The organism is Nocardia sp. NPDC004068, from assembly GCF_042874315.1.
In the GTDB taxonomy this organism is placed as follows: Bacteria; Actinomycetota; Actinomycetes; order Mycobacteriales; family Mycobacteriaceae; genus Nocardia.
On sequence record NZ_JBIAMW010000002.1, the window covers coordinates 282061 to 393724 of the forward strand.

The 111664-nt window shown below is 69.1% G+C and carries 112 protein-coding genes, 2 tRNA genes and 3 pseudogenes (2 of these 117 running past the window's edge); 63 read left to right on the forward strand and 54 right to left on the reverse strand.

Going from position 1 to position 111664, the window contains the following annotated elements; translation table 11 throughout:
- Both ACFYTQ_RS05420 and ACFYTQ_RS05425 read right to left on the reverse strand, forming a co-directional pair.
- Positions 1-649 carry the 5' portion of an Acg family FMN-binding oxidoreductase gene (locus ACFYTQ_RS05420; protein ID WP_387357417.1) on the reverse strand. Its footprint begins 356 nt before the window's first position, so only the first 649 of its 1005 coding nucleotides appear in the window; the start codon lies at positions 647-649; the stop codon falls past the left edge of the window.
- A gap of 111 nt (positions 650-760) precedes the next feature.
- Positions 761-2494 (reverse strand): GAF domain-containing protein, encoded by a 1734-nt coding sequence (locus ACFYTQ_RS05425; protein WP_387357418.1) that lies wholly within the window; start codon positions 2492-2494, stop codon positions 761-763.
- Positions 2495-2692: 198 nt separating this feature from the next.
- Here ACFYTQ_RS05425 and ACFYTQ_RS05430 point away from each other — a divergent pair, with 198 nt between their 5' ends.
- A complete protein-coding gene (locus ACFYTQ_RS05430) occupies positions 2693-3583 on the forward strand; it encodes a universal stress protein (RefSeq protein ID WP_387357419.1) in 891 nt (296 codons plus the stop codon).
- A 236-nt stretch (positions 3584-3819) separates the two neighbouring features.
- Here ACFYTQ_RS05430 and ACFYTQ_RS05435 read toward each other — a convergent pair whose 3' ends face one another.
- The 6 genes from ACFYTQ_RS05435 to ACFYTQ_RS05460 all read right to left on the reverse strand — a co-directional run bounded on the left by ACFYTQ_RS05435 (position 3820) and on the right by ACFYTQ_RS05460 (position 7834).
- Positions 3820-4041: a ferredoxin gene (locus ACFYTQ_RS05435; protein WP_387357420.1), complete on the reverse strand. Its 222-nt coding sequence runs from the start codon at positions 4039-4041 to the stop codon at positions 3820-3822.
- The gene (locus ACFYTQ_RS05440) at positions 4038-5276 is read right to left on the reverse strand and encodes an NADH-ubiquinone oxidoreductase-F iron-sulfur binding region domain-containing protein (protein WP_387357421.1); all 1239 of its coding nucleotides are present in this window, start codon (positions 5274-5276) and stop codon (positions 4038-4040) included. Before ACFYTQ_RS05440 ends, ACFYTQ_RS05435 begins: the two co-directional genes overlap by 4 nt.
- A complete protein-coding gene (locus ACFYTQ_RS05445; protein ID WP_387357422.1) occupies positions 5273-5842 on the reverse strand; it encodes a ferric reductase-like transmembrane domain-containing protein in 570 nt (189 codons plus the stop codon). The genes ACFYTQ_RS05440 and ACFYTQ_RS05445 overlap by 4 nt, the downstream gene beginning before the upstream one ends.
- Complete coding sequence (locus tag ACFYTQ_RS05450; protein WP_387357423.1) at positions 5839-6762, reverse strand: FAD:protein FMN transferase; 924 nt, start codon at positions 6760-6762, stop codon at positions 5839-5841. The genes ACFYTQ_RS05445 and ACFYTQ_RS05450 overlap by 4 nt, the downstream gene beginning before the upstream one ends.
- Before the next feature lie 15 nt (positions 6763-6777).
- On the reverse strand, positions 6778-7017 hold the full coding sequence (locus tag ACFYTQ_RS05455; protein WP_387357424.1) for a hypothetical protein: 240 nt from the start codon (positions 7015-7017) through the stop codon (positions 6778-6780).
- A gap of 277 nt (positions 7018-7294) precedes the next feature.
- Positions 7295-7834 carry an AAA family ATPase gene (locus tag ACFYTQ_RS05460; RefSeq protein ID WP_387357425.1) on the reverse strand — a complete coding sequence of 180 codons (540 nt, stop codon included), beginning with the start codon at positions 7832-7834 and terminating at the stop codon, positions 7295-7297.
- Between the two features lie 214 nt (positions 7835-8048).
- Between ACFYTQ_RS05460 and ACFYTQ_RS05465 the strand changes: the two genes are divergently transcribed.
- Positions 8049-8621: a hypothetical protein gene (locus ACFYTQ_RS05465; protein WP_387357426.1), complete on the forward strand. Its 573-nt coding sequence runs from the start codon at positions 8049-8051 to the stop codon at positions 8619-8621.
- Here ACFYTQ_RS05465 and ACFYTQ_RS05470 read toward each other — a convergent pair.
- Positions 8590-11193 (reverse strand): LuxR C-terminal-related transcriptional regulator, encoded by a 2604-nt coding sequence (locus ACFYTQ_RS05470; protein WP_387357427.1) that lies wholly within the window; start codon positions 11191-11193, stop codon positions 8590-8592. The two genes, ACFYTQ_RS05465 and ACFYTQ_RS05470, sit on opposite strands and share 32 nt — an antisense overlap.
- Positions 11194-11505: 312 nt before the next feature.
- Here ACFYTQ_RS05470 and ACFYTQ_RS05475 point away from each other — a divergent pair, with 312 nt between their 5' ends.
- The gene (locus ACFYTQ_RS05475) at positions 11506-11931 is read left to right on the forward strand and encodes a hypothetical protein (RefSeq protein ID WP_387357428.1); all 426 of its coding nucleotides are present in this window, start codon (positions 11506-11508) and stop codon (positions 11929-11931) included.
- Positions 11932-11933: 2 nt separating this feature from the next.
- Here the strand turns inward: ACFYTQ_RS05475 and ACFYTQ_RS05480 are convergent, their stop codons facing one another.
- From ACFYTQ_RS05480 to ACFYTQ_RS05500, 5 genes are read right to left on the reverse strand one after another with little or no spacing between them, the layout of a single operon-like run.
- Positions 11934-12701, reverse strand: coding sequence for a DUF1707 domain-containing protein (locus ACFYTQ_RS05480; RefSeq protein ID WP_387357429.1), 768 nt, complete (start codon positions 12699-12701; stop codon positions 11934-11936).
- An 8-nt stretch (positions 12702-12709) separates the two neighbouring features.
- Positions 12710-13780, reverse strand: coding sequence for a DUF1707 domain-containing protein (locus tag ACFYTQ_RS05485; protein WP_387357430.1), 1071 nt, complete (start codon positions 13778-13780; stop codon positions 12710-12712).
- Between the two features lie 38 nt (positions 13781-13818).
- Positions 13819-14496, reverse strand: coding sequence for a vancomycin high temperature exclusion protein (locus tag ACFYTQ_RS05490; RefSeq protein ID WP_387357431.1), 678 nt, complete (start codon positions 14494-14496; stop codon positions 13819-13821).
- A gap of 44 nt (positions 14497-14540) precedes the next feature.
- Positions 14541-15854, reverse strand: a complete 1314-nt coding sequence (locus ACFYTQ_RS05495; protein ID WP_387357432.1) for an MFS transporter — start codon at positions 15852-15854, stop codon at positions 14541-14543.
- Positions 15851-17797: a heavy metal translocating P-type ATPase gene (locus ACFYTQ_RS05500; protein WP_387357433.1), complete on the reverse strand. Its 1947-nt coding sequence runs from the start codon at positions 17795-17797 to the stop codon at positions 15851-15853. The genes ACFYTQ_RS05495 and ACFYTQ_RS05500 overlap by 4 nt, the downstream gene beginning before the upstream one ends.
- Before the next feature lie 95 nt (positions 17798-17892).
- Here ACFYTQ_RS05500 and ACFYTQ_RS05505 point away from each other — a divergent pair, with 95 nt between their 5' ends.
- Positions 17893-18258 carry an ArsR/SmtB family transcription factor gene (locus tag ACFYTQ_RS05505; RefSeq protein WP_387357434.1) on the forward strand — a complete coding sequence of 122 codons (366 nt, stop codon included), beginning with the start codon at positions 17893-17895 and terminating at the stop codon, positions 18256-18258.
- Between the two features lie 3 nt (positions 18259-18261).
- On the opposite strand, the gene ACFYTQ_RS05510 is transcribed toward ACFYTQ_RS05505, so the two are convergent.
- Positions 18262-18420 (reverse strand): hypothetical protein, encoded by a 159-nt coding sequence (locus ACFYTQ_RS05510; RefSeq protein WP_387357435.1) that lies wholly within the window; start codon positions 18418-18420, stop codon positions 18262-18264.
- Positions 18417-19079, reverse strand: coding sequence for a class I SAM-dependent methyltransferase (locus tag ACFYTQ_RS05515; protein ID WP_387357436.1), 663 nt, complete (start codon positions 19077-19079; stop codon positions 18417-18419). The genes ACFYTQ_RS05510 and ACFYTQ_RS05515 overlap by 4 nt, the downstream gene beginning before the upstream one ends.
- 88 nt (positions 19080-19167) lie before the next feature.
- Between ACFYTQ_RS05515 and ACFYTQ_RS05520 the strand changes: the two genes are divergently transcribed.
- Both ACFYTQ_RS05520 and ACFYTQ_RS05525 read left to right on the forward strand, forming a co-directional pair.
- Positions 19168-19797: a TetR family transcriptional regulator gene (locus ACFYTQ_RS05520; RefSeq protein ID WP_387357437.1), complete on the forward strand. Its 630-nt coding sequence runs from the start codon at positions 19168-19170 to the stop codon at positions 19795-19797.
- 7 nt (positions 19798-19804) lie between these two features.
- Positions 19805-20071: a DUF664 domain-containing protein gene (locus tag ACFYTQ_RS05525; protein ID WP_387357946.1), complete on the forward strand. Its 267-nt coding sequence runs from the start codon at positions 19805-19807 to the stop codon at positions 20069-20071.
- Here the strand turns inward: ACFYTQ_RS05525 and ACFYTQ_RS05530 are convergent, their stop codons facing one another.
- Positions 20072-20839: a helix-turn-helix domain-containing protein gene (locus ACFYTQ_RS05530; RefSeq protein WP_387357438.1), complete on the reverse strand. Its 768-nt coding sequence runs from the start codon at positions 20837-20839 to the stop codon at positions 20072-20074.
- A gap of 55 nt (positions 20840-20894) precedes the next feature.
- On the opposite strand from ACFYTQ_RS05530, the gene ACFYTQ_RS05535 reads away from it, so the two are divergent.
- Positions 20895-21902, forward strand: a complete 1008-nt coding sequence (locus tag ACFYTQ_RS05535) for a zinc-binding dehydrogenase (RefSeq protein ID WP_387357439.1) — start codon at positions 20895-20897, stop codon at positions 21900-21902.
- Here ACFYTQ_RS05535 and ACFYTQ_RS05540 read toward each other — a convergent pair.
- Positions 21875-22816 carry a patatin family protein gene (locus ACFYTQ_RS05540; protein WP_387357440.1) on the reverse strand — a complete coding sequence of 314 codons (942 nt, stop codon included), beginning with the start codon at positions 22814-22816 and terminating at the stop codon, positions 21875-21877. The two genes, ACFYTQ_RS05535 and ACFYTQ_RS05540, sit on opposite strands and share 28 nt — an antisense overlap.
- A 44-nt stretch (positions 22817-22860) precedes the next feature.
- Here ACFYTQ_RS05540 and ACFYTQ_RS05545 point away from each other — a divergent pair, with 44 nt between their 5' ends.
- Complete coding sequence (locus tag ACFYTQ_RS05545; RefSeq protein WP_387357441.1) at positions 22861-23274, forward strand: NUDIX domain-containing protein; 414 nt, start codon at positions 22861-22863, stop codon at positions 23272-23274.
- On the opposite strand, the gene dinB is transcribed toward ACFYTQ_RS05545, so the two are convergent.
- Complete coding sequence (gene dinB, locus ACFYTQ_RS05550; protein ID WP_387357442.1) at positions 23275-24498, reverse strand: DNA polymerase IV; 1224 nt, start codon at positions 24496-24498, stop codon at positions 23275-23277. It abuts the gene before it with no gap.
- A 115-nt stretch (positions 24499-24613) separates the two neighbouring features.
- Between dinB and ACFYTQ_RS05555 the strand changes: the two genes are divergently transcribed.
- A complete protein-coding gene (locus ACFYTQ_RS05555) occupies positions 24614-25135 on the forward strand; it encodes a pyridoxamine 5'-phosphate oxidase family protein (protein WP_387357443.1) in 522 nt (173 codons plus the stop codon).
- Here the strand turns inward: ACFYTQ_RS05555 and ACFYTQ_RS05560 are convergent.
- Entirely contained in the window at positions 25114-25626 is a 513-nt protein-coding gene (locus ACFYTQ_RS05560) for a carboxymuconolactone decarboxylase family protein (protein ID WP_387357444.1), read from the reverse strand. The two genes, ACFYTQ_RS05555 and ACFYTQ_RS05560, sit on opposite strands and share 22 nt — an antisense overlap.
- Positions 25623-26702 carry a dihydrodipicolinate reductase gene (locus ACFYTQ_RS05565; protein ID WP_387357445.1) on the reverse strand — a complete coding sequence of 360 codons (1080 nt, stop codon included), beginning with the start codon at positions 26700-26702 and terminating at the stop codon, positions 25623-25625. The genes ACFYTQ_RS05560 and ACFYTQ_RS05565 overlap by 4 nt, the downstream gene beginning before the upstream one ends.
- Before the next feature lie 159 nt (positions 26703-26861).
- Between ACFYTQ_RS05565 and ACFYTQ_RS05570 the strand changes: the two genes are divergently transcribed.
- The 3 genes from ACFYTQ_RS05570 to ACFYTQ_RS05580 all read left to right on the forward strand — a co-directional run bounded on the left by ACFYTQ_RS05570 (position 26862) and on the right by ACFYTQ_RS05580 (position 29259).
- Complete coding sequence (locus tag ACFYTQ_RS05570) at positions 26862-27983, forward strand: NAD(P)H-dependent flavin oxidoreductase (protein WP_387357446.1); 1122 nt, start codon at positions 26862-26864, stop codon at positions 27981-27983.
- Between the two features lie 200 nt (positions 27984-28183).
- On the forward strand, positions 28184-28996 hold the full coding sequence (locus tag ACFYTQ_RS05575) for an HNH endonuclease family protein (protein WP_387357447.1): 813 nt from the start codon (positions 28184-28186) through the stop codon (positions 28994-28996).
- A gap of 35 nt (positions 28997-29031) precedes the next feature.
- A complete protein-coding gene (locus tag ACFYTQ_RS05580) occupies positions 29032-29259 on the forward strand; it encodes a hypothetical protein (RefSeq protein WP_387357448.1) in 228 nt (75 codons plus the stop codon).
- 1 nt (position 29260) lies between these two features.
- Here the strand turns inward: ACFYTQ_RS05580 and ACFYTQ_RS05585 are convergent, their stop codons facing one another.
- Together ACFYTQ_RS05585 and ACFYTQ_RS05590 are read right to left on the reverse strand one after the other, a co-directional pair.
- Complete coding sequence (locus ACFYTQ_RS05585; RefSeq protein ID WP_387357449.1) at positions 29261-29698, reverse strand: SRPBCC family protein; 438 nt, start codon at positions 29696-29698, stop codon at positions 29261-29263.
- A 25-nt stretch (positions 29699-29723) separates the two neighbouring features.
- Positions 29724-30293, reverse strand: a complete 570-nt coding sequence (locus ACFYTQ_RS05590) for a TetR/AcrR family transcriptional regulator (protein WP_387357450.1) — start codon at positions 30291-30293, stop codon at positions 29724-29726.
- A gap of 40 nt (positions 30294-30333) precedes the next feature.
- Between ACFYTQ_RS05590 and ACFYTQ_RS05595 the strand changes: the two genes are divergently transcribed.
- The 4 genes from ACFYTQ_RS05595 (at position 30334) to mtnC (ending at position 34869) form a co-directional block, all read left to right on the forward strand.
- Entirely contained in the window at positions 30334-31584 is a 1251-nt protein-coding gene (locus ACFYTQ_RS05595; protein WP_387357451.1) for a KasA/KasB family beta-ketoacyl-ACP synthase, read from the forward strand.
- A gap of 332 nt (positions 31585-31916) precedes the next feature.
- Positions 31917-33602, forward strand: a complete 1686-nt coding sequence (gene mtnA, locus ACFYTQ_RS05600) for an S-methyl-5-thioribose-1-phosphate isomerase (protein ID WP_387357452.1) — start codon at positions 31917-31919, stop codon at positions 33600-33602.
- Entirely contained in the window at positions 33599-34177 is a 579-nt protein-coding gene (locus ACFYTQ_RS05605; RefSeq protein ID WP_387357453.1) for an acireductone dioxygenase, read from the forward strand. The genes mtnA and ACFYTQ_RS05605 overlap by 4 nt, the downstream gene beginning before the upstream one ends.
- Entirely contained in the window at positions 34174-34869 is a 696-nt protein-coding gene (gene mtnC / locus ACFYTQ_RS05610) for an acireductone synthase (RefSeq protein ID WP_387357454.1), read from the forward strand. Before ACFYTQ_RS05605 ends, mtnC begins: the two co-directional genes overlap by 4 nt.
- Before the next feature lie 91 nt (positions 34870-34960).
- Here mtnC and ACFYTQ_RS05615 read toward each other — a convergent pair whose 3' ends face one another.
- From ACFYTQ_RS05615 to ACFYTQ_RS05630, 4 genes are read right to left on the reverse strand one after another with little or no spacing between them, the layout of a single operon-like run.
- Positions 34961-35542, reverse strand: coding sequence for an ATP/GTP-binding protein (locus tag ACFYTQ_RS05615; protein ID WP_387357455.1), 582 nt, complete (start codon positions 35540-35542; stop codon positions 34961-34963).
- A gap of 5 nt (positions 35543-35547) precedes the next feature.
- Positions 35548-35919, reverse strand: a complete 372-nt coding sequence (locus ACFYTQ_RS05620) for a DUF742 domain-containing protein (RefSeq protein ID WP_387357456.1) — start codon at positions 35917-35919, stop codon at positions 35548-35550.
- Positions 35916-36341, reverse strand: coding sequence for a roadblock/LC7 domain-containing protein (locus tag ACFYTQ_RS05625; RefSeq protein WP_387357457.1), 426 nt, complete (start codon positions 36339-36341; stop codon positions 35916-35918). The genes ACFYTQ_RS05620 and ACFYTQ_RS05625 overlap by 4 nt, the downstream gene beginning before the upstream one ends.
- Entirely contained in the window at positions 36319-39003 is a 2685-nt protein-coding gene (locus tag ACFYTQ_RS05630) for a nitrate- and nitrite sensing domain-containing protein (RefSeq protein ID WP_387357948.1), read from the reverse strand. The genes ACFYTQ_RS05625 and ACFYTQ_RS05630 overlap by 23 nt, the downstream gene beginning before the upstream one ends.
- A gap of 256 nt (positions 39004-39259) precedes the next feature.
- Here ACFYTQ_RS05630 and ACFYTQ_RS05635 point away from each other — a divergent pair, with 256 nt between their 5' ends.
- The gene (locus ACFYTQ_RS05635) at positions 39260-40813 is read left to right on the forward strand and encodes a succinic semialdehyde dehydrogenase (protein ID WP_387357458.1); all 1554 of its coding nucleotides are present in this window, start codon (positions 39260-39262) and stop codon (positions 40811-40813) included.
- Positions 40814-40819: 6 nt separating this feature from the next.
- On the opposite strand, the gene ACFYTQ_RS05640 is transcribed toward ACFYTQ_RS05635, so the two are convergent.
- The 4 genes from ACFYTQ_RS05640 to ACFYTQ_RS05655 all read right to left on the reverse strand — a co-directional run bounded on the left by ACFYTQ_RS05640 (position 40820) and on the right by ACFYTQ_RS05655 (position 44615).
- Positions 40820-41404, reverse strand: a complete 585-nt coding sequence (locus tag ACFYTQ_RS05640) for a YbhB/YbcL family Raf kinase inhibitor-like protein (protein WP_387357459.1) — start codon at positions 41402-41404, stop codon at positions 40820-40822.
- Positions 41401-41820 (reverse strand): DUF779 domain-containing protein, encoded by a 420-nt coding sequence (locus ACFYTQ_RS05645; protein ID WP_387357460.1) that lies wholly within the window; start codon positions 41818-41820, stop codon positions 41401-41403. The genes ACFYTQ_RS05640 and ACFYTQ_RS05645 overlap by 4 nt, the downstream gene beginning before the upstream one ends.
- Entirely contained in the window at positions 41820-43337 is a 1518-nt protein-coding gene (locus ACFYTQ_RS05650) for an aldehyde dehydrogenase family protein (RefSeq protein ID WP_387357461.1), read from the reverse strand. The genes ACFYTQ_RS05645 and ACFYTQ_RS05650 overlap by 1 nt, the downstream gene beginning before the upstream one ends.
- Before the next feature lie 72 nt (positions 43338-43409).
- Positions 43410-44615: a transcriptional regulator gene (locus tag ACFYTQ_RS05655; RefSeq protein ID WP_387357462.1), complete on the reverse strand. Its 1206-nt coding sequence runs from the start codon at positions 44613-44615 to the stop codon at positions 43410-43412.
- 256 nt (positions 44616-44871) lie between these two features.
- On the opposite strand from ACFYTQ_RS05655, the gene ACFYTQ_RS05660 reads away from it, so the two are divergent.
- Positions 44872-45750, forward strand: a complete 879-nt coding sequence (locus ACFYTQ_RS05660) for a TIGR03621 family F420-dependent LLM class oxidoreductase (RefSeq protein ID WP_387357463.1) — start codon at positions 44872-44874, stop codon at positions 45748-45750.
- Positions 45751-45765: 15 nt separating this feature from the next.
- Here the strand turns inward: ACFYTQ_RS05660 and ACFYTQ_RS05665 are convergent, their stop codons facing one another.
- Positions 45766-46086 carry a hypothetical protein gene (locus ACFYTQ_RS05665; RefSeq protein ID WP_387357464.1) on the reverse strand — a complete coding sequence of 107 codons (321 nt, stop codon included), beginning with the start codon at positions 46084-46086 and terminating at the stop codon, positions 45766-45768.
- Between the two features lie 243 nt (positions 46087-46329).
- Here ACFYTQ_RS05665 and ACFYTQ_RS05670 point away from each other — a divergent pair, with 243 nt between their 5' ends.
- Together ACFYTQ_RS05670 and ACFYTQ_RS05675 are read left to right on the forward strand one after the other, a co-directional pair.
- Positions 46330-47361 carry an aldo/keto reductase gene (locus ACFYTQ_RS05670; RefSeq protein ID WP_387357465.1) on the forward strand — a complete coding sequence of 344 codons (1032 nt, stop codon included), beginning with the start codon at positions 46330-46332 and terminating at the stop codon, positions 47359-47361.
- A 23-nt stretch (positions 47362-47384) separates the two neighbouring features.
- Positions 47385-48089 carry a M50 family metallopeptidase gene (locus ACFYTQ_RS05675; RefSeq protein WP_387357467.1) on the forward strand — a complete coding sequence of 235 codons (705 nt, stop codon included), beginning with the start codon at positions 47385-47387 and terminating at the stop codon, positions 48087-48089.
- A 209-nt stretch (positions 48090-48298) separates the two neighbouring features.
- Here the strand turns inward: ACFYTQ_RS05675 and ACFYTQ_RS05680 are convergent.
- Positions 48299-48931, reverse strand: a pseudogene (locus ACFYTQ_RS05680) (hypothetical protein); the annotation flags it as partial.
- A gap of 195 nt (positions 48932-49126) precedes the next feature.
- Between ACFYTQ_RS05680 and ACFYTQ_RS05685 the strand changes: the two are divergent.
- The 3 genes from ACFYTQ_RS05685 (at position 49127) to ACFYTQ_RS05695 (ending at position 51723) form a co-directional block, all read left to right on the forward strand.
- Positions 49127-50650 carry an FAD-dependent monooxygenase gene (locus tag ACFYTQ_RS05685; RefSeq protein WP_387357468.1) on the forward strand — a complete coding sequence of 508 codons (1524 nt, stop codon included), beginning with the start codon at positions 49127-49129 and terminating at the stop codon, positions 50648-50650.
- A 158-nt stretch (positions 50651-50808) separates the two neighbouring features.
- Entirely contained in the window at positions 50809-51165 is a 357-nt protein-coding gene (locus ACFYTQ_RS05690; protein ID WP_387357469.1) for a nuclear transport factor 2 family protein, read from the forward strand.
- A gap of 123 nt (positions 51166-51288) precedes the next feature.
- Positions 51289-51723: a DoxX family protein gene (locus ACFYTQ_RS05695; protein WP_387357470.1), complete on the forward strand. Its 435-nt coding sequence runs from the start codon at positions 51289-51291 to the stop codon at positions 51721-51723.
- A 308-nt stretch (positions 51724-52031) separates the two neighbouring features.
- On the opposite strand, the gene ACFYTQ_RS05700 is transcribed toward ACFYTQ_RS05695, so the two are convergent.
- The 5 genes from ACFYTQ_RS05700 to ACFYTQ_RS05720 all read right to left on the reverse strand — a co-directional run bounded on the left by ACFYTQ_RS05700 (position 52032) and on the right by ACFYTQ_RS05720 (position 54649).
- On the reverse strand, positions 52032-52478 hold the full coding sequence (locus tag ACFYTQ_RS05700; protein WP_387357471.1) for an NUDIX hydrolase: 447 nt from the start codon (positions 52476-52478) through the stop codon (positions 52032-52034).
- 2 nt (positions 52479-52480) lie between these two features.
- Complete coding sequence (locus ACFYTQ_RS05705) at positions 52481-52750, reverse strand: hypothetical protein (RefSeq protein WP_387357472.1); 270 nt, start codon at positions 52748-52750, stop codon at positions 52481-52483.
- A 214-nt stretch (positions 52751-52964) separates the two neighbouring features.
- Positions 52965-53855 carry a helix-turn-helix domain-containing protein gene (locus ACFYTQ_RS05710; RefSeq protein ID WP_387357473.1) on the reverse strand — a complete coding sequence of 297 codons (891 nt, stop codon included), beginning with the start codon at positions 53853-53855 and terminating at the stop codon, positions 52965-52967.
- Between the two features lie 34 nt (positions 53856-53889).
- The gene (locus tag ACFYTQ_RS05715; RefSeq protein ID WP_387357474.1) at positions 53890-54111 is read right to left on the reverse strand and encodes a hypothetical protein; all 222 of its coding nucleotides are present in this window, start codon (positions 54109-54111) and stop codon (positions 53890-53892) included.
- 271 nt (positions 54112-54382) lie between these two features.
- Complete coding sequence (locus tag ACFYTQ_RS05720; protein ID WP_387357475.1) at positions 54383-54649, reverse strand: hypothetical protein; 267 nt, start codon at positions 54647-54649, stop codon at positions 54383-54385.
- Positions 54650-54840: 191 nt separating this feature from the next.
- Here ACFYTQ_RS05720 and ACFYTQ_RS05725 point away from each other — a divergent pair, with 191 nt between their 5' ends.
- From ACFYTQ_RS05725 to ACFYTQ_RS05735, 3 genes are all read left to right on the forward strand, one after another.
- Positions 54841-55473 (forward strand): helix-turn-helix domain-containing protein, encoded by a 633-nt coding sequence (locus ACFYTQ_RS05725; RefSeq protein ID WP_387357476.1) that lies wholly within the window; start codon positions 54841-54843, stop codon positions 55471-55473.
- Positions 55452-55781 (forward strand): divalent-cation tolerance protein CutA, encoded by a 330-nt coding sequence (gene cutA / locus ACFYTQ_RS05730; protein WP_387357477.1) that lies wholly within the window; start codon positions 55452-55454, stop codon positions 55779-55781. Before ACFYTQ_RS05725 ends, cutA begins: the two co-directional genes overlap by 22 nt.
- Positions 55782-55984: 203 nt before the next feature.
- Positions 55985-56947, forward strand: coding sequence for a transcriptional regulator (locus ACFYTQ_RS05735; protein WP_387357478.1), 963 nt, complete (start codon positions 55985-55987; stop codon positions 56945-56947).
- 13 nt (positions 56948-56960) lie between these two features.
- Here ACFYTQ_RS05735 and ACFYTQ_RS05740 read toward each other — a convergent pair whose 3' ends face one another.
- On the reverse strand, positions 56961-57611 hold the full coding sequence (locus tag ACFYTQ_RS05740; protein ID WP_387357479.1) for an exonuclease domain-containing protein: 651 nt from the start codon (positions 57609-57611) through the stop codon (positions 56961-56963).
- A 140-nt stretch (positions 57612-57751) separates the two neighbouring features.
- On the opposite strand from ACFYTQ_RS05740, the gene ACFYTQ_RS05745 reads away from it, so the two are divergent.
- Positions 57752-58576, forward strand: a complete 825-nt coding sequence (locus ACFYTQ_RS05745) for a MarR family transcriptional regulator (RefSeq protein WP_387357480.1) — start codon at positions 57752-57754, stop codon at positions 58574-58576.
- A 36-nt stretch (positions 58577-58612) separates the two neighbouring features.
- On the opposite strand, the gene ACFYTQ_RS05750 is transcribed toward ACFYTQ_RS05745, so the two are convergent.
- Positions 58613-59137, reverse strand: a complete 525-nt coding sequence (locus tag ACFYTQ_RS05750) for a CGNR zinc finger domain-containing protein (protein WP_387357481.1) — start codon at positions 59135-59137, stop codon at positions 58613-58615.
- A gap of 25 nt (positions 59138-59162) precedes the next feature.
- On the opposite strand from ACFYTQ_RS05750, the gene ACFYTQ_RS05755 reads away from it, so the two are divergent.
- On the forward strand, positions 59163-60569 hold the full coding sequence (locus ACFYTQ_RS05755) for an MFS transporter (RefSeq protein ID WP_387357482.1): 1407 nt from the start codon (positions 59163-59165) through the stop codon (positions 60567-60569).
- Between the two features lie 181 nt (positions 60570-60750).
- Here ACFYTQ_RS05755 and ACFYTQ_RS05760 read toward each other — a convergent pair whose 3' ends face one another.
- Complete coding sequence (locus ACFYTQ_RS05760; RefSeq protein WP_387357483.1) at positions 60751-60954, reverse strand: hypothetical protein; 204 nt, start codon at positions 60952-60954, stop codon at positions 60751-60753.
- Positions 60955-61300: 346 nt separating this feature from the next.
- On the opposite strand from ACFYTQ_RS05760, the gene ACFYTQ_RS05765 reads away from it, so the two are divergent.
- From ACFYTQ_RS05765 to ACFYTQ_RS05795, 7 genes and pseudogenes are all read left to right on the forward strand, one after another.
- Complete coding sequence (locus ACFYTQ_RS05765) at positions 61301-62716, forward strand: condensation domain-containing protein (RefSeq protein ID WP_387357484.1); 1416 nt, start codon at positions 61301-61303, stop codon at positions 62714-62716.
- Positions 62716-64101, forward strand: a complete 1386-nt coding sequence (locus ACFYTQ_RS05770; protein WP_387357485.1) for a condensation domain-containing protein — start codon at positions 62716-62718, stop codon at positions 64099-64101. Before ACFYTQ_RS05765 ends, ACFYTQ_RS05770 begins: the two co-directional genes overlap by 1 nt.
- Positions 64098-64430, forward strand: a pseudogene (locus ACFYTQ_RS05775) (glycosyltransferase); the annotation flags it as partial. The gene ACFYTQ_RS05770 and the pseudogene ACFYTQ_RS05775, both read left to right, overlap by 4 nt.
- A 618-nt stretch (positions 64431-65048) precedes the next feature.
- On the forward strand, positions 65049-65843 hold the full coding sequence (locus ACFYTQ_RS05780; protein WP_387357950.1) for a glycosyltransferase: 795 nt from the start codon (positions 65049-65051) through the stop codon (positions 65841-65843).
- Between the two features lie 20 nt (positions 65844-65863).
- The gene (locus tag ACFYTQ_RS05785) at positions 65864-66787 is read left to right on the forward strand and encodes an ATP-binding cassette domain-containing protein (protein ID WP_387357952.1); all 924 of its coding nucleotides are present in this window, start codon (positions 65864-65866) and stop codon (positions 66785-66787) included.
- On the forward strand, positions 66787-67602 hold the full coding sequence (locus ACFYTQ_RS05790) for an ABC transporter permease (protein ID WP_387357486.1): 816 nt from the start codon (positions 66787-66789) through the stop codon (positions 67600-67602). The genes ACFYTQ_RS05785 and ACFYTQ_RS05790 overlap by 1 nt, the downstream gene beginning before the upstream one ends.
- A 25-nt stretch (positions 67603-67627) precedes the next feature.
- Positions 67628-68968, forward strand: a complete 1341-nt coding sequence (locus ACFYTQ_RS05795) for a hypothetical protein (RefSeq protein ID WP_387357487.1) — start codon at positions 67628-67630, stop codon at positions 68966-68968.
- Here ACFYTQ_RS05795 and ACFYTQ_RS05800 read toward each other — a convergent pair whose 3' ends face one another.
- Entirely contained in the window at positions 68969-69961 is a 993-nt protein-coding gene (locus ACFYTQ_RS05800) for an LLM class F420-dependent oxidoreductase (RefSeq protein WP_387357488.1), read from the reverse strand. It abuts the gene before it with no gap.
- A 259-nt stretch (positions 69962-70220) separates the two neighbouring features.
- Here ACFYTQ_RS05800 and mihF point away from each other — a divergent pair, with 259 nt between their 5' ends.
- Together mihF and ACFYTQ_RS05810 are read left to right on the forward strand one after the other, a co-directional pair.
- Entirely contained in the window at positions 70221-70535 is a 315-nt protein-coding gene (mihF, locus tag ACFYTQ_RS05805; protein ID WP_387357489.1) for an integration host factor, actinobacterial type, read from the forward strand.
- A 96-nt stretch (positions 70536-70631) separates the two neighbouring features.
- A tRNA-Leu gene (locus ACFYTQ_RS05810) sits at positions 70632-70719 on the forward strand.
- On the opposite strand, the gene ACFYTQ_RS05815 is transcribed toward ACFYTQ_RS05810, so the two are convergent.
- Entirely contained in the window at positions 70698-71447 is a 750-nt protein-coding gene (locus ACFYTQ_RS05815) for a hypothetical protein (protein ID WP_387357490.1), read from the reverse strand. The genes ACFYTQ_RS05810 and ACFYTQ_RS05815 overlap by 22 nt on opposite strands.
- Between ACFYTQ_RS05815 and ACFYTQ_RS05820 the strand changes: the two genes are divergently transcribed.
- Entirely contained in the window at positions 71434-71964 is a 531-nt protein-coding gene (locus ACFYTQ_RS05820) for a hypothetical protein (RefSeq protein WP_387357491.1), read from the forward strand. The genes ACFYTQ_RS05815 and ACFYTQ_RS05820 overlap by 14 nt on opposite strands.
- On the opposite strand, the gene ACFYTQ_RS05825 is transcribed toward ACFYTQ_RS05820, so the two are convergent.
- Positions 71911-73101 carry a PucR family transcriptional regulator gene (locus ACFYTQ_RS05825; RefSeq protein WP_387357492.1) on the reverse strand — a complete coding sequence of 397 codons (1191 nt, stop codon included), beginning with the start codon at positions 73099-73101 and terminating at the stop codon, positions 71911-71913. The two genes, ACFYTQ_RS05820 and ACFYTQ_RS05825, sit on opposite strands and share 54 nt — an antisense overlap.
- A 263-nt stretch (positions 73102-73364) precedes the next feature.
- Here ACFYTQ_RS05825 and ACFYTQ_RS05830 point away from each other — a divergent pair, with 263 nt between their 5' ends.
- Entirely contained in the window at positions 73365-74486 is a 1122-nt protein-coding gene (locus ACFYTQ_RS05830) for an alpha/beta hydrolase (RefSeq protein ID WP_387357493.1), read from the forward strand.
- A gap of 38 nt (positions 74487-74524) precedes the next feature.
- Here ACFYTQ_RS05830 and ACFYTQ_RS05835 read toward each other — a convergent pair whose 3' ends face one another.
- Complete coding sequence (locus ACFYTQ_RS05835) at positions 74525-75085, reverse strand: TetR/AcrR family transcriptional regulator (protein WP_387357494.1); 561 nt, start codon at positions 75083-75085, stop codon at positions 74525-74527.
- A 169-nt stretch (positions 75086-75254) separates the two neighbouring features.
- Positions 75255-76475: a cytochrome P450 gene (locus ACFYTQ_RS05840; RefSeq protein ID WP_387357495.1), complete on the reverse strand. Its 1221-nt coding sequence runs from the start codon at positions 76473-76475 to the stop codon at positions 75255-75257.
- Between the two features lie 189 nt (positions 76476-76664).
- Here ACFYTQ_RS05840 and ACFYTQ_RS05845 point away from each other — a divergent pair, with 189 nt between their 5' ends.
- Positions 76665-77288, forward strand: a complete 624-nt coding sequence (locus tag ACFYTQ_RS05845; RefSeq protein WP_387357496.1) for a TetR/AcrR family transcriptional regulator — start codon at positions 76665-76667, stop codon at positions 77286-77288.
- Positions 77289-77459: 171 nt separating this feature from the next.
- On the opposite strand, the gene ACFYTQ_RS05850 is transcribed toward ACFYTQ_RS05845, so the two are convergent.
- Positions 77460-78956, reverse strand: a complete 1497-nt coding sequence (locus ACFYTQ_RS05850; RefSeq protein ID WP_387357954.1) for an ISL3 family transposase — start codon at positions 78954-78956, stop codon at positions 77460-77462.
- Positions 78957-79852: 896 nt separating this feature from the next.
- Here ACFYTQ_RS05850 and ACFYTQ_RS05855 point away from each other — a divergent pair.
- A pseudogene (locus tag ACFYTQ_RS05855) lies at positions 79853-80062 on the forward strand (short-chain dehydrogenase); the annotation flags it as partial.
- Between the two features lie 292 nt (positions 80063-80354).
- Complete coding sequence (locus ACFYTQ_RS05860) at positions 80355-81278, forward strand: serine hydrolase (protein ID WP_387357497.1); 924 nt, start codon at positions 80355-80357, stop codon at positions 81276-81278.
- Positions 81279-81376: 98 nt separating this feature from the next.
- Here ACFYTQ_RS05860 and ACFYTQ_RS05865 read toward each other — a convergent pair whose 3' ends face one another.
- The gene (locus tag ACFYTQ_RS05865) at positions 81377-82429 is read right to left on the reverse strand and encodes an oxygenase MpaB family protein (RefSeq protein WP_387357498.1); all 1053 of its coding nucleotides are present in this window, start codon (positions 82427-82429) and stop codon (positions 81377-81379) included.
- Between the two features lie 136 nt (positions 82430-82565).
- On the opposite strand from ACFYTQ_RS05865, the gene ACFYTQ_RS05870 reads away from it, so the two are divergent.
- Positions 82566-83069: a helix-turn-helix transcriptional regulator gene (locus tag ACFYTQ_RS05870; RefSeq protein ID WP_387357499.1), complete on the forward strand. Its 504-nt coding sequence runs from the start codon at positions 82566-82568 to the stop codon at positions 83067-83069.
- A gap of 69 nt (positions 83070-83138) precedes the next feature.
- On the opposite strand, the gene ACFYTQ_RS05875 is transcribed toward ACFYTQ_RS05870, so the two are convergent.
- Both ACFYTQ_RS05875 and ACFYTQ_RS05880 read right to left on the reverse strand, forming a co-directional pair.
- Positions 83139-83864, reverse strand: a complete 726-nt coding sequence (locus ACFYTQ_RS05875; RefSeq protein ID WP_387357500.1) for a VOC family protein — start codon at positions 83862-83864, stop codon at positions 83139-83141.
- Between the two features lie 38 nt (positions 83865-83902).
- The gene (locus ACFYTQ_RS05880; protein WP_387357501.1) at positions 83903-84496 is read right to left on the reverse strand and encodes a PadR family transcriptional regulator; all 594 of its coding nucleotides are present in this window, start codon (positions 84494-84496) and stop codon (positions 83903-83905) included.
- A 759-nt stretch (positions 84497-85255) separates the two neighbouring features.
- On the opposite strand from ACFYTQ_RS05880, the gene ACFYTQ_RS05885 reads away from it, so the two are divergent.
- Both ACFYTQ_RS05885 and ACFYTQ_RS05890 read left to right on the forward strand, forming a co-directional pair.
- The gene (locus tag ACFYTQ_RS05885) at positions 85256-85552 is read left to right on the forward strand and encodes a tetratricopeptide repeat protein (protein WP_387357502.1); all 297 of its coding nucleotides are present in this window, start codon (positions 85256-85258) and stop codon (positions 85550-85552) included.
- 203 nt (positions 85553-85755) lie between these two features.
- Positions 85756-86988 carry an FAD-dependent oxidoreductase gene (locus tag ACFYTQ_RS05890; RefSeq protein WP_387357503.1) on the forward strand — a complete coding sequence of 411 codons (1233 nt, stop codon included), beginning with the start codon at positions 85756-85758 and terminating at the stop codon, positions 86986-86988.
- A gap of 138 nt (positions 86989-87126) precedes the next feature.
- Here the strand turns inward: ACFYTQ_RS05890 and ACFYTQ_RS05895 are convergent, their stop codons facing one another.
- Complete coding sequence (locus ACFYTQ_RS05895; RefSeq protein WP_387357504.1) at positions 87127-88098, reverse strand: isopenicillin N synthase family dioxygenase; 972 nt, start codon at positions 88096-88098, stop codon at positions 87127-87129.
- 12 nt (positions 88099-88110) lie between these two features.
- Complete coding sequence (locus ACFYTQ_RS05900; protein WP_387357505.1) at positions 88111-89538, reverse strand: purine-cytosine permease family protein; 1428 nt, start codon at positions 89536-89538, stop codon at positions 88111-88113.
- Between the two features lie 170 nt (positions 89539-89708).
- Here ACFYTQ_RS05900 and ACFYTQ_RS05905 point away from each other — a divergent pair, with 170 nt between their 5' ends.
- The 3 genes from ACFYTQ_RS05905 (at position 89709) to ACFYTQ_RS05915 (ending at position 91945) form a co-directional block, all read left to right on the forward strand.
- Positions 89709-90278, forward strand: a complete 570-nt coding sequence (locus ACFYTQ_RS05905) for a helix-turn-helix domain-containing protein (RefSeq protein ID WP_387357506.1) — start codon at positions 89709-89711, stop codon at positions 90276-90278.
- Between the two features lie 136 nt (positions 90279-90414).
- The gene (locus ACFYTQ_RS05910) at positions 90415-91455 is read left to right on the forward strand and encodes an isopenicillin N synthase family dioxygenase (protein WP_387357507.1); all 1041 of its coding nucleotides are present in this window, start codon (positions 90415-90417) and stop codon (positions 91453-91455) included.
- Positions 91456-91480: 25 nt separating this feature from the next.
- Entirely contained in the window at positions 91481-91945 is a 465-nt protein-coding gene (locus ACFYTQ_RS05915; RefSeq protein WP_387357508.1) for a VOC family protein, read from the forward strand.
- A gap of 32 nt (positions 91946-91977) precedes the next feature.
- Here ACFYTQ_RS05915 and ACFYTQ_RS05920 read toward each other — a convergent pair whose 3' ends face one another.
- A complete protein-coding gene (locus ACFYTQ_RS05920) occupies positions 91978-93549 on the reverse strand; it encodes a DHA2 family efflux MFS transporter permease subunit (RefSeq protein WP_387357509.1) in 1572 nt (523 codons plus the stop codon).
- Between the two features lie 80 nt (positions 93550-93629).
- Here ACFYTQ_RS05920 and ACFYTQ_RS05925 point away from each other — a divergent pair, with 80 nt between their 5' ends.
- Positions 93630-94268: a winged helix-turn-helix transcriptional regulator gene (locus ACFYTQ_RS05925; protein WP_387357510.1), complete on the forward strand. Its 639-nt coding sequence runs from the start codon at positions 93630-93632 to the stop codon at positions 94266-94268.
- A 61-nt stretch (positions 94269-94329) separates the two neighbouring features.
- On the opposite strand, the gene ACFYTQ_RS05930 is transcribed toward ACFYTQ_RS05925, so the two are convergent.
- Positions 94330-94776 carry a tautomerase family protein gene (locus ACFYTQ_RS05930; RefSeq protein WP_387357511.1) on the reverse strand — a complete coding sequence of 149 codons (447 nt, stop codon included), beginning with the start codon at positions 94774-94776 and terminating at the stop codon, positions 94330-94332.
- An 88-nt stretch (positions 94777-94864) separates the two neighbouring features.
- Between ACFYTQ_RS05930 and ACFYTQ_RS05935 the strand changes: the two genes are divergently transcribed.
- The 14 genes from ACFYTQ_RS05935 to ACFYTQ_RS06000 form a co-directional block, all read left to right on the forward strand.
- Positions 94865-95464 (forward strand): TetR/AcrR family transcriptional regulator, encoded by a 600-nt coding sequence (locus ACFYTQ_RS05935; protein ID WP_387357512.1) that lies wholly within the window; start codon positions 94865-94867, stop codon positions 95462-95464.
- Between the two features lie 633 nt (positions 95465-96097).
- Positions 96098-96970 carry a ParB N-terminal domain-containing protein gene (locus tag ACFYTQ_RS05940; RefSeq protein WP_387357956.1) on the forward strand — a complete coding sequence of 291 codons (873 nt, stop codon included), beginning with the start codon at positions 96098-96100 and terminating at the stop codon, positions 96968-96970.
- 92 nt (positions 96971-97062) lie between these two features.
- Positions 97063-97542 carry a hypothetical protein gene (locus ACFYTQ_RS05945; RefSeq protein WP_387357513.1) on the forward strand — a complete coding sequence of 160 codons (480 nt, stop codon included), beginning with the start codon at positions 97063-97065 and terminating at the stop codon, positions 97540-97542.
- Positions 97543-97561: 19 nt separating this feature from the next.
- Complete coding sequence (locus ACFYTQ_RS05950; protein WP_387357514.1) at positions 97562-98953, forward strand: cytochrome P450; 1392 nt, start codon at positions 97562-97564, stop codon at positions 98951-98953.
- A 22-nt stretch (positions 98954-98975) separates the two neighbouring features.
- Entirely contained in the window at positions 98976-100565 is a 1590-nt protein-coding gene (locus ACFYTQ_RS05955) for an aldehyde dehydrogenase family protein (RefSeq protein WP_387357515.1), read from the forward strand.
- A 63-nt stretch (positions 100566-100628) separates the two neighbouring features.
- Positions 100629-101756 carry an acyl-CoA dehydrogenase family protein gene (locus ACFYTQ_RS05960; RefSeq protein ID WP_387357516.1) on the forward strand — a complete coding sequence of 376 codons (1128 nt, stop codon included), beginning with the start codon at positions 100629-100631 and terminating at the stop codon, positions 101754-101756.
- Between the two features lie 11 nt (positions 101757-101767).
- Complete coding sequence (locus ACFYTQ_RS05965) at positions 101768-103078, forward strand: aspartate aminotransferase family protein (RefSeq protein WP_387357517.1); 1311 nt, start codon at positions 101768-101770, stop codon at positions 103076-103078.
- Between the two features lie 12 nt (positions 103079-103090).
- The gene (locus ACFYTQ_RS05970; protein ID WP_387357519.1) at positions 103091-103543 is read left to right on the forward strand and encodes an SRPBCC family protein; all 453 of its coding nucleotides are present in this window, start codon (positions 103091-103093) and stop codon (positions 103541-103543) included.
- A 68-nt stretch (positions 103544-103611) separates the two neighbouring features.
- On the forward strand, positions 103612-106461 hold the full coding sequence (locus ACFYTQ_RS05975) for a type I polyketide synthase (RefSeq protein ID WP_387357520.1): 2850 nt from the start codon (positions 103612-103614) through the stop codon (positions 106459-106461).
- Positions 106458-107453, forward strand: coding sequence for a bifunctional lysylphosphatidylglycerol flippase/synthetase MprF (locus tag ACFYTQ_RS05980; protein WP_387357521.1), 996 nt, complete (start codon positions 106458-106460; stop codon positions 107451-107453). Before ACFYTQ_RS05975 ends, ACFYTQ_RS05980 begins: the two co-directional genes overlap by 4 nt.
- A gap of 9 nt (positions 107454-107462) precedes the next feature.
- A tRNA-Arg gene (locus ACFYTQ_RS05985) sits at positions 107463-107547 on the forward strand.
- Between the two features lie 41 nt (positions 107548-107588).
- Positions 107589-108530: a diacylglycerol/lipid kinase family protein gene (locus ACFYTQ_RS05990; protein ID WP_387357522.1), complete on the forward strand. Its 942-nt coding sequence runs from the start codon at positions 107589-107591 to the stop codon at positions 108528-108530.
- Positions 108531-108533: 3 nt separating this feature from the next.
- Positions 108534-110045, forward strand: a complete 1512-nt coding sequence (locus ACFYTQ_RS05995) for a flavin-containing monooxygenase (RefSeq protein WP_387357523.1) — start codon at positions 108534-108536, stop codon at positions 110043-110045.
- Positions 110042-111664: the 5' end (the start) of an SDR family NAD(P)-dependent oxidoreductase gene (locus tag ACFYTQ_RS06000; RefSeq protein ID WP_387357524.1), read on the forward strand. The gene runs 11757 nt beyond the window's last position; 1623 of the gene's 13380 nt are visible here — the first part of the coding sequence; the start codon lies at positions 110042-110044; the stop codon falls past the right edge of the window. The genes ACFYTQ_RS05995 and ACFYTQ_RS06000 overlap by 4 nt, the downstream gene beginning before the upstream one ends.

Genomic DNA, 111664 nt, shown 5'->3' on the forward strand with positions numbered 1-111664 from the left:
GGCTCTGTTCGGCGTGGGAGACCAGCGCGTCGGTCGGGATGCCCTCGGGGGGCTCGGAATTGCCTGTCCACCACTGTAATTCGTGCTGGTACATCATGTCGTCGTGGCGGGCGGCGTCGGCGTGTTCGGAGACCGCCGCCAGCCGCGGCCGGGCGTCGTCGCCGAGGACGTCGAATTCGATGTCGTGCGGGTTCGCCAATCGCCGTAGCCCCGAGACGAATTCACCGCTCCAGCCGCGCGGCGCGAGCATCGGCAGGCGGTCGGTGCGGCGGCGTTCGATCGCCTCGGCGCGGGTGAGGACTCCGGGCGGGGGATCGGGCCAGGGCCGAAAGTCTATGACCGCCAAGTGATCCGGTTGCGCGGGATCGGGCAGCCGGACGGTGTCGGTGTGCCAGCCGCGCGCCGCGAACGCGGTCCGCGCGTGATGCAGCGCCGCGCCGCAGCTGATCGTGCGCTGACGGCCGTGCGGATCCGCGGCGGCCAGCACCCGATCCGGGTCGGAGTACAGGTGCAGCCGGGCACCGTCGAAGCGCCAGCGCCACGGTTGGGTGTTGTGCACGGAGGGGGCGCGGACGGCGAGTCGCATGACCGCCAGCAGGGTCCGATGGTCGGGGACGGCGGTGGTCGTGGGGGAGTCGCTCGTCGTCATGACCCGAGCATCCCGCCGGGCCCCGGGCAGGGCTATGGACTTCCGCCGTGTCGATGGGGGCCGTTGGTCCCTGTCGGATGGGGCCATCGGGACCATCGGGACCCACCGCCGTCACCGCAGGGGAACGGCCCAGTGCAAGCGGGTGCCGGGGCCGCGGGGGCCCGGGAGGGCGGCGGGCGAGACGGTGAATGTGCCCGCGCACTGTTCGGCGCGGCGGGCCATGTTGCGCATGCCGCTCGGGGTGATGTCGGCGGGGATGCCGCGGCCGTTGTCCTCCACCACGATGTCGAGGTCGTCGCCGACGGTGATCGTGACGACCAGCGTGTCGGCCCCGGAGTGCCGTGCGGCGTTGCTGACCGCCTCGCGCACGACGGCCTCGGCGTGATCGGCCAGTTCGTTGCCGAGCACCGACAGCGGGCCGGTGATGCGCAACGAGGCGTTCAGCGCGGTATCGGCGGTCTGCTGATGCACCGCGTCGTCGAGTCGCTGCCGCAGCCGGGTGACGTGGCGGTCGCCGCCGTGCAGGTCGAAGATGGAGGTGCGGATCTCCTGCACGACCTCCTGCAACTGGTCGACCGCGTTCGAAATGCGTTCGCGCACTTCGGGTTTGTGACTGCGCGGAATGGTGCCCTGCAACGACAGGCCGATCGCGAACAGCCGCTGGATGACGTGGTCGTGCAGATCGCGGGCGATGCGGTCGCGGTCGGTGAGCACCCCGAGTTCGCGCATCCGTTCCTGGGCCGAGGCCAGCTGGATGGCCAGGGCGGCCTGATTGGCGAATGCCGTTGTCAATTCCAGGGTTTCGTCGTCGTAGGGCGCGGCGTCGCGCGGCCGGGCCGTCACCAGCACGCCGACGGTGGCCTCACTGGTGTAGAGCGGCAGCAGCAGGACCGGTCCGCACTCGGGCAGTTCGGCCCCCAGCGCGGCGGCCTCGGGCGTGTCGACGCGCACCGTGGTGCGCTCGCGCAGGGCGGTGCCGACCCCGGTGTCGCGCATCGGCAGTTCGTGCCCGACCAGATCGGCGCCGGGCCCGTCCCACTGATCGACGCGCAGCGAGACGACCTCGTGCGCGGGCGTGTCGGGATCGTCGCAGACCGCGAGGAAGGCGTGCGACGAACCGCTGAAGCGGCGGGCGTAGTCGACCAGATGGGCGAGCACCCGATCGGAGTCCGCGCCCGCGAGGAATTCGGTGGTGATGTCGCGGGTGGCGGCGATCCACGCCTGCCGGGCGCGGGCCGACTCGTAGAGCCGGGCGTTGTCGATGGCGACCCCGGCCGCGGCCGCGAGGGCCTGCACGATCACCTCGTCGTCCTCGGTGAACAGCTGACCGTCGAATTTCTCGGTGAGGTACAGGTTTCCGTACACCTCGTCGCGGATCCGGATCGGCACGCCCAGAAAGCTGCGCATCGGCGGATGGTTCGGCGGAAAGCCGACCGAGGCCACATGATCGGCGATGTTGTCGAGCCGGATGGGCTTGGGCTCGTCGATGAGCACGCCGAGCACGCCGCGGCCCTGCGGCAGATCCCCGATCCGGGCGCGCAGGGCGTCGTCGATGCCCTCGTAGATGAACCGGGTCAGCTCGTGGCCGTGGCCGCGCACGCCCAGCGCGCCGTAGCGCGCGCCGACCAGGGTGATGGCGGTGTGCACGATCGTGCGCAGGGTGTCGTCGAGTTCGAGTCCGGCGGTGACGGTCAGCATCGCCTCGACCAGGCCGTCCATCCGGTCGCGGGCGTCCATGATCTGCTCGATCCGGTCGCGCACCTCCGCGAGCAGCTCCCGCAGCCGGAGCTGGGAGAGGGTGTCACGGACGGAGTAGGCGTCGGCGGGGTTGTTGCTGTCGGTCACGAGCGGCCTCCCCTGCGTCGGTTGGTGGCCCCGGACCGCGTCGCAAGGGTCCAAAGTCCTCACTTCACGACCAAGGTAATACCCTCCGCCACCGAATTCGGTGACCGAATTGAACGCATCGATCCCATATTCTCGGAATCGGCGGATCTCGAGCGGCACCACGGAAGACGATTCGGACGACTTCGCGGGAGGCGCGGCATGACCGACGACTATCTGGCCCGGCGGGCGGGGTTCCCGATCCTCGTGGCGGTCGACGGCTCCGAGATCGCGCTGCGCGCGGTCGTGTGGGCGGCGGTGGCGGCGGCGCTGCATCGCCGCGATCTGCACATCCTGACCTCCTACGGGGTCGCGCCCGGGGAAGGGTTGGATTCGGTGGTGGCGGCGAGCGAGCGCGACTGCTTGCGCGCCGACGGGGAACGGCTGCTGGCCGAGGCCGAGGCGGTGGCGCGAAACGCCGTGCCGCACAGCGAGATCGCGATCACCACCGAGCTGACCTTCGACCTCATCACCCCTACCCTCATCGATCGTTCGGGGCGGCAGCGCATGATCGTGGTCGGCAATCGGGGTCGCGGCGCGATCCGGCGCGCGGTCCTGGGTTCGGTGAGCACGGCCATCAGCCGCCACGCCCGGTGCCCCATCGCGGTCGTGCACGGGGATTCGGCGACCGGGCCCGAGTGGGCGCACAAGCCGGTCCTCGTGGGGGTCGACGGCACCGAGAACAGCGTGCCCGCCATCGAGGTCGCCTTCGACGAGGCGTCGCGCCGCAAGGTCGGCCTCATCGCCCTGCACACCTGGAGCGACACCAGCGGCTACGACCTGCCGGTCGCCGGATGGGAGGGCATCCGCGACACCGAGCACACCCTGTTGGCCGAAAGCCTCGCGGGCTGGCGCGAACGCTATCCGGACGTGCCCGTGGAACGCGTCGTGCGCTGCGACAGCCCGGCTCGCTCGCTGCTGGAGCGCTCGACCGCGGCGCAACTGGTGGTCGTCGGCAGTCGCGGGCGCGGCGGCTTCGCCGGAATGACCCTGGGTTCCACCAGCACCGCCCTGCTGCACCTGGCCGAATGCCCGGTGATTGTGGCGCGGTGAAGGTTTTTGGCTGAGCGCTGACGCATATTGGCGCGCTGAGGGTTTCGGCCGAGCGCCGGGTCATTCTGGCGCGCTGAGGTTTTGGCTGAGTGCCGGGTCATTCTGGCGCGCTGAGGGTTCGGCTGAGCGCCGGGACATTGTGGCGCGGTAGGGGTTCGGCCGAGCGTCCGGTCATCGTGGCGCGGTGAGGGTTTCGGGCCAGATGCCAGCCGAAGTCGCGAGCTGTCGGGCGGCCGTCAGGGCGTGGGTGGGTGCAGGGTGAGGGAGAGGCGTGGGCAGAGGGTGACGGCGTCGTGGGCGGCGGGGAGTTGGTCGGGGGTGAGGGCGGGGTCGGGGCGGTCGGCGGCTAGGGGGTAGCCCCATTCGTCGCGGGTGAGGGTGTGGGGGAGGAGTTCCGCGCAGAGGCCGCGGCCCTCGCAGCGGGTCCAGTCGATGTGCAGTCGCCAGGGGGTGGTCACGCGGTCGTCCGTTCGGTGTCGAAGGTGCTGTGGCACAGGCCCTTTCGGTGCAGGGTGACGTCGTCGGCGAAGGCCGTCAGTGCCGAGCGGACGAGTCGGGCGGTGCCGTCGGGGTGGTGGCAGGTGCCGCGGCCGTCGACGAGGCCGGTGAGGTATTCGATCTCACGGGGGTCGCCGGGCCCGCCGTGCGCGAGGTGGGTGAGGGCCCCGGCGATCGGGGGCAGGCCGTTGCGGCAGGGACCGCACTGTCCGGCGCTCTGCGCGGCGAGGTAGGCGGTGATATCGGCCGTCGCGCGCAGACCGCACTCGTCGCGGGTCAGGATCCGCAGGACGCCCGCGCCCGGATCGGCGCGCAGATCGCGAAGACCCGTGCGGGACAAGGGCGTCGCGCCGAGACGCGCGGCCGGAACCCAGCTACCGTGATAGCCGCCGACCAGGACCGCGCGCACCCGCGCGGGATCGGTGCGGCCGAGGCGCGTGATGATCTCGAGCAGGTTCGTCCCCCTCGGCACCTCGAACACGCCGCCCACCGGACTGCCGGACAGGGTGACGAGCATGGTGCCGGGCTCGTCGGGCGTGCCGACCGACCGGAACCAGTGCGGACCGAATCGGGCGATCAAGGCCAGGTGCGCAAGGGTTTCCACATTCTGCACGAGCGTGGGACGGCCGCGCGCTCCCCGCTCGGAGGTGCTGATCCGCTGATCGCGCGGCAGCGCCGCCCGTCCGGCGAGCCGGTTGACGACCGCGGTCTTCTCCCCGGCCAGGAAATGGTCCGGGGCCGCGGTGAGTTCGACGCGCGGGCCCAACCCGGCCGCGCCGCGCTCGGCGAGAGCGCGGCGCACCGGTTCGAGGACGGCGGGCGGGGCGTAGAGATGGCAGCGGTCCGCGCCGACGGCAGCGGCGGCCACCGCCAGCCCGTCGAGCACGAGATGCGGTGCGCGGGTGAGCAATACGGCGTCCTTGCGGCTGAGGGGCTCACCCTCCGCGCCGTTGCCGACCACGATCGGGGCCCGGCCCGTGGCGACGGCCGCGAGCTTGCGCGCCACCGGGAACCCGGCCCCGCCGCGTCCGGTGAGCCCGGCCGCGCCCACCACATCGATGAACTCCCGCCCCACCCGCGGCAATGGCCCATACACGGCGGAGTGCGTTGGCAGACCGGGCGTTTCGGCTCGAAGCAGACGGTGCGCGCCGGGCGGCGCGCCGACGCCGGGGAAGTGGCTCAGTTGAGCGGTCATCGCGGACTCCGTTCGCTCGTGCGCGGGAATTCGGTGAAATCCGTTGCCACCCGCCAGGCGACGGCGGCGGCTACGGTGAGCGCGCACGCGGCGGCCACGGCGAGCATCCAGACACGGGTGGCGTCGGTGCCGGAACCGAGCGCGTGCGCCAGCGCGATCGGCCACAGCGGATACGCCGCCCAGTGCACGACCCGGAAAGCCCTCGGCCCCAGCCTGTTCCGCAGCAGCGCCGACAGCACGACCGCCGCCGCGATATCGACCGCGACGGTCCCCAGGCCCACCCACAGCGGGCGGTAGGCGTTCGTGAACGGGATCACCACATCCACCAGCCGCAGCTGCGCCTCGGGATCGGCGAGCAGGCTCACGACGTGCACCGCGATCAGCGCGGTCGCGAAAAGCGCCGCGCCCCGGTGGAATTCGGCCAGTCCGGCACGCGGCAACACGACGGCCCGGCCCGACCGCGCGGCGATCCCGGCCGTCAGCGCCACGGTCAGCACGATCAGCGCCACGACGCCGCTGCCGCGCCCGAACGCCCACAGCGCCTGCTCCACGTCGGCGTGCGTCATGCGCGGCTCCCGTCGCCGTCGGCGGGCCAGCCGTTCACGGTGACCACGCGTCCCTCCCGATCCACCAGCCGCGCGGGCAGATTCGACCGCCGCAGCGCCGCCAGCGCCGAACGGCCGCGCACGATCGCGGCGGTGCTCTCCGCGTTGGCGGCCAGGCACGTGTCGGCCGCGACCGAGACCGTGCGCCAGGCCGGTTCGGCCGACGCCCCGGTGCGCGGGTCGACGATGTGGTGCAGCAGCCTGCCGCCGCGAAACCAGCGGCGCCGCAACGTACTCGACGTCGCCAGCGCCGCGCCCGCGGGCAGCCGGACCCGGCAGGGCGGTTCGGTGGGGGTGTCCTGGACCAGCACCTGCCAGTCGCCGTCGGGACCGGGGCCCGCGGTGGCGATATCGCCGCCGAGGCTCACCAGCGCGCCGCAGCCCAGTTCGTCGGCGATCATCCGGGCGCAGCGGTCGGCGGCGACGGCCTTGGCGGTCGCGCCGAGATCCAGGCGCACGCCCGGCGGTACGGTCACGGTGCGCCCGCGCAGGGCGATCCGGGTCCAGTCCACGCGCGGCACGAATGTCGTTGCGGTGCCGCCGGATTCGGCCGCGACGAGCGCGAAGTCGCGATCGTAGCCGAGTCCGGCCAGGGCCGCGCCGACCGTCGGGTCCACGTCGCCGCCGGTGTCGCGGGCCACCGTGAGCGCCGCGTCGAGATAGTCGGCGAGGACCGGGCCGATCGGTGTGGGCGCGCCCGCGCGGGGGACGAGCCGGGTGAGTTCGGAGTCGTCGCGGAAGCGGCTGCACGCGCGGTCGACCACGTCGAGGTAGTCGCCGATCCGGGTGCGGGCGGCGGGCAGCGCGGCGGGGTCGGTGACCACCAGGCGAGCCGTCGTGCCCCACACGGCCCATTCGGTGGCGGCGAATCCGGTTGTCATCACGTCCGGTTGTCATCACGAGCCGTTCGATCGCGCGTGCGCCGGGCCGGAACCCGTGCCGAGTTGCGGTGCGGTAGCGGAATCGCCGGTCGTGGTGTCGGGCGCGGTGGTCGTGGTCGCCGATCCGTTGTCGGCGCCGGTGTGGGTCTCGGCGTAGGCGAGCGCGGACACGCCCGCGGTGCCCGCGACTCCGGCGGCGATCAGCACGATCGTCGCGTTGCGCCCGACTCGGCGGGGCGAGGGTGAGGACGCCATCGCGGGCTCCTGTCGAGGGTGTCGAGGCGAGCCGCGAATCGGCGCGCCGGGAACACCCAGAATGGGTCGCGATGCTGGGAGGCCGCTGGGAGGAATGCCCTCGGATTGCTGCGAGACGCCTCACGCCTCGTCGAGGGTGGGGACAGCAGTTCGGTCAGCAGCAGCTGCGCCCGATCGCGGCGGCGGAACAGCGGTGCGGGTGTCGGGCGGGACGACCGCCCTCCTCGGCCCGGTCGTCGTCGTTGTCGTCCCCTGCCGGCCCCGCATCCTCCGCGCTTCACCTCAAGCGGAACGTACCCGAGCCGAGCAGCCCCCGCAGTTCGGCGGCCGTCGCCGCCGGATCGTCCCGGCCCGTGTCCACGACGTGCGGTTCGAGCTCGCCGAGACCGGTGAAGGCGGTGTACAGCCCGGTGATGGCCGCGACGTCGCGCAACTCCGCGCCCGCCCGCGTCCGGGCACGTTCCAACGTGATCTCCAACTCCGGACGAAGCACGATGTAGGACAACGGGATTCGGTCCCGGTCGGCGAGGCCGCGGAACGGCGGCAGGAACCACGGGCCGACGATGCCGTCGACCACCACGTCGTAGCCGCCGCGGGCGAAGGTGCCGACGGTCGCGACGATCGCGTCCACCACCACCTCGTTCTGTCGTTGCGCGGCGGGCAGATACGGCGGCACGAAGCCGGTCCGGATCGATCGGTAGAACTCGTCGGTCGTCAGATGCACGGTCGGCGCGTCCGCGTCGGTGGCGAGCAACCGCGCGACGGTCGTCTTCCCGGCCCCCGGCGGCCCGGTCAGGATGATCATTTCACCGGTCACGCGGTCGACGCTATTCCCTGGATCCCGCGAGGTGCAGTCTTGTCTTTTCCGGGGCCCTCAGCCGGGAGCGGCGGCCGGTATCCGGATGTTGAGATCATCCTTTTCGGGCGATGCCCGGGCGGGCGCGGTGGCGCAGACTCGGATCCGCGGGCGGTCAGTTGGCCCACGTTTCGAAATTCCGCCGAACGCCATGCCACGTTTCCCGGAGGTCGAGATGACTCTGACCTACCCGACCGACCACCTGCTCGCCGAGCCGCCCATCGGCGTTCCGTGTCGTCAGGTGCAACTGCTGGCCGCCGTCGAGGACCCCACCGGATGGCAGGCCCGGATCGACCGCTTGCTCGCTGCGGGGGACCGGCGCTGGCGTGGCCGCGGTGACTCCGAGACCCGGGAATTCCTGCGGCGATGGCGGCAGACCCCGCTCCCGCCCACCCCGTACGGACATCCGACGCTGCCCGGCGCGCTCGCCGCGGCGGCGGCCGGGCGGCGCGTTCCCGGGGCCGCCCTGACCGACTTCGCCACCGCTGTCATGCTGCTGTCGGGCTGTCCCACGGTCGGCACCGTATTCGACCCCGCGCCCGTGGCCAGTCCGCCGCGGGTGATCACCGTGACGCTGTTCGCCCTGCCCGGCGACGATCTCACCCTCGCCGAGGATCTGGCCGAGGTGACCATCACCGGCGCGGGCGTGGTGGCGTTCCGCTGCGAGACGACCGTGCTGCTGGCGGGTGAGCGGGCGGAGTTCGGTGAGCGGGTGATCAGATCGTCCCCAGACTGCGCGCCCGGCTGATGGCGTCGGCCCGCGTTCGCACACCCAGTTTGCGATAGATGCCGCGCAGGTGCGTCTTCACGGTGTTGATCGACACGCCCATGTCCGCGGCGATGCTGTGCGCGGTCATCCCGGAGGGCAGCTGTCGCAGCACCGCGACCTCGGCGGTCGTCAATTCCGTTGCCTGCGAATCGGTTTCGGCACGGCCGCGGCGGCGGATGGCGTCGACGAACTCGTCGAGATAACCGAACCGGCCCATGTACTGGTCCAGCAGCTCGATGATCCCGGGCACGTCGAGGAACGGGCGGATCAGCCGATCGGTGTAGGCGAGGGTGCACGCGCGCCGCAACGCGTCGTGCGCGGCGGCGGGACGGTCGAGCCGGGAACACGCCGCGGCGTAGAGCAGCCACGCCTGGATCGCCGACACCGGATGCAGCTGGTCGTCCCGCTCGAGCAGCGGCTCGACCAGTTCGGCGGTCGTGGCCGGACTGCGCTGGGCCTCGGCGAGCGCGGCCTCGGCGAGCACGGTCTCGGGGATGCGGCCCAGCACCGCGCGGGCCCGCCCGAGCAGCGGCTGCGCGGCGTCGTACCACCGCACCCGCAGCAGCACCCAGGTCACGTGGACCAGCAGCCCGGCCGTCGTCGCGGCGGGCGCGGCCTCGTCGAGCAGCCGCTGCATACCGTGCCGCAGGGCGTCCGCGACGGCGTGCCGGTCGGTCGCGGTGTCGAAGTCGAACAGCCGGGCCAGGACCTCGGCGTGCCAGCCGGGCGCGGGCGCGATCGAACCGTCGATGCGCTGGGTGCTCGGCACGGTCCCGACACTCGCACCGGGCCGCTCGCCCGCCCGCAGATACACCAGGAGCGCGATCATGATCCGGGCCTGACTGGGTGCGGTGGGGTCGTCGAGGGCGCGGCCGTCGGCGAAGGCGACGGCCTGCCGGGCCCGCTGATCCATCAGCGCCAGCGCGCCGCGCATCCCCGCCGCGGCCGCGAGCCGGGTCAGGGCCTGCATGGTGAGCCGATCGAGTCCGGCGCTCCGGGCCAGCGCGAGCGCGTGTCGCAATCCCGGTTCCGCGTCGCCGCGCGGGGAGGGCCGGTACAGCCGCGCGGTCGCGGTCTGCAAGGCGATGTAGCAGTCGATGTCCGCGTGCCCGGTCGCGGGCGGTGGTCCGGCGGGCGCGTCGACGGCGAGGCGGACCGCCAGATCGACGGCGAGCACCACCGCCTCGGCGAACGCGTGCACGAGATCCGTTGCTGCGACCCGGGATTCGGTGTCGCGACGGTCGCGCACGAGTTCGGCCAGCGCGGCGGCCGCGACCAGATCGGCGCGTTCGACCGCGTCGGCCGTGCGCAGCACCAGGACGAAGACGTCGTCGGCGAGCGGTCCCACGCGTTCGAGCCGCTCCCACAGCGCGGGACCGTCCCCCTCGAAGACCATGCGCGGCCCGCGCTCGCGCACGAACGCCGTCAGGGCCGGATGATCCGGTTCGGCGAGGACGTGATGCAACGCCTCGGGCAACATCCCCGCCTCGGCGAACCAGTGCGCGCAGTCGCGGTGCAGCGCGGCCGCGCGATCGGGAGCGGTGCGCGCGATCTCCGCGAGCAGATAGGCGCGCAACATCGGATGGCAGGTGTACCAGAGCTCGCCGCCGCGGGCCACCGCCTCGAGCGGAAAACTGTTGCGCAGCAACGTCTCCAGCGTCCCAGCGGCCGTCGGCCCGGCCAGTCGCTGGGCCAGCTCCACGGAGAACGCGCCGGGCACCGCGGTGCTGAGCAGGAAGTCGAGTTCGGCGGGCGCGAGCGCCGCCAGCAGTTCGCCGACCAGGAAGTCGGCGACCGCGTGCGGGCCGTGGGCGAGCGCGGTGATGGCGGTGGCGCGATCGCCGTCGTACGCGGCCAGATGCAGGGCCCCGATCCGGACCAGACCCGCCCAGCCGCGGGTGAGTTCGTGGAAGGCGGCCAGTTCGGCGTCGGTCAACCGGCAGTCGTGCTGGTCGAGCAGCGCCGCGGTGCGCTCGACGTCGAATTGCAGATGCTGCGGTTCGATGCGGGTGAGCCGGGCCGTCATCTGGAGCGCGTGCCAGCGCAGCGGCGGATCGAACCGGCCGATCACGACCGTGGTGAGCGTGGCCGGGGCGTGTTCGACGAAGTACTCGAGACCCGCCAGCGCGAGCGGATCGCTGAGCAGATGCGCGTCGTCGATCACGAGCACGGTCGGCGCGGCCGATTCCGACAGCGCGGCGCAGATGCGCGCGGCCTCCTCGACGGGCGTGTCGGGAACCGGTCCGGTGGGCGCGAGCGGCGCGAGGCGCAATGCCTCGGCCACCGCGGACCACAACCGGGCGTCGCCGATATCGGCGACACCGATCCAGCGCACCGCCGTCGAAGGTCGTTGCCGCCCAGCCCATTCCGCGACCAGCACGGTCTTTCCGCTGCCCGCGGGCGCGCGCACCAGCACGGTGTGACCGTTGCCCGCGCGCCCGGCGCGATCCAGCCGGAGCTGTGCGTCGGGCATTCGCAGCGGGGTGAACGTCAGGATCGGTGCCGCGTGCGCGGTCCGCGCGGGCGCGGTGAACAGTTCGGGTACGACCACAACGCCTCCGTGAGCTTCTCCGTTCGGTCGAGCCTCTGCCAAGCGCCTGATCTGTCTGATTCGGAACGTATACCAGTTGTTTGCCGATATCGAGTGAAACATTGGTCTTTTGACCGAATCGAGGCCGGGTCGAAAGGTGCCCGCAGCCTTGCGCACGGAGAAGTCCCGCGGCGGCGTCCGGCGTTCAGGAGCCGTAGGTGGTGACCTTCCACAGGTGTCCCGCTGTCGCCGTAGACGTCGGGGACGGTAACACTGGCCGTCGCCGACGCGAGAACACTTGTACCTACGCGGTCGAGCGAGAAGGAGAGGCCGATGATTCCCGTTTCCGGCGAGGGCCCGCACTCGTGGATCCGTCCCTACGGTCCGGCCGCGGTGGCGGAGTTGCGGACGTTCGCCGAGGTGGCCGGGTGGGATGTGCACATTCTCGACCCGGATCATCCCGACGGAACGTGCGCGGGGGCCAAGGTGATCGAGGACCACCACCAGCTCGTGGTCGACGCCATCCGCCGCGCGGTGCAACTGGGTCGGCCGGTCGATCGGCTCGAGCGCCCGGTGGTGTTGATCGTGGGCGCGCTGCCGCGCGGCGGGCAGACCGTGCATCAGCTGTCGGTGCTGGCCTGCCACGGGCCGGTCGTGGGGGTGCGGCTCGCGCTGGCGGATCATCTGGCCGCGCAGTTGCCGCGGGTGTTCGCCGACGGCGGGTACATCACGGGCCGGTTCGACCTGGCCGTGGCCTAGCGTCAGGACGGGTGGATCGCCAGCGGTTCGCCGGTGAGGCTGGCCTGGAGCCAGCCGTGGTCGTTCACGTAGATCCCGACCACCGGTTCCGGCGGCTGCCCGGAGGCGGAGCGCTCGATGCCGATGTGGGAAATCGAGGCGCCGGGACCGCGCAGGGTCTGCGGGGCGCCCGCGCAGATCCGGGCGAGGCGCGGCAGATCGATCGAGGCGAGATCCCACGCCTTGGCGTCCTTGGCGCGGGAGGTGTCGTCCCAAGTGCTGAAAGTGCCGTTGTAGCGCAGTCTTTCGGATCTCGTCGGATCACCCGGGCGAGGTCGCTCGATCATGGTGTAGCCCGGGTAGAAGGTGATCTCGTCGACCATCGTGTCGCCGAAGTGGTCGCGGTAGGCCGCCAGCACGGTGGCCATGCCGGAGGGGGAGGTCATATCGGGCACACTCGGTCCGGGACCGGCCTTTTCGGCGACGCAGCCGACGAGCCCACCGGCCAGCCCCGCCGCGACGACCAGTCCGAGCGCGACGGGCAGCCGCCGGGAGCGGCCGCGCCGGTCGGTGCGCACGACGGGCGCGTCGACCAGATTCGCCGGGATCTGGAGATCCCCGACCAGCGCGTCCAGATCGCCGAAGGTCTTGGCGCGCATGGCCTTCGCGGTGCGGTCGGCGTGTTCGTCCGCGGTGAGTTGACCGTCGTCGCGCGCGGCGTCGAGCAGCGCGCAGGCGTCGACCCGATCGGTGTCGCGCACCCGCAGGGTGCTGTGCCGGGAACCTGCCATGATCGGTCCTATCGTTTGAACGGCGACGTGCGCCGCACCACACCCGCGAAATCGGCCTCCAGGTAACCGCTTTCGTTGAACGTGTTGCTCGCGAAGATGCGGACGAGGGGTGTGCCGTTGTCCAGGTCGAACGTGAGGTGGCTGATCGTCCCGTCCGGTACCTGCAACGTCGCCGGGGCCTGGGTCAGCAGCCGCCCGATGGCCGCCGCGTCGAGGGGCGCGAGGTCGATGGTGGGGGTGTCGGGCTTGCGGGTGGTCGGGTTCCGATCCGCGGCGAAACCGCCGCGATAGGTATAGTTCACCGAGCGATTAGGTTGTCCCGCAAGGGCTTTGGTGAGCACAGCGTAATCCGGGAAGAGGGTCAGGGAATCGACCACCGTATCGCCGAACCGGGCGCGCAGGCTGTCGCGGAACACCGAGATCCCTTCCGGCGTCAGCAGATTCGGGGTGGGAACCACGAGCGGCTCGACTCGGCCGATATCGACGACGCGGATCGGCTCGCGCTCGGCGAGGCGCGCGCCGCCGAGTACACCCGCCACCCCCACGGCCACGACCGCGACCGTGAGCGCCGCCGTGTACCAGCGGCCGCGATTCGAGCGCGGCGGCCGCGGCTCGTCGGGCGCGTCCGCGGACCGTTGCAGATCGTCGGTCAATTCGGCGAGATCCCCGAGCGTCGTCGCCTCGTTCGCCAGGTCGACGAGGGTGCGATGGTCCTCGGCCGACAGCTGTCCGTCGCCGAGGGCGGCGTCGAGCAGCGCGCACGCCGCGGCCCGGTCCTCGGCGCGGGCGCGGGTGCGCGGCGGGTAGTGCCCGGCGCGCCGGGCGGTCGGGCGGCCCGGTGTCGGGGCGGGGTCGATGCCGCCGCTGGGCTGGAGATCCGCGATCAGAGCGTCGAGTTCGCCCAGCGTCGCGGCACTCGCCGCGCGGTCGGACCGCTCGTGGTATTCGTCGGAGCCGAGCTGGCCCTCGTCGAAGGCGGCGTCGAGCACGGTGCGCGCGTGTACCCGGTCGATGTCCCGGGCCCGCATCCGCCCGTCCCCGGTCGAGCGCCCCGGAGTTCCGGACGATGATGGAGCCACAACCAGCATGGTAGAGCGACGGCGACGTTCCCGCGCCGCTACCGCGCGGGCGCCTCCATCGCGTCGTGGACGCTGGTCTCCTGGTTGCCGAGGAAGGTCGGCTCGGGGTGGGTGACGATATCGAAGACGGCCTTGGTGGCGGCCAGCTGATCCCGCAGCCAGCACTTGATATAGGTGGCGTTGTGCGGTTGGCGGTCGGCCACGGCGGAGGTCTCGATCCCGGCGTCCCGGCACAGGGCGACCGTGCGGGGCAGGCTGAAGTCCTGGGTCACCACGACGGCCGACCGCACGCCGAAGATCCGACGGGCCCGCACGCACGATTCGTAGGTGCTGAAACCCGCGTAGTCCAGGGCGATCTTCGCCGCGGGCACGCCCTTGCTCACCAGGTACCGGCGCATAGCGCTCGGCTCGTCATAGGTCGACGTCCCGTTGTCCCCGCTCACCAGCAGCGCCTTCACCTTGCCCGCCGCCAACAGCTCCCGCCCGAGATCCAGCCGCGCCGCCAGATACGGCGACGGCTGCCCGTTCCCGTACACCTGCGCGCCCGGGATCAACGCGATCTCCGCCGCCGGGACATCATCGACTCGATACTCACCCCCGCGCGCGGCCACCCGGATCCACACGATCGACCCCACCACGACCACCGCGACCAGCAGCACGACGCAGCCCGCCAGCCGGATGATCGCGCGCCGACGAAACCACCGTCGAACCTCCATGTGTTCGACTGTAGCCCAACGAGATTGCGGGCGGCGTCGGTCGTTCAGGCCGGGAGCGCCCCGGGGCGGGGCCAGCGCCGGTGCTCGTCGTCGATGACGAAGGGATGGGCGTGCACGTAGCGGTGCGTGCCGCCGGGGGCGACGTGGACGTGGGTGAGGACCGCCGGATCGCGGCGAGGCCAGCAGCGCAGCGCGACGGCGCTGCCGAGCGCGGCCAGGGCTGACAGCACGATCCAGGTGCTCGCGAAACCCATTGTGGTGGTGAGCCATCCGGCGATCGGGTAGGTGACCAGCCAGCACAGATGGGACAGGGAGAACTGGGCGGCGAACAGCGTCGGCCGGTCGGTGGGGTGCGCGGAGCGACGGAGGATCCGGCCGGTCGGGGTGAGAACCATCCCGGTGCCGACGCCGATCAGCGCCCACACCGCCAGCGCCGCGGGCCAGCCGCCGTGGGTGACCGTCATGACCACGGCCGCGGCCGTGCCGAGCGTCGCGACGGCCGCGCCGAGCGTCATCACCGCGCGCTCACCCACCCGATCGAGCACTCGCGGCAGGGTCAGGGCCACGGCCATGGTGCCGAAACCGTTGGCGGCGAACAGGATCGCCACCGCCGACGAATCGCCGCCGAGCACGTCGCGCGCGTAGTTGACCGTATCCACCATCACCACCGCACCGGCGGCGGCGACGGCCAGATTCAGGCCCATCAGTCCGCGCAGCCGTGGGGTCGCCGCGAAGATCCGCAGCCCGGCCAGCGTTCGATCGCGCACGCCGGGTCGCGCGGCGCGGGCGGCGTCGGGGATGCGGGTGGTCACCACCAGCGCGGCCGAGGCCAGGAATCCGAGCGCGGTGCCGAGGAACAACCAGTGAAAGCCGATGAAGCTCAGCAACACCGCCGCCAGCAACGGACTGAGCAGCGTTTCCATGGTGGCCGCCATCTGCGCGGCCGACAGGCCGCGGGTGTAGTCGCGCTCGTCGGGCAGGATGTCGGGCAGCACGGCCTGGAACGTCGGGGTGAACGCCGCCGACGCCGATTGCAGCAGCACGATCAACACGTAGATCTGCCATACCTGATCCACCAGCGGCAACGTCAGCACGGTCGCCGCGCGGACCAGATCCAGCGCCACCAGCAGCGAGCGCCGCGGGAGTCGGACGGCGTACGCCGAGGCGAGCGGCGCGACGGTCACATAGGTGATCATCTTGAGCGTCAGCGCGGTGCCCAGCACCGCGCCCGCCGCGGGCCCGGCCAGCCGGTAGGCCAGCAGTCCGAGCGCGACGGTGGTCGCTCCGGTGCCCGCGAGGGCCGCCAGTTGCGCGGTGAACAGATGCCGGTAGTCCCGCCGGGCGAACAGCGATCTCACGACGACTCCGCCCAGGCGGCGCGGCGGAGCAGTCGTAAACCGTTGAGGCCCACGATGATCGTGGAGCCCTCGTGGCCGGCGACGCCGAGTGGTAGCGGCAGGGTGCCCACGAGGTCCCAGATCACGAGTGCGCCGATGAACGACGCGGCGACCACCAGATTCGCGATCACCGTGCGGCGCGCGCGGCGGGCGAGGGCGAGTACGGCCGGAACGGTGGTGAGGTCGTCGCGGACCACGACAGCGTCGGCGGTGCGCAGGGTCAGGTCGGAGCCCGCGCCGCCCAGGGCGATGCCGGTGTGGGCGGCGGCGAGGGCGGGGGCGTCGTTGACGCCGTCGCCGACGACCGCGACTCGTGTTCCGGCCGTGTGCCATTCGCGTACCGCGTGCACCTTGTCCTCGGGTAGCAGGCCGGCGCGGAATTCGGTGATGCCGACCTCGGCGGCGATCCGTTGGGCCGCGGTGTGATTGTCGCCGGTGAGCAGGGTCGGCGTGGGGCCGGTGACCCGCCGGGTGGCCGCGACGGCGCGAATCGCCTCCGGCCGCAGGCGATCCCGCACGGCCAGAGCGCCGATCGGGCGGTCGTCGCGGGTGACGACGACCGCGGTGTGGCCGAGCGCCTCCCAGCGTTCGACGACCGTGGCGATCTCGGCGCGGGCGGGCATCGAGGCGGGCGAGCCGACGGCGATGCGGTGGCCGTCGACCATCGCCGAGATTCCGCGTCCCGGCCGGGCGGTGAACTCCTCGGCGGGTGGCAGTGTGAGCCCTCCGGAGTGGGCGGCCCGCACGATCGCGGCGGCGAGGGGGTGTTCGCTCGCGTGTTCGGCGGCGGCGGTCACGCGCAGGAGTTCCGAGTCGTCGAAATCGCTGTCGGCGCAATGGGTTTCGACCAGTTCCGGGGTGCCGTGGGTCAGCGTGCCGGTCTTGTCGAACGCCACCCGGTCGACGGTGCCCAGCCGTTCCATCGCCACCGCGGATTTCACCAGCACCCCGTGCCGGCCGGCATTGGCGATCGCGGCCAGCAGCGGCGGCATGGTCGCCAGCACGATCGCGCACGGCGACGCGACGATCATGAACGTCATGGCCCGCAACAGCGCCCGTCGGACCGGATCGCCGAACAGCAACGGCACCACGAACACCGCGAGGGTGACCGCGACCATGCCGAGCGAGTACCGCTGCTCGACCCTCTCGATGAACAACTGCGTCGTCGCCTTGGTCCGCCCGGCCCGCTCGACCAGCGCCGCGATCCGCGCGACCACCGAGTCCCCGGCGTGGCGGTCCACCCGCAGTCGCAGGACGCCGGTGCCGTTGTGGGTGCCCGCGAACACCTCGTCGCCGACGGACTTGTCCACCGGGAGCGGCTCACCGGTGATCGTCGCCTGATCGACCTCGCCGCCGCCCCCGATCACCGTGGCGTCGGCCGGAATTCGCTCGCCGGGGCGCACGATCACGGTGTCGCCGACCGTCAGATCCGCCGCGCGCACCGGGTGCTCGCGGCCGTCGGCGTCGACGCGGGTGGCGGTCTCCGGGGCCAGGTCCATCAGCCCGCGCACCGAATCCTCGGTGCGCGCGGTGGCCAGCGCCTCCAGCGCGCCCGAGGTCGCGAAGATGACGATCAGCAGCGCGCCGTCGGTGATCTGCCCGATCGCCGCCGCCCCGAGCGCGGCCACCACCATCAGCAGATCCACATCGAGGGTCCGGTCCCGCAGCGCCCGCAGTCCCGCCAGCCCCGGCTCCCAGCCGCCCGCGGCGTAGCACGCCAGGTACAGCGCCCACGCCAGCGCCGGGGGAGCGTCGCTCAGCTGGGCCGCCAGGCCGAGCAGGAACAGCGCCAGAGCGGTTGCGGCCCAGCGTGTTTCGGGTAGGGCGAACAGCCGGGTGCGCCGGGTCGGCGGCGTGGGCGCGATCGGGGTCGAACGGGTCGTCGAGAGCGTCGGCGCGACCACGACATCACCTCCGAGGGGTAGCGGAACGAACGAACCGACCATATCAGAAGACATGAACACGTCTTCATGTATCATTCCGGGTAACATACCGCCGTATGGGACACGGAGTCGAGGGCCACAGCCGCCCGGTGGCGCGGCTCGACGCCGACGCCGCCACCCATGTCGCGACCACCCTCCAGGCCCTCGCCACCCCCAGCCGCCTGCTGATCCTCACCGAATTGCGCCACGGCCCCCTGCCCGTCACCGAACTGGCCGACGCGATCGGCATGGAACAGTCCGCGGTCTCCCACCAACTCCGCCTGCTCCGCAACCTCGGCCTGGTCGTCGGCACCCGCAGCGGCCGTTCGATCGTCTACAGCCTCTACGACAACCACGTCGCGCAACTGCTCGACGAGGCGATCTACCACATCGAGCACCTGCGGCTGGGCCTGTCGGAACGGCCCGCCGCCGACGCGGGGTAGTCCCTACGGTCGCCGGAAGCGACGCCGGGCCAGTACCACGCCGACGACGTGGACCGCGAGGGCGAGAGCCGCGGCGGCCAGGCCGATCCGGGAGCCGAGCCACAGGTGCGCGGTGAGGCCGCCGAGGAACAGCGCGATCACGCCCAGCCGGGTGATGGTCACGCGGGGGAACCCGGTTTGGTGGCGGACACGTAGTAGATCCACGGTCGCACGATGCCGTCGGTGATCCCGGTGAAGCCCGCGTCCGCGGCCAGCGGGGCGAGGGCGGCGATGGGGTTGTGCTCCATGGCGGGCCCGGTCAGCGCCCCGATCAGATGCCGCCCGGCCGGGTTGGCCGGTGGGCGGAAATCGGCGATCAGCAGGCGACCGCCCGGCCGCAGGACGCGGAACATCTCGGCCGCCGCCCGGGGCCGCAACTCGGGCGGGAGATGGTGGACCATCAGGCAGTTGGCCACCACGTCCAGCGAATCGTCCTCGGCCGGAAGCGATTCCGCGACGCCGACCGCGTAATCGCAGCTCGGCTCCCGGGTGGTGCGCCGGGCCTGCTCGAGGACCGACTCCGACGGATCGATGCCCAGCGCCGAACCGCCCGGCGCGACCACCGCCGCCAATCGGCGGGTGAGATGGCCGGTGCCGCAACCGATGTCGAGCACGCGATCGCCCGGCCGCGCGCCGGACAGCGCCGCCAGGCGGGTGTACACGTGCGATCGGCGGCCGCCGAAGAAGACCGCGCCGAACAGGTCATAGCCCCGCCCGTGGTCGATGGTCGCGCCGGTGGTGTGGGGATTGGACTGGCGATGCAGCAGTTGTCCGAGGCCCATGACCGGGCCCTCCTAACTTAGTGACGACTAAGAACGTCCTTAACTTAGTCGCGACTAAGTTGATTTGGCAAGGGGTTAGGATGAGTCGATGCCCCCTGGTTCCTCCGCCCCGGCCGACAAGCGGCGCACCCGCCTGCGCGCGGCCGATCGGCGGGCCACGATCGTGGCCGCCGCGACGGAGGTGTTCGCCGAATCCGGTTATCGCCGAGCCACAATGGCCCAGATCGCGGCGCGTGTCGGCGTGACCGAGCCGGTCGTCTTCCAGAACTTCGGCACCAAGATCGGCCTGTACGCCGCGGTCGTCGAACACGCCTCGAATCAGATGAGCGAGCTGTTGCGCGCGGCGGCCGCCGACACCGAGTCCATCGTCGACCTCCTGGAACTCCTGCTCGGCCCCGGCCACATCGATCAACTGCACGCCCCCGGCTCCCTCGGTGTGATCTTCGCCGACGCCATGTCCCTCATCGCCGAACCGGAGATGGAACACGCGGTGCGCCACCATCTCCGCTCCCTCGCCGACACGCTCACCGACCTGCTGACCGAGGGTCGCCGCGCGGGCGACCTGCGCCCCGACCTCGACCCCGCCGCCACCGCCTGGTGGGTCCTGTCCTTCCTCGCCGCCCACGGCTTCCGCCGCGCGGTCATGCCCGATCGCGATCGGCTCGAAAGCCGGATGGCGGCAATGACTCTCGACGCGCTGCGGGCGGAGCGGGATTAGCCACCGAATTCCCCAGGAGTACACGCATGACCGCCGTCTTGGATCCCGGCCGCCCGTTCACCGGTGGGAGTCGCTGGCCGAGGTGATCGCCGAGTACGCGGCCGCGTGCGCGCGGTCGCGGGAGATCGCGGCGCGGTTCGAGCTGGACGATGTGGTCGAGCATCATCTGGTCGGCGCGGTGAATCTGCGGTTCGTCTATCTGGGCATGATCGGCGACATCGCCCGTCACGCGGGGCACGCCGACATCCTGGTCGAGCAGATCCGGGCGGAGTAGTCACCGTGAGCGCGCGCGGTATCGGCCGGGGGTGGTGCCGAGCAGGCCGGTGAAGGCCGAGATGAACGTGCTCGGGTTCGACCACCCGCACGCGTGCGCCACGCGGACGGTGTCGTGGCCCTCGGCCAGCAGGACCAGGGCGTGATAGACGCGCAGCTGGGTGCGCCATTCGTAGAACGTCATGCCGAGCTCCGCGCGCAGCAGGCGGCTCAGGGTGCGGGAGCTGGCCCCGATCCGGCGGCCGAGTTCTGCGAGAGTGCCGTTCTCCGAAGGGTTTTCGTACAGGATCGCGGCCAGCGTGCGCAATCGGTCGTCGCGGGGTTCGGGCAGATGCAGGGGCTGTTCGCGGGCCTCGCGCAGTTCGTCGACGAGGACGCGGTGCAGGCGGTCGCGGGCCGCGCGGTCGTGAGTCCGCTCCCCGGTCAGAGCGAGCACCACCTCGCGGGCCAGACCGGAGGCGAGGAACACCGCCGGGCGTTCGGGTACCCGGCGGGCGATCGCGTCGGGCAGGAAGATGATCCGCATATCCGTCTCGCCGTGCGCCCGGTGGAAGTGCGGGAATCCGGCGGGCGTCCAGGCGATCCGATCGGCGGGGACGATGGAGGTGCCGCCCTCGGTGTGCACCGACAACACCCCGCGAGCCGCGTAGACGAGGTGTCCGCGCGAATGCGCGTGTGAGGCACTGGTTCCCCCGGACGGCCACAGGTGCACCCCACCCGACGGCCACACCCGCGAGGTCACTGCGGCGGGTTGGCGGCGAACGGGCATGACTCGGCATTCTATCGGTGGTCGGCCAGCCCGTCGTCCGGCGAGAGTGGGTCGCATGAATGCGACGACGATGCGAGCGGCGGTCTGTGTCCGTCCCGGCGGCCCCGAGGTACTCGAGATCCGGGACGTGCCGATACCCCGGGTGCGTGCGGGCTGGAGCCTGGTGCGGGTCCGGGGCGCGGGCCTGAACCGGTCGGAACTGCGCACCCGGCAAGGACATTCACCGACCGTGCGATTCCCGCGCGTGCTCGGCATCGAATGCGTCGGCACGATCGCCGCGTCCACCGACCCGGCCCTGCCGGAGGGCGCCACCGTCGCGGCGGTCATGGGGGAGATGGGGCGCGCCTTCGACGGCGGCTACGCCGAATACGCGCTGCTGCCCGATCCGCTGCTGATGCCGATCACCACCACCCTGCCCTGGACGGTGCTGGCCGCGCTGCCCGAAACCTACCTCACCGCGCACGGCTCCCTCGCCGCCCTGGGCGTCGAACCGAATACCAAGGGCCGCTTGCTGATTCGTGGCGGCAGCTCCTCGGTGGGCATGGCGGCGATCGCCATCGCGGCGGCGCGGGGCGTGGAGATCGCGGCCACCACGAGGCGACCCGGCAAGCGGGCCGCCTTGCGCGCGGCGGGCGCCGCCCACGTCCTCGTCGACGACGGACCCCTCGCCGACCGGGTGGGCGCGCTCTGGCCCGACGGCCCGGATCGGGTCCTGGATCTGGTCGGCGCGCGCACGGCGGTCGAATCGCTGGCGCTGGTCCGCCGCGGCGGCACCGTCTGCGTGTCGGGGTCGCTCAGCGGCTGGCTCGTCCGGGACTTCGAACCGATCGCCATGATCCCCTCCGGCACCAAGCTCACCTCGTTCCACAGCGACGACGTCAAGGGCGCCGCGGCGACCCTGCAACACCTCGTCGAGGAAGTGGAAGCCGGTGTCCTGCAACCGAATATCGACCGGGTCTTCGCGCTCGAGGAGATCGCCGCCGCCCACCGGTATCTGGAGGACGACCGCGCCACCGGCAAGGTCGTGGTCGTCCCTCAGCCCGCCAGCGGCTGCGGCAGGTAGGTCGCCAAGGCGTCGAGAACCGCCGCGCGGCCGAGGTCCAGCGCCCGCATGAGGGTGTCGTGATCACGCGAGATCCGGCCGATATCGGGCGAACCCAGCGGCGGGCGGACCTGGAGAATCCGGGGATCGGTGGCGAGGGTGTGCTCGTCCTCGGCGTGCCGGGCGGCCCGGGTGCGCCAGGTGTCCACCACCCCGGGCGCGTGCCGGGCCAGGAAGCGGGCCACGATGCGCAGCTCCAAACGCGATGGGGGCGCGGACTTTTCGTCGGCGCGGCGGGTGCGGAACACCAGCGCGTGGGTGGCGCCCTGGGCGAGCGCGGTGCGGATCGGCACCGCCTCGGACAGGCCCGCGTCGACGTAGCGGCGGCCCGCCAGCGCGGTCGGCCGCCCCGCCAGAATCGGCAGACACGTCGACGCGCGCAGCGCCCGCTGCACGGCGGCCGCGTCGGTGAGGTCGGGGTGCAGGTCGACCGCGCTGCCGTCGTCGACGGAGGTCGCCAGCGGATGGAAGGTGACCGGATTGGCCAGGATCGCCGCGAAATCCATCGGCACGATGCGCTCGTACACCCCGTGCACGAGGAAGTGGGTGTCCACCACCCGCCCGCCGCGCAACGCGCGCGCCGGATTGATCACCCGGCGCACCACATCGCCCTCCCACGCGCGCCGCGCGACGCCCGCCCGACCGCACAGCAGCCACGCCCCGTTCAACGCCCCCGCCGACGAGCCGTACACCGCGTCGAAGCAGCGCACCAGGCCGAGTTCCTCGAGCGCGGTCACCATGCCGTGCGAATACGCCCCGCGCGCCGAACCGCCCTCGACGACCAGCGCCAGGCGCGCGTCGTCGCAGCGGTGGCCGGGCGCGCTGCCGTCCGCGTACCTGCGCGCGAGCAACTCACCGACGACCGAGTTCTCCACGCCCCCTGTCTAACACATCGCGGCCGCGCGGTTAGGCTGCCCGGGTGCGGACCGAACCGAGCCAGCGGCTCATCGATACCGTGGCCTGGGTGCTGATCGAGGACGGCCGCATCCTGTGCGCGCGCCCGCGCGGTAAGGACGTCTTCTACATCCCGGGCGGCAAACGCGAAGGCGGCGAAAGCGATTCGCAGACCCTGATCCGCGAGATCGACGAGGAACTCACCGTCGCCCTGATCGCCGACACCATCGCCCACGTCGGCACCTACGAGGCCGAAACGCCCGGCGGCGCGGAGCTGGTCCGCATGGCCTGCTACACCGCCGACCACACCGGGACGATCACCGCGAGCAGCGAGATCGCCGAGATCGCCTGGTTCACCTACGCCGACCGCGACCGCGTGCCGCCCGTCGACCGGGTGTTGTTCGACGATCTGGTGGCGCGCGGCCTGCTGCCCGGCTGATCAGTCCGGCAACAGCGGCACCGACAGCCCCTCCCCGCGGCCCAGCAGCGCCGCGCGCGTGACGGTGCCCGCGCCGAACCGGTCGCGCAACCGGTCGAGCGTGGTGTCGAGGGTGGCCTCGGGCCGCTCGTCGAGCGGGAGCGCGAGTTGCACGCTGTCGGCGTCCTCGAGATTGGTCAGCGCCAGGCCGATCAGGGTGATACCGCGCTCGCGGATCAACGGCATGGCCGCCGCCAGCAGCCGCAGCGCGGTATCGAGGAGCACGGCCCCGTGGTCGGTGGCCTGAATCATGGTGTGCGAGCGCGTAGCTCGCCCGAAATCGTCGAAACGCAGGCGCAGCACGACGGTTCGGCACATCCGCCGCGCCGCGCGCAACCGGTGCCCGAGCCGATCGGCCAGACCGTGCAGATACGCCTCGAGCTCGGCCTCGGTCCGGAGCCGCCGTCCCAGCGCGCGCTGCGCCCCGATCGAGCGCCGCCGCCGCCCGGTGTCGACACGCCGCGGATCGCGCGCCCACGACAACGCGTACAGATGCCGGGCCGCGGCCGCGCCGACCAGGGGCCGCAGGCCGCGCTCGCCGAGTTCGGCCAGTTGCCCGATCCGGGTGACGCCGTGCTCGTGCAGCACCCGCGCGGTCACCTCGCCGACGCCCCACAGCCGTTCCACCGGCAGCGGATGCAGGAACTCCAGCTCCCGGTCCGGCGAAACCACCAGCAGCCCATCGGGTTTGGACACCGCGCTGGCGACCTTGGCCAGGAACTTGGTGCGCGCCACCCCCACCGAGATCGGCAGACCGGCCTGCTCCCGCACCCGCGCCCGCAGCCGTGCGGCGATGACGGCCGGATCCCCGGCGATCCGCCGCAGCCCGCCGACATCGAGGAACGCCTCATCGATGGAGATCCCCTCCACCTCCGGTGTGGTGTCGCGGAAGATCTCGAACACGGCCTTGCTCGCCGCCGAATACGCCGACATGCGCGGCGGCACCACCAGCGCGTGCGGGCACAGCCGCAGCGCCTGCCGCGCGTTCATCGGCGTGCGCACCCCGTACGCCTTGGCCTCGTAACTGGCCGCCAGCACCACCCCGGCCCCCACGATCACCGGCTTCCCCCGCAGGCGCGGATCGTCGCGCTGCTCGACCGAGGCGTAGAACGAGTCGAGATCGGCGTGCAGGATCGATGCCTCGGACCGCACCGGTCGGGATGTTTCGAGGCGGGACACGAACATATGTTCGCATACCCGTCGGTCATCGGGGTGCGAGCCGACCGTCCCCGATGAATTCCGGGGCGTGGTCCCGTCATACCTCCTGCGCCCGTGCTTCTCCGGACCCGAGGATGTGGATATGTCGGACAGCGAACCGAACGTCGTACTGGGACCGTTCTCCGCGCCGGGGGCGCGCCCGATCCCCTGGTCGGCGGTGTCGGCGATCCTCGATGCCGCGGAGGTGTTCTGGCTGACGACCGTGCGCCCGGACGGGCGGCCGCACGTGACGCCCCTGCTCGCGGGGTGGAGCCTGGGCGGACTGTGCTTCACGACGGGTGGGCGGGAACGCAAGGCGCACAACCTGGATCGCAATCCGCGGTGTGTGTTGACGACCGGCACGAACGCGTTGACCGGGACCGACGTCGTGATCGAGGGGGTCGCCTCCGTCGTGGCCGGGCGCTCCGAGCGGGAGCGGGCGGTCGCGGACCTCGAAGGCAAGTACGGCCCGCACATGACCGATCCCGAGGGCACCTGGTACGGACTGGGCGCGGCGGTCGTCGCGGGGGACGTCCGGCTGTACCGCGTCGCGCCGACGGTCGGCTTCGCCTTCGGCAAGCTGCCGACGGCGAGCCAGACCCGCTACACGTGGCCGGACCGGTGACGACCCTCGCCGAGATGGCTCGGTAGCACGCACACCGCGTCCAGGCCGAAGACGCGGTTGAGGCGGCCGAAGCCGAGCCAGGAGCCCAGGCACATGGTCAGTTCGACGGCCTCGCGCTGGGTGTAGTGGGCCAGGAAGCGGGACCAGAACTCGTCGTCGAGGCCGTGGTGGTCCAGGGCGTAGCGCTCGGCGTACTCGGCGGCCAGGCGGGTGCGGTCGTCGAAGAGTTCGGTTGTGCGCCAAGCGGTTACGGCGTCGGCGAATTCGGGTTCGACCCGCGTGCCGTCGCGTTCGGTGCGCCAGTCCTGGCAGAACAGGCAGCCGTTGAGCTGGGCGATGCGCAGCCGCGCCGCCTCGAACTCGCGCAGGCCGAGGGATGAGTGCGTGTAGACGGCGAGGGCGAACGCGCTTGCGGCCGGGCCGATTCCGGGGACCAGGTCGCCCCACACGTACTCGATCGGGTCGCGGCCCTCGGGCACGTCGATGATCATGCGGTTCTCCTTCCGAGGACGCCGACCGGCGGGCGCAGCGGGATGTCGAGCGCGTCGTAGAGGCCGGGTTCGGCCTCGGCGAGCCAGTCGATCGCGTTCACCAATCTGCCCACGGCCGTGGCGTTTCCGCCCGCCGCGCGATTGCCGCCCTCGTCGCTCGCCTCGACGGTGACCTCGAGGCGCGGGCGGCCCTCGATGATCACGCGGTGCGCGCCCGCGCCGTCGGGCGGGGTGGGCCAGTCCGGGGCGCAGGCGGGATCGATGCGGGTGACGTGCTCGATGATCAGCCGCGGCTCGCCGTCCACGATGCCCCGCACCTCGAACCGCACGGCTCCCTGTGTGCCCGCGGCGAATTCGCCCATCCGCTCGGTGACCACCGTGCGGTCCAGGGCGCGCCGATCGAGGGTCTCGCGGATCTCGTCGAGCGGCGCGCCCAGCGCGCGGGCCAGCAGCCGAATCTGCCCGCCCCACACCATGGTCGGCACGCCGGGGGCGAGCATGGGCGGGGCGTAGTCCAGCGGCTGCCCCATGCCGACCAGGTACCGCACCGAATCGGGCTGATCGTAGGTGGTGTAGTCGAAGATCTCCTGGCAGCGGATCGCGTCGATCCGGCCGCCCAGCCCGCTCAGCAGCAACGGCAGCACATCGTTGCCCCAGCCGGGATCCACGCCCGACACGAACAGCGACCCGCCGCCCGCCTCGATCGCGGCCAGCACCCGGTCCCGATCCGCCGCGGGGGCGCTGTGCGGATCGTAGAAGGCGTACAGCGCGGGCGTCACCACCACGGCCCCGGCCCGGATCGCCGCCAGCACTTCGGTGAGCGCGTCGTCGGGCCGGATGTCGCCGGAGGCCGCGTACACCACCGCGCCCGGCCGCGCGGCGAGCACCGCCTCGACATCGTCGGTCGCGGTCACGCCCAAGGCGGTGTCGAGCCCGGCCAGTTCGCCCGCGTCGCGGCCGACCTTGTCGCGGTTGTGGACCAGGACACCGGCCAGGGTCAGGGCGGGATGCGCCGACACGGCCCGCACGGCCGCGCGGCCGACGTTGCCCGTGCCCCAGACGATCGTGGGGATCATGCGGTGAAGGTAGCAGAACTGAAACGTGTTTTTGGTGGAGTAGCAAAGATCATTCCAGCTCAGCTGTCCCGCTCATCGAGCTATTGGCTTGAATATGAAACGTGTTCTAGTGTTGTTGGCACAGACTTCCGCGCGGTAATACGAGGAGACCAGCACCCCATGCGTACCGAGATCTGCGAACGACTGGGCATCGACGTCCCCATCTTCGCCTTCACCCACTGCCGCGACGTGGCCGCCGCGGTGAGCAACGCCGGCGGGCTCGGCGTGCTGGGCGCGGTCGGTTTCACCGCCGAACAGCTCGAGGTCGAACTGGCCTGGCTCGACGAGCATGTGCACGGCGTCTACGGCGTGGATCTGGTGATCCCCTCCAAGTACGAGGGCAAGGGCATCGAGGGTCTGTCGCCCGAACAGCTGGAAGCCGAACTGGCCAAACTGGTTCCGCAGGGCCATCGCGATTTCGCCGAGAAGATCCTCGCCGACCACGGCGTGCCGCCGCTGCCGGAGGACGAGCACCACAATCAGTTGCTCGGCTGGACCGCGACCACCGCGGGCCCGCAGGTCGAGGTGATCCTGCGCCACCCCAAGGCCAAGCTGGTCGCCAACGCGCTGGGCACCCCGCCCGACGACATCGTCAAGCAGGTGCAGGACTCCGGCCGCCTGATCGGCGCGCTGTGCGGATCGGTCAAGCACGCGCTCAACCACAAGCGGGCCGGCCTGGATTTCGTTGTCTGCCAAGGCACCGAGGGCGGCGGGCACTGCGGCGAGATCTCCTCGCTGGTGCTGTGGCCGCAGGTCATCGACGCGGTCGGGGATCTGCCGGTGCTCGCGGCGGGTGGCATCGGCAACGGCCGTCAGGTCGCGGCGGCGATGGCGATGGGCGCGGCGGGCGCGTGGACCGGCTCGATCTGGCTGACCGTCGAGGAGGCCAATGTGCCGCCCGCGCAGATGCAGACCTACATCGACGCCACCAGCCACGACACCATCCGCTCGCGCGCGTGGACCGGGAAGCCCGCCCGCATGCTGCGCAACGACTGGACCGACGCGTGGGAGGCCGCCGACACGCCCGACCCGCTGCCCATGCCGTTGCAGATGATGGTCGCCCTCGACGGCGTCAAGCGCGGCCACCGCTACCCCGAGGCCGCCAAGGACGTCAACTTCAATCCTGTCGGCCAGGTGGTCGGCCTGATGAACAAGGTCGAGCGCACCTCCGACGTGATGCGTCGGCTCATCGAGGAGTACCTCGAGTCCTGCGAGCGGCTCAACAAGCTCAACAACGCCTGACCGAAAGCCCGGCCGCGCCCGGGCCTTTCGAACCCTCCCACAGACCCCGCCGGACGCTCCGTCCGGCGGGGTTTGCCGGGTGTGTCGCGCGGAATTCGCTACAGTTGCGGCGTCTTTTGTTCTTCGGTGTGACACCGGCTACCGAAGGGGTTGTCCCCCTTGCCGATTGTCACCCCCGGTTGCGAGTGTGGTTGTCCGAGATGAATAGTGCACAGCGCCGACGCTCGCCGCGCGGCACCAAACCAGTCCTGTCGTTCGGCGCCGCGCTCGTGTTGCTGGCGGTCATCGTCGGAATCGCCGTCGTGGCACAGCGTTCCGGGCACACCGGAGGCGCCGGGCCCAGTCCCACCGCCGCGCCGGGCGTGCCCGAACCCGGGCCGGGCACCGAATCACCCCAGGAGATCGGCGATCTGCTCGCGTCGCTGCCGGTGGCCGCCGAGGGTCCGATGACCGGGTACAGCCGCGAGCAGTTCCCGCACTGGGACACCAACACCCCCGAGCACGGATTCGGCGACAAGTACGCGCAATACGCCAAATGCGACACCCGCGACATCGTGCTGCTGCGCGACGCCGAGGGCCCGGTCAGCCTGGACGCGAAGACCTGCAAGTTCACCGTCGGCAAGGGCGGCGGCTGGCGCGATCAGTACGGCGTGCTCGACCGCAAGACCGGCAAACTCGCGCCCTACAAGTTCATGACCGAGGCCAAGGACGTCGACGCCGACCACATCGTGCCCCTCGCCGAGGCGTGGCGCTCGGGCGCGGCGACCCGCGACGAGGCCACCCGCCGCAATCTCGCCAACGACGCGCTGAACCTCGTCGCCTCCGACCCCTCGGCCAATCGCTCCAAGGGCGATCAGGACGCGGCCAACTACCTGCCGCCCGGAAAGTACCGGTGTGCCTATGTCGCCCACTACGTGAAGGTCAAAGTAAAATACGGCCTGAGTGTCGACCAGGCCGAACAGACCGCATTGCGTACCGCAGTCGACGACTGCGGCCGTCGAGGAGGCTTCTGATCATCGAAATCGTCGAGATCGCCGCCAAGGCCGCCGTGCTGACCCAGGAGGAGGGCACGGTCTCCGGCGAACTCGACGTGGCCGTGGACGAGCAGGGCACGCCCCTGGTCCGCTATCGCGGCACCGAAACCTGGTACACCATCGGCAATCTCGACGGGAACCCGCCGGTGCGCTGGTCCTCGGCCCGCGAGCTGGCCGCCGCCATCCAGAGCGAGGCCGGGACCCGCGACGCGGCGGGCAACACCATCCCCTTCGAGACCTGACTCAGGCCAGCTGCTCTGCGCGGGTCTTCAGCGCCGCGGTCATGCCGCCGAAGCCGGAGTGCAGCGCCTTGCCCATCGGGCCGGTGACCACGCCGCGCAGCCAGCCGCCCAATTCGAAGTGCGAGGTGTAGCGGGTGCGCGTCGCGTCGAGCGGGGTGAGGGTGTGCGAGCGCAGGCTGTGCAGGGCGCCGAGCGGCACCGGCTTCATGCCGTAGCTGAATTCGGTTCCCGGCGTGCAGGTTCGGATGTACTCACGCTGGGCGCGCTCGCGCGGTCCGAGGCGCACCTGCATATCGATGGGGGAGCCGGGTTCGAGGGTGGTGGCGCAGGCGGGAACGAAGGGATTCCACTGCCCGTAGTCGTCGAAATCGGTGAGCACCTTCCACACCACCTCGGCCGGAGCCGCGATCTCCACACTGTCCTCGATCACAAATGCCATGGCCGGAACAATACTGAAACCGGTGTCAGGATGCCGGGGGAAGGGTCGAGTTGATCAGCAGCCGCGCGGCTTTCGACACGCGGGTGTTGTCGCCGGTGACCAGCCGGTCCTGCAACAGGCCGCGGATGCCCGAGATGAGCACGGTGGCACGCGATTTCGGGTCGGGGTGGTCCGGATCGAGTTCGCGCAGCACCGCGGTGAGCGCCTCGACGAGGATGTGCACGGCGTCCGCGGCGTAGCGGGCGTAGGGGCTGCCCGGCACCGAGGCGACGCCGAGCACCTGGAACAGCACGCGGGTGCTGGTGGCCCAGTCGCTCGTGGTGTTGACGACGAACGATGCGATGAGCCGCCGCCGCAGCGTATCGATATCGGGCACATCGGCGAACAGCCCCGCGATATCGGGCCGCTGCGTCTCGAGCGCGGCCACGAGCATCTGCTCCTTGGTCCCGAAGTAGTGGATCAGCATCCGCGAACTCGTGCCCAGATATTCGGCGAGCGGGCGCAGCGACAGTTCCATGAGTCCGAATTCGGCGATGTAGGCGATCACGCCGGAGAGCAGTTCGGCGCGGCGAGCCGTGTCGAGAGGTCTGGGCACCGGTTGACTGTAGCGGGTGCTACAGGTATCTATTGACCGCATGACTGTAACGACTGCTTCAGTTTCGCCCGCGCGACGAGCGGTCGTCGTCACCGGGATGACCACCACCACCTCCCTCGCGCCCGATCTCGACGGCACCTGGGACGCGCTGCTGCGCGGCGAGAGCGGTATCGGCCCGCTGGACGACGACTTCGTCACCGAGTACGACCTGCCCGTGCGCATCGGCGGCAAGCTGGTGCGGCAGCCGGGCGAGCAGCTCACCCGCATCGAGCAGCGACGGCACTCCTACGTCCAGCAGATGGCGCTGGTGCTGGGCCGCCAGGTGTGGGAGGAGGCGGGCAAACCGGATGTGGACGGCGAGCGGCTCGGCGTCGCGGTCGGCACCGGGCTCGGCGGCGGCGACGCGTTCCTCACCGCGGTCGACGCCATGCGCGCGGGCGGCTATCGCAAGGTGCCGCCGCTGACCGTGCCCATGGTGATGCCCAACGGGTCCGCGGCGCGGGTCGGCCTCGAATTCGGCGCCAAGGCAGGCGTTTACGCGCCGACCTCGGCGTGCTCGTCGGGTGCGGAGGCGATCGCGCACGCGTGGCGGCTCATCGCCACCGGGGAGGCCGACGTGGTGATCGCCGGCGGCGTGGAGGGCTACATCGAGGCGATCCCGATCGCTAGCTTCGCCATGATGCGCGCGATGAGCACCCGCAACGACGACCCCGAGCGCGCCTCGCGGCCGTTCGACCGCGATCGCGACGGATTCGTGTTCGGCGAGGCCGGGGCGATGTTGGTGCTCGAATCGGAGGAGTTCGCGCGGGCGCGGCGGGCGCGGATCCACGGCCGGGTGCTGGGCGCGGGCATCACCTCCGACGGCTACCACATCACCGGCACCGAACCCGAGGGCGCGGGCGCGGCGCGGGCCATGCGCAAGGCGATCGACGCGGCCGGGCTCACCGGATCCGACATCGATCACGTGAACGCGCACGCCACCTCGACCCCGGTGGGCGACGCCTCGGAGGCGAATGCCATTGCGGCCGTGGCGCCGGACGCGTCGGTGTACGCGCCCAAGGGCGCGCTGGGGCATTCGATCGGCGCGGTCGGCGCGCTGGAGGCGATCCTCACCGTGCGCACGCTGGCGGAGCGGATCGTCCCGCCCACCCTGAATTTCGAGAACCCGGATCCGGGCACGAATCTGGACGTGGTGCACGGGGTTCCGCGCGCGCAGACCATGTCGTACGCGCTGAGCAACTCGTTCGGGTTCGGCGGTCACAACGTCACCCTGGCCTTCGGCCGCGCCTGAAAACCTTTGTCCCCAGGTTTGTTCCACACATGGGGAAACGAGCGAATGTGGAACTCGGTCTGTTCACGCTTATCCACCGAAAGCTGTGGATGAAGGTGAGACTCGGCGGGATTCGTACCATTCGCCCCGATTGTCCTTGGGGGAAGGGCGTTTTCGCTACGGACAGGAACCGAACGGTCGGCCTCGAACGCACGATGGCACTCGATGCGGATTCGCACGCTCGGCCGTGAACCCGGGGACAACAAGGATCGAGGGGACGACAAACCTGGTGTGCCCGCCTCATGCCGGATTGAGTAGTTTGGATGAGCTGTAGATCGACATGAAGGTTGCGGATGAGTGAGGTTTCGATCGCGTGGGTCGACGGTGCCCTGGTCACCGTCGATCAGCGCGCCCTGCCGCGGGAACTGCGCGAGCTGCGGATCACAACGGTCGACGAGGTGATCGACGCGATCAAGACGCTCGCGATCCGCGGCGCGCCCGCGATCGGCGTATCCGGAGCTTTCGGCGTGGCGCTGGCCGCGTTCGCGCACGGCGGCGACGCGGAGAAGGTGCGTTCGGAGGCCGAGCGGATCGCCGAGGCCCGGCCCACGGCGGTCAATCTCGCCTGGGGGGTGCGCCGCGCGCTCGCCGCACTGCCGAACGGGCCGCAGGCGGTCCTCGACGAGGCCCTCGCGCTGCTCGCCGAGGACGGCCGGGTGAATCGGGCCGCCGCCACCCACGCCGCCGACCTGCTGCTCAGGCTCGGCCCGGACCGCCCGCTGCGCGTGCTCACCCACTGCAATACGGGCCGCCTGGCGACCACCGCCTTCGGCACGGCCCTGGGCGCGCTGCGGGTGCTGCACGAGCGCGGCGCGATCGAATCGGTCCTCGTCGACGAGACCCGCCCGCTGCTGCAAGGGGCCCGGCTCACGGCGTGGGAACTGGCCGAGGCCGGGATCCCGCATCGGCTCACCATCGATTCCGCCGCCGCGTGGGCCATGGCCACCGGGCAGGTCGACGCGGTGGTCGTGGGCGCGGACCGGATCACCGCCGACGGTTCGGTCGCCAACAAGATCGGCACGTACGCCCTGGCCCTCGCCGCCCATCACCATCGCATTCCCTTCGTCGTCGTCGCGCCGGAGTCCACCCGCGATCCGGACACGCCGACCGGCGACCGGATCGTGGTCGAGGAGCGCGCCGCGGGGGAGATCACCCATGTCGGGGGAGTGGCGACCGCGCCGGAGGGGACCGAGGTCTTCAATCCGGCCTTCGACGTCACGCCGCCGGAACTCGTCACGGCCGTGGTCACCGAGAACGGGGTGTTGCCGTCCACGTCCCCGGCCTGGGCGGCACTGGTCGCGAATGCGACTGGCGCCCAGGGTGATTCGGGCAGTGCTGGCAAACATGCAGCGGATGCCGAATCGGCGGGCGAGGAGATCGCCGGGATCGCCCGCGAGCTGTACGCGCGGGGCTGGATGCCGGGCACGGCGGGCAATATCTCGGTGCGCGTGGACGATACGGCCGTGGTCACCGGAAGCGGTTTGTCCAAGGGCGAATTGCGCGCCGACGACATGGTGACCGTGCGGGTCGCGGATTCGAGCGTGGTCGCGGGCACGCGGCGGCCCTCGGCGGAGACGACCATCCACACCGCGGTGTACCGGTCCACCGGCGCGCGGGCCGTGGTGCACGTGCATCCGCCGCACGCCACCGCGCGCTCGGCGGGGGCGTCCGGCGCGCTGCGCTTCGCCGGATACGAACTGATCAAGGGCCTGCGGGCGCACGACCGCATCGACATCCCGGTGTTCGCCAATCACGCGGACGTGCCGAGTATCGGCGCGGATATCGAACGGCATCTCGCCGCCCGTCCGGACGCGCCGCCGGTGCTGTTCATCGCGGGCCACGGCATCACCGCGTGGGGCGATACCCTCGCGCAGGCGCGCGATCGCGCCGAATGCCTGGAGGCGATGTGCGAACTGGTGACGCTCACCGGCCGCCGCGAGATCGGGACCGACCACAGCTCTGAGGAGGACTACCGATGACCCTGTTGCAGATCATGCCCGACGGCGACGCCGGGGACGTCCGGCTGCGCACCAGCGACCCCGAGGTGATCGCCGCCGAATTGCGCCGTCGCGGCGTCGTTTTCGACCGCTGGGCCACGCCGGAGTCCCTGGACGCCAGCACGTCCACCGACGACCTGCTGGCCGAGTACGCCGACCGCATCGGAGAACTCAACGCCGACGGCCGCTACAAGCACATCGATGTCGCCCGCATCCACCCCGACGACGATGATCCCGAATGGCCCGCCAAGGCCAAGGGCGCGCGGGAGAAGTTCCTGTCCGAACACCGGCACGCCGAGGACGAGGTCCGCTTCTTCGCGGGCGGGCGCGGCTGCTTCTACCTGCACCTGAACGACGAGGTGCTGGCCGTGGTGTGCGAGGCCGGGGATCTGGTGTCGGTGCCCGCGGGCACCCTGCACTGGTTCGATATGGGCACCCGCCCCGACTTCGTCGCCGTGCGGTTCTTCGAGGAGGAGGACGGCTGGGTCGGCGACTTCTCCGGGAACACCATCGGGTCGCGGTTCCCCACTCTCGACGAATTGCTCGCCGCCGCATGACGATTCGCGCGGTCGTCGTCGATATCGAGGGCACCACGAGCCCGACCGCCTCGGTGCGGGAGGGGCTGTACGGGTACACGCGGGAGCGGCTGCCGCGCTGGCTGGCCGAGAATCGGGACGGGGCGGCCGAATCCGTCATCGCGCAGACGAGGGAACTCGCCGAGCGGCCGGACGCCGATACCGACGAGGTCGCCGAGATCCTGATCGGCTGGTTGAACTCGGACGTGAAGGCCCAGCCGCTCAAGACCGCGCAGGGGTTGATTTGCGCCGAGGGCTTCCGGGACGGAGACCTGCACGGCGAGTTCTTCCCCGACGCGCCGCCCGCGCTGCGCGCCTGGCACGCCGCGGGCCTCGCCCTGTACGTGTACTCGTCGGGTTCGGTGCGCAATCAACGGGATTGGTTCGCCCACGCCTGCGGCGGCGAACTCGCCTCGCTCATCGGCGACTGGTTCGACCTGAACAACGCGGGCGGCAAACGCGAATCCGCCTCCTACGACAAGATCGCCGGAGCCATCGGGCGGCCCGCCGGGGAGATCCTGTTCCTGTCCGATCATCCCGACGAACTCGACGCCGCCACGGCCGCGGGCTGGTCGGCCGTCGGCGTCACCCGGCCGGGCGAACCGAATTCCCCACGCCCACCACACAAGTGGATCGCCTCGTTCGCCGAGATCGACCCCGCCGCGGGGGAGTAGCCGTCCTTCAGGCCATAGAGGTGGTGGCGCGCAAGGCGAGTTGCCTCCCTCGGGCCACCGAAGTGGTCGCGCGCGGGGAAGTGGTCGCCCCTCAGGCCACCGACGTGGTGGCGCGCACGATCAGGTGCTCGACAAGGGTCATCAAAACGGTCTTGCAGGAGGAGCGGTCGCGGGCGTCGCAGAGGACCACCGGGGTGTGGGGGTCGAGGTCGAGGGCGTCGCGGACCTCGTCGGTGGTGTACACCGGGGCGCCGTCGAAGCAGTTGACCGCGACGGCGAACGACAGGCCGCGGCGTTCGAAGAAGTCGATGGCGGCGAAGGAGTTCTCCAGCCGACGGGTGTCGGCGATGACCACCGCGCCCAGCGCGCCGCGGGCCAATTCGTCCCACAGGAACCAGAATCGGTCCTGACCCGGCGTACCGAACAGGTACAGCACGAGATTCTCGTCGATGGTGATGCGGCCGAAGTCCAGTGCCACCGTGGTGGTCGTCTTGCCCTCGACGCCGGACAGATCGTCCACCCCGGAGGACAGTTCGGTGATGAGCTCCTCGGTGCGCAGCGGGGCGATCTCGCTGATCGAGGACACCATGGTGGTCTTACCGACACCGAACCCGCCCGCGATGAGGATCTTCACCGAGGCGGCAAGTGGTGCCGCGGACGTCGTATCAGACACTGGTGTTACAGCTTTCGGATTCCGTCGAGCACAGCTCGCAACAGGTTGAGGTCACCGGGCCCGTCGGCGCGCAACGGGGCCCGGAAAATCAGATGCCCCTCGCTGATCAGGTCACCGACCAGGATCTTCGTCACGGCGAGGGGCAGTTTCAGCGCGGCGGACACCTCGGCCACCGACTGGGGGACCCGGCACAGCGCGACGATCTGCGCGTATTCCGGTTCCACACGCCGCAACCTCGGAGCCGGATGGGATCTGACCACGAGGGTGAGCATGTCCAGGTCGTGTCCCGCACCCATCGTGCGGCCACCCGTCACGGCGTACGGGCGAACCAGGGGGCCCGCCTGATCGTCGAACCAGGGTTGACCGAAGCGACTCATGACAATCGGTGCTCCACCTGCGCTGCCAGACCGCGCCGCGGATCCGTGGACAGATAGCTGCCCACCCGCTGCACGGTCAGGTTCATCTCGTAGGCAACCATACCGAGGTTCGCGCTTTCGCTGGCCTGCAACGCGATACACGCGTTGTCGCCCGCCGCGGTCACGAACAGCACCGCGCGATCGAGTTCGATCACCGCCTGGCGCACGCCGCCGCCGTCGAACCGGCTGCCCGCGCTGCGGGCCAACCCGTACAGGGTCGCCGACATCGCGCCGAAGTGCTCGGCGTCCTCCCGGCTCATCGTGGTGGACCGGCCCAGCAGCAGCCCGTCGGTCGAGTGCACCACCGCGTAGCGCACGCCCGCGAGGCGATCGACCAGATCGTCGAGTAGCCAGTTGAGATCACCTGCGTTGGAAGAGGTCACCTTCGCCTTCCTGTTCTTCCGAAGTGGCGGCGTTACGGGGATCGGACTGCGCCCGTCGCCCCTGCCGGGTGCCATTCTCGATGGCGGACATCAGGTCTCGCGCCTGTTCGGCCGAACGGGGCCGCTGCGGCGCCGATTCGGGGATCTGCTGGGCGTTGTCGTGGGCCAGCTCCGGGGCCAGGCTCGCCTGGCGACGCCGCCGGGGCAGCGGCGGCCGAGTGTCGCCGCCGGTGTAGGACGGCCGCTGATCGGCGGCGCGGTGCCGCGGCTCGGGCGTCCGGGACTGGGGATCGCGGAGGTCGGGGGAACGGTATTCGGAATCCCGGCGGTCGGCGGAACGGTTTTCGAGATCCCGGAAGTCGGGAGAACGGTATTCGAGATCCCGGGGATTGGGGGAACGCGACTCGCTATCCCGGAGATCGGGAGCGCGGAACTCGGTATCCCTCGGGTCGGGAGAACGGAACTCGGGAGCACGGAACTCGGTATCCCTGAGATCGGGAGCCCGAAGCTCGGAGGTATGGGGTTCGGAGGCGCGGGACTCGGGGAAGCGAGGCTCGGGTGTGCGCACCTCCGGAATGTAGCGCGGCGCTTCGGTTTCCGGTGGCAGCGGCTCCGGATCGGGCTCGCGCGGCGGCAGCGTCGCCAATGCCGTTGGCGCCGAGAGCGATTCGTAGGCCGGGGTCGCCGGGATCTGCCCGGTGGCGGGCGGCTCCGGGCGGCGGCCCGGGGTGCGCTCGGGCAGGTGGTCGGCCACCGGCGCGTCGTTGGTGATGAGCGAACTCGGCACCAGCACGATGGCGCGGATCCCGCCGTAGTCGGATTCGGCCAGCCGCACCGAGATGCCGTGGCGGGTGCTCAGCCGCGCGACCACGAACAGGCCCAGGCGCGAATCGGCCGACAGCGTCGCGACACCGAAATCCGGTGGGTTGCGCAGCATTTCGTTGGCGCGCTCCAGCTCGGCGGTGGGCATGCCCATGCCCTGGTCGCTGATCTCCACGACCACGCCCTTGCCGACGATGTTGCCGGTCACCTCCACCCGCGACTGCGGCGGGGAGAACGCGGTGGCGTTGTCGACCAGTTCGGCGAGCAGGTGGATGAGGTCGGCCACGACCCCGCCCGCCACGTACACCTGCGGCATCCGGGCGGTGCGCACCCGCGCGTAGTCGAGGGTCTCCGCGACCGCGCTGCGGACCAGCTCGACCAGCGGCACCGGCCGCCGCCACTGCCGACCGGGCTGACCGCCGCCGAGGATGATCAGGTTCTCGGCGTTGCGGCGTTCGCGGGTGGCCAGGTGGTCCAGCTTGAAGAAGGTCTCGAGCAGCTTGGGGTCCTCCTGCCGCTGCTCGGCCTCGTCGAGGATCTCGAGCTGGCGGTGCACCACCATCTGGCTGCGGTGGGCGATGTTGAGGAACACCGCGCGCACACCCTCGCGGGTGCGGGCCTCGGTGACCGCCGCGCCGACGGCCGCGGTGTGCGCCTGGTTGAACGCCTTGGCGACCGAACCGATCTCGTCGTGCCCGAAGTCCAGGTGGGCGGCCTCGGCCTCGGGATCGACGTCCTCGCCCGCCCCGAGCTTGCGCATGGTCTCGGGCAGCCGGACCTCCGCCAGGGCCAGAGTCTCGGTGCGCAGCCGCTTGAGGCGGCCGATGAGCCGGTTGGCCAGCCACAGCGAGGCGGCGAAGGCGAGCACCGCGAGCGCGAGGATGCCCGCGCCCGCCCACAGCGCGTTGGTGGCCTGGCGCTGGCCGTCGACGACGGCGACGTGGTTGGCGTGGTCGTTCTGGAACTGCCACACCGCGAGCAACTGGTTGTTGACGTCGTCGGCCGCGGCCCGCCATTCGGCCGTCCCGATCGGCGGGGCCGCGGGACCGGAGCGACCCGGCGCGGGCGGATGGATGATGAAGTCCTCCATCTGCCCGAGCTGTTCCCAGGCCGAGGAGTCGATCACGGTCTTGACCCGCTCGCCCTGCTGACCGCCGAGATCGGCTGCCAGCAAAGGCAATTCGGTGCGGTAGTAGCCGACCTTGTCGCGGTACTCCGGTTGCAGCGGGGCGGGCAGCCCGGCGGGGCTGAGCGCGGCGGCGGTCAGCGCGGCCACCCGCGCGTTGGCGTCCATGGCCCGCAGCAGGCGCAGCGAATGCGCGAGCTGGTTGGCCACCCCGGCGTTGGGCGCGGTCGCGGCGGTGATGTCGGTGCCGATCTCGACGCCCTCGAGGATCTTCGAGTACGCGCTGTAGGTATCGGGGATCGGGATGAGTCCCGCGTCGACGGCGCCGCGCAGCTGCGGCAGCTGCTGTTGCAGGGTCTGGAACCCGCCGATGTCGCCGGACATGGTGTTGGACCGCGAGGAGGTCATCGCGTCCTGGACGCTCTGCATATCCTTCATCGCCTTGTCGAACCGCTGGCGGGCGGCGGCCAGGCCGACGGGATCCGGGGCGCCGGACAGCGCCTGCAACGACTGGAGGCGTTCCTGCTCGACCGAGGCGATCAGTTCCCGGGTGTGCTTGTTGGCGCCCTCGAGGACCGACGCGAAGTGTTTGGCGTCGCCTCCCTCTCGAACCACGTAACCCGCCGCGCCCACACCGATCACGAGCAGCGCCAGGCTCGGAACGAGTGCGATTGCGAGAATTCGGGCCCTGATACCCAGCCGCGCTCTCAGCATCGGCACAAAATAACCTTTTCGGGTGTGACTCGCCACTCGGTCTCATTGGGCGGGACCGGATTTGACAACGCTCGCCCGAATATGCGCTGGCGCAGATTCTCATCGCCGACTTCTGGACTGGGGCGATGCGCGAATTCACGGTGAGTACCCCGGTCGCGCCCGGCGCAATCGTGCCACGGCCCGATTCGGACCGAAAGGAATCCTTCGCGGGGGTAGATTGTGTGTATCCCACGGTTACTCACAAGTAGGAGGCGACATGCCGGTGCCCGAAGCCACGGTGTTCGAGCGTCTGCGGGGCTACGCGACGGTCGACGGCGCCCGCGAGCACGCGAGCCGCACGATCAACGAGGTCTTCACCGGGCGGGCGCTCGGCGAGGTGCCGGTGGGCACGGCCGAGGACGTGACGGCCGCGTTCGCCAAGGCCCGTGCGGCACAGGCGGATTGGGCCGCCCGCGCGCCCAAGGAGCGGGCCGCGGTGCTGGAGCGCTACCGGGCGCTGGTCGTCGCCGAGCGCGAGTACCTCATGGACGTCATCCAGGCCGAGACCGGTAAGGCGCGGTGGGCGGCCCAGGAAGAGGTCATGGGCCTGATCTTCGCCGCCCGCTACTTCGCCCGGGTGACGCCGAAACTGCTCGCTCCGCAGCACGTGGCGGGCGCGTTCCCGGTGCTCAACCGGACCGCGGTGTATCACCAGCCCAAGGGTGTGGTCGGCGTCATCGCGCCGTGGAATTATCCGATGCTGCTCTCGATCGGCGATTCGCTGCCCGCGCTCGCGGCGGGCAACGCCGTGATCGTGAAGCCGGACAGCCAGACCCCCTATTCGTCGCTGGCCAATGTCGACCTGCTGCGCCGGGCCGGGCTGCCGGAGGGGCTGTTGCAGGTGGTGCCCGGGCCCGGCGGGGTGGTCGGCACGGCCATCGTCGAGGCGTGCGACTACCTGATGTTCACCGGCTCCTCGGCGACCGGCCGCACGCTGGCCGAGCAGTGCGGGCGGCGGCTGATCGGCTTCTCCGCCGAACTGGGCGGTAAGAACCCGATGATCGTGACCCGCGGCGCGAATCTGGACAAGGCCGCCAAAGCCGCTGTGCGGGCGTGCTTCTCGAACGCCGGGCAGCTGTGCATCTCGATCGAGCGGCTGTACGTGGAACGCGAGGTGGCCGCGGCGTTCACCGACAAGTTCGTCGCCGCGGTGCGGGCGGCGAAACTCGGTGCGGCCTACGACTATTCGGCCGATATCGGCAGCCTGATCTCCGAGGCCCAGCTCGAGACCGTCGCCAAACACGTCGCCGACGCCACCTCCAAGGGCGCCAAGGTGCTCGCGGGCGGCAACGCCCGGCCCGATCTCGGCCCGCTGTTCTTCGAGCCGACCGTGCTGTCGGAGGTGACCGACGAGATGGAGTGCGGCCGCGAGGAGACCTTCGGCCCGCTGGTGTCGATCTACCCCGTCGCCGACGTCGAGGAGGCGATCGCCCGCGCCAACGACACCGCCTACGGCCTCAACGCCAGCGTGTGGGCGGGGTCCAAGGCCGAGGGCGAGCGCATCGCCGAACGCCTGCACGCCGGAACCGTCTGCGTCGACGAGGGCTACGCCCCCGCCTGGGGCAGCACCGGCGCCCCGATGGGCGGCATGGGCATCTCCGGCGTCGGCCGCCGCCACGGCCCCGACGGCCTGCTGAAGTTCACCGAACCCCAGTCCATCGTCGTCACCCGCTTCCTGAATCTCGATGCGCCCTACGGCATCCCGCAGAGCCGCTGGCAGCCGTTCCTGATGACGGTGGCACGGGCGATCCGGTTCCTGCCGGGGCGCTGAGCCGGGTCAGCGGGCGTAGGTCGCCGTGATGCGGCCCTGCGCGGTCGCGGTCTGCTCGACGGCGATGCGGGCCTGATCCGAATTCGTCTGCGGCGCAAGGGACAGCGGGTGGGGCAGGGCGTAGACGGTGAAGCGGTAGTGGTGTGGGCCGGTGCCCGGGGGTGGGCAGGGGGCGGCGTAGTCGGGGCGGTCGGTGCTGTTGGGGAGGACCGTGCCGGTGGTCAGCGGGTGGTCCGGGCCTACGGCGGTGGTCGTGATCGGTAGGTCGGTCACGACCCAGTGGGTGAACACGCCGTCGGGGGCGTCGGGATCGTCGACGATGAGGGCGAAGGTCGCGGTGTCGGGCGGGACCGTCCAATCCAACGGCGGCACTTCGGATTTCCCGGCGCAGGTGTACTCGTCGGGCAGCCGCGCGCCCTCGGTGAACGCCGTGCTGGTCACCGAGATCCGGCGGCCCGGGGGGATGGTCGCCTCCACCCGGGCCGCCGTGCTCGTTGTCTCCGATCCGCGCGAGTGCGAGTCGGCGCACGACACCGCGAAAAGCGTTGCCGCACCGACGGCGAGGACCAGAGGGATCGTTGTACCGCTCATGGACCGACCGTAGAACCCCCGACCTGGTCACCGGTAGGGGGTGGATCGGCGGCGAGCCGCTCGACCTCCGCGTCGGCGAGCAGCCGCGACCGGATCAGGAACCGCATCCCCTCGGGCGCCTCGAGCGAGAACCCGCTGCCGCGGCCGCGCACCACGTCCACGGTCAGATGCGTGTGCCGCCAGTACTCGAACTGATCGGCGCTCATCCAGAACGGCGTATCCCCGGGGAGATTCCCGAGCAGCACATCCGCCGCGCCCACCCGGAACTCGCCGCGCGGATAACACATCGGCGCACTGCCGTCGCAGCAGCCGCCCGACTGATGGAACATGACCGGGCCGTGCCGGGCGATGAGGTCTGCCAGGAGGTGAGCCGCCTCCCGCGTGATATCGATGCGGTGGGTGGGAGCGGACGTCATCAGAAGAACCCGAGCTTGGTCGGTGAATAACTGACCAGCAGATTCTTGGTCTGCTGGTAATGGTCGAGCATCATGGCGTGGTTCTCGCGGCCGATGCCGGACTTCTTGTAGCCGCCGAAGGCCGCGTGGGCGGGGTAGGCGTGGTAGCAGTTGGTCCACACCCGGCCCGCCTTGATCGCGCGGCCGAGCCGGTAGGCGGTGTTCATATCGCGGGTCCACACGCCCGCGCCGAGTCCGTAGAGGGTGTCGTTGGCGATCTTCACCGCCTCGTCCACACTGTCGAACCGCGTCACCGAGACCACCGGCCCGAAGATCTCCTCCTGGAAGATGCGCATGTCGTTGCGACCCTCGAAGATCGTCGGCTCGATGTAGTAGCCGTTGGGGAAGGCGTCGACCTTGCGGGTTTCGCCGCCGGTGAGGATCTTCGCCCCCTCCTTGCGGCCGATATCGATGTAGGACAGGATCTTCTCGTACTGGTCGTTGGACGCCTGCGCGCCGATCATCGTCGCGTCGTCGAGCGGATTGCCGCCGGTGATGGCCCGGGTGCGGGCGATGCAGCGGGCGAGGAACTCGTCGTAGATCGACGAATGCACCAGCGCGCGTGAGGGACACGTGCACACCTCGCCCTGATTCAGCGCGAACATCACGAAACCCTCGACGGCCTTGTCCAGGAACTCGTCGTCGGCGGCGGTCACGTCGGGCAGGAAGATGTTGGGGCTCTTGCCGCCCAGCTCGAGGGTGACGGGCACGATGTTCTCGCTGGCGTACTGCATGATCAACCGGCCCGTGGTGGTCTCCCCGGTGAACGCGACCTTGGCCACCCGCGGGCTCGACGCCAGCGGTTTCCCGGCCTCCACGCCGAAACCGTTGACCACGTTGAGAACTCCCGGCGGCAGCAGATCCGCGATCAACTCGACCACCAGCAGCAACGAGGCCGGGGTCTGCTCGGCGGGCTTGATGACCACGCAGTTGCCCGCCGCCAGCGCGGGCGCGAGCTTCCAGGTGGCCATGAGGATCGGGAAGTTCCACGGGATGATCTGCCCGACCACGCCGAGCGGTTCGTGGAAGTGGTAGGCGACGGTGTCGGCGTCGATCTGGGAGATCGCGCCCTCCTGCGCCCGCAGCGCGCCCGCGAAATAGCGGAAGTGGTCCACCGCCAACGGGATATCCGCGGCCAGGGTCTCCCGGACCGGCTTGCCGTTCTCCCAGGTCTCGGCCACCGCGAGCCGTTCCAGATTCGCCTCGATCCGGTCGGCGATCTTGTTGAGCAGGTTGGCGCGTTCGGCGGGCGCGGTGGCGCCCCAGGCGTCGGCGGCGGCGTGCGCGGCGTCGAGCGCGGCGTCGATGTCGGCTCCGGTGGAACGCGCGACCTCGCAGAAGGTTTCGCCGTCGACGGGGGAGGGGTTCTCGAAGTAGCGGCCCTCGACGGGCGCCTTCCATTCGCCGCCGATGAAATTGTCGTAGCGCCGGGCGAATTCGACGATGCTGCCGTCGGTGCCGGGTTTGGCGTAGATCATGTGCGGGCTCCCGTTCGTTCCGTGGTGACGGGCGTCACTGTGGACCGGCGGGGTTGGCGAACGGTTGGCGGCTCAGCGCAGCGCGGTGTGCAGCCGCGCGGCCACCAGCGCCCGGCGCGGATCCCCCGCGGGCAGCAGGCGCAGCGCGCGCTGATGGATCTCCGCGTCGTCGGGGCAGCGGGCGCCGAATTCGACCAGCTGCGCGGCGGATCCGCCGGTGAGCACCGCGGTGCGCAGCGCGACCAGCAGGTACTCGCGCCACTCGACGATGCCGGGCGTATCCGATTGCGGCAGCAGCGGTCCCGCGTACAACCGCAGCGCGGTCGCGAGGTCCCCGACGTCGAGGGCGGCGAGCATCTCGACCGCGTCGCAGGACAGGGGGCGGGTCAGCAGGTAGCGGCGGCTGGTGATGTCGCCGCCGGTGGCGCGGCGCAGATGGGAGACGTCGGCCTTGAGGGTGGCGCTCGAGACGGGCCGGTCACCGTAGACGGCGGCCCGCAAGCGCTGCGGGGTGTAGCCGTCGGGTTCGAGGGCCAGCAGGGTCAGGATCTCGATCTGCCTGGGGCGCAGATGAATCGGCGCGCCCGCGCGGGTGAGGGTCGCGGTGCCGAGGCATTCCAGGCGCAGGGTCGACGCGGCCTCGGGCGCGTCGGCGGGTAATCGGGATTCGATCGCCGAGACCAGCGCCCGCACGGTGGACATGGCGAGCGGATGCGAGCGGTCCCAGGTGGTCGACAGGTCCAGCACGCCCAGGCGGGTGCCGTCCGGGGCGTGGATCGGGGCGCAGTAGCAGACCCAGCCGTGCAGCGCGGCCACGAGATGTTCGGCGGAGAACACCGTGCTCGGCCGCCCGGTTCGCAGCGCGAGCGACAGCGCGTTGGTGCCCATGTTCGTCTCGTCCCAGCGGCCGCCCGGCGCGAAGTTCACCGCCTCCGCGCGCCGCCGCATGACCCGGCCCCCGCACGACCACAGGATCGTCCCGCGCTCATCGGTCACCGCCGCGACGAACCCGGAATCGCTTGCGATGGACCGCAATTCCCCCGACAGCTCGGCGATCGGCGCGTGCAGCGGCGACCGCGCCCACCGCGCCCCGAGCTCGGCGTCGTCCGCGGGCGCGGCCGGCCGCTCCGGATCCACGGTCGGCAGCGACCGCCGCCACGACTGCACGACCTCGCTGCGCAACAGGGTGTCGCCGGGCACGACCCGATTGGCCGCCCACCGCGTCCATTCCTGTTCCAGCGCGGCCCGCCGCTGGGACAGGGAGCTGCTTTGTGCCATCGCGAACTACCTCGACGTCGACGTTGTCCCTGCGTGCCTCCATCATTGCCCAATGATGGGGAGTGTGGGGTGGATTGCCGGTCCCCTTGCGTTGGGTCGGTGGCCCCTCGTGCCGTACTCGTGTCCGCGCGGCGGAACCGCTGGACCCGACAGGGCGTGCTCATGTCCGGGCGGGCGGATTGCTGGACTTCGGGTGTGTTCGTGTGCACGGGGGATATCGGTGGGCGGGGCGGTCGATCTTTGCTAGACAGAGGGCATGAGCGATGGGTTTCGTTTCGGGGTGAACATGGTGGCGTCCGAGTCGCGGGCGGAGTGGATCGGTAAGTGCCGCAAGGCCGAGGCGCTCGGGTACGACGTGGTGGGGGTGGCCGATCATCTGGGGCTGCCCGCGCCGGTGCCCGCCATGCTGCTCGCCGCCGAGGCCACCGAGCGGGTGCGGCTGAACACCTTCGTGCTCAACGCGCCCTTCTACAATCCGGTCCTGCTGGCGCGGGATGTGGCGACGGTGGATCAGCTCAGTGACGGCCGGGTCGAGCTCGGGCTGGGTGCGGGGTACGTGCGGGCCGAATTCGAGGCGGCGGGCATTCCGTTCCCGAGCCCGGGGCAGCGGGTCGACGCGGTCGCCGCGACCGTGACCACGCTGAAGCGGCTGTTCGCCGATCCCGAGTACCGGCCTCGTCCGGCGCAGGCGGGCGGGCCAACCCTGCTCATCGCGGGCGCGGGCAACCGGTTGCTGCGGGTGGCGGCCGAACACGCCGATGTCGTGGCGTTCACCGGCGGCGGCACCACCGACTCCGGCAAGGTCGTGCTGGCCGGGCCGAAGGCGTTCGCCGAACGCATCGACTACGTGCGCGGGCTGCTCGAGAACCGTTCGGACACACCGGAATTCAACATCCTCATCCAGGCGGTCGAGCCCGCGTCGGCGCGTGCGGAGCTGGCCGAGAGCATCGCCTCGAATCTCGCCGAGGACAACGCCGAACCCCTCGAGGAGTTCCCCACCCTGCTCATCGGCAGCCCCGCCGACATGGCGGAACGGCTGCGGGAACGCCGTGAGCGGTACGGGATCGGCTATATCACCGTGCTGGAACACAATATGGACAAGTTCGCGCCGGTCATCGAGCTGTTGAAGAGTTGACGCCTCCGGCGGGGATCACTTGTTGAAGAAGATCCCCGCCACGTCCGCGTTCTTGATCGGTGTGTCCACGTTCCGCTGCGTGCCGCACAGGAAGTCGACCGCCACCAATGTCGCGTCGACCGTCGTGCCCGGCGGCTCGTGGTCGTCCTTCGTCTGCTGCTTGACGAATTTGGTGACCGTCATCCGCTTGGTGTCCTGATCCTGCTTCACATACTCACTGCACGGCGTGTCCCCACCCTTGTTGAGCGCCTGCTTCACATCCGTGCACCCGCCGAGCAACCCCGCCCCGACGGCCAGAGCGGCAACGGTCACAACGGGCCAGCGGCCGATCCTCATCGAACGGTCTCCTCGCACATCCTCGGCCGGGCCGATCCCGGCATATCGTGCGGTTAGCCTACGGTTTCGGTGGGGGAACCGGGTAACGCGCGCGGGGTGGCTCGAGGGTTTGCGCGCGGGCGCCAGGTAACGCGCGCGGGCGCTCCGGACGGGTTCATCTATCAGATGAGGAAATCGAGCGTGCCTGAGCGGCCCGGGAAACCGAGATCGGATCGCGCCGCACGGCCCGTTAAGGTCGTGGGCATGCAGTACGCAACGCTGGGTAACACCGGGCTCGTCGTGTCGCGACTCGCGTTCGGGGCCATGACGTTCACCGCGGGGAACAGGGACATCGGGGCGGTGTACAAGGTGGGGGCGGAGTTGGCGAGCGAGCTGGTGGAGCGCTCGCTCGCGGCGGGGGTGAACTTCTTCGACACCGCGGACGGGTACGCGGGCGGGGAGTCGGAAACCCTACTGGGACAGGCACTTCGGCCGCACCGCGACGACGTGGTGATCGCGACGAAGGTCGGTTTCCGCACCGGCGACCCCATCACCCGCTCGGGTTTGTCGCGGCGGCACATCCTCTGGTCGATCGACGCCAGCCTGCGGCGGCTGGGCACCGACTGGGTCGACGTGTACATCGTCCACCGCGAGGATCCGTTCACCCCGCTGGAGGAGACCCTCGCGGCGCTGGACGAGGTGGTCCGCTCGGGACGCGCACGCTACCTGGGCTTCTCGAACTGGTCGGCGTGGAAGGTGGCCGCCGCCATGGAGATTCAGCGCGCCAACGGCTGGGCCCCGTTCACCCACGGCCAGATGAACTACTCCCTCGTCGGCCGCGACATCGAACGCGACGTGCTCCCCATGATGGCCCGCTACGGCCTCGGCCTGACCGTCTGGAGCCCGCTGGCCAGCGGCTTCCTCTCCGGAAAGTACACCCGCGAGGCGCTGCGCGACCCGGACAACCGCCTGGCGGGCTTCGACATCCTGCAATTCGACAAGGAACAGGGCTTCGCCCTCGTCGACCGCATGCGCGCGATCGCCGACAACCACACGGCGACCGTCGCCCAGGTGGCCATCGCGTGGCTGCTCGCCAAGGACGCGGTCACCAGCGTCCTGCTCGGCGCGACCAAACTGCCGCAACTCGACGACACCCTCGGCGCGGCCGAGCTGACCCTGACCGCCGACGAGATCGCCGACCTCGACGCCGCGATGCCGCCCGCCCCGGTCTACCCGAACTGGTACATCGAGAACTTCCAGGACCAGGACACCACGACCGCCCTGACGCGGAAATGACTGCGGCGCAAACGGTTTCGTCGGTGACCGACAAACTGACCCTGGTCTCGCCGCAGCCGCCGCCGTGGGTGATCCTCGCGACGGCCGCGGCCGCGCTCGTCGCGGTGGGCTTCCCGCCGGTGTGGCGGGTGCTGCGCACGGTGGTGACGATCGCGCACGAACTCGGGCACGCGGTGGTCGCGGTGGCGACGGGCCGCACCCTGAGCAGCATCCGCCTGCACTCCGACACCTCCGGCGTGACGATCTCGCGCGGAAAGCCCTACGGCCTCGGCATGATCCTCACGACCATGGCCGGGTATCCCGCGCCCTCGGCCCTGGGCCTGGGCTGCGCGGCGCTGCTGGCCGCGGGCCGCCTGACGCTCATGCTGTGGCTGGTGACGGCGGCGCTGATCGTGCTGTTGCTGTTGGTGCGCAACCTTTTCGGGCTGCTGTCCGTATTGTGTTCGGGCGCAATTGTCTTCGCCGTGTCGTGGTACGGCGACGAGGTGTGGCAGGGCGTGTTCGGCTACGCGGTCGCCTGGTTCCTGCTGTTCGGCGGGCTGCGCACGATCGTCGAACTCCAGCGGATGCACATGCGCGGCGACGGGTCCGACGCCGATCAGCTGGCCTACCTCACCAAACTGCCCGGCGTGCTGTGGGTGCTGGTGTTCGCGGCGGCGTCGCTGGCGGCGGTGGTGTTCGGTGGCAGGCTGATGCTGGGCTGGCCGCCGGATCTCACCGTGTCCTGACCGGCGTAGGCGCGCCACGCCTGCGCCTCGCTCCAATTGCCTTGGCGCACCAGCACTTCCGCGAGCCCGGCCATGGCGCGCACGTCCCCGCTGTCGGCGGCGGCGCGCCACCAGCGTTCGGCCTCGAACAGGTCGCCGCGGCGGAAGCTGACCACCCCGAGGTCGTAGGCCGCGCCCGGATGCCCGAAATCCGCGGCCTGGGTCCACAGCACGCACGCCTGCTCGAGGTCGCCGCGCCCGTGCAGGGCCACCCCGAGGTCGTAGAGCGCGCCGCGGTAGCGGGTCTCGTCGGTCGGGGCCGCGGCGGTGGCGACCTCCACGACCAGTTCGGCGAAGTCCGGCGCGCCCACCCCGGAACTGCATCGCAGCACCGGCCTGCCCCGCGGGGTGTGGTCGACGAGCATGCCGTAGTTGCCGGTCCAGGATTCGGTGACGCCCCCGGCGTCCATCCACACCGGTGTCAGGGTGAACGCGGCGTCGGGTCCGGCGGGATGCAGCGCGAGGTCGATGCCCGAGGCCATGGCGTCGGACCACACGTCGACCCCGCGCAGCCGCCGATCCCCCAGGGCCACATGCCCGCCCAGCACCGACAGCCCGATGCCGAGCCCCAGCAGTCCGGCCGGTGGGGCCGAAGCGCGCAGGCGCAGGGTCACGACGACCGGGTCCGGCCCCAGCGGTTCGCTGTAGAGCGGATACACCGAGTGGTCGCGCCATCGGATCGGACCCGCGTCGGCGTACCGCTCGGCGAGCGGCATCCACGCGTCGTCCTGCTCGCCGTACGGGGACGGCCCGGTCATTCGTGCCCGCCTTTCGCCGCAGCTGTCGGGAAGGATTTCGGCCATACGGTAGTACTCGGGACGCGGAAAAATCACCGAACCACCGGGTATTTACCAGCGGGCACGGAACATAAACGCGCGGTTCCGATTTCGCCGACCGATTTGCACCCGATGCCGGATTGCAGTCGCTGTCGCGGGCATACCAGCGCGGCGCAAGATATGTGCAAGGCGTGTGCAACCGGCAATCGGCACGGTCGGGACATGACCGAGAATTTCGATGTGGTGGTGGCCGGGGCCGGGCCGGTGGGCCTGATGCTGGCGTGCGAACTGCGCTTGGCCGGGGCGCGCGTGCTGGTGGTCGAGCGGTTGGCCGAACCGGACCCGACCCTCAAGGCCGGGGCGATCAATGTGCCGACGGCGCAGGCGTTCTATCGACGCGGTCTGCTGCCGCGGCTCGAGCATTTCCATCGGACGGCCGTCGAGCGGATCACCGCCGCGGGCCAGGCCGTGCCCGCCCCGCTCGTCCGGGGAAACAAGGGACCCGCCGGACATTTCGCCGGAATCTTCCTCGATATGAGTCTCTTTCCCGACGACGAGGAGGAATTCGACACCGCCGGTCCGATCGGCGAGGCGTGGTTCGTGAATCAGCAGGGAATCGAGACCATTCTCGGCGAATGGGCCGAGGAATTGGGCGTGCCGGTCCGGCGCGGGGTCGAGCTGACCGGATTCACCGATGACAGCGACTGCGTGACGATCTGGCTGGGGGACACCGTGATTCGCGCGGGCTGGCTCGTGGGGTGCGACGGCGGGCGCAGCACCGTGCGCAAGCTCGCGGGGTTCGAGTTCCCCGGGGTGGATCCGCTCATCACCGGGCATCAGGCCGTCGTCGAGATGACCGGGGCGGAGGAGTTGCCGCGCGGCTGGCACAGTACGGACAAAGGGATCTTCGCGTACGGGCCGACGCCGGGGAGGTTCCTGACGGTCGAGGTGGACGGGCCGCCCGCCGATCGGAACGCGCCGATCACCGCCGCGGAGTTGGAGGCGAGTCTGCGCGAGGTGTCCGGGGTGCCGGTGCGGATCACGGCGGTGCACTCGGCGACGCGGTTCACCGACAACACGCGGCAGGCGACGGACTACCGGCGCGGGCGCGTGCTGCTGGCCGGGGACGCGGCGCACGTCCATTCGCCGTTCGGCGGGCAGGGGTTGAATCTGGGGATCGGGGACGCGGTGAACCTGGGGTGGAAGCTGGGCGCGGTCGTGGGCGGGTGGGCGCCGCCGGATCTGCTGGATTCGTATACGGCGGAACGGCATCCGATCGGGGAGTGGGTTCTGGAATGGACCCGTGCCCAGGTCGCGATCATGCGGCCCGACCCGCACAGCCGGGCCATGCGGCGGGTGACGGAGGAGTTGCTCGCGACGCCGGACGGTGCGTCGCTGGTGCGGAAGAAGGTCGCCGGGGTACTGCATCGGTACGACTTCGGTGCGGGGGATGTGTTGCTCGGTAGGCCGGTTCCGGATGTGGGGCTCGCGGATGGTAGCCGGACGAATGAGCACTTCGTGGACGGGAAGGGGGTTCTGTTCGATTTCGGCGACTCCGAGGCTGTGCGTGAGGCGGCGGCTCCTTGGTCGGATCGTGTTCGTGTCTCGAGCGTCAAAGCTGCTCAGCCGCATCGTCTTTCGGGCATTTTGGCGCGGCCTGACGGGATCGTGGCGTGGGCCACCGAAGCTTCGGATCCCTCAGGTCTCGTTCCTGCCTTGCGACGGTGGTTCGGGCGGGAGGTGTAGTCCTCGGATGAAGTGTTGATCGCTGCCTTCGAGGTGTGCGGCAACCCAGCCGCACCCTTTATTTGGATTCGCACCCGTTGTAAGGCCCTGCAAGCGGTGCGGATCCGAAGAAAGGGTGCGGCTGGGCTGGTGCGATACAAGATCGGGATAATGGGGGTGTGGATGCTCGTGCGCACGCTGATGCCTGGTTGGCGGCTTGGAACGCTCATGATCTCGACGCGATCATGGGGTGTTATGCCGATGATGTGGACTTCAGTGCGTCCACGGTGGTGCGGCGGTGGGGGAAGCCGGATGGGCGGCTGCGGGGAAAGACCGAGTTGCGCAAGCACTTCGAGTTGGGGTTGCGGCTGGCGCCGGAGTTGGCGTTCGTGGAGGAGGCGCTGCTGACCAATCCGGGCGGGTACGCGCTGCTCTATCGGCGGGAGAACGGGAACCGGGTGCTGGATGTCGTGGAGCTGGACGGGGACGGTCGCGCCGCTCGCGTCCGGGCGTTCTACGAGCAGCAGCAGCGGTAGTCCGGGCGGCGGGAAGCGGCCGGCGGAAAGAATTTTCGCGGGAGCGATGAGTTCTCGCGGGAACCGCCGTCGTATCAGGTGAGCGCGCTACCGACCAGCGCGACCGACCTGAAGGAAAGAACAATGACCGCCATCGCCGCCACCGCCACGTCCGCCGCCGTCCGCCCGGGCAAGGTCCGCAACCGCGTCCTGTGGGGACTCCAGATCGTCCTAGGCCTCTTCTTCGTCTTCGCCTCGGGAATGCCGAAGGTGCTCAACATGGTTCCCGAGGAGAACATGGCCGCCATGCGCGAGGCCGGTATCGGCTCGGTGTGGTTCCTGTACTTCGTCGGCATCTGCGAGATCGCGGGCGGCATCGGCCTGCTCGTCCCGCGGCTGACCGGCGCGGCCGCCGTCGGCCTGTCCGTCCTGACCTTCCTGGCGGCGGTCTTCAACGTGTTCCTGATGGACATGCCCGCCTACGCGCCCTTCCCGCTGGTGCTGTCGGTGGTGTTCGCCTGGATCGCCTACGAGCGTCGCGGCAGCATCGTCGCGCTGCGGTCGCTGGTCACCCGGTGACGACGACGCTGTAGATCCGAGACGATCGGCAGGCTTCGGCCCGCCGATCGTTTTCGGCGTTGTGCGGCAAGGGCGTTCAGGTCGGTCGCCCTTGCTGGATTGGTGCCGCTCGTCGGCCGCGGGCCATGCTCGTGCATCTGTGTGAAGACCGACGAAGCCGCTATTCGATGCTGACCATGACGCGCAGAGCGAGCTCAGCCGCGGGCACCATTTCGTTTCACTGCATCGCTTGGCAATAGCTGGGCATATGTCCCGAGTCGGTCCCCGGCGGGCTCACCTGTGCCCTGCCGGGGACCGACTCGCGGCATTCAGCCGAAAACAGTGCTGTACTTGGCGAGCACATCTTTCACCGCGTCGGTAACCGGGAGCTCGTCGGTGACGTCTGTCCAGATGTAGGCATCGTGCTCGGTGAGCGTGACCGGCTCGGGAGCGGCGACGTCGACCACGAAATTGAACTGTCGGCTCGGCTTCCCCGAACCACTTTCGTAGTCGAAACTCCCCAGGTACTCGCCGATGTTCTTCACTCGCAGTCCGGTTTCCTCGGTCACTTCACGGATCAGGGCAGAGTCCAGCGTTTCCCCGGATTCGACTTTGCCGCTGGGCAGCTCGAAAATGCCGCCCATGAAGTCATCCTTCGGACGCTGGAGCAGCAGCACCCTGCCGCTGTCGTGCACAACAGCGCCGACGACGAGCTGTTGTATTCCGTCCACTTCGGCGGCGGAGGTGAGCCCAGTCAACAGCGAGTGAGACACCATGATCAGTTCATCCCTTCATCGGTTTGTAGGTCGCGGTAGCGATCGGAGACCTTGCGGAACGCGTCGATGTAGCTGTCTACCAACGGCATATCCTCCTCGCGGTGCCAGACGGGAAGTTTCAGAGTGGCGGCGTGAAGGGCTTCAGCGTTCGGGAACTCGCCGGGAACATACGTCAGCGTCGGCGCGTGGGCCGGTAACGGTGATTCGGGGCGGGGACATTGGAACAGGTCCAGCGGGCACGGTGACGCCGGCCAGCCCGCGGAGCTGGTCACCCAGATACCGAGCGACTCTGGCCCGCCCGTCGAGGTAGCTGCCGAGGTTCGCGAGTTGGTCTAGTGGACCATCGCCCCGACACGATGGTCGCGCTTGCGCTCACTGGTCACCCGGTGACGACTCGCTAGATTCGAGACGATCGGCAGGTTTCGGCCTGCCGATCGTTCAGCGTTGTGCGGCAAGGGTGTTCAGGTCGGTTCGCCCTTGCGTCCGCTACGCGGTGTCTTCGGACAATGCCAAAATGACTGTCCGGGAATCGTTTTCGTTCAAGGCGGTGCGCTTCAGCTCGGCGATCGTCTCCTTGTAGCAGGCGACCTCCTCGGAGCGTTCGAGATAGAGGTTCCCGACGTGTTCCTCGATGTAGACGATCGGCGGTTCGGTGAGTCGGGTTTGGGTGAGGAGTGGGAATTCGAGCAGGGAGAACGAGCCGACCAGCGCGCCGATACGACTACCCGAGTTGAAGGGCATCACGCGGATCGAGACGTTCGGGCGCTGGCCGATCTCGGCGAGGTGCTTGCGCTGTTCGGCCATGACGGTCGGGCCGCCCCACTCCTCGCGAATTGCCGCCTCCGACAGGAAGATCTCGATGGAGAAGCCCGGGTCATCAAGGTGGCGTTGCTGTTTGGTGGTCTCCTCGATGTAGTTCTCGATCCGGTCGCCGGGCAGGTTGGGGAATCTCGTCCACGCCATGGCGCGGACGTAGTCGGGGGTTCGGACGATGGCGGGGAGGAGGATGACCGACCATGCGGTGAGTTGCGTTGCGGCGGCGTCCAATACGGTGCGGGGGTCGAGATCGTCGGGGCCGCGGTCGAGGTGGGGGCGCCACCAGCCGCCGCCGTATCTGGCGACGGTGCGGGCTTCGCGGGCGAGGGCGAGGATCGTGCGGCGGTTTTCGTCGGAGACGCCGTAGCGGTCGCAGAGGGTGTTCATGTAGAGGTCGCTGGCGGAGCGGACGGAGACGCCCTCCTCCAGGCGGCCCATGGTCTGGGGTGAGATGCCCAGTACGCTGGCCGCGCGGGCTTGGCTGATCTCGGCCTTTTTTCGGAACTCGGTCAGCTGGCGACCCAGAGTTCGTCGGGCGAGAGTCGAACCTACGGAACGCATTTCATTGTCCTCGCTTTCTCGTTGATTACATCTACTATTCGGAGTGCTTTTCGATCTTGCGAAATGAGCCTTCGCAGAGGCGGTTATCGGTGTTCTTGTGGTCCAGGAAGATGACGATTCCCTGGGGATGCCATATGCGCGCCTCGGTTCCGCAATCGGGACAGCGGAGATAGAGCCGGGAGAGGTCCGTGCCGGCTGGAACCTCATAGGGGGCGCGGTTGTTGGTCAGGAAGTAGGGTTGTTCTTTCACGTACATCGCCGATCTCTTTGGGAGCTGGCAACTTTGGAAGTTCAGCAGTCCTGCGGCGCAACGACTTTCGTTGACTGGTCGTGGCCTTCGTGAAGGCAGAGTGACGTGTTGTCACCCCCACACGTCTATGCGTTGTCGACCTGAGGACAGTTCCGTAGAGCGAACGCAACGCGTTCCAGAAGCTCGACCGCAGGCGTATCGAGCGGAATAACTTGCGAGATGAGATGGGGCCTCGCGATTCGCTGCGGCAGAGGCTGATCGGTGGTGATTCTCGAGGTCACAGTGGTGCCGTTTTCTTCGAAGGTTTGTAGGTAGCCCAAAATTCGTGTCGGATCGCATCCCACAGGTCGGTCAAGCGCGGGAATCGTTCGCGGGCCTCCGCGAGGTCCGGCTGATCCAGGAGGATCAGAGGGTCGGACTTAGGCGGACGCATCACCGACAGGATTCGAATTTTGGTGCCCGTCAACTCCCATCTGGCACTGGTTCCATCGGCAATGACGGTGTGGTGAAACGACTTTCGTTCGGATACCTCTTCCGCAGACATGCAAGCCTCCGTTCTTCCGAGGGGGTGGGTAGGTGCTCGGCCCGGGAACCGGGGATGTTCGACCGTCCCGGCCGGAGCGCCGAACCCATCATGCACCGCCTAGACGAATATGTCTAGATAGACTGTGAAGTCTGAGGCAGGTGCGTGGGTATGCTCTGCCTCGACGGATCGAGGTAGGAGGAGTGATTGCGGTGAGCGCGACGGGCGACATCATCCGCAAGCGGAGAGCGGCGAAGAAGCTCTCGCAGACCGCGTTGGCCGAGTTGATCGGCGAAGATCAGAAGACGGTTTCGAGGTATGAGACGGGCGAATCGGAGCCGTCCTTGAGCGCGGCGATCCGGCTCGCCGACGCGCTGGACCTGTCGATTCGAGAGCTGGCGGGGCTGAGTCCGAGAGGGCTCGATCTGTCCGGCGAGTGGTGGGCGTCCTGGCAGACGTGGGGTGAGACCGGGGAGCGCGTGGACACGCACGAGATGCATGTGGTTCAGGACGGATCGTTCCTTCAATTGGACGGCGCCCGCGCCCGGCCGGTGACCGAAGGGTCGTATGCGTGGGTGGGTGAGATGAAGCTCTGGGATAACGAGGGGTTGATGGGCTGGTATGTCGCTCAGGACGGTGGTGTCAGGAGCAAGGGCGCGCTCTACTTCGCACTGCATCCGCACGGCCAGATGATGGCCGGAAGCTGGGTCGGGCAGTCCTACGCCGGGCTCATCGTCCGTGGCTGGGGTGCGATCGCTCGGGAGCGCAGCGCGTCGGAGGAACTGTGCCACTCGTTGATGCGGACTGAGGGAAACTTGTCGGCATGGCCGAACCTGCACTCGTAGACGTGACGATTTCCGGGCCGAGCATCGATGTGCTCGCGCGGCTGACGCGCAAGATCGTGGATGAACGACTTGCCGCCTGCGGCAACATCATTCCGTCCATTCGCAGCATCTACCGCTGGGACGGCGAGGTGCAGGATGATGCCGAGGCGTTGGTGATTCTGCATACCCGTCTGGATCTCGTCCCGGCGATCATCGCCCTGGCGGATGCGGAGCATCCCGACGACACGCCGCAGGTGATCGCGGTGCCGGTGGCCGATATGCATCCGGGTTATCGGCAGTGGGTGGTGGATTCCACGACGGCACGGTGACCGAGGCAGATTCCGGGCAGCGCGTCTTGGGTTCGGGCTCGTCGGTGTGCGTGCATCCTGGGACCATGCACATCGGCACCCTCATCCGCGAACTGCGGTCGGCTCGGGGATGGTCGCGAGGTCGGCTCGGTGATGAGCTCTCCGGGCAGGCGGGGCGAGCGGTCGGGCGGGAATGCGTTGCGGGACTGTGGGAGTCGGGCGATGTGACGCCCTCGCTGTTCTGGCTACGGCATCTGGTAGCTGTCCTGGAGGTGCCGCTCGTTGTGCGGGAGGCCGGTGTGGACCGTGGGCGACTTCTCTCCCATTCCGCGGCGATTGCGCCGATGGTCTCGTCCGATCTGCTCGGCGGAGGCTTCGCAGGGCGTCTCCGAGGGCCATCGGACGACGAGTGGGCGGATACGCTGAATGCGTACGGGGCCGCCTACATGGTGCTCAGCGCTGCCGACATTCGGCATCGAATTGCGTTGGAGCTGGCTGTGATTCAGCAGCAGCGCGGCGAGCCCCGCATGTGGGGTCACGCGGCACGCTTGATGACGTTGTATGCCAAGACATTCCCCGGTAACGACGGTTCCAAGGCCGTCACCTGGTACCGAATGGCGGCCAAGGCGGCGGATCGGTCCGAGGATCTGGAGACTCGGGTGTGGGTTCGGGGACGGGCCGCGATCGCGCTCGGCTACGAGGGGGCCTCCCTGCCGATCGCGCGGATGTTCGCGGAACAGGCGCTGGCGCTTGATGATTCGCCATCGCTCGGGCGAGTGAACGCTATCTACGGGAAGGCGCACGCGGCGGCGATTATGGGGGACATCGACACGGCGCGGGCGCTCGATCTCGATGGGCGGCGGGTGTTCGACGTGGTTGGGTCCGGGGATTCGGAGGCGTCCGATTACGCGGTGCCGTATTGGCGGCTGGGGGTGTTCAGGTCGTTGCTGCGCGCTCGGCTCGGGGACGAGGCGACGGCGGTGGAAGCCCAGGACGAGGCGCGGCGGTGGTTGCCGCCGACATTGCCTCGGTTCGCGACGCATCTCGAGATGCATCGGGGGTTGATGCTGGTGCGGGCGGGGGATCGCGGTGGGGGTATCGCTTATGCGCAGTCGGCGCTCGACGCGCTGCCGCCGGAGAAGCATTCGCTCACGCTGCGGATGCTCATGGACGAGATCTCTGGATGATGGTCCTCCGGATCTATTGGGCGGGAAGCGGTTTCGATAACCACAGTCCCGCTTCCGGTTCGTGCGCTGGCTTGAATTCCGGTGTCGCTGCGGCGGTGACCAACGCGGTCCAATCGACTCCGCTGTCGGTGAGGAGCCGCACCAGCAGTTGCCAGGCGGCCCAGGAGTCGTAGGCGGCGCGATGGTAGCCGTGCGCGCCCATGGCAGTGGTGTCGAGCCGCGCGTGCTGGATGAGTTTGTCCAGGCCGTAGCCGTCCATGCCGGGCCATACCTTCTTGGCCAGACGCAGAGTGTCCAGGACCAGTGGCGGAGCCCAGTCCGGCAGTTGTCTGCTGAGGACGCTCTGTTCGACTTTCGCGTTGTGGGCCACCATGATTCGACCGTCCAGTGCGAGTCGGATATCCGATGCGACCTGGTCCCAGGTGGGCGCGTCGGCGACGTCGCGGTCGCGGATGCCGTGCACCTTGCGGGTGACGATCGGCGAGATCGGCTGCTGCGGGCGGATCAGCCACGAGCGCATGTCCTGCGGGTGCACCACGGTGTCGGTGACCGGGAGGATCGCGATCTCGATGATCTCCGGCGGGTTGTGTCCATTTCCCTCCACGTCGACGACGGCGAGCCGCTGACCGTGCAAGGCAGCGGGCACATCGGCGGGTGCGGTCATCACGTCTCCTCGGTGGGCCAGCCGGTTCGCCACATCGTGGACCTGGTAGCCGGGGCTCGGTAACTATCCACGGTCTCCCGACGAGTTTGCCCCGCCAACGACGTCTACCTCACCAACACCCCCCCACAAGGAGCCCCCCGATGCCGCACCCACAGACCAAAATCCACCGCATGTTCGAGCTCATCGAGCCGATCGCCACGGTCACCTTCTCCCAAGTCGTGGATGACTCATTCCTGGCCGTCGGAATGCGCAACTACTGGGACGGCTACTTCGCGGGCCGGGCCGCGCCGCTCGGGGCGGCACCGGCGGAGGTGGTGCACGCGGTCTTCTACAACTTCGCCGAAGGCGAAGTGGCGCGGCACATTCCGTGGGTGTGGGGCAAGATCAGCCAGCGGGAGGCGATCGCGGTGCGGGAGCGGGCCAGTGCCGACGCGTTGCGGCAGAGGATGGGGGAGCTTGCCGAGTCTGCCGATCTGGTGCGGGTTGCCGAGCTCGCCACCCGGGCGGCGGTGAGTGCGCCGACCGAGGGGCGGGCGTTGTATGCGGGGCTTCGGGCGCTCGATGTGCCTGAGGAGCCGGTGGCCGGGCTCTGGCATGCGGCGACGTTGCTGCGGGAGCATCGGGGGGACGGGCACAATGCCGTGCTCACCGTGTATGGCATCGGGGGTACCGAGGCTCATGTGCTCATGGCGCTCGCGCTGGGGATGCGGGCGGAAAAATTCGGACGAGTCCAGCATCTGCCCGAGGCGCGGCTGGCCGCTGTCGTGGACGGGCTGCGCGGCCGTGGTCTCGTGGACGACGCGGGCGGATTCACCGAGGCCGGTCGGCGGTTCAAACAGCGGATCGAGGAGCTCACCGACGAGGCGGCGGCACCGGCCTACGACGTGCTCGACGCGGAGGAGCTCGACGAACTGATCGCGGGGCTCGAACCGATCGCCGCCGCGGTGGAGACCGCCGGACACTGAATACACCGAACCCGTTGGACCGCAACGGTTTCGAACCTACCGCGTGCGAGTCGCCGTGCGATACCGCCGAACCGCGTCCCGGTTGGCGCACGGGTGCGTGCAATACCGTTGTGTCCCAGGCCGACTGAAGTCGACGAAGGCGTTGGCGCAGTCCTCGGCCGCGCAGCGGTGGAGGCGGTGCATGCCGCGGTCGGTGAGGTATTGGGCCGCGGCGGCGCTGGTGGCTCCGGCGAGGGTGGCGCCGAAACCGGCCTCGGGGTCGCGGTAGTGCAGGTGCCAGCCGCTGCCGTCGTGGTCGGTGATGGAGGGGCCGACGGTGAAACGCGTGAGCATCGCGTTGAGGATGTCGACGCGCTCGGTTTCGGTGCTGGCGTCGACGGCTCGGCGCAAGCCGTCCAGGAAGTGGTCGACCTCGCGCAGGTCGGCGGCGGTGGTCGGGTGCTGCGCGGGCAGCCCGTGGGCGGTCCAGTGGTCCTCCAGCTCCGCGGGCGTGGACACCGGCCGATTGAGCAGGTCGATGGCGTTGCGCAGCAGCGGCTCGATGTAAGGGTTTACGCGCACAAGCTGATTACATCAGCGTGGAAGTATGTTGCCAAGTCCTTCCGCCGCACCGGCATACGAATCGGCCCCGCCGCGCGCCGCCGCCCGGGGTCCGTTGATCGCCTGTAGCCTGGCGACCTTCCTGCTGCTCGTCTACACCAGCATCGTGACGGTCAGCGTCCCGGTCATCGTCGCCGACCTGGGCGCGAATTTCGCTGTGTCGCAATGGATCATCGACGTCTACACGCTGGTGCTGGCCGCTCTGGTCCTGGGCCTCGGGACGCTGGGGGACCGCTGGGGGCATCGGCGGTTGTTCCTCGTCGGGCTGGGGGTCTTCGCGGCGGCGTCGGTGGCGTGCGCCGTGGCCCCGTCCGGTGGGCTGCTCGTCGCCGCGCGTGCGGTGCAGGGGCTGGGTGGGGCCGCGATCTTCGCCACCGCGGTGCCGCTGCTGACGCGCTGCTACAGCGGTCGGGGCCGCGCGATCGCGTTCGCGGTGTGGGGCGCGGTCGCGGGCGTGGGCAGCACCGCGGGCACCATCGCGGGCGGGGCGGTGACCGAATTCGTCAGTTGGCGTTGGCTTTTCGTCGGGGCGCTGCCGTTCTGTCTGATCGCCCTCGTCGTCGGGGCGGTGTCGCTGCCTCGGACCCCGACCGGGGGAGCGCCCGTCGACTGGTGGGGCACGGCGCTGATCACGACCGCCATGACGGGTCTGACGTTCGGGGCGATCAACGCCGGAGAGGCGGGGTGGTCCTCGCCTGGCACGGTGCTGGGTGTCGTGGCGAGCGTGGTGGCGGTGGGTCTGTTCGTGCCCGTGCAACGCCGGGTCGCGCATCCGATACTGCCCGCGAGCCTGTTCGGGACGCGGGGGTTCGCGGCCGTGTTGATCACCGGATTCTGTTACTACTTCGGGGCTTTCGCCGCGTTGCCCGTCTTGTCGCGGTGGCTGCAAGCCGGTCAGGGTATGCGGCCGTTGCAGGCGGCGCTCGTGCTCACCGTGCAGTTGCTCGCGTTCATCGTCGTGTCGCTGCTGTTCAGTGCGCGATTGCACGAGGTCTCGCGGGGGTGGGTGCTGGGCGGGGGGACGGTGTTGATCGGGCTGGCGTGTCTCAGTGGTGTCGCGCTCGCGCTGTGGCCCAGCTGGATCGCTCTGATCGTCGCGCTCGTCGGCACCGGCGTCGGGGCGGGGGTCGTGTCTCCGGTGCTGCCCGCGATCGCCGCGACGTCGGCGCCGGTCAGTCGTGCGGGAACGGCGGCCGCTGCCGCCAATGCGATTCGTCAGCTCGGGCTCACGATCGGTATCGCCATCTGCGGTGCGGTCGCCCAAAAGCCTTCGGGGGCAGGGAATTCCGTCGGCGGTGTGGTGGCGGCCCTGCTCGTGTGCGGCTGTGTCGCGTTGTTCGGCGGGATGCTCGGGGGTCGCCTGCTGCGTGGTGGGGCTCGCCAGGGTCGCTGACCGTCCGGCGGGGCGCTTCGGCTTCGACGCCCCGCCTGGATGTGCCGAATGCGTTGTGCCGCTTGCTGTTCCAGCTCGTCTGTGGTGCGACCCCGGTCATCGAGTCGCGCGGACGCCCAGGGCCGGGGCGGGGCGTCGGTCGTTGTGTGCGGATGTGGGTCTCCCGGTGTCGGCCCGACGGTCAGTCGTCGGATGCCGTGCGCCCGCCGACGAAGCGGGCCAGAGCCGGGTCGTCGGAGACGATCCGGTCCACCTCCTCGCCGCCCGTGCACTGATACAGCCCGATGGTGAGGGTGCCGCCACGGCTGCCGAGGACTCGCCAGATCGCGCCGCTGTCCTCCCAGCGTCGCAGTGCCGCCACGGCCGTCGAATCGGGATCGGTCACAGGAACTCCTCGGACGAAACTGGACAAATCGTGCGGTCTGCTTTTTCTCGTCATGATTTTATCCAACCTCCGACCGGGCCGTGAAAAGTGGCGTTCACATTCGCTTCACATTGCCGAAAGATGTTTCCGGCCGGAAGTACTGTGACGGCGAACACGCTGGTAACCGGGTTTACGCTGTCGTACAGTGAACGCGACGCTACCGGGTTCTCGAGGTTGCCAGGCTCTCCTTCTCGAAACCGCGTCCGCACCACCGGTCACCGCTGATCCCACTCCCCGACACCATATTTCAGCGTTAATCCTCGCGCGTTCGAATTCTCGTGCGCGCAGGCATGTCCGATGAGGGAAAATGGAATACACGATCCTTTCGCATTTCGACATCCGACCCGGAACGCTCACGCTGTGGCGCGCGGTTCGAGCGCCCGGCACCGAGTGGACGACCGACGCGCGGCCGCTGACGTGCGCGCACGAGCGGTACCACCGACATTTCGACGCCACCGATCCGCGGCCGGGACGCGGGCGGTGGATCGGCACGATCTTCGAGATGGACGCGCCGTTCGACGCCCGCGCGGTCCGCGACCTGGTGTGGGCGTGGCACGCGCGGCACGAGGGTCTGCGCACGACCGTCGCGCCCGGCCCCGAGCCGAGCCGGTTGACCTGCGAGGCATTGGATGTGGACGTCGTGCACGAGCGGGTGCCGGGCGTCGAATCCTCGACCGCGCTCAACGACTACCTGTGCGACGCGCTCGAGCAGCGCCTGTCGCCGCTGGTGTGGCCGCACGTGCTGATCGCCACGGTCGAACACCGCGCGAACGGGGATTTCACCGTGCTCGTCGCCGCCGACCATTCGGTCATGGACGCCTACAGTCAGGTGCTCATCGTCACCGAGTTGCGCACCCTCTACCGCGCGCTGCTCGACGGGACGGGGCTGCCGCACGCGGACACCTTCGCCAGCCCCGCCGACTACGCCGCGGTCGAGCGGCAGGCCGCGGCCGCGCTGACCGAACAATGCGCTGCGACCGAGGTGTGGCGGGCGTTCCTGTCGTCGGCCGAGGGCCGGTTTCCGCGCTTCGCGTCGTCGGTCGCGGCGGTCGATGCCGCGGAAGGCCAAGCGCAGACCAGTGTTTCGCGATGGTTGCTGACCGATGCCGAGAGCGCGGCGGCCGAGCGGGCGGCGGCGGAACGGGGCCATCGGGCCACGACGACGATCTTCGCGGCGCTGGCCCTGGCGTCGTGCAGACTGACCGGCGCGCCCGAATTCCGCACGATCATGCCGGTGGCCACGCGCCCGCACCGGCGGTGGGCCGAGTCGATGGGGTGGTTCGTCAATATCGTGCCGCTGGCGATTCCGGTCGCCGCCGATGCCACCTATCCGGACGCACTCGCCGCCGCGGACGCGGCGCTGCGGTCGGCGAAGGCGGCCACCCTGGCACCCGCCGAACGCATCCTCGACCTGCTCGACGTGGACGATCGCCCGCGATTCGCGGTGTCGTACGTGGACATTCGGCGGCTGCCCGACCACGAGCTCATCACCGGTCTGCGCGGGCGCGCGTTGCGGGCGGACTCGTATTCCGGGGACGAGGTCTATTTCTGGGTGGTGCGGGCGGCGGAGGGGCTGAATGTCTCCGCGCGGTTCCCGGCCGCCTACCCGGCGGCGGTGGTGCAGCGGTTCATCGACGAATTCACCGCGATACTGCGGGAATTCGGCGCGGCGACCACGCCGGAGCCGACGCTACGGGTCATGTCCGGGCAAGGTGCGGCGTGATGCGCACCGGAGGTCTGGACGAGTCGCTGCGGGTGTGCGCGCGGCCGATCGTGGTGCGGCCGACGACGGGTCGAGCGGTCGCCTCTCCGGTGCCGCCGTCGTTCCTGCAACTCGATCATCTGCGGGCCGCGGCGGACGGTGACGCGCCGTATCTCGGTGTGGTGAGCCATGTTTCGGGGTCGTTGGACACCGCGGCGCTGATCGAGGCGGTGGCCGGATTCGTGCGGGCCCACGACGGTCTGCGGACGCGGTTCGAGCCGTCCGGGGACGGGTTCATTCGGCAGGTCGTCGATCCGGAGACGGTCGAGTTCGTCGCCGACGCACTGGACGGCGCGAGTACGGAGGCGCTGCGGGAGTGGTTCGAGGCGGCGGTGTCGCCGTTCGCGTGGCCGGTGGCCTTCGCGGCGGTGCCGGTGGACGCGGGCTTCGACCTGGTGTTCGTCGCCGATCACGCGGTGAGCGACGGGATGTCGCAGGCGCTGGCGGCCCGCGAGCTGACCGAGCGGTACCGCGCGGCGGTGGCGGGACGCGAACCGGTCTGGCCCGCGCCGAGCGGATCCAATGCCGACTACGCGGCGTGCGAGCACGACCGGGCCACCGACGCGCTGGCCGACGAGCTGTTCCCGTACTGGGACCGGGCGTTGGCCGAGACGGGCTATCGGCTGCCGGTGTCGGCGGTGGATCCGGGCCTCGCGCCGGGGGAGCGGTATCGGCGGCGGGTCCGCAGCCGGACCCTGCTCGACGGGGACGCGGCGCGGAATTTCGATGCGGCGCTTGCCGATTCGGGGACGTCGCTGTCGGCGGCGTTGTTCGGCGCGCTCGCGCTCACCGACTACGAGCTGACCGGACGGGACCGGTACTGGACCCTCGATGTGGTTTCGACTCGGTTCGGGGAGCGGTTCGCGACCGGTCAGGGCTGGTACTGCAACTTCGTGCCCGTGTCGTTCGGGTTGGGGGAGTCGCCGGACTTCGTGAGCGTGGCGCCCGCGGCCCGCGCCGCGTTGGATCGGGCGCGGTTGATGGCGCGGTTGCCCGTGCACGGGGCGCTCACCCGGGTGGTGGCGGCGGGGAAGGGCGGCGAATTGGTCACGCGGGAGCCGAGTTTCGTGACGCTCCTGGATTTGCGGCGGGCCTCGGCCGGGGAGGAGCCGGGCGCCGATACGCGGATCTTCACCGCCGACGGGACCACCTCGACCGTGTCGATCTGGTTGGGGCGCAATGACTCCGAGTACTTCGTCAGCATCGGTGCGCCCGATATCGCGGCGGTGTGGGAGCGGCTCACCGGATACGCCGAGCGGCTGGCCGCCACGCTGGTCGAGATCGCGGCGACGGGCAATTATCGACCGGTCCGGGCGCACGGCGTGGAAGGGAGGGCGCGCGTATGAGGGCGCTGCTGGCCTTCGGAGGAAGTCGTGGGGACGCTCAGCCAGGAGTGTTGCTGGCGCGCGAACTCGCCGGGCGGGGACACGAGGTGATCTTGGCGGTGTCGCCGAATCTGGTGTCGTTCGCGGGTGAATTCGGTGTCGCCGCAGTACCTTTCGGGTTGGACACCGATGAGCTGCTGCGCGCCCAGTTGGGGCGGCGCGGCGGTGGGCTGCGGGCGTTGCGGGAGGTGAACCGGCAGGGCTTCGCCGAGGCGGCGAGGGATCTGCTGCCGCTCGCGGCGGGGGTCGATGTGGTGGTCGGTGCCATGGCCAACGAAGAGGTCGCGGCGGGGGTGGCGGCTCGCGTGGGGGCTCGGTTCGCGGCCGTGCATTACTTCCCGATTCGGGCCAGTCGGTCGGTGCCGATCGTGCCCGCCGCGTGGGGGGAGTGGGTGCCCGGGGTGGTGAATCGACTCGGGTGGCGGGCGCTGGCTCGGGCTCGGGCGTGGGCTGTCGCACCTGATGTGCGGGAACTGCGGGCTGGTGGCCCAACTCGGGCGAGGGCGGTCGCGCCCGATGCGGGCGAGTTGCGGGCTGGAGGGGGCGCTCGGGCATGGGCGGTCGCCCCAGGTGTGCGAGAGCTGCGGGCTGGTGAGGGCGCTCGGCCGTGGACGGACTCGTCCGATGTGCCGGAATTGCGGGCTGGAGGGGACGTTCGGGAGTGGGCGGTCGCGCCCGGTGGGCGGGAATTGCGGGTTGGCAGTTGCCAATCGGGGGACGCTGGCATCGAGGGGGGTGAATCGAATCAGGGAATCGCTCTGGGGCGAGGCGCAGCTGTTCCCGTGTCGGGACCTCGCCGCGCTGAGGAACCTCGCCCCGTTGAGGGGCCTCGAAGCGCTGAGAGAGGAAACGTGAGGGGAAGCGGACCATTGGTCGGGCGGATGTGGACGCGCGGGGGAATCGCCCGAGTGAGCGTGATCGGTCGGTGGTCGCGGATAGGCGATCCGTCAGAGGAAGCGGGTGGTCGGTCGGCCGAAAGTGCCTCGGCGGGAGACGATTACGGGTCCGAGGGCGCGCGGATCGCCATCCAGGCGTACGACGAGCGACTGTTCGGCGGATTGAGCGCGGAGTGGGGAGAGGACCGGCCGTTCGTGGGGTTTCTCGTTCCGAAAGCCGCTGCTGGGCAGGTTGATAAGGAGCTGTCGGCGTGGCTCGCGGCTGGGGACGCGCCGGTGTACGCCGGATTCGGGTCCATGCCGGTCGGGGAGGTGGACGCGACGCTCGAGCTGATGCGGAACGCATGCCGTCGGGTGGGGCGGAGGTTGTTGTACGTGAGTGGGTCGCGCGGGGTGGAACCTCGTTTGACCGAGGAGTTGGCGGTGGTGCGTGGTGTCGACCACGCCGCCGTGTTGCCGCGGTGTGCCGTCGCGATCCATCACGGCGGCGCGGGGACGACTGCCGCGGCGCTGCGGGCGGGGATTCCGTCGGTGGTGTGCTCGTTCCTGGCCGATCAGCCGTACTGGGGGCAGCGGGTGCGGGTGCTGGGAGTCGGTGTGGCGGTGCCGTTTTCGCGGTTGACGGAGGCGCGGCTGGTTCGAATGCTGGACCTGGCGCTGAGTGAGTCCGTGACGCGCCGGGCGGCGACCTTCGCGACGGGGTTTCGCGCGGATGGCGTCGAGCGGGCCGCCGATGCGGTGGAGGCGCTGGAATCCGGCCGGTTCCGAGCGGTGCGGTTCGAGGTGGAGGCGGGGTGGAGGTCGTGACCGAAACGGCCATTGAGGCAATGGGTTTGGGCAAGACGTTCGGGTCGTTCACCGCCGTCGACGGGATCGATCTGCGGGTGCCGAGCGGTTCGGTGTTCGCCTTGCTCGGGCCCAACGGCGCGGGGAAGACGACGACCGTGCGGATGCTGGCGACGCTGTCGCGGCCCAGTCGGGGCGCGGCGCGGGTGTTCGGGTACGACGTGGTGCGGGACGCGACGGCGGTGCGCTCGATGATCGGGCTGACCGGGCAGTACGCGTCGGTCGACGAGAATCTGTCGGCCGAGGAGAATCTGCGGATCTTCGGGCGGCTGCTGGGATTGTCGCGGCGGGCGGCGTTCCGGCGCGGCGAGGAGTTGCTCGAGCGGTTCGAGCTGACCGCCGCCGCGCGACGACCCGCGGGCGCCTTGTCGGGTGGGATGCGGCGGCGGCTCGATCTCGCCGCGACGCTGATCACAGTGCCGCCCTTGATCTTTCTGGACGAGCCCACGACCGGACTCGACCCGCACACCCGCCGCCAGATGTGGGACATGGTGCGCTCGCTCGTCGCGGACGGCGTCACGATCCTGCTCACCACCCAATATCTCGAGGAGGCCGATGTGCTGGCCGACCGGATCGCGGTCGTCGATCGCGGGACCATTGTCGCGGAGGGCAGCGCCGACGAGTTGAAGGCGTCGGTGGGGGAGGAGGTGCTGCGGCTCGAACTCGCCGATGCCGACCGGTTGGCGGTCGCCGTCGCCATCGCGGAGCGGGTGAGCGGCGGGGTCGCGCGCGTCGCGCCCGAGGGTGCGGCGTTGTCGGTGCCGTTGCGTGATATCGACAGCGGCACAAGGGTTCTCGTGGAGTTGCGGCGCGCCGGTGTGCGGCTGCGCGGGTTCGGGGTGGAGCGGCCCGATCTCGACGAGGTGTTCCTCGCGCTCACCGGGCACGTGCGGGCGGTGGCGTGATGACTGCTCTCACGCTCGCGCCGCCCCGTGTCGATCGCCGTCCCCGGGTCACTCGAGTCGGCCCGCGCGCGGCCGTGCGGCAGTCGCTGATCATGGCGTTGCGGGGCGTGCTGACGTTCCGGCGCAGTCCGCAGCTGCTCTACGACGCGGCGCTGCTGCCGATCGTCGGGCCGGTGCTGTTCGGCAATATCTTCGGCACCGCCATCGCGGGCAGCGTGCACGCCTACCTGCCGACGCTCATCCCGGGCGTGCTGGTGCAGATCGTGCTGACCGCGTCCGTCGCCACCGGCGTGCAGCTGTGCGAGGACGTGCGCTCCGGGGTGCGGGACCGGTTCGCGGCCATGCCGATGGCGCGGGTGGCCCCGATCATCGGCGCGCTCACCGCGGGAATCACCCGGTACGCCATCGCCGCCACCACCGTGGTGATCGTCGGCTTCGCCATGGGGTATCGGCCCGCGCACCCGCTCGGGCTGATCGTCGCCGCGGTGCTGGTCGTGCTCGTGACGACCGCGTTGAGCTGGATCTTCGCGGCGGTGGGCGTCACCATGTCGAAACCGACTGCCGTGCAAGGTGTTTCGGCGCTGATATTGATGTTGTTCACCTTCGCCTCCAACGCTCTCGTGCCGACCGCGGCCATGCCGGACTGGTTGCGGCACGTCTCCGACGTCAATCCGGTCTCCCATCTGGTATCGGCGGTGCGCACGCTCGCCGACCAGGGACGGTTCGGGGCCGACGCCGCGTGGTCGGTGCTGGGCGCGGTGGTGGTGCTGCTGGTGTTCGCGCCGATCACCGTGCGGGCGCTGCGGCCTCGCTGATCTTCTCGGAAAGGGTTCCGCCGCAATGACTCTCAATCGGCTCACCGCCGACGACGATCTGTTCTGGAAGGTGCACCGGCTGTTCGGGTCGGTGCTGGTGAACCAGCTCGCCTGGCGTTTCGATCGGCCGCTGGCACGTCATGACGTGCGGGCGTTGCACGCGCACTTGGCGCACGGTTTCCTCGCCCGGCGGGTGGTGCCGAGTCGGATACCGCTCGCGCGGCCGTGCTGGGCGCCCGCGCTCGACGCGATTCCGCTCGACTGGCAGGACGAGGAGGTGCCCGGCGACGCCGTGGTGGACTGGCTGTCCGCGCAGACCGGGGCCGACTTCGATCCGGCGACTGGGCGGTTGTGGCGGCTGTCGGCGGCGCCGAGTGCGGGTGGGACGCTGGTGTCGCTGGTCACCTCGCATGTCGGGGCGGACGGGGGCGCGGTGATCTTCGCGGTGCGCGACGCGCTGACCCGGCTCGCGGCGTCGGCTCCGGTGGACCGGTCCGACAGCAGTGGGCGGCTCGTCGGCGGGGTGCCCGCGCGCGGGAAGTGGCGCGCGGATCTCGCCGACGCGGTGGCGTTGCTGCGGGAGATCGGCTCCGGTGTCCGCAAGGCGTATCGGGCTCGGGGCGTCACCGAACCGGCGCGGCTGCCTCGGCCCGCCGAGCCGCGGCTCGAGCTGCCGGAGCGGTTCCAGCCCGCCGAGTTGATTCTGAATGTGCCTGCCGCGCAATGGGATTCGGTGGCGGCGGCGCACTCGGGCACGGCGAACGGGTTGCTGCTGGGCGCGGCCGTGGGTGTGCTCGGCCGGTGCGGGCGGGTCGAGGACGGGCAGGAGGTGCGGGTCGACATACCCCGTTCGCTGCGCGGGCCGGACGATCCGCGCGGGAACGCCACCACCGGCGTCCCGATCGCGGTGTCCTACCGCAAGGGGGAGCGCGCCGACCTCGCGCATATCCGCGCGGCCACGAAGCGGGCCATCACCGCCTACGGCGATCCGGCCACCACGCCCGCGGTGCAGCATCTCCAGCCGGTGCAGACCGTGATCCCCGACGTGCTGGCGCGGCGGCTGGTGCGCACGTCCAAGGCGCCGATCTGCTTGTGCACCAACCTCGGTGCGACCGCTCGATCGGTGGCGACCCTGGCGGGGAACACCGCGGCGGCGGTGGTCATGCGGCCCGTCATCCGGCCCGCGGCGACCGAGTTCTTCCGGAGCACCGAGGTCGGGCTGAACATGTCGTGGTCCAGCGACGGTGACACCGTGACGTTGGCGGTCACCGCCGCCGACCCCGACCGCTTCCCGACCCGGGCGGCCTTGCGCGTTCTCGTCGAGGAGGAGTTCGCCGCGTGGGGGCTCACCCCGGTGTTCTGGTAGTCAGCGCAGCGCGCCGATCACCTCGCGTTCGAACAGCTCGATACCCGAAGTGTCGTACGCGGATTCGGGGAAGTTCAGGATCGCGTAGCGCAGGCCCAGATCGCGCAGGCGGATCAGGTTCTCGATGATCCGCTCGGGCGTGCCCGCCGCCTGTGAGGGACGGAAATTGCGCTCGACCCAGTCGGTGGCCTGCTCGGCGCCGATCGCGGGCGTGATGCGGTCGCGCAGGGCCGTCAACCGGTCCTCCACCTCGGCCTCGGTCGCGCCGATGACGACATTGAAATTCGAGCTGCGCACGATCGCGTCGAAATCGGTGCCGACATCGGCGCAATGGCCGCGCAGGACCTCCGATTTGTGGGCGAACTCCTCCGGGGAGCCGCCGAAATTCGAATACCGCGCGTACTTCGCGGCGATGCGCAGCGTCTTCTTCTCCCCGCCGCCCGCGACCCAGATCGGAATTCCGCCCGGCTGCAACGGAATCGGGCGCACGATCGCCTTGTCGACCTGATAGTACCGGCCGTCCAGGGTGGCCTCGCCCTCCGTCCACGCCTGCCGGAAGATCCGCACGCCCTCCTCCAGGCGGCCCAAACGCTCACCGGCCGTGGGGAATCCGTAGCCGTAGGCCCGCCACTCCTGCTCGTACCAGCCGCCGCCGATGCCCATCTCCACGCGGCCGCCGGAGATGATGTCGGTGGTGGCCGCGACCTTCGCGAGATAGGCCGGATTGCGGTACGACATCGCGGTGCACATCTGCCCGAGGCGCACCCGGGACGTGGCCGCCGCGAACGCCGCCATCAACGTCCACGCCTCGTGCGTGGCCTCCGTCGTCGGCGCGGGCACGGTGTGGAAGTGGTCGTAGACCCACAGCGACTCCCACGCCTCGTCCGCGTCCGCGCGCTGGGCGAGATTTCGCATCACCTCCCAGTGCGCGGCGGGATCGATGCCGATCAGATCGAGCCGCCAACCCTGGGGGATGAAAATGCCGAAGCGCACCTCGAGTCTCCTTCTGCGTCAAGTGGTACCCCGACCCACTGTCGCGCCCGATCGCCCGGTCGGCAACCGTTCGGCACACCGCGATCCGTACTCGGCGGGGTCGGAGAGTCCGGCAAATCGCCCGCATACCCGGCGAGGTTCGCGGCCCTCAACCCGCCGACCTCGAATTTCTTCGCGGTGTGTCGTGCCGGAACCCGCGCTTTCGTGATGTTCAATCGGTGCCGTTGAGGTTCCAGCGAACGAGTGAAAGGTTGTAGACATGGCACTTCCCACCATGACCGCCGAGCAACGCTCCGAGGCGCTGGCGAAAGCGGCCGCGGTCCGCAAGGCCCGTTCGGAACTGATCGAACAGGTCCGCAAGGGCAAGGTCTCCATGGCTGAAGTGCTCAAGCGCGCCGACAACGAGGACCTGGTCAAGAAGACGAAGGTCGCCGCCGTCATCAAGGCGCTCCCCGGCATCGGTCCGGTCAAGGCCAAGAAGCTCATGGACGAGGCCGACATCCCCGAGGAGCGTCGCATCGGCGGCCTCGGCTCCCGGCAGCGCGCCGCGCTGCTCGACGCCCTCAAGGACTGACGCTGGCGGCGCTCAGCAAATCCCCCTCGCGACCTGCGGAAACCCCCGTGATTTGGACCTCGCGAGCGGATCCGATAACCTTGCTGAGCACCACCGGTCCGGGTGGCGGAATGGCAGACGCGCTAGCTTGAGGTGCTAGTGCCCGATTAAGGGCGTGGGGGTTCAAGTCCCCCTCCGGACACCAGTGCTAAACCCATGGGGATCCGCCGTGACTGTGGCTACTTGGCGGCGATGGTCGTATCTGATTTGGACGTTCATAGCCGCGTACAGGGCTTGCTTATCTTCTGGTCTTCCGGCATCGAGGACCGCTCGGACATCGCCGAGGGCGTCGATCATCTTCTCGATCTGGCTGGTTGTGAGCTTGATCGGTTTCGGGATCTGCTCCAATTCTGCTGTGGCGATGGCCTTTTCGGCTTGTGCGGCGTTCATGGCGTCGACGAGTGCGATCGGGTCGACGCCTGCTTCGATGGCTCGGCGGTGGCGGTCGAGTTTGGTGTCGGCGTCGCGGATGCGGGCGTGAAGTCCTTGTCGGCGGAGGTCGCTGTCGTCGGTGTCCTGGGCGGCGACCAATGCCGCGATCGTGTCGGCGCGGTGCTGGCGGTCGAAAAGGGTTGCCAGCCAGGTGTTCAAGGGGCCGAGGAGGTGTGCCTCGCGGAGGTTGACCGTTTTCGGATGGTCGGCCGCCGCGGGGCTACCCGGTGCGAGACTTCGTGCGAGGCAGCGGTAATAGATCGAGCCGTGCAGCATCTCGGCTTGCATCTTGCGCTCGCAGCAGTCGTGGCGGATGAGGCCGCGGAGTTGGTAGGGGCGGGGCAGGTTGGGGTGGCGTCGGCGTTCGAGTCGGGCTCGGGCGCGGTTGTCGGCGCCGCCGCGGCTGCGTCGGAGGAGGTGGGCCTCGGTGAAGGTTTCCACCGACACGATCTTGGGGTGTGCGGGTTTGCGGGAGCGGATGATCCGGTCGGGATCGACCGAACCCGTACGCGCGCAACAGGTCCGTGAGCGGCACCCCGCCGCGAGCCAGCCGCCGCGCGTACACGATCGCCGTGGACGGCGGATTGACGCTCGCGGGATCGATGGCGTTGGCCAGGACGTGCACGACGGTGACAACGTTCTCGGTGATGCTCGCGGCCAGCAGATCGCCGAGTTCGGGGTCGGTGTCGAGACCGTCGACGGTGAGCTTGGTCTGGCGGATCAGTTCGGCGGCGACGGCCTCGCGATGCGGCTGCAGCGCCCGCCCCAGCCATGTCAGGGATTCGAATGCCACGGCGCACCGCCTTTCCATTGTCCGACCTCGCCGAATTCGGGCTGCGAGTACAACGCCTACGGGTGCCAGCGGCGCGCGGCGGTCGAACCGAACTCGCTGTGGCACTTGGCATTACGTCACGCTCGAGCGCTGCGTGTAGCTGCGCACGATCAACGCGGAGCGTAGTCGCCACAGGCCGGCCGCGGTGCAGGGATCACAGCCGGTGATCTGATGGATGCGTTTGAGCCGGTAGTCGAGGGTGTTGGTGTGCACGTTCAGCTCGGAGGCGGTGCGCCGACGGTTGGTGTCGTTGGCCAAATGGGTAATCAAGGTGTGCGCCAGCTCCGGATAATCTTCCAGCGGCGACAGCAGAGCGCTGAGGGCATCTCGCGCCGGGCCCGGACGGGTGAGCTGGTAGTACAGACTCAGCTCGCTCGAACGGTACAGGCGGGGCTCGACCCGCGTCGCGATGGCGACATCGAGGAAATCATGTGCTTGGCGGCCCGCATCCGCGATATCGGAGGTGGCGGCGGTCACGGCGACCGCGACCACGGCGCGCCCGATACCGGTCTCCAGGTCCCGGATCAGTTCGCCGAGATCGTCCTCGGCGACCAAGTCCTCGGGAATCAGCACGGTGCCGCCCTCGACACCGAGCAGCGAAAGCGCCCGCGGTCCGCACCGCCGGATCACCGCGGCCTCGAGACGGGAGGCGATCGCCGCGGACCGGCTCTTCACCGGCCCCGGTATCTCCAGCGCGATCAGGTGATACCGGGTGCTGATCGCGACACCGCTATAACGCGCGAGTGGGTCGGCGTGCTCACCGCGCAGCAAGGCGACGGCAAGGGTACGAGTCGCGGCATGGATATGGCTGGTGGTCGTGGGCAGTTGGTGGGAGTAGGCGCGGGTGAGGCGCACATGCACCGATTCCAGAAGGTCCAGCTGGTCGCGCAGTGCCGCGACCGCCTCGGACGGTGTGCGCGCGAGTTGTGTGAGTCGCTCGGCCCCGCGCCGGAATCCGGTGTGGATCGCCTGCTGGAGACGATCGAGGTCCAGCCCGAGTGTCGCCCAGTGACGTGCCGCGAGTTCGAGTTCGTGCAAAGCGGGGGCGAAGTCCTGTCCCCGGAACCCGTCCACGGCGAGGTCGGTGCATACCCGCACCACCTCGGCACGCAGAGCTTCGAACTCGGTCCGGGCCGCACCTGCGGCCGCGCGTCGGGAGGGACCCGGCCAGGCCTCGATCCTCGAGGGTCTCTCGCGCTCGCGTGCGCCGCTGACCTCGACCGGGCGGGTGAGGGTCTGGGACTGTTCGACCGAACTGCTCACGAGTCCGCGCTCCCTTGTTCTGACCGTGGGCACTCGCGTGGGCGCGCCCCCGGCTTCGGGTGTAGTTGATCGCTTCCCGAACGTCCGTGCGCTCCGAACGCTCGCAGGCGGTGAAGTCGCCGCGCCCGCAAATCTCGTGTTCTGACCTGGCTTCGGCCCCGATGCTATTGCTTTCTTGACTGCCGTTCAAGAAGATGTCTACTGTAATCCCGAGTACTTCTTGGGTGGTATCCAAGAAGTGGCGAAGCGGGAGGACGCGAGTCATGGAAATCAGCGAGTCTGCCGATCGGCGTGAGGCGGTAGCGGTGCGGCGGCGTGACGTCACGTTCCCCTCCGGGCAGGACGAGTGCGCGGCCTGGTTGTACACCGCCCCCGACCTGGACGGCCCGCGCCCGATGGTGATCATGGGACACGGGCTGGGGGCGGTGCGGGAGATGCGCCTGGATGCCTACGCGCGGCGCTTCGCCGAGGCGGGATGGTCGGTGCTGGTGTTCGACTATCGCCACCTCGGGGCCAGCGGCGGAATGCCGCGCCAGATTCTCGATATCGGCCGCCAACGCGCCGATTGGCATGCCGCCCTTGCCTTCGCGCGCACACTGCCGGACGTCGACCTCGACCGGATCGCGTTGTGGGGCAGCTCGTTCGGTGGCGGCCATGTCCTTCAGGTCGCCTCCGAAGACAGCGGTATCGCCGCGGTTGTGGTCCAGTGCCCCTTCACCGACGGACCGGCGTCATTGCGCTCGCGTCTGCGGACCGGACCGCTGAGTGTGGTAGTGCTGACCGTGGCCGCCATCCCCGACACGGTCGGTTCCTGGTTCGGCGCGAAGCCGATCCTCGTGCCGATGGTGGGGACGCCCTGGATGCCCGCGTTCCTGGCCTCGCCCGACGCCCTCGCCGCTGCTTCCGCACTCGTGCCCCCGGGAACCCGCCTCTCGCGACGTACCAGCGCGGTACTGAAACGGCTGCCCTCGGTGCGGGCTCAGGTGTCGAAGAACATCGAGCTGACCGAGAACGACGGTGGGGACGAACCCGCGACCGGTGTCGGTCGCGACAGCATATGGGGTGTATTGCGCGGCCCGGACGGCGAATTCGATGCCGCCAACGCCCTGGCCGCACGGCTGGTGCTGCGCCTTCCACTCGATCGGCCCGGTCGCGCGCTGGCGCGCTTCAGCACTCCGACGCTGCTGTGTGTCTGCGACAACGACGTCGCCGCGCCCGCGAAGACCACCAAACGGCACGCGCGGGGCCTGGCCCACGTGCACGTCCAGAGCTACCCGTGCGACCACTTCGGCATCTACGTCGGCGAGCCCTTCGAACAGGCCGTGCGTGATCAACTCGCTTTCCTGGCAACACAATTCGACTACACCGCAGCCAACACCCAGTAGGGCGGCCCGGTCTCGTCGTCGTGCCCGGGCCGGTGTACTCAGCTGGCGGCCGCGGCGAGACCGCGTGCGCTGTTGAGCAACGTCTCGATCACCGCGCGCCGCTGGGCAGGCTCCGCAGGGTGCGTCAGCAAGCCCTCGACAACGAAAACGCCCATCGTGACCAGCGGATCCAGCTCGTGGTCCGGTACCCCGAGCTCGATCAGCTCGGCCCGGAACAATCCCTCGGCCAGCGCGTGGAACTGCTCGTGCCATTCCCGGATGGCCGCGGACTGTTCGGCGCGCGTGTGCACCGTGCTCACCAACCGGCCCAGCTGCTCCAATTCCTCGACCAGCCACAACAGCCGATCAGCCAGGCTCGAGTTCAGGATGTCGGTGTAGGAGGCCATCGAGTCGGCCAGGACCGCCTCCAGGACCGCGATCAAGACCGCGTCCTTGTCCTGGAAGTACCAGTACAGCGTGTTCGACACCACTCCGGCGTCACGGGCGATCCGCGCCATCGACGCCGCGTCGTATCCCTCCTCGACGAACAACCGCCGAGCGGCCATCACGATCTCGGCACGCTTCTCTTCCCGATCCTGCGGACGTCTGTTGCGAGGCATCTCCAGTCCTGACTCATCATCCGGTGGTGCCTCAACCTTATCTTGATCAGCCCCCAAGACATCGCCACCAATGCGCGGGTAGGAGATGTCGTCCGTAGGCGGTGTTGTCGTTCTTCGAGGTAGGTGGCCCGGGTGAGCTCGTAGAAGGCGACCAACTCCGCGTGACCGCTCATGTGACTACCAGGTCGAGATGATCGAGTCGACGCACGAGCAGGCTGGGCAACCAGCGGCCGGTCCGGGCCGCTTGGATGTGGGTGGTGCGTTCGAGAAGTTGACCGAGTACGACGGTGGCTTCCAAACGCGCCAGGGCGGCACCCACACAGACGTGCGCCCCTCTCCCGAACGCGAGGTGCCCCTTGGGTCCGGGCCGGTCGAGCCAGAACCGGTCCGGGTCCTGGAAATGTGCCGGATCACGATTGGCCGCGCCCCACATCAGGAGCAGCCGCGAACCCGCACGCAGCCCGACGCCTGCCAGTTCGGTGTCGGTGACGACGTGGCGATAGTGCCCCCGGAACGGCGGCTCGAAGCGCAGCACTTCTTCGAGGAAGGCGCTCAGCAGTTCCGGCTGCTCGCGCAGGCGATTCTGGAGTGCGGGGTAGGTGGCCAAGATCCACGCGGCCGAACCGATGAGCGAGGCCGTGGACTCGCCTCCAGCGCTGAACAAGGTGACCATCATCGCCAGCGCGGCGAAATCGTCCAGCTCGCCCGAGGCGCATGCCGTGGCGAGGTCGCCGAGCAGGTTGTCCTTGGGGTCGCGGATAACGTCCTGGAATTGTGCCTGGATGTATCCACTGAGCTCCATGACCGCGACGCCTGCCGCGCTGAGTTGTTCTCGGGTGACGAGTCCTTCCACGAATTGGGTGGCGGCGTAACCCCACCGAATGAGCTTGTCGGTGTCCTGGTCGGGAACACCGATGATGCGTCCCACGACCATCATGGGCAGCCGGTTGGCCATCGCGCCCATCCACTCGATGTGACCGTCGCGCACCTCGGTATCCCAGATGCGAGCCGAGGTGTCGGCGACGAAGGACTCGATCGCACGGATGCGCTTGGCCGCCAGGTGCGGTATCAGCGCCTTGCGATGGACGGCATGAGCGGGATCATCGGCGGTGGCCAGCACGTGGGTCGGGCCGCCGAGTTCACCCATGGGGAAGCTCCCGACGGTGCCGTCGCCGTCACGCATCATGGTCGCCGTGAGGTTCGAGGAGAAGTCCTCGCACCGTGTCACCGCCTCGCGGACAGCCTCCCACCCCGTTACGGCGTAGAAGTCGGAGTCACCGATCCGGTGCAGGTGCCCCTCGGCGTGCATACGCCCGTACAACGGATATGGATCTTGGATGGACCGGTCGTCGAACAACGCGAGCCCCAGCGTCCCGTCCTGGCGTGTCATCCGTTCACGGTGCCGGTCTGGAAGATCCCAGGTCAACACGTCGGCGCGAAGTCGGAACAACCCGCCGTCGCCGCCCAAGGGAGGCGTCTCAGCACGACCGATTGACCTGCGCCAACGGTGAGATGATCACGTCCTGTTGTCTCAGGTCTGAGAATATGGTGTCCAGACGATGCAGAGGAGCGTGTGCCGATGGTGCGAGAAGACTGGGTCGTCGGTGGAGACCGCCGGGCCGCCGCGGCTCACCGCATCTACACCGCCGCCACCGATCTGGTACTGCGCGACGGGTTGGACGCTCTCGATATCGACACCCTGGCACAGCGTGTGCACTGTTCGAGGGCAACCATCTACCGCTACGCCGGTAACAAAACCCAGATACGAGACGCCGTCATGGTTCGTCTCGCCGCGGCCATCATCGACGCGGTTCGGCGCGAGGTCGACCACCTCAGCGGCTCCGAACGTGTCGTCACAGCCGTGACCGTCGCGCTGCGACAGATCCGAGCCAACCCGATCCGGCGCCTGATGACGACATCGACCACCGCGCCCGAACTCACCGAGTTGCACTCCTCACCCGTCCTGAGCGCCCTGGCCGCCGAACTGACCGGAATCACCGGCGACGACCCCGCGGCAGCGATATGGATCGTTCACGTGGTGTTGTCCATGGCATACCTGCCCCTCGGCGACGAGCAACTCGAAACCGAGATTCTGCGACGGTTCCTCTCTCCCGCGTTCGACCGCCGATCGGTGCCGCGTCTTCACCGGTCAGTGACCGGCGACGACGCCGAATCGGGACACGGCGGGCCGCATCCACCCTGAGGAGCGGTCCTGTCGCTACGCGGCTCGGACCTTGGGAATTTCAACTGGCCACTGACGGGTGAATGACGCGCGTCTCGGCGGTGATCAGGCTGGGCGGCCCCTGTCGGGCGGCGCAGACGGGACTGTAAGAACAACGGCTCTGTCCCACTTTCGGTGGTAGCGGCTGCTGCTCTATCCCAGCAGGATTCGGTGGCGGAGTAGCGGAAAGCCTGCGCGGCCGTACATTTGGCGTTTGATCAGCTTCGTTTTCGTGTTCACGCCCTCGGTCGGCCCGGCACTGTAGGGCATGGTCAGACCGGCGACAGCGGCGTCGTGGTCCTGCTCGAGCCCGGTCAGAAAAGGTTCGAGCTCGATGAGCCCCGCCTCGCGGACCTGCTTGATCCAGCAGTCCAGCTCGGCGCCGCGCCGTTCGCTCATGAGCTGGGCGAACTCGCGCACCGCCTGGGCGAGGGCGGTCATTTCCGGGCACGCGGCCACCAGTTCGTCGAGGTAGGCGCGGCGGTCGTCGGACAACGTGACTGGGCGAGTCAGCAGCCAGCGGGTCACCCGCCGCGGTGAGGGCATGATCCGGTCGCCGTGCAGGCGACCTTGGTTGACGTACTTGTAGAGCAGATTCAGTCCTCCGGCATAGCCGAGAGCTGTGATCTCGTCGAACAACTGCAGCACCGGGACGCCGGGCTCAGCGGCGCGGCGGGCCCGCAAATGGTCGCGATACGGGTCGACCAAGCACGCCCGGTACTGCGGCGGGCGGCGCAGCCGCTCCGGTTCGCGAACACGCGCGTAACGTTTCACCGTGTTGAGTGAAAGTCCCAGTCGCCGTGAGCAATCCAGCAACCCTACCCCCTGATTCAGCAGGTTGTGAACGGCGTGCCACCGCTCGAGCGTGGTCTTCTCGCGGGTCAAGGTCTGTCGCCTCGGCCCGGCCTCGGCCCAGCAGGAGCTGTGTGCAGCCACCGCCTTTTGCGCGACTTCGGCCAGGCCGTGCCACAGATGCCACCGATCAGATACCTGCTGCGCGGCGGGCAGCGCGCGCCGGACGGCTTCGGCATAGGTAGTGGAGCCGTCACGCACGACGATCCCGACGCCGGGACGCGCACGCAGCCAGGCGGTAAGGGTGTCGGATCTGCGGTCGGGCAGCACGTCGATGCGGTCGTGAGTGGCCGCATCGATCAGGACGCTGGCATACCGGTGTCGGCGCCGCAGCGCGAAATCATCGACACCCAGCACTGCCGGCACCGATCGCGGTGGCAGCGGGATGCTCAGCAGGGCGCGGATGGCCGTCTGCCGGGACAGCCGGACCGCCAGCGCCGAGAGTAGTCGGACGCTGGCCCGGCCGGCGAGTTCGCGAACCACCGACCGCACCTGGCAGGTCAATCGGGCAGTGCGACGCTGGTAGCGTTCCAGGACACCGGCTACCTGCTCTCGAAACGTGCTGCGACAGCCCGTGGTTGGGCAGACCAGACGACGCACCCGCACAGTGACAATCACCGCCCGCCCGCCCAGCGGCACGTCGGTTACCGTCCGCCTGTGATACCCGTGCACTCGCGCGGACTCGGCACCGCAACCTGGACAAGCGGCCGCACCGTCGGGCGTTCGCGCCCGCACCACGACCTGCTCACCCTCGTCCACCACATCCTCCACCACCAGCGGCGACAACCCTGAAAACACCACGGCGGCAGGCACATTCACCTCGCACACCGCAACATCGTGCCGTCACCGCTGCATCACCACCGAATTTGGGACAGAGCCGAAAGTAGTGGGACAGAGCCGATATCTGGACAGACCCCGGCAGACCGTCGGTCCGGGCCCCAGCGTCATTGTTTCCGCAGTTCAATCCGTGCGTTCAGCGCATGTGCCCCCTTCGGACACCAGTGCTGAACACACGGGGATCCGCCGTGACTGTGGCTACTTGGCGGTGATGGTCGTATCGGATTTGGGACGTTCATCGCCGCGTACAGGGCTTGTTTGTCTTCTGGTCTTCCGGCGTCGAGTACGGCTCGGACGTCGCCGAGGGCTTCGATCATCTTCTCGATCTGGCTTGCTGTGAGTTTGATCGGCTTCGGGATCTGCTCCAATTCTGCTGTGGCGATGGCCTTTTCGGCTTGTGCGTTCGCAGCAGTCGTGGCGGATGAGGCCGCGGAGTTGGTAGGGGCACAACGGTATTGGTGTCGTCGGCTCGAGCCCGTGCTGGTGGACGGATGAATTTCGGCTGCGGTTCCAGTGAATTCGAGCGTTGATCGGCGTCTCGGGTGGCAATCTGTGCGGAAGAAAATGACGGCACTTGCGTTGCACCCGTGTGAGTGTCGTGTCGAGTTCTTCGAGCCGTGGTCGGTCGGTGGTGGTCAGGGTGATGAGGTTGCGGCGTCGGCCGGCGGGGTCCGGGGTGCGCGTGACGTGGCCTTGTTCGGGTTCGCTGCCCTGTGGCTCTCGCAGGGGCTTATCCTTCCAGTCGGCGGCACCGGTGATGCCGCGGTGAGCGGAGTCGGGTGAGTTGAGGCCGGAGGTCACGGCGATTCCGATTCCAGCGGCGACCGCTGTAGCTCACCGGTACCGGAGCGACCAGCAACAACAACGTCGCGTCCGGCCCGTTGGACACCTCCTTCTTCTATCCGCAGGAAACCCCCGAGCGGGTGGAGTTCCACAAGTCCCGGGTCATGGGCGGGCGCCTCACTACAATCGAGGACATCGTCCCGCTGGTGGGATTCGTGGTGATCGACGGCGGCTGGATCACCGGCCGGACCATCTTCGCCAACGGCGGCTACACCACCCGCTGACCCTGACCGCGCGACGCGCGCCGAGGATCCGTCGGGCGTCGTGCCTTCCCGGGATTCAGCCGTCGTTCGGTCAGCGGATGTCCTTGCCCCACAGGGGTGGTCAGAATGCGATCGGTGTACGCATGCAGACGCTAGCGTCTACTTGCTCATTATTTATTTCGACTGCGGAAATGCGAGGGTCGCGATGTTGCGTTGGCTGGCCGTTGTCGTCGTCGCGGCGCTACCCGCGGTCGGAGGGTGCTCGGACGACGCGACCGCGGGCAGGGCGTGCGGTCCGATCCCGGACGCGGATGTGACCACGGTCGACGGCTGGCTGGGTCGGATCCATGACGATCCGGGCGATATCTCCGTGGCGGTCGACGACGGGCAGGGACATACCGTCGAACGGCGTGCAGCGGATCAGCAGCCGCTCGCGTCGGCGGTGAAAGTCGTCCCGCTCGCGGCCTATGCTCGTGCGGTCGCGGCCGGGACCCTCGACCCGAATGAACGTATCTCCGTCAGCGAGTGGGAGCGCTGGTGGTTCCCGGGCACCGATGGGTCGGCGCACGAACACGCCCGAGCGCGGCTGCCCGGCGACACGGTCACTCTCGACCAGATGGTGAGTGCGATGATCCGCGAGAGCGACAACTCGGTCGCGGACTACCTTCGCGACCGACTCGGCGATCGCGCACTCGTCGACGCCGCCGAAGCGGGTGGATGGCACGATTTCCGTCCACCCTCGTTGCTGGGCAATGTGATTCGATTGCTCGATCCCGGGGTCGGCGACGTCTGGGCGGCGGCGCGCCGTTATGCCACCGACTCTGAGTATCGCGCGGCGATGCGATCGAAACCGGGGCCGTCGTCCTACCAGGATCTGGCGGCGTGGGCCGACACCACGCATACGGGATCAGCGCAGCAGCTCGCGGCGATGCACCGCGCGATCGCCACCGGCGACTTCGGGCCCGGCGCGGATATCGCACGCGCGCAACTGGAATGGCGGCCGGCGCCGAACGGGTTCGTGGCGATGGGGTTCAAAGGCGGTAGTCTGCCCGGCGTCTTGACCGATGCGTTCTACCTGCGTCGCGCCGACGGCACGGTCGCGACCGCCGTGCTGCTCGATCGGCACATGTCCGAGACCACGTATGCCACCGCGCTGAAAAGCTACAGCTGGCAGAAGCTCCTCCTCCGCGCCATGGCCGAGCCGGACATGTTGCACCGGTTGGCGTGTGCCGTGTGACCGATGCCGAGACCAAGCTCGCCGCGTGACGTCCGCTGATGCGAATCGGGGCGGAAACGTCCAACCGCGGCTGCTGCCGCGCGCCTCACAGCGCGTTTTCAGCGGTTCAGCGGCTGGAAATCGGCCGGCTTACCGGCCAGTCCGCGCTCCATGGTGCTGTTGAGGTATTCGCGACCGAAGGCCTCGAGGCGTTGCCTGACCGCAGGAATACGCTGTATCCAGGCGTATGTCTCGAGCGCTGTCGCCACGACCCGCATAGCCCCGGCACCCACCGGATGGCGGGGTATGCCCATGCCGTCGGCCCTCTCGTGTCCGAGCATGTAGCGGGCCAGCACCTCGTGAACGGCGCGTGGCGCGTGCTCAGCTCCTGGCAGCTTATTGAGTCCCGAGAGCAAGATCCCCGCGAGTCTGCGAGAGTTGTCGTCGGGGTTGAAGCTGTACGGCAGAATTCGCTCGTCAAGCACTGCTTGTTCTTCGGCCGTACTCCCCACCAACTCTGCCGGCACTCCGAGTAATCGAGTGACGTGTCGCCAGATCAGGTAGTAGCCGTCGGCTTCGGCCGCTGTGACATATGCCCCCAATTTGGGCAACCGATCCAGAATCATGGCACCGAAAAACAACGGTCCTGCGGCAGTTTGCCCGGCGCTGATTGGTGTTCCCCGCAGAGGCCAGGCACCTGTATCGATCAGATGCAGCCTGACCATGGTGTGCATCAGACGCACATGCACACACGTCTCCCACACCCTGCCGCCGGGCTGCAAGGCGTCGACGTCAAGCACTCCAAAAAACAGCGAGCCGGATTCGAAAACGCGCCGCACGACATTTCGTTCGAGCCGACCGGTGCGGGTCAGAATATACGCGGCGTCGGCACTGCAAAACGTCGTCATCAACCCCCCGTACAGCATTGCGACGAGAAACTGCGCAAAGTTCCGATAGATCATCCCCGCGCCGAGTCGCATGCTGGCGAAATCGGCCCAATCAGAAGGTGTTTCGAGGTCGTGTAGGAAAGCGCTGCAGTCTGCGTCTCCCGCGGCGGCCAGCCGGCGGATGGCCGGAAGCGGGTTCGCCAACGGTATGCGTCGCGCACGCAGCCCGATCACCACGGCTTCAGCCAACGGATCACCGACATCCAGCCACGGCTCGATCGGCATGCTGCGCAGCCGGTCGATGCGAGCCGTCCTTCTAACAGGCCCCACCATAACCCCTGCCTCTGCTTACAGTCGTTCCGATAGTCCATCATGGACTATCGGAGATAGTGTGTAAAGGGCACGCCTTATACTGGACGGCATGAGGCTGACGCCGACCTCCTACGTGGTCCTGGGGCTGGTTCGCTGGACACCGCGATCGACTGCCTACGAGCTGGAACGAACCATCAGAGCGACCGTGTCCCACATGTGGACCATCCAGCGTTCGCAGATCTACCGAGAGCCGGCCCGCCTCGTCGACGCTGGCCTGCTCTCCGCCGAACTCGACGACGAAGGCCGTCAAAAGACTCGCTTCTCGATTACGAAACCGGGCCGAGAGGCACTCGACAAATGGCTGGGTCAGACGCCAGAGGAAATGCCGCAAATGCGCGACCTGGCGATGCTCAAAGTTTTTTTCGGCGCCGATCCGCAGAGCATTGCCCGAGTCCGCCTGCTAGCGCACCAGGCCCGCCTCAAAGAGTACGAACTCCTCCGCGAAGTGGGCTCCTTGAGTCCCCCTGGGCCGCTCGTCGCTGTCGAGGCGGCCATCGCCCACGAACGTACCTCGATTCGCTATTGGAACGAATTGGCAAAACCAACACAATAGATCCCTGCGCGGACCCCAACTGCGCGCCGGGCGACTTCAGCGGGCGGGTGTAACCGCCGGGCACTGGCACTAGGGCGCGAGTCCGACGACGGCCGCCAGGTCTTCGAGGCAGGCCAGGTGCGTGGTGAGTTCGCTGCGTTCGGCGTCGGTGAGGGAGACGGCGCGGGCGCGGGTGAGGGCGTCGACCGCGGCGGCGGTGTCGTCGGTGCGGATGGCGAGTTCGGCGCGGTAGACCAAAGCCTCGACCAGTTCGGTGGCCGGTGCGCGATCCTGCGCCCGGGCCAGCGTGGCGTCCAGGATCTTCGCGGCTTGCTGGTTGTCGCCCTTGGAGTCGCCGAGCACGACGGCGGTCTCCAGCGCCCTGGTCAGCTTGCCGAACGCGGGCGCAGCGGTGTCGCCGGTACCCGCGGACGAGAAGATCCGGATCCAGTTCCCGCCGGGGTCGATGACGGTGAACCCGGAGTGGTTGTCGGCGTTCTTGCGTTTCCGCGGGCGGGTCATCCGCGGGATCCCGGAGACCAGGAGTTTGCCGTGGACCGCGCGCATGCCTGCGGCGAACGCCTCGAACAGCTGCTGGGTGTCGGGCACGAGGACCACGCAACTGCCGTAGGAGTCCTCGGGTCTGAAGTCGGGCAGGCCGAAGAACTGCAGCTGGAGGTCTTCTCGCCGCAGGCCCACGCACGGGTACGGGCGGGCCTGGTAGTAGGTCCGGGTGAAGCCGAGCATGGTGTAGAACTCGACGATTTCGTCGATGGATCCACACGGGAGCAGCGGGACGGTTATCTCGTGGGCCATGGCATTGCTCCGTCTCGAAGGACCAGGTTTCGCGACTGCTACTCGGCCGGTTGTCCGGGACGGGTGGGGGAGCCGGGCTCGCCGGCCATGCTGAATGCACCCTCTTCCAGGCGGTGGATCAGCCGATGGGTCCACCGGGCGCCGGTATCGGCGGTTGCCAGCCACAGCGAGATGACCTCGCCCACCGGGCCCCAGGCGTCCAGCTCCGCGTCCGCGGGCAGGTGGGCGGTGATGCCGGTGCGCCAATCGCGCGTCGCGTCGGCTCGGGTCCGCAGGACCTGCAGGGCCTGCTCCCGGGGCAGGTCCTCGATCAGGCCCACCGCGGCACACAGGACGTCCAGCCTCGGCTCGCGGTCGGCCAAGGACCGGCGCAGGAGGCTGAGGTACTCCTGCTCCCCCTCGTCCGTCAGCTCGTATTCGATCCTCGGCGGGCCCCCGGCGACCGAGGGATCCGAGGTCGCCGTCAGCAAGCCTTGCCCGGCCATGCTCTTGAGGGCGTGATACACCGAACCCGATGTGGCGGTGGACCACTCGTGTGCGCCCCAGGACTCCAGATCGGCGCGGATCTGATAGCCGTGTGCGCGACCGCGCCTGCGCAGCGCTCCCAGGACCAGAAGCCGTACCGGCGTCATCGAACTCCATTCTCGTCTGGGTAGCCAAATTTGGCTACCCAGACGAGAAGGGTACTCCCTTCGGGAGGGTCCCATCCTGATTCGTCAGGAATCGCGAGGTCGTTTTCGTAGTCGTTGTTCCATGGCCTCGATCCTCGGTGTGGCGGAAACGGTTTGGGTGGGTGTCCGGCACTACAAACCGAACGTCTTCAAGATCGGCTGCGGCGGTAGGTGTCTTCTGGCTCTTGATTATGAGACGGTCTCGGTGAGGCAGGTGGTTCGACTCCCCGAAGGTGCCTAACGCTGATCGGTCCCGGCCATCTGGGGGCCGACAGTGCCTGTGCCGGCCGACGGACGACGCGACGGAAGTTCTCGTCCCGTCAAGAACCCGCTGCCCCCGCACACCAGCAGGGAGCACCAATTGGCCATTGAGAGTGCTCGGGGGCAGCAGCAGCGCGCCGAGGCGCGCAATACCGGGCGGGGGCTGTGCGCTCAGCTGAGGCAGGATGGTGTTGTGTCAGAACAAGATTCGGGGTCGACCGTTTCGGCGTACCGGCGTGCCGCTGAGGCCGGCGACGTGGACGCGATGAAAGAGTTGGGGGGCCGGCTGCTGCTGCGGCGAGGGGAGACGGTCGGCGCCGAAAGCTGGTACTGGCGTGCCGCTGAGGCCGGCGACGCGGATGCGATGATCGCCGTGGGGCCCTGCTCGACCGGCGGGGGAAGGCGGGCGAAGCAGCGAGCTGGTACGGCCGCGCCGCCGGCACCGGGCACCCCGCCGGGATGACCCTCCTGGCGACCGTGCTCCGGGACGGCGGTGATCTCGCCGGAGCCGAAAGCTGGTTCCGGCGCGCCGCCGACGCCGGCGAGACGGAGGCGATCGTCGACGTGGGACTGCTGCTCAAGCGGCGCGGGGAAGTGGGCGAGGCGGAGAGCTGGTACCGACGCGGCATCGACGCCGGCAGTACGGACGCGATGACCAACCTCGGGATGCTGTTGCAACGGCGCTGGAGATTCCGCGAAGCCAAAATCTGGTTCCAGCGCGCCGAGAACGCGCGGGCGAACGGAGGGGACCGCTGATCGCACGATCGCTCGCGGTACAGTGACCGAGTCTTCTCACCGGAGGGCTTGCGGGCCTTCGAGGGCTTCGGCCTCACCGACCGGTTTCTCGGTGCCGAACGGCATCGAGAAGGTGGGAGTCTCTTACGACTCCGGTGAGGTGTGCCTTGAGCAGTGTTCTTCCACGTCAACCTTTCGCTCTTTATCCCGGTCCGCGGCGGCCGATGCGCGTGATCGTGATCGGTGCCGGTCTGGGTGGACTCTGTCTGGCTCATGGGCTGCGCCGCGCGGGCGTCGACGTGGCCGTGTACGAACGAGACGTTTCCGCGTCCGCGCGTGCCCAAGGCCATCGCTTGCACATTGATGAACGCGGGCGTGATGCCCTGTCGGCGACCCTGCCGCCGAATCTGTTCCGGCTCATCGCGGCTGTCGCCGGGCGTCCGGCGCCGAAGATCAACGGTTTCGACCCCCAATTGCGGGCGACCGGGATTTTCGCCCTGGATGATTCCGAATCGGAGTCGACCACCGGTGGCCTGATGCCCGCGCATACCGTTATCGACCGACATGTGCTCCGTCGGGTTCTGCTCAGCGGGCTCGACGACGTCGTTCATTTCGGCCGCCGTTACGTGGGATACGACAGCGAGGCCGACACTGTCACCGCCCGTTTCGCCGACGGCGGCATCGCCCGGGGCACGGTGCTGGTCGGCGCCGACGGCGTCGGCTCGGTGATTCGTGCCCAGCGTCTGCCGCACGCGTCGGTCGTGGATTCGCAGGTCCGTTTGATCTACGGCCGGGTGCCACTGACTGCCGACCTGCGCGGCGCGCTGCCACCAGCGATGCTCAGCAGTGTCTTCAATTCCGTTGTCGGACCAGGGAATCGGTTCCTCGGAATCGCGCCGGTACGTTACCGGGTGCCCCCGGCAACGGCCGCGAACCGACTGGCGCCCGAATTGGCCTTCCCACCGATCGGTGACACCCTCGCCGTGATGTTCGGCCGTCGTCTCGACCGTCTCGGGCTCTCCGATTCGCAACTGCGCGCCGCATCCGGCCGACGACTGCGCGACAGGGTGCTCGAGCAGCTGGCTGGTTGGCATCCGCTGATAACCGGGGTCGTGGAAGGATGGACTCCCGAGAGCGTCTATCCGATCACCGTGCGCAGCAGCGTCCCGATTCCACCGTGGCCGACGTCGAACGTCACCCTGCTCGGCGACGCGATCCACGCGATGAGCCCGGCCGCGGGCGCGGGGGCGAACACCGCCCTACGCGACGCGGCCCGCCTCGCTGCCGCACTGAGCGAAACGAGCACCGGCCGACCACTTTTGGACGCGATACGCGATTACGAACGAGAAATGATCGATGAAGGCTTCCGCATGGTGCGCCTGTCGGCCGCGAGCGGGACACGGATACTCGCGGCCGACCCGCTACCGGATGAGTCATCGTCTCGTGCCCTTGAATAGCGGGGATTCCGTAACGGGCAAAGGCGGCTGGGGCATACTTGACCGTGTGGGCGACGACCCTGAGAGTGTGCGTCGCCACGCCGAAAGCGCCTGACTCTCAGTCTCTTTCGCTGACAGCTGTGGAGGTGTCCCGCGCGATCACACTGTCGCTGCCGCGGCGCGCTGCTTGAAGTAGTCGGCGGCGAGGATGGGGTCGTATCGGACGCCTCCGCCGATGGGTGGGTCGAAGGGTGACACACGCTGGTCCATGTCGGCCTCCATGAACATGATCAGCGAGATCAGTTCCTCGGTGGGTGCCTCGGGTGGGGGAGGCAGGACGCGGTGGCGGGTGGAGCGCCAGCGGTCTCCGGTCCAGCGGGCGAGCATGTCGGCGATGTTGACGGTGAGGGCGCCGGGGACGAACGGCGCGTCGGCCCAGTCGCCGTCGAGGGTCTGCACTTGGAGGCCGCCGTAGCCGGGTTGCCGGTCGAGGATGGTGAGGAAGCCCCAGTCGGTGTGCGGGCCGACGCGGTACTGGCCGTCGAGTGGTTGGTCCAACTCGGTCATCGCCGGGTAGCGGTTGATGTTGAACGTGTACGGCGAGTCCGAGACACGGCGGACGAAGTAGTCCTCGGGAAGCCCGAGCGCGACGGCGAGGATGCGGGCCAGGTCGAGGTAGAGGTCGAAGATCTGGCTGGTGAACCGGGCGGTGAGGTTCTTCAACTCGGGGGTCTGGGTGGGCCAGACGTTCGGGATGAACCATTCGCTGTCGAGTTCGGGGTTGCCGGTGGCGTGCTCGCGTCCGAAGGTGAGGGTTTCCTTGAGGTCGGCCTTGGTCGGGTCGCTCGCCACTCCGTAGAAGGAGTTCGCCTCGTCGCCGTTGGCGATCCAGCCGCGGCCGCCGACGGGGGTGCGGTACTCCTGCTTCACCTCCGCGGGAAGGGCGAAGAAGCGCTTGGCCTCGGCGCGGATATCGGCCAGGAGCCGGGGGTCGATACCGTGCCCGCGGACCAGGAAGAACCCGGAGGTCCGCATCGCCTCGTCGAGCTGTCGGGCGAGGATCTCGCGTCGAGTGTCACCGCCTGTGCGCCAGACGGAGATGTCGATCAGCGGGATGTCGGGTGTGGACATGGTCGTTTTGTCCTAACTGGTCGGTGCGGGGAGCTCACGCGGCAGCGCGAGCCGGGCGGGCTTCGAGCCCAGACGCCGGATGAGGTAATAGGTCAGGCCGGCGACGAGGAGACCGGACGGTACCGACAGCTCGAGGTGGGTCGAGGTCGCCAGCGGGCCGCTCCAGACAGAGGTGACCAGCCACGCCAGCGAGGCGAGCATCCCGAGGATCTGGGCGGTGAGACCGGCCCAGCCGAGGACCGGCGGCGCATCGATGTCGTAGGCGCCGCCCCGGAGGAAGTACGCCACGGTGTAGATCGCCGCCCAGGGGGTGAACCAGACCAGGCTGAAGAGCAGGAAGTTGCTGACCGCGGAGTAGAAGCTGCCGGCGGTCACGACGACGGTGCTGAGCGCGGTGCAGATGACGCAGTCGACGAGGACGGCCTGCCATCGGTTCAGGGGAACCCCGGCCGCCTGGAGGGTCAGGCCGGAGGAGTAGAGGTTGATGCCGTTGAGTGCGGCCATCTGAGCGAGCAGCAGCACCAGGTAGATGACGACGAACCAGGTCGGATAGGCGCCGACCAGGCCGTTGACCGGATCGGACGCGGCCGTGGTGACGGTGGCGACGCAGGCCCCGAGGATCATCAGCAGGATCCCGGGGATGCCGCCGCCGAGCGCGACCGCTGCGATGAGCTTGCCGCGGTGGGTGGTGCGGGGGAGGTAGCGCGACATGTCGGTGGCGTTCGGCGTCCAGCCCAGGCCGCTCGCGCTGGCGATGAGCGCGACCCCGCCGAGGAACGCCGTCAGCGAGCCGGATGCGGTCGAGACGTACTCGAAGCGCGAGGCCGTCAGCCACGCCAGCACCAGGAACACCGCCGCGAACGGCGCGGCGAGGAGGTTGAGGACGCGAATGATCGCGGCGTGCCCGAACACGGGCAGCAGCACCTGGGCGGCCGACATCACGAGGATGATCGCCACCTGGGCGGCGGTGGAGACGTGGACGCCCGCCAGCCCGAGCAGCGCGGTCACGGCGAGCGCCATGAGCACCATGTCGAGGACCTCGTAGCCGATCTGCATCAGCCAGTTGCACGCGGTGATGAGGCGATTGCCCCGGATGCCCATGATGGACCGCGACACCATGAAGGTCGTGGTTCCCGCGGCAGGGCCCGGCAGCGCGGTCAGACCGGTGATGATCCAGGTCAGATTGCCGATCACGATCGCCGCGACGCACTGCCACAGGTTGAGCCCGAGCGCGGGCAGCAGGGCGCCGTAGACCACCACCAGCACGTTGAGCATGATCCCGGTCCACATGAAACCCAGGGACCTCAGGCGGCCGCGCCGCTCGCGGTCGGGGATGACATCGAGGCCGCGCTGCTCGATCAGCGGCTGATTGTCCACAGTGATCGTTTCGCCCGGCAGGCGGGATGGCGCGCTCTCGGCGGCCTCGGCGGATGTGGTCATGTTCGGTGTGCTCCTCGGGCGACTGGCCACGGTACCGTTGGGACGTACAACGCTCCCAGCGATTGCTGTGAGCATTCATACTGGCCATTTCGAGTTACGTGGACATTCGGTTCTGTAACGATCACATGAAGAGGAAGCGCGTGACAGAACGGACTTCGGAGGCTGGTTCGTTGGACGAGTCGCGTCTGTCGCGCCGGGCGGGGGACCAGCTGCGCGCGCTCCGTAAGAAGCGGGGGCTATCAACGCGCGAACTCGCGTCGCTGGCCGGAATCAGCCAGCCCTTCCTCTCCCAGCTGGAGCGAGGCATCTCCGCCCCCTCGATGATCACCGTCTATCGGCTCGCCGAGGCGCTCGACGTGCTCCCCGGGGCGCTGTTGCCGCCGGTCACGGACGACGTGGTCACCGTCGTTCGGGCCGACGAGGGCGGGCGCGTGCCGGTCGCCGCGCGAGCTGACGCGGTCGTCGGTCGCACCCTGCAGATGCGCCCGGACAACGTGCTGGAGGTCATCGAGTACGTCATCGAACCGGGACGGTACATCGGCGAATGGTTCCAGCTCGAGGGCGATCTCGGGGTTTACGTGGTCTCCGGCACCCTCCTGGTCGAGGTCGAGGGGGCCGGTTCGTTCGAGCTCGGGCCACGCGATTTCATCGCGCACTCGGCGGCGATGAGACACCGCTGGTTCCTGGTCGGCGACGAACCCGCGCACGTCGTCCTGAGTTTGGCGCATCCGGCGGGCTAGGCGCGAAACAGGACCGAAACCTCGGGTGCGTAACCTTCCTGATGCCCGAGTTCAACAAGACAGCGAGGCCGACTCCTGGCCGGGAAAGCGGACACCTCCGGGCGCACCACAGTCCGTACCACATCAGGAGGTCATCGTGAACACCTTCCAGGTTCCCGCTGTCGACATCAGCCCCTACGTCCAAGGCGGAACAGCCGCGGCGCGCGCCGACGTCGCCGCGGCCATCGACCTCGCCTGCCGCGAGGTCGGCTTCATCCAAATCCTCGGCCATGGCATCACGCCGGAACTGATCGACGCCTTCACCAAGGCCGTGGACGACTTCTTCGCCCTACCTCAGGACGCGAAGAAACGATGGTGCCGCCCCGCCTGGGAGAACCGCGGCTACACCCCGCCCAAGTCCGAAACCCTCGCCCTGAGCGCGGGTGTCCGGTCCGAGACCCGGATGAAGGACTTCTTCGAGGCCTTCAACGTCGGCTCCTCGACCTCCGACTATCCCGGAACCACGCTGATCGAGAGCCACTACGCGGAGAACACCTGGCCTGCCCTGGACGGCTTCCGGGCCAGGGTCGACGCCTGGCGTGCCGAGGCGGGCCGCGTCGCACGCACGATGGTCACCATCTTCGAAGACGCGCTCGGTGTGGAACGGGGTGCCATCGCCGAGTCGGCGACCCACCCGATCGAAGTCCTGCGGATCAACAACTACGCGCTACCCGAGGGCACCCACGTCGAGGTCGACGAGGACCTGATCGGTATGGGCGAACACACCGACTACGGGATCGTCACCATCCTGTGGGCCGACCAGGTCAAGGGACTACAAGTTCTGCACGGCACCCGGTGGCACGATGTGCGACCGGCCGATGGCGCACTCCTGATCAACCTCGGCGACCTCACCACGCGGCTGACCAACGAGCAGTGGCTCTCCACCCTGCACCGGGTCAAGCCACCGATCGTGAACGGCACGATTCAGCGCCGACGCTCCGCTGCGTACTTCTTCGACGGCGACGCCGAGGCGGTCATCGGCCCGCTCCCCGCTTTCGTCGACGCCCAGCACCCTCGCCTCTACGCCGACGTCACCGTCGACGAACACATCGCGGCCAAACTCGCGGGCTCGCGCGCCGGAGTGATCAACACCGCCGCACAACGGGAGGCCACACGAGTCCTGACAGCAGGCTCCTGACCCCTCGTGTGAGCCGCCCGCATTGATGGTGGGGGAGCGCTACCGTACCGGAGTAGGCTCCGGTGCCGTGCACCTCACTCAGATTCGCTTGATTGTGGCCGATTTCGACGGCTGTGTGGCGTTCTACCGCGATGTTCTCGGCCTCACACCGCAAACGGATGATCCGCGGCCGCCCTATGTCGCATTCAAGCCCGAACTGGGCAGCACATTGGCTCTCCACGATCGGTCGAATCTGGCTGCGGCGCTTGGTGATACGCTCCGATCCGGATCGGAGGCAGGCGAGGACGCGGCAATGGTGTCGCTGCGGGTCGACGATCTGACCGCCTATCTGGCCGAGATAGCTGGCCGCGGAGCCGAGATCCTCGCCGGACCCATCGAATACGACGGCCGCATCCGCTGTGCGTATCTGCGTGATCCGGACCGGAACCTGATCGAGATACAGCAGTGGCTCGCCACCCGCACCGGCGAGGCCGTGCCCTCCGCGGGTTGAGGCCGCCTCGCGACCGCAAGCGAAAGCACTGATCAGACAGCAGGTCTCGAGCTTTCCCGCCGTGCCGAAACACGCTGTGGCTCAGGCTGTTGCGGTGGTTGAGCGGGCAGGAACGCCGCCGCGAGCAGCGCTCCGCCGGCCGCGACCGCGCCCGCCACGACGCAACCGACGCGCAGGCCGTGGTCGAAGGCGTCGGTCGCCGCCCACCGCACCGCCTCCGCGGTGGCGCCTTGGCCCGCGGCGGTGAGTCGGTCGGCCAAACCGTAGGCCGCACCGATGGACTGGTGCGCGAGGTCGGCCAGCGCGGAGGGCAGCGATTTCGGCAGTCCGGTGTCGAGCCGGGCCCCGTACAGCGAGGCATAGACGCTGCCGATCACCGCGACACCGAGGGTTCCGCCGAGCAGCCGGGTGGAGTCGTTCACCGCGGACCCGACTCCGGCTTGGTGGGCGGGCACCGCCCCCATGATCGACTCGGTCGCGGGCGCGGTGGTCAGCCCCATGCCCAGACCGTAGACGACCATCTGGATGGCGATGACTCCGTAGGGATACGTGGGTGTGATGTCGGCGGCGACCCAGAAGTAGAAGCCCGCCTGCAACGCCAGCCCCGCCGTGACGACGGCCTTGGTGCCGATCGTGACGGCCAGCCGGGTGCCCACGGCCGATCCGACGGCGACCGAGACCGCCACGGGCAGCAGGTGCACGCCGGTGGACAGCGGGCCGTAGCTCCGGATGAACTGGAAGTACTGGGTCATCAGGAAGATGAACCCGAACAGCGTGAAGAACCCGACCGTGACCGCCGCGCTGGCCGCGCTGAAGCGCATGTTCGCGAACAGCCGCACATCGAGCATGGGTGAGTCGACCCGGCGTTCGGCGAGGACGAACGCGACGACCAGGACCGCCGACCCGGCGTACCCGAGCAGCGACGGCGTCGCGGTCCAGCCCCGGTTCGGGGCCTCGATGATGGTGTAGACCAGCAGCGCCATGAAACCACCGGACAGTACGAGGCCGGGGACGTCCAGCCGGTGTGCGAGCGCGGACGCCGACCGCGGCACACACGCCGCCGCCAGGACGATAACGGCCAGCGACACGGGCCCGAGCGCGTAGAAGATACTCGACCAGCTGAAATGCTCCAGCAGGTACCCGCCCACGATCGGCCCGAGGGCAATGGCCATACCGGCTGTGGCACCCCACAGCCCGATCGCCAGCGCGCGTTCCTTCCGACCGGTGAACACCCCGATGAGCAGCGACAATGTGGCCGGGAACGTCATCGCCGCACCCAGGCCCATCACCGCACGGGCGGCGATCAGCTCGCCCGAGGAGTTCGCGAAGCCGCCCACGTAACTCGCGGCCCCCAACACCGCCAGCCCGGCCAGCAGCATGCCCTTGCGGCCGAAGCGGTCGGACAAGCTGCCCGAGGTGAGCAGCAGCGCGGCGAACACGAGGTTGTAGGCATCGACCACCCATTGCAATTGCGCGGTGTCGGTGTCGAGCGCACGGGTCAAGGTCGGCAACGCCACATTGACCAGCGTGGTGTCCAGATTGATGACGAAGGAGGCGAACAGAAGCGCCGTCAGGACCAGCGGTTTGGATCGAAGACGAGACATGGTTGAATACTAGAACCTGTAAGTTTAGTTTTTCAATCGATGAGGAGAGATCTTCTACTTCCGCTTGGTAGAGTGGACGCATGCGAAGCTATGGCCAGTACTGCTCGATCGCCCGCGGCCTGGACGTCGTGGGGGACCGGTGGACATTGCTGATCGTGCGCGAGCTGCTGATCCAAGGTCCGTGCCGGTTCACCGACCTGAAGAACGGGCTACCCGGCATCGCCGCGAACCTGCTGTCCACGCGCCTTCGCGAGCTCGAACAGGCCGAGCTGATCGAGCGCGACGAAGCGCCCCCACCCATCGCGACCACCCTCTACCGGCTCACCGAGGCGGGCCGGGAATTGGAGCCCGTGCTGAAGGCGATTGGACTCTGGGGCCTGAGATACATGGGCACAGTGGACCCGCGCGACGCCTTCCTGCCCCAGTGGTTGGCCTACGCACCCGCGTGGTTCAGCGTCGACGCCGCCCCCGAGGCCCCGCCTGCGGTGATTCAGCTCGTCGTCGGCGACGTACACGCGGTCATGGAGATCGGCGACGGCCGGATCCAGACCCGTGTCGGCCGAACCGATGCCCCCGACCTCGTCCTGGACGGACCGGCCAACGCCGTCCTCGGCCTACTCACGGGCGTGATCGACCTGGATCTCGCCACCCAGCTCGGCCTCACCGCCACCGGCCGCCACGATGTGCTCGGCCGCCTCCGCCCGTTACTCCCATCCTGACGGGCCTTCTTGACTCTTGCTGGGCGGCGCGCATCGCGACGCGCGTGAATTGTCCGCTGCTTCAGGCGAATTGGGCACCGTGACCGACGGACCAGTTCTCCTTCGCGGAGTCGAGAACATTGATGAAGATGTCTTCCGGCCGGATACCCGGGTTCTCACCGAGCAACTCGGCGATCCGCCCGAACAACGCGCGCTTCTGCGCACCTGTGCGGGTGTCGAACATGGTGATCTGGATGTACACGAGATCGTCACCGCGCCGCACGCCGAATGCGTTGCCGTAGCGGAAGTTCGCGGCGTCGTGTTCGGTGATGGTCATGAATTGATCACCCTCGGGAACGTCGAGTGCTTCGCGCATCGCCCGGTACACGGCGTCGAAGAGGGCCTGGCGGTAGCTCTCGGGCTTTCCGGCACGCAGCGAAATGTGGACGAGGGGCATGGCGAATCCCTTCGCATCCGGTCGGCCGCTCCTGGGGGCGCTGGATGACTGGCCGCAGACGGGACGAATCATTTTTGACGCCTTGATAAAAACAGGTTCTTGACACGCTGTCAAGTACTCTCGTACCTCGACACCATCCCTTACCGATCGGGAAGAAGCGTTGAGACCACGAGAATTCGACGAGGACGAGGTCCTGCGCATCGCGTTCGATCGGTTCTGGCGCAAGGGGGTGCGCGGCACGTCCCTGGCGGAAATCGCACGCGACGCGGGCCTCCAGCGCGGCAGTCTCTACAACGCCTACGGCGGTAAGGAGGCACTGTTCCTCCTCGCCTACGAGCGCTACGCGAACACGTACCTGGACACGCTGCGGGACGTGCTCGGCACAGGGACGCTCCGTGAACGTCTCGCGGCGTTCTTCGATGCGACGATCACGAACTTCCGTTCCGGCTCCCCGCCTCGCGGATGCCCGACCACACGCGGCCTGATGGAGTTGGCTCCGGGCAACGGCGAGGGGCTGGGTGAGCACGCGCGCCGCGCCTTCGCCGACCTCCTCGCCCGCATCACCGCCCTCGTCGAGGAAGCCTTGGCGGAGGGGCAACGACGGGGCGAGTTCGCCGGCACACCCAGGACCGCCGCCTTGCACATCGTGACGGTCACGCGCGGATTGGCCGTATTAGAACGGGCATTCGGCGACGAAACCGAACTTCGCGGGATCGCCGCACACACCATTGATCTGGTTCTGGGGGAGCGAGACCGCTGAGCTCGCGGTCGTCCGCGGGGTAATTCCCGCTTTCCGACGGGGAATTCGAGGCGCACAGACGTTGCTCGTGACGTTTTCGCTCCCCTACCTCGTTGTGCCAAGCGAACACCCAGTGATAAATCTCACTCTGGGGTCTCGGGTTTCGATGGGCTACGGCTCTACTCGAAACGCATGCTCAGTTCGGCGTGTCGGAAGTTTCGGCAGAGTCCCTGCACAGGATCGGTCGGTGGCGGAAACGGGCCGCACGACTTTCGCCTGGCCGGGAAGTATGGTTAATATCAATAATTTTGCTTGAAATCACTTGCCGGATTCGATCAGAGCGCGTGTAATCGTTCTCCCCGCTCGGTAGCCGTGTGGTATTTTGGCTTGCGCGGGTTGAGTTGATGGATGTCCTCGGCCGCAGATTCATGTGTTCGCCAGCAATGAGGCGATGGGGAGGGATTCGTGGGTAATGGGGACGGATTCGTGAGCATTCCGGACGGTGCGGGTTCGTTGCCGCAGTGCATCGCTTCCGCGACGGCTGTCATCCGAGAACAGCTACCGGATTCGAATGTGGTCGACATAGCGATATCCGACGTATTGCTGCCGGACGCGCCATTGCGGTCCGCAGGCGTGAACGCGGGTCACATTCGCATGCTGGCCGAATCGGCGGCGACATTTCCGCCGATCGTCGTCCATCGGACCACCATGCAGGTCATCGACGGCTGGCATCGGCTGCGGGCGGCGGCGCGGCGCGGCGATTCGACCGTGGCGGCGGTGTTCTTCGACGGGAGCCCGGCGGAGGCGTTCGTGCTCGCGGTGAAACTCAATGCCGCGCACGGATTGCCACTGTCGCTCGCCGACCGGAAAGCCGCGGCGCTCCGTATTCTCTCGTTGCATCCCGCCTGGTCCGATCGCTCGATCGCGGCTCTCGCCGGAATCTCGCACAAGACCGTGGGCGCGATCCGGGAGCGGTCGGGTGGGGAAATTTCCCACCCGACCAGTCGGATGGCGAGCAACGGCGTCCTGCAACGCGTCGGCGGCCGACAGCGGCGCGAGCATGCCGCCGAGCTGTTCACCGCCGATCCCGGCGCCTCCGCGCGGCAGGTCGCCCGCGCGGCCGGAATTTCGGTCACGACGGCCAAAGAAGTGCGGAAACAACTGAGGCGCGAGAGTGCTTCGGAACCGGCTCAGGGCGCTGTCGACAAGCCGGCCGACATCACCGACCTCGGCGACCGGCTGGTTCCGCCAGGCGTTCCCGACGTCGGCGCGCCGACGCCCGCGACCGCGGAACTGGCGCGTCAGCTGCGCAGGGATCCGTCGCTGCGCTTCACCGAGGTCGGCCGGAAACTCCTGCATTGGCTGGAGTTCCCGCTCGACGACGTCGCGGATTGGGATTCCGTCATCAGCAACATTCCGAGTCATTGTCTGCCACGTGTCGCCGAGCTCGCCAGGCGGCGCGCGCACGATTGGGCGCAGCTGAGCATTGCCCTCGACAGATTTTCCCGGACTCGGAGATGCGGCTGACCGCCCAGCGGCCTTTGACAGGCGCGGAAGGCTATTTTACTGTGTGGCCACAGTAATTTCGTAGCTGATTCGGCACATCTTCGAGGGTGCACATGGACACGAAAAATTGGTTTTTCACGCGAACGACCAGGAATCATATCCGGGCGGAATATCTGCTCGCGCTGGGTAGTCTCATCGTGGCCCTCGTCTCTCATTATTCCGAGGTCAACTGGATCGCCGCGGTGATTCTCTATCAGTACATCGATACCATCGGTCTCTATCCCGGTGTGATCGCGCTTCGGCGAAGTGAAACCGGCCGAATCGGTAAAATTTACTACATCCTCTACAACGTGTGCCACAGCGCGGTGGTACAAGGCATTCTGATAATCTTCCTGTGGCTGATATTCGGCTGGCGTTGGGAATTCCTGGCCGTTCCGATACACTTGTGCGCGGATCGCGGGTTCTTCAACAATTTCCCGAAGCCATTCGGCTTTCCGTTCGATCCGGTCGAACTTCCCGCCTTCGCCGAGCTGAAACAGCGCTACGCGGGGGAATCGCCGACCGGCGTGCCCGCCGAATATACCGAGGCCTGAATTCTGTCGAGGTGGTGAGATGGCCGTCCGGACACGCTCGTCGCAAGTCCACTCCATTCCGCATCCCCGCTGGCGGGTGCCCGTGCTGGGCGACCTGACCACCATGAACCTGACCACGCCCACCCAGGCGACCATGGCCCTCGGCCGTCGGCTGGGCCCGGTCTTCGAGCGCAAGCTGCTGGGGCTGCGTTTCGTCTTCGTCTACGACGCCGGCATCGTCGCCGAACTGTCCGACGAATCGCGCTTCGCCAAGAAGGAACTCCCCTTCCTGCGCGGCATCGGGGGCGACGGGCTGTTCACCGCGCTCAACGAGGAGCCGAATTGGCGCCGGGCGCACAATCTTCTGCGCCCGGCCTTCACCCAGTCCGCGATGCGGCGCTATCACCGGACGATGCTCGGGGTCACCGCCGAACTCGTCGACCGTTGGGATCGCGCTATCGGCGGGGAGGCGGTCGACGTCTCGGCCGATATGACGAGGTTGACGCTGGAAACCATCGCGCGTACCGCGTTCAGCTATTCCTTCGACGCCTTGCGGCAGGACGAACCGCACCCGTTCGTCACCGCCATGATCGAGTCGCTGTTCTACGCGCCCATCCGCACCATGCTGTCGCTGCCGGTGGTCGGCGATCCGCTGATGCGCCGCTTCGACCAGAGGGAGCAGCGGCGCCGCGACTACATGTTCGACGTCGTCGACGAGGTCATCGACGCACGGCTCGCCGGTGGCCCCACCCAGCACGACGACCTGCTCGAGCTGATGATGCGCGCGGCTCGGGAGGACGACCCGAACAAGCTGGACGAACGCAACATCCGCTACCAGATCGTCACCTTCCTGGTCGCCGGGCACGAAACGACCGCGGGCGCATTGTCTTTCGCGCTCCACTACCTCGCCCGGCATCCCGAGGTGCAGGCCCGGGCGCGCGCCGAGATCGAAGAGGTCTGGGGGCGCTCGGACACCGTCGCGTTCGAGCAGGTCGCGAAGCTGCGTTATCTGCGGCGGGTGATCGATGAGGCGCTGCGGCTCTGGCCGACCGCGCCCGTCTACTCCCGCCAGGCCCGGCAGGACACGGTCGTGGGCGGCCGATACCGCATGGCCGCGGGCGACAGCATGACCGTCCTCATCCCGCTGCTGCACCGCGACCCGCTGTGGGGCCCGGACCCGGAACGCTTCGATCCCGATCGTTTCGCCCCGGAGGCGGCCCGCGAGCGAGCCCCGCACATCTACAAGCCGTTCGGGACCGGCGAACGCGGCTGTATCGGACGGCAATTCGCAATCCACGAATCGATCCTCGTGCTCGGCTCGATCCTGCGGCGCTACGACATCGCCGACGACCCCGGCTACACCCTCCGTGTCGCCGAACGACTCACCTTCATGCCCAAGGACTTTCGCCTGCGATTGCGGCACCGGAACTGATCTCCGCGGGGAGGAAATACGTATGCTGAGCTACCCGGCACTGATCGGCGGGGCCGACGCCGAGCACACGCAGTGGATTCACACCATCAGGGCGAGCGCGCTGCTGCGGGACGAGATGTCGGCCCTGCGACTCAAGCGCGGGCTGGACCGGGGATCGGCCGCGACCACCGACGATCCGCGAATCCTCGGGCGGGTCGGAGTCTGCGATCGGGACCAGATAGCGGAGGCCGGCGCGGCGGCCGCGCGGGCACAGCCCGGCTGGTCGGCCCTGGGCATGGAGACGCGGCTGGAATTCGCGCGGCAGGTGGGCAAGGTGATCCGTGTCCATGCCGACCGATTCGTCGAAATCCTCACGGCCGAGGGACATCCCAAGCGGCTCGCGGAATGGGAGGTCTCCGGGGCGGTCAGCATGACCAGTGACGAGAGCCTGGATCTGTACCGCCGTCAGATGCGGCAGACCTCGCGGGTCGGCGACCGGGAGGTCCACCTCGTGCGCAAACCGGACGGCGTGGTGGCCGTCCATCCGCCGTACAACGCGCCCACGGCCAACTCCATCGTGTCGCTGGGCGCGCTGATCGTCGGCAACACGATCGTCGTCAAGGCGCCGCGCAGTTCGGCCTTCGGCACGGCCTGGTTCTGGCGCGAACTGGTCGCGCCGACGCTGGACGGCATGGGTGCGCCCCCGGGCACGATCAACCTGATCTGCGCGGCCCCCAACGAGGCCCTCGACGTCTGGCTCGACAGCGATCACGTGGACGACCTGATGTTCTTCGGCGACTCCGAGCGCGGCATCGAGATCGGGCGCCGCTGGTCGGCCCGCGGGAAGAAGGCCGTCCTGGAACTCGGCGGCAACGACGGGGTGCTGGTCTGGCGCGACGCCGACGCCGACCTCGCGGCCCGGGCCCTCGCCGAATGTTTCTACGGTTCGGCGCAGGTGTGTATCGTGCCGAAATACGCGATCGTGCACCCGGATGTCGCGCCCGCGGTGCTGGCCCGGCTGGTGGAGCTCGCCCGGGACATCCGGCCGGGGTACCCCGAGGACGACGACGCCCTGCTCTCCCCGGTGCTCAAGGCGGAGGACTTCACCACGGTGCTCGCCGACGCGCTCGCGCACGGCGCCGAATTGGTCTGCGGCGGAAACAGATTGGAGGTCACGGGGGAGGTCAGTGAGTTCGGGTACTTCGTGGAACCAACGGTCGTCACCGTGCCCGGGCTCGACGCGGCGGAGCGTCTCGCCGCGGTACGGCAGGAGACCTTCTTCCCGCTGTTGCCGATCATCGTGCCGGCGGCGGACTCCGACGCCCGGCTGCTGAGCGACTGCATCGACTTCCTCAACGCCAACTCGTACGGCCTGCGGAACTCATTGTGGGCGGGCGATACCGAGGTGATCACCGCGTTCTGCGAACGGGTGCACAACGGGGGCCTGCTCAAGGTCAACGACAGCCACATCGGATTCGTGGTCGGCTTGCCGAGCCAGGGCGGCGCCGGACTCTCGGGCGGTCCCTACGGGGAGGGAAACTTCCCCATCCTCCGTACGTCCCGGCTACAGGGCATCAGCGTCGCGTCGAATGTCGTTCCGCGCGAGGCGATCTTCGATTCGAGCGTGTCATGAACCACGCCGATCGGTATCCGGCCGAACCGACGTCGGCCGACGCACACGAGGGAGCGATGACCCGTGATTCTCGACGATGACGCCCGGCGAACCACCGAGAGATTGGCTCCGGGACTGCTCGCGGACCTCGGCGCGCATCCGCTGCTCGACCTCGAGGAGAACCCGAAGCTCGGGTTCGACGCCCTGCGGCGCGCGAAGGCGCCCGGGCTCCTGGTTCCCGCCCTGCACGGCGGCAAGGGCGCGACCGCCCTCGAGGCACTGCATCTGACGGCCGGGCTGGGCGCGGTGGCGCCCTCACTCGCCGTCGCGGCCACGATGCACAACTTCACCGTCGCGTCGATGTGCGCCTTCGAGGGCAAATTCCACGGTATGGAATGGGTGATCCTGGACGCCATCGCCCACGAATCGCTGCTCGTGTCCAGCGCGGGGGCGGAGGGCCGTTCAGGCGAGGGACAGCTCACGCCGAAGACCACCGCGCACCGCCGGGGCGACGAATGGATTCTCAACGGCTCGAAGAAGCCGTGCAGCCTCGCGTCATCGATGGATCTGTTGTCGGCCAGCGTCCAGCTGATCGAGGCGGGTCGACCGCCCCGGCTGGGCATGGTGCTGGTTCCCGCGAAGGCCGACGGGATCGAGGTGCGGCGCTTCTGGGATTCACCCGTCCTGCGCGGCGCGGAGAGCGACGAGGTCGTCCTGACCGACGTCGCCGTACCGGATCAGCTCGTGATGAAGATCGAGGAGAGCGACCGCATCTCGTTCGACGAGGTGCAGAAGGTCGGCCTGACCTGGTTCACGCTGCTGGTGTCCGGCACGTATCTGGGCATGGCAAGCACATTGGCGGACATGCTGTTCCGGCACGGCAAGGGCTCGGCCCACCTCCGCGCCGACATCGCGGGCGAACTGCGGGCGGGACTGCTGGCGCTGGAGCGCGTGGCCGCCACGCTGGACGGCCCGCCGGCGCCGCGGATGCTGCTCGACGCGCTGGTCGTGCGATACGCGTTGCAGAACTCCGTGCAGCGCTGCGTGGCCCGCACCGTCGAGGTGCTCGGTGGCATGGCGTTCATCAAGGATCCGGTCGTCGGCTATCTCGGCTCGGCGACACAGGCCCTGGCCTTCCATCCGCCGACCCGCACTGCGATGGGCGAAGCGGTGGACGAGGCGTTCCGGGGCAGCGAACTGCGGATCGTATAGCGGGGAGAGGCGTGACAATCGTGAACCACATCGCGGACGAGGACGACATCCTCGACCTGTGCTCCCGTCATCTCGGGCGCCGGCTCGCCGGCATCTCGCGGCTGCTGGGCGGGAAGGTCGAGGCCGAATCCCTCGGCGCCCGCCTGACCACCACGGACGGCGGTTCCTACGTCAACTGCGCGGGTTCGGGGGTCTTCCTGCTCGGCGCGCGCAACGAGATCGTGGTCGAGGCCGTCATCGATCAGATCCGCCGACACCCGTTGTCGGCTCGCACGCTGATCGACGACGTCAGCCCGCGCGCCGCCGCGGCCCTCACCGGCATCTGCCCGGCCGGGATCGACAAGGTGCACTTCGTGAGCTCCGGCACCGAGGCGACCGAGGCGGCCATCAAACTGGCCCGGGCCAACGGCTTCCGCCGCCTGATCTCCACCGTGAACGGTTACCACGGCAAGACCATGGGGGCGCTGAGCGTGACCGCGCGCGCGGTGTACCAGGACACATTCCGGCCGCTCGTCCCCGATGTCGTGGAGGTTCCCTACGACGACCTCGACGCGCTGCGGCGCGTGCTGTCGGATGGGGTGCCCTCCTGTTTCATCGTCGAGCCGGTCCAGGGTGAAGGCGGCGTTGTGGTCCCGAGCGAGGGCTATCTGCCGGGAGTGTCCGCGCTGTGCGCGGAGTTCGGCGCGTTTCTGGTCGTCGACGAGATCCAGACCGGCCTGGGCCGGGTCGGAAAACTCTGGGGGATCAGCGATCTGGGGGTCGAGGCCGACGTGCTGCTGATCGGCAAGATCCTCTCCGGCGGTGTCGTGCCGGTCTCCGCGATTGCGTGTACCTCGAAAGCGTACGCGCCGTTCGAGAAGGACCCCCTGCTGCACACCTCCACCTACAGCGGCGCGCCGATCGCGGCGGCCGCGGTGCTGGGCACGGTGCGTGCGCTCGCGGAGCAGGACATCGTCGCGCGCTCGCGGGCCCTGGGCGAGCGTTTGCTGTCGGCCTTCCGGGCCGCGGCCTCGGCCGCGCCCGCGGGCACCGTGCGCGAGATCCGCGGACAGGGTCTGCTCATCGGCATCGAATTCACCGACCCGGGCTTCGCCGGTGAGATGCTGCTCGGCCTCATCGAAAACGATGTGCTGGCAAATCATTCCATGAACAACTCCGCCGTCGTGCGTTTCACGCCGCCCGCGATCCTCGCCGAGGAGGAATTGCGGATCGTCGAGTCCGCGGTGGCCCGCGCGTTCGCCGGAATTTCCACCGACGAGGACGTCGCGGGCGCGCGGAGTACCGGCCGGAACGACCGCGACTCGGCCTCGGCGATCGGCTGACGGGAGAGCGAGATGAAGAACGTACGCATCGAATGCCTGGTGAAAGGTTATCCGCGCCACGAGGTCTACGAGACGCTCAAGGACGCCGAGGTGTATCGCCGCAACGCCCCGGACCGTGTCAAGCACGTCGAGACCGTGCCCGCGCCCGACGGTCGCGGGGGTATCACGAACTGGGAAGTGTACTTCCGCAACGGTCTGCTGAGCTGGTCCGAGCGCGACCACTACGACGACGACAACTATCTGCTCACCTTCGAGCAGATCGATGGGGACTTCGACACGTTCGAGGGCAGCTGGAGCGCCCGTGAGGGCGACGAGGCCGACGAGGTGCGGCTGCTGTTCGAGGCGGTGTTCGATTTCGGTGTGCCGAGCCTGGAATCGATCGTCGCCCCGGTCGCGGTCCGGGTGCTCACCCAGACGATGTCGAACATCGTGTTGCAGGTGTTCCCCGGCTCCTCGATTCTCTGACGCGCCCGCATGCCGGGCCGAATTTCGTTGTCGCATAGAACTTTTGGGGTTGGACGGAGATGACCACCGTGAGACATGACACCGAGTCCGTGGTGGACGCGCTCAGAAAGGCGCTGACCGAGCGGGAATCGTGGAAGCGCCGCGCCGAGCAACTGGAACAGCGAGCCGCCGAACCCGTGGCGATCGTGGGTGTGGGGTGCCGCTTTCCGGGTGGCGTGTCCTCGCCGGAGGAGTTCTGGGATGTGGTGTCGGGTGCACGCGACGTGATCTCGGAATTCCCTCGGGACCGGGGCTGGGCCGTGGACGGCGTATTCGACCCCGTGCCGGGGATGCCGGGCCGCTCGTATGTGCGCGAAGGGGGTTTCGTCGCGCGTGCGGGCGAATTCGACGCGGAATTCTTCGGGGTCGGTCCGCGCGAGGCGGCGGCGATGGATCCGCAGCAGCGGCTGTTGCTCGAGGTGTCGTGGGAGGCGCTGGAATCGGCGGGCATCGATCCGCGGTCGCTGACGGGCACCGACACCGGCGTCTACACCGGCTTGACCTATCAAGGGTACGGCGCACGGGGCTTTCATGAGGTCACCGGGTCCATGGGCGGACTGCTGGCAACCGGCGGCACGGCGAGTGTGGCCTCCGGACGGGTGGCGTACGTGCTGGGCCTGGAGGGTCCCGCCGTGTCGGTGGACACGGCGTGCTCGTCGTCGCTGGTGGCGTTGCATCTGGCGATGCAGGGACTGCGCGCGGGGGAGTGCTCGCTGGCGCTGGTGGGCGGTGTGACGGTGATGGCGACGCTCTCGTCGTTCGTCGAGTTCTCGCAGCTGCGCGCGCTGTCGGCGGACGCCCGGTGCAAGGCGTTCGGCGCGGACGCCGACGGGTTCGTGCCCGCCGAGGGCGTGGGCGTGGTGGTGGCCGAACGACTGTCGGACGCGATCCGCCTGGGCCATCGGGTCTGGGGCGTGGTGCGCGGTTCGGCGGTGAACCAGGACGGCGCGAGCAACGGGCTGTCCGCGCCCAGCGGTGCGGCGCAGCGGCGGGTGATCCGCTCGGCCTTGGCGAAAGCGGGAGTCGCGCCCGATGCGGTCGACGTCGTCGAGGGGCAGGGCACGGGGACGCCGCTGGGCGACCAGATCGAGGCGAACGCGCTGATCGAGACCTACGGGCGGGACCGCTCGGCGGACCGGCCGCTGTGGCTGGGCTCGGTGAAATCCAATGTGGGACATACCCAATCGGCCGCGGGCGCGGCGGGCCTGATCAAGATCCTGCTGGCGCTCCGGTACGAGGCGTTGCCCCCGACGCTGCACGCGACGCGGCCGTCCCCGGACATCGAGTGGTCGGGGAGCGGGGTGGAACTGCTCGCGTCGGGCCGCCCGTGGCCGCGCGCCGCCGATCGGGTGCGCCGTGCCGGGGTCTCCGCGTTCGGCATCAGCGGGACCAACGCGCACGTGATCGTCGAGGAGGCGCCGGCCGAACTCTCGGACTGGCGTGAGCCGGGGGACGAGTCGTCCCCCGCGGCCGCACCGGTGGTGGGCGCGGTGCCCTGGGTGATCACCGGACGGAGTGCGAATGTCGTTGCGCGCCAAGCGGAACGGCTCGTCACGCGGGTGACCGGCGACCCCGGGGCGCGGCTGGTCGATGTGGGCGCGACGCTGGCGGGCCGATCGGTGTTCGAGCATCGCGCGGTCGTGATCGGCGCCCACCGCGCGGGCCTGCTGGCCGGCGCCCAGGCGCTCGCCGGGGGAGTGGCCGCCCGGGAGGTGGTGACCGGGCGGGCGCGGGTGGCCGGCGGGACCGTCCTGGTCTTCTCGGGGGAGGGGTCGCAGTGGCCGGGAATGGGTGTGGCGCTGCTGGATTCGTCACCGGTGTTCGCCGACTACGTGGCCCGCTGCGAAGAGGCGCTGGCCGGACTGGTCGACTGGCGGCTGACCGATGTCCTGCGGGGAGCGGCGGGCGCGCCCGAACCGGATCGAGCGGACGTCGCCGGGCCGGTGCTGTTCTCGGTGCAGGTGTCGCTCGCGCGGGTGTGGGAGTCGCTGGGCGTGACCCCGGACGGGGTGATCGGTCATGCCCAGGGTGAGATCGCCGCGGCGCACATCGCGGGCGCGCTGCCGCTCGCCGATGCCCTGCGGATCATCGTGCGGCCCACCGGAACCGCTACGGAGACAACGACATCCGAGAGATCCGCGCTGAGTTTCTACTCCTCGGCCGCGGGCGGACTCCTCGACACCGCCGGTGTGGCGGAGGAGTACTGGCGCGGGGCCTCCGGCGAGACAGCGGGCCTCGACGCCGCGTCGCGCGTGGCGTACGCCGACGGCGTCCGCTGCTTCATCGAGGTCGGTCCCCACCCGATCCTGACGGACGTCCTCGCCGCCGCTCTGCGCGCCGCGCCGGATCGGGAGCCGGTGCACATCGGTGAGACGCTCCGACGCGACGACGGCGGAGCCGAACGGCTGTTGCTCTCGGCCGCCGATGTCTTCTGCGCGGGCGTCCACGTCGACTGGTCCCGATGCTTCACCGCCGCCCGGCGCGTCGACCTTCCGTCCTACGCGTTCGAGCGGCAGCGGTACTGGCTGGAGTCCGGCCCCGCGCCCGTCCAGCCACCGGCGTCGTTGTCCGCCCCGCATCCCGACTACGAGATCGCGGAGAAGCTCGAGCGGCTCGCGCCCGCCGACCGCTACCCCGTGCTGCTCGAGCTCATCTGCGACGAGATCAACGAGACGCTGCGCGGCGCGGGCCACGAGTCGGTCACCGCCGAGACCGACTTCACCGACATCGGCCTCGACTCCCTCTCCGCCGCCGAACTCCGGAACGGACTGACCGCCATGACAGGACTGCGACTACCCACCGGCATCGTGCTCCGACACCCCACCCCGGCCGCGCTGACCGGCTATCTCCTCGAACTGCTGCTGAAGGAGGCGGCGTGAGCCTCGATCTCGTCACCGCTCCCGACCGCCGGGGTCTCACGGCACTGCGGAAATGGTCACACAACCCCAGCGGATTCCTGGCGCTCAATCGAGGAAACAAGCAATTCCAGGTCCCGACCATCGACGGGGCGATCTTCTACCGTGAGGTGGGCCGACACCTCATTCAGCTCGGCGGCCCGTTCACCGAACCCACCGCGAAACCGGCGCTGCTCCGTGCGTTCGTGAACTTCGCGGAGAGCCGGAGAAAACATGTCGCCGCCATGCAACTCCTCCCCGACGACGCATCGGTCTACGCCGCCGAGGGTTACCACGTGAACCAATTCGGATCCTCCTACGCCGTCGATCTGAACGGTTACACGTTGGGCGGAAAGAAATTCGTCAAACTCCGCAACAAGATATCGCGGGCGATCCGGGCGGGACTCGAGATTCGCGAGGTGAAACACGCCGACGTGCGGGCCGAGATCGACGAGATCGACCGGAGGTGGCTCCGGCTCAAGGGCCGGTTCGCGCGCGAGATGGAATTCATGGTCGGCGAGGTCGGCGGTGAAAACCAGGATCTACGAAGACTTTTCGTCGGAACGATCGGCGGGGAAGTCGCCGGATACGTGTCGTACTCTCCGGTCTACGGAGCGCAGAGCGGCTGGCTGCACGATCTCAGCAGACGGGTCGAAGTAGCTCCGCCGGGGACGATGGAGGCCGTCAACTGGCATGCAATCGAGCGGTTCTCCGCCGAGGGATGCGGATTCCTACATTTCGGTCTGACGCCGTTCACGGGAATGTCCGCCGATACCTTCGCCACTCGGAATCGGACCTTGGCGTTCTTGCTCGGTGAACTCTATGATCATGGCAGCTGGATTTATCCGGCGGAGACCCAGCTCCAATACAAGCTGAAATGGAATCCGGCGCTCGTCATCCCGGATTATCTGGCATATCGCGGACGGCTGACGCCCGGGAAGATCTCGGGTTTGCTGCGTGCCATCAACATGATCTGAACAATTCAGGGAGGGGTACCCAAAGTGGCCGATCGGGAGTCGACTCGTTCGACTGGGCTGCACGCCCACGCAGGTTCGAATCCTGCCCCCTCCGCAATCCGCCCCGGGGCCGCGCCGACCGCGCGGCGGACCCGGGTGGCCGCGATCACCAACGCGCTCGCGGGCGGCAACCCCGCCGACATCGTCGCGGTTCTCCGCGAGCAGGACGACGTTGAGCTCGACGTATCGGTCACCCGATCCGCCGGCGACGCCGAGATCCTGGCTCGCGAGATCGCCGCGACCGCTGCCGCGGACATCATCGTGGCGATCGGCGGAGACGGCACCGCGGGCGAGGTGGCCCGCGGAATGTACGGGGCCGCACCGTCTTCGGCGGATACGCGTCCCGCGTTGCTCATCGCCCCCGGCGGCACCGGAAACTCCAACTACCGCTGCCTGTGGGACGACGAGCCGTGGCCGCGGGTCGTCCGCGACGTCTTCGTCACCGGCGAGCACCTGCGCAAACACCTGGACCTGGCGCTGATCACGAGCCTGGGCACGCCCGCGCTGCTCGGCATCTCCGCGGGCCTGCTGCCCGAGGCGCTCACGATCTCGCACACGCTGCGGTCGGACGGCCGGGAGAAGCTGGCGGAGGCGGCACTGCTGGCACTCCAGTCCTACCGGGCCTACCCGGGCCGGGTGGTCGTCGATGGAGAACTCCTCGCGGAGACGGACATTCTCGCGGTGCTCATCGGCGGAAGCAGGTACAGGGGTGGATTCCTCGAACTGCTGCCCCGATCCGTCCTCGACGACGGGCTGCTCGACGTCTGCGTCGTGAGCGCCGCCATGTCGCGGGAGGAGTTCGCGACCTCGTGCCTCAACGGCACCCTGGACACCGCCGCGGGCAGCAGCTACCGCACCGGAAAGACCGTGCGCATCGAGCGCACCGACGGACACCCGCTGACCATCGACCACGACGGCGAACTGGCCGCGGGCGACGCGGCGTCGGTCGAGGTGGCGGTATTGCCCTCGGCCATCGACGTTCTCGCGTCCGCGCGCACCCGGATCTGGTCGGAGCAGCGAATCGAAGCGATCGGATGAGAGATGAGCACTGATACCAGTCACGCGGATCGAGTGAATGTCCTGATCGTCGGGGCCGGGCTCTCGGGGATCTGCGTCGCCCTGCGTCTGCTGAAGGCGGGCATCACCGACTTCCGGATCCTCGAGAAGGCCCCGGGCCCCGGCGGGGTGTGGCGGTACAACACCTACCCCGGCAGCGCGTGCGACGTGAAGGCGTACACGTACTCGTTCTCCTTCGCGCTCAATCGGGACTGGACGCAGATGTACGCCACACAGCAGGAGATTCTGGCGTACGCGGAGGGCCTCTACCGCGAGCACGGCCTCTACTCCAAGTCGATCTTCGACACCGAGGTGCGCAGCTACGACTACGACGATGCCGAAGCCACCTGGACGGTGACCGCCGCCCACACGACCTACATCGCCGACATCCTGGTCGACGCGACCGGCGTGCTGCACCGACCGAAGGTGCCCCACATCGCCGGGCGATCACGATTCACCGGCGCCGCGTTCCATTCCGCGGAGTGGGACCACTCGGTGGATCTGCGCGGCAAGCGGGTCGCGGTGATCGGTACCGGCGCCAGCGCCGTCCAGATCCTGCCGGAGATCGCGAAATACGCCGCGCACGTAAACGTCTTCCAGCGCACCCCACAGTGGGTGCTGCCGCGCGCGAACCGCCCGCTGTCGTCCGCGGAGCGCTTCCTCTACCGCTGGTTCCCCACCACGCAGAGAATCCAGCGTTACCTCAACTACTGGATCCACGAACTGGTCGTCGTCGCGTTCTTCCACCCACCGCTGATGGCGGTGTTCGGGGCGGTATCGAAACGCTTTCTCGCACGGCAGGTCTCCGATCCGCGGCTGCGCGCCGCGCTCACACCGGACTACCGCCCGGGCTGCAAGCGCTTCCTGATCACCAGCGAGTTCTACCCTGCCCTGCAACGGCCCAATGTCCGGCTGGTGACCGACCACATCAGCGAATTCGTCGAATCGGGCCTGCGCACGGCCGACGGCACCGTGCACGAACTCGATGCGGTGGTCTATTGCACGGGCTTCCGCACCGACGAGCGCGTCGCCCTGCACCATGTCGCGGGCCGCAACGGCGCACTGCTCTCCGAAGTCTGGCGTGACGGAATGGAAGCACATCTGGGCACCGGCGTCACCGGCTTCCCGAACTTCTTCCTCATGATGGGACCCAACTCGGGGAGCGGCCACCAGTCGATCCTGTTCGCCATCGAGGTGCAGGCGAGCTACATCGTCAAATGCATCCAGCACATGCGCCGCAAGGGCTGGCAGCGGATCGAGGTCGATCCGGGCGCGCAGCGGACCTTCAACGAGTTCGTCGGATCGCGGTTGTCGGGATCGGTGTGGAACAGCGGCGGATGCACCAGCTGGTTCCTCGACGAGGCGGGCAGGAACCGTCAGGTGTGGCCGGGCTGGAGCGTCGCCTACTGGTGGCGTCTGCGCCGGCCCGTGGACAAGCATTTCGTGGCGGCCCCCCGGCAGAGCCCGACGGCCGATCTGCTGGGGAGTGAACGATGACGACCGACCCGACCTACCTCGACATCCTGCTGGAACGCTGCGAGACGCACGCCGAGGAGGTCGTCTACCGTTTCCTGCGCACCGGCGACGCGGACGGCCCGGTCGACGCCCTGACCTACCACGAGCTCGGCGAGCGGGTGCGCGCCATCGCGTCCCACCTCCAGGAACACGGCTACCGAGGGAAGCGGGCACTGCTGGTCTACGCCCCCGGCCTGGAGTTCATCGAGAGCTTCCTCGGCTGTGTCGCGGCCGGGGTCGTCGCGGTGCCGGTGCCGCTGCCGTACTCCACCGATTTCCAGCGCGCGATGCGACGGCTCGGGCAGGTCGTGCGGGACGCGGACGTCTCGGTCGTGCTCACCGCCCGCAACGTGCTCGACCTGTTGCGTTCGGCGGGAAGCGCCTTCGCCGATCTGGGGTCGCGCGACCCGGCGATCGCGACCGACGACATCTCGACCGAACTGTCGACCGAGTGGCGCAGGCCCGACCTCTCGCCCGACTCCGTGCTCTTTCTGCAATACACCTCCGGCTCGACCTCGGCGCCGAAGGGTGTGATCGTCACCCACGGCAACCTGCTGCACAACCAGGCGTCCATCGGCGTGGCGATGGGACACGACGATCGAGGCAACAGCACGACCGCGGTGAGCTGGCTGCCGATGTATCACGACATGGGACTCATCGGTCCCGTGCTGGGGACGATCTACTCGCGCGGCACCGCGGTGCTGCTCTCGCCGTTGCACTTCGTTCAGCGCCCCGAACGCTGGGTCGAGGCGATCTCCCGTTTCCGGGCGACCAACAGCGGCGGCCCGAACTTCGCCTACGAGATCACGGCCCGGCGCGCGACTCCCGACCTGATCGACCGGCTCGATCTGTCGAGCTGGCGCGTCGCGTTCTGCGGCGCCGAACCGGTCCGGGCCGCGACGGTGCGCCGGTTCGGCGAGACCTTCGCCCGGTCCGGGTTCCGGCGCACGGCTTTCCAGCCCGTCTACGGTCTCGCCGAAGCCACGCTGATCGTCAGCGCCGCCCCGCTCGGAACCGAACCGACGATCGCGACCGTTCCCGCCCCGCCCGGCGCGGGCGTCAGTCCCGAGATCGTCGGCGCGGGCCGCCCGGTCCCGGGCACCACGGTGGTGATCGCCGACCCGGCGACGGGCGCGGCCCGCGACGACGGGCGGGAGGGCGAGATCTGGGTGTCCGGCGGGTCGGTCTCACCCGGCTATGTCGCCGGCCCGGCCGCCGACGCCGGCGTGTTCGGATCGACCCTGGCCGACGGCCGGACCGGCTTCCTGCGCACCGGCGATCTCGGCCTGTTCCGCGACGGGGAACTGTTCGTCACCGGACGACTCAAGGATCTGCTGATCGTCGACGGCCGGAATCTGCATCCGCAGGATCTGGAACAGTCGGTGGAGTCGGCGCACGACACCGTTCGCCCCGGCGGGGTCGCGGCGTTCTCGGTGGACGTGGGTGAGACCGAGGGCGTCGTCATCGTCGCCGAGGTCCGCACCGCGGATCCGGAGGCGCTCGAGTCGGCCATTCGCGCTGTGCGGCAACGGGTCTCGACCGACCACGCCGTACGCCCGCACGACATCGTGCTGGTCGCCGCGCGGTCGATCTTCAAGACC

Coding starts and splice junctions, on each gene's coding strand:
- ACFYTQ_RS05830 (WP_387357493.1), top strand. CDS start 73,365: ATGGAAATCAGCGAGTCTGCCGATCGGCGTGAGGCGGTAGCGGTGCGG.
- mtnA (WP_387357452.1), top strand. CDS start 31,917: ATGAGTGAGGTTTCGATCGCGTGGGTCGACGGTGCCCTGGTCACCGTC.
- ACFYTQ_RS05865 (WP_387357498.1), bottom strand. CDS start 82,429: ATGCCGATCGAGCCGTGGCTGGATGTCGGTGATCCGTTGGCTGAAGCC.
- ACFYTQ_RS05515 (WP_387357436.1), bottom strand. CDS start 19,079: ATGGGCCTCGGACAACTGCTGCATCGCCAGTCCAATCCCCACACCACC.
- ACFYTQ_RS05875 (WP_387357500.1), bottom strand. CDS start 83,864: ATGGCCCACGAGATAACCGTCCCGCTGCTCCCGTGTGGATCCATCGAC.
- ACFYTQ_RS05505 (WP_387357434.1), top strand. CDS start 17,893: ATGGGACACGGAGTCGAGGGCCACAGCCGCCCGGTGGCGCGGCTCGAC.
- ACFYTQ_RS05490 (WP_387357431.1), bottom strand. CDS start 14,496: ATGGAGGTTCGACGGTGGTTTCGTCGGCGCGCGATCATCCGGCTGGCG.
- ACFYTQ_RS05710 (WP_387357473.1), bottom strand. CDS start 53,855: ATGCGTTCCGTAGGTTCGACTCTCGCCCGACGAACTCTGGGTCGCCAG.
- ACFYTQ_RS05565 (WP_387357445.1), bottom strand. CDS start 26,702: ATGATCCCCACGATCGTCTGGGGCACGGGCAACGTCGGCCGCGCGGCC.
- ACFYTQ_RS05605 (WP_387357453.1), top strand. CDS start 33,599: ATGACCCTGTTGCAGATCATGCCCGACGGCGACGCCGGGGACGTCCGG.
- cutA (WP_387357477.1), top strand. CDS start 55,452: ATGGCCGAACCTGCACTCGTAGACGTGACGATTTCCGGGCCGAGCATC.
- ACFYTQ_RS05655 (WP_387357462.1), bottom strand. CDS start 44,615: ATGGCACAAAGCAGCTCCCTGTCCCAGCGGCGGGCCGCGCTGGAACAG.
- dinB (WP_387357442.1), bottom strand. CDS start 24,498: ATGTTCGTGTCCCGCCTCGAAACATCCCGACCGGTGCGGTCCGAGGCA.
- ACFYTQ_RS05765 (WP_387357484.1), top strand. CDS start 61,301: ATGGAATACACGATCCTTTCGCATTTCGACATCCGACCCGGAACGCTC.
- ACFYTQ_RS05740 (WP_387357479.1), bottom strand. CDS start 57,611: ATGACCGCACCCGCCGATGTGCCCGCTGCCTTGCACGGTCAGCGGCTC.
- ACFYTQ_RS05450 (WP_387357423.1), bottom strand. CDS start 6,762: ATGACAACCGGATTCGCCGCCACCGAATGGGCCGTGTGGGGCACGACG.
- ACFYTQ_RS05925 (WP_387357510.1), top strand. CDS start 93,630: ATGCGAAGCTATGGCCAGTACTGCTCGATCGCCCGCGGCCTGGACGTC.
- ACFYTQ_RS05530 (WP_387357438.1), bottom strand. CDS start 20,839: ATGCCCGTTCGCCGCCAACCCGCCGCAGTGACCTCGCGGGTGTGGCCG.
- ACFYTQ_RS05950 (WP_387357514.1), top strand. CDS start 97,562: ATGGCCGTCCGGACACGCTCGTCGCAAGTCCACTCCATTCCGCATCCC.
- ACFYTQ_RS05840 (WP_387357495.1), bottom strand. CDS start 76,475: ATGACACGCCAGGACGGGACGCTGGGGCTCGCGTTGTTCGACGACCGG.
- ACFYTQ_RS05665 (WP_387357464.1), bottom strand. CDS start 46,086: ATGAGGATCGGCCGCTGGCCCGTTGTGACCGTTGCCGCTCTGGCCGTC.
- ACFYTQ_RS05660 (WP_387357463.1), top strand. CDS start 44,872: ATGAGCGATGGGTTTCGTTTCGGGGTGAACATGGTGGCGTCCGAGTCG.
- ACFYTQ_RS05650 (WP_387357461.1), bottom strand. CDS start 43,337: ATGATCTACGCCAAACCCGGCACCGACGGCAGCATCGTCGAATTCGCC.
- ACFYTQ_RS05845 (WP_387357496.1), top strand. CDS start 76,665: ATGGTGCGAGAAGACTGGGTCGTCGGTGGAGACCGCCGGGCCGCCGCG.
- ACFYTQ_RS05570 (WP_387357446.1), top strand. CDS start 26,862: ATGCGTACCGAGATCTGCGAACGACTGGGCATCGACGTCCCCATCTTC.
- ACFYTQ_RS05575 (WP_387357447.1), top strand. CDS start 28,184: ATGAATAGTGCACAGCGCCGACGCTCGCCGCGCGGCACCAAACCAGTC.
- ACFYTQ_RS05940 (WP_387357956.1), top strand. CDS start 96,098: ATGCTGGCCGAATCGGCGGCGACATTTCCGCCGATCGTCGTCCATCGG.
- ACFYTQ_RS05455 (WP_387357424.1), bottom strand. CDS start 7,017: ATGGCGTCCTCACCCTCGCCCCGCCGAGTCGGGCGCAACGCGACGATC.
- ACFYTQ_RS05640 (WP_387357459.1), bottom strand. CDS start 41,404: ATGAGCGGTACAACGATCCCTCTGGTCCTCGCCGTCGGTGCGGCAACG.
- ACFYTQ_RS05795 (WP_387357487.1), top strand. CDS start 67,628: ATGACTCTCAATCGGCTCACCGCCGACGACGATCTGTTCTGGAAGGTG.
- ACFYTQ_RS05560 (WP_387357444.1), bottom strand. CDS start 25,626: ATGATCATCGACGTGCCCGAGGGCCGCGACCCGATCGAGTACGTGTGG.
- ACFYTQ_RS05755 (WP_387357482.1), top strand. CDS start 59,163: ATGTTGCCAAGTCCTTCCGCCGCACCGGCATACGAATCGGCCCCGCCG.
- ACFYTQ_RS05445 (WP_387357422.1), bottom strand. CDS start 5,842: ATGACGCACGCCGACGTGGAGCAGGCGCTGTGGGCGTTCGGGCGCGGC.
- ACFYTQ_RS05715 (WP_387357474.1), bottom strand. CDS start 54,111: ATGTACGTGAAAGAACAACCCTACTTCCTGACCAACAACCGCGCCCCC.
- ACFYTQ_RS05595 (WP_387357451.1), top strand. CDS start 30,334: ATGACTGTAACGACTGCTTCAGTTTCGCCCGCGCGACGAGCGGTCGTC.
- ACFYTQ_RS05955 (WP_387357515.1), top strand. CDS start 98,976: ATGCTGAGCTACCCGGCACTGATCGGCGGGGCCGACGCCGAGCACACG.
- ACFYTQ_RS05695 (WP_387357470.1), top strand. CDS start 51,289: ATGACCGCCATCGCCGCCACCGCCACGTCCGCCGCCGTCCGCCCGGGC.
- ACFYTQ_RS05785 (WP_387357952.1), top strand. CDS start 65,864: ATGGGTTTGGGCAAGACGTTCGGGTCGTTCACCGCCGTCGACGGGATC.
- ACFYTQ_RS05635 (WP_387357458.1), top strand. CDS start 39,260: ATGCCGGTGCCCGAAGCCACGGTGTTCGAGCGTCTGCGGGGCTACGCG.
- ACFYTQ_RS05430 (WP_387357419.1), top strand. CDS start 2,693: ATGACCGACGACTATCTGGCCCGGCGGGCGGGGTTCCCGATCCTCGTG.
- ACFYTQ_RS05475 (WP_387357428.1), top strand. CDS start 11,506: ATGATTCCCGTTTCCGGCGAGGGCCCGCACTCGTGGATCCGTCCCTAC.
- mihF (WP_387357489.1), top strand. CDS start 70,221: ATGGCACTTCCCACCATGACCGCCGAGCAACGCTCCGAGGCGCTGGCG.
- ACFYTQ_RS05970 (WP_387357519.1), top strand. CDS start 103,091: ATGAAGAACGTACGCATCGAATGCCTGGTGAAAGGTTATCCGCGCCAC.
- ACFYTQ_RS05585 (WP_387357449.1), bottom strand. CDS start 29,698: ATGGCATTTGTGATCGAGGACAGTGTGGAGATCGCGGCTCCGGCCGAG.
- ACFYTQ_RS05870 (WP_387357499.1), top strand. CDS start 82,566: ATGAGGCTGACGCCGACCTCCTACGTGGTCCTGGGGCTGGTTCGCTGG.
- ACFYTQ_RS05880 (WP_387357501.1), bottom strand. CDS start 84,496: ATGACGCCGGTACGGCTTCTGGTCCTGGGAGCGCTGCGCAGGCGCGGT.
- ACFYTQ_RS05885 (WP_387357502.1), top strand. CDS start 85,256: ATGACCCTCCTGGCGACCGTGCTCCGGGACGGCGGTGATCTCGCCGGA.
- ACFYTQ_RS05535 (WP_387357439.1), top strand. CDS start 20,895: ATGAATGCGACGACGATGCGAGCGGCGGTCTGTGTCCGTCCCGGCGGC.
- ACFYTQ_RS05920 (WP_387357509.1), bottom strand. CDS start 93,549: ATGTCTCGTCTTCGATCCAAACCGCTGGTCCTGACGGCGCTTCTGTTC.
- ACFYTQ_RS05670 (WP_387357465.1), top strand. CDS start 46,330: ATGCAGTACGCAACGCTGGGTAACACCGGGCTCGTCGTGTCGCGACTC.
- ACFYTQ_RS05630 (WP_387357948.1), bottom strand. CDS start 39,003: ATGCTGAGAGCGCGGCTGGGTATCAGGGCCCGAATTCTCGCAATCGCA.
- ACFYTQ_RS05890 (WP_387357503.1), top strand. CDS start 85,756: ATGCGCGTGATCGTGATCGGTGCCGGTCTGGGTGGACTCTGTCTGGCT.
- ACFYTQ_RS05915 (WP_387357508.1), top strand. CDS start 91,481: ATGGTGGGGGAGCGCTACCGTACCGGAGTAGGCTCCGGTGCCGTGCAC.
- ACFYTQ_RS05945 (WP_387357513.1), top strand. CDS start 97,063: ATGGACACGAAAAATTGGTTTTTCACGCGAACGACCAGGAATCATATC.
- ACFYTQ_RS05770 (WP_387357485.1), top strand. CDS start 62,716: ATGCGCACCGGAGGTCTGGACGAGTCGCTGCGGGTGTGCGCGCGGCCG.
- ACFYTQ_RS05995 (WP_387357523.1), top strand. CDS start 108,534: ATGAGCACTGATACCAGTCACGCGGATCGAGTGAATGTCCTGATCGTC.
- ACFYTQ_RS05520 (WP_387357437.1), top strand. CDS start 19,168: ATGCCCCCTGGTTCCTCCGCCCCGGCCGACAAGCGGCGCACCCGCCTG.
- mtnC (WP_387357454.1), top strand. CDS start 34,174: ATGACGATTCGCGCGGTCGTCGTCGATATCGAGGGCACCACGAGCCCG.
- ACFYTQ_RS05720 (WP_387357475.1), bottom strand. CDS start 54,649: ATGTCTGCGGAAGAGGTATCCGAACGAAAGTCGTTTCACCACACCGTC.
- ACFYTQ_RS05745 (WP_387357480.1), top strand. CDS start 57,752: ATGCCGCACCCACAGACCAAAATCCACCGCATGTTCGAGCTCATCGAG.
- ACFYTQ_RS05555 (WP_387357443.1), top strand. CDS start 24,614: ATGTCGGACAGCGAACCGAACGTCGTACTGGGACCGTTCTCCGCGCCG.
- ACFYTQ_RS05700 (WP_387357471.1), bottom strand. CDS start 52,478: ATGGTGTCTCACTCGCTGTTGACTGGGCTCACCTCCGCCGCCGAAGTG.
- ACFYTQ_RS05440 (WP_387357421.1), bottom strand. CDS start 5,276: ATGACCGCTCAACTGAGCCACTTCCCCGGCGTCGGCGCGCCGCCCGGC.
- ACFYTQ_RS05645 (WP_387357460.1), bottom strand. CDS start 41,820: ATGACGTCCGCTCCCACCCACCGCATCGATATCACGCGGGAGGCGGCT.
- ACFYTQ_RS05620 (WP_387357456.1), bottom strand. CDS start 35,919: ATGAGTCGCTTCGGTCAACCCTGGTTCGACGATCAGGCGGGCCCCCTG.
- ACFYTQ_RS05900 (WP_387357505.1), bottom strand. CDS start 89,538: ATGACCACATCCGCCGAGGCCGCCGAGAGCGCGCCATCCCGCCTGCCG.
- ACFYTQ_RS05930 (WP_387357511.1), bottom strand. CDS start 94,776: ATGATTCGTCCCGTCTGCGGCCAGTCATCCAGCGCCCCCAGGAGCGGC.
- ACFYTQ_RS05790 (WP_387357486.1), top strand. CDS start 66,787: ATGACTGCTCTCACGCTCGCGCCGCCCCGTGTCGATCGCCGTCCCCGG.
- ACFYTQ_RS05895 (WP_387357504.1), bottom strand. CDS start 88,098: ATGTCCACACCCGACATCCCGCTGATCGACATCTCCGTCTGGCGCACA.
- ACFYTQ_RS05480 (WP_387357429.1), bottom strand. CDS start 12,701: ATGGCAGGTTCCCGGCACAGCACCCTGCGGGTGCGCGACACCGATCGG.
- ACFYTQ_RS05685 (WP_387357468.1), top strand. CDS start 49,127: ATGACCGAGAATTTCGATGTGGTGGTGGCCGGGGCCGGGCCGGTGGGC.
- ACFYTQ_RS05465 (WP_387357426.1), top strand. CDS start 8,049: ATGACTCTGACCTACCCGACCGACCACCTGCTCGCCGAGCCGCCCATC.
- ACFYTQ_RS05835 (WP_387357494.1), bottom strand. CDS start 75,085: ATGCCTCGCAACAGACGTCCGCAGGATCGGGAAGAGAAGCGTGCCGAG.